Below are 115,343 nucleotides of genomic sequence, written 5' to 3'. Positions count from 1 at the left end.
AACACGCCCGTAAGTAGGTTTCAATCCCACTATGCCACAAAAAGATGCAGGTTGCCTTACAGATCCTCCTGTATCAGTTCCAAGGGCTGCCATGCAGAGACCTGCCTGAACAGCCACAGCAGAGCCGCCCGAAGATCCGCCAGACACCTTTGTGTTGTCAGCATAATTCTTTACATGCCCAAAGTAGGAGTTCTCGTTCGAACCTCCCATTGCAAATTCGTCGCAATTCAGACGTCCGATAATAATAGCATCTTCAGCAATCAGGCGCTCAACCACAGTAGCCGAAAAGATGGAAACATAGTTTTCCAGCATTTTAGACCCGGCAGAAACGCCATGATCCTTAAAGCAGATCAAATCTTTGATCCCTATCACCATTCCGGCAAGCTTACCAGCTGTTCCGTTTACTATTTTTTCATTTATCGCAGGAGCAAGTTTGCGTACTTCATCCGGGTATACCTCAATGAAGGCGTTCAGGTGAGACTCTGCCTCAATCCGATCTAGATAGTAATCTACTACTGTTGATAAAGTGAATTCGCCCTTTTTGATCTTTTCATGCAAGATTTGCAAGGAAATATACGGTTCCATTTCGTGAAGGTACATAATTCTGCTAAATCGAAAAACCCCATATCAGGCAATTATGCCGAATATGGGGTAAAGTAATAAAAAGTTTATCGTGTTAAAGACTAGTAGGTCTTCGTGTCGTTGTGGTTAACCGAATCTGAGTCGCCATCTTTAGCATCCTTGAATTCTTTAACACCTTTTCCTAATCCGCGCATAAGCTCCGGGATTTTCTTACCGCCAAAAAGAAGTAGAATAGCAACCACAATTAAGATAATTTCTGGTGCACCTAGTCCGACTAATAATATTGTATTAAACATATTATGATTTTATATGTGGTTTTCCTGTTTGTTGTTCGTTGAATTGTCGGCCTGCTTTCTACTTTCCAGATCAACATTTAAATCATCATTGATGGAGTTGATATTCCGGTGTATCTCACGTTTTACTCCATCAGAGGCATCCTTAAATTCGCGCATACCTTTACCGAGTCCCCTTGCCAGTTCGGGCAATTTCTTGCCTCCAAACAATAGAAGTACCGCGAACAAGATCAGCATCAGCTCAGGCGTACCCATGTTAAGGAATAACAATATAGTATTTAACATCTTAGACTGTTTTAATGGTACAAATATAGAATAAAAATAAACGCTGTCTGCTATTATTTATTGTCGCAATTATCGGGCGAGCCACCCCTCCGGATTCATCGGAGTTGTACCCTTCCATATTTCGAGGTGAACTTCTGTACCTCCGTCTATCGGGTCTGTTGCCACGGATCCTATAGATTGCTTTACTGAAACCTTCTGTCCCTTGGAAACATTCACGGTACGTAAATTGGTGTATACGGTGAAGTATTCACCATGTCGGATAATCACCCCCTGAGAGCCGCTCACACTGATGACACTGCTTACTGTACCAGCGAAAATTGCCCGAACTGTTGCACCCTCATTCGTTTGGATGTTCACTCCGTTGTTTTCAGTAGAGACATTCCCGATAGAGTGTCTACCGAAGCGTTCTACAATGGTTCCATTAGCTACCGGCCATGGAAGGCTGCCACGGTTTCCGGTAAAGTCAGAGGTCATTTTCGCCGATTCTGGCGTAGCTGAGAGGACCTTCGTTCCCGACGCTACAGGTTTTGCTTCTGCATCGTCACCCTTGGCTGCCGCTGCCCGCGCCGCCGCCGCCGCTGCTGCGGCAGCTCTTTTACGTTCAGCCTCGATCTCCCGGCTAATAGCATTCTGAATAGCTCTGTTTAGTCTTGCAGACTCCCTTTGCTTTTGCGTAAGTTCTTTGCGGAGTTCTTTCTCCTGCTTGCTGAGCTTACTCAACTGTACAGACTGATTGCTTTTTTCTTTACCCAGGGTAACTTTTTCTTTTTCCTGATCCTGAAGTAAAGTGCTCTTTTCTTTTTTATTGTAATCCAGCTGCTGGATCTTATGTCCCAGCTCCCGCTGCGTATCCTGAATATATCTGGCCTGTTTACGTCTGTAATCTCCAAATTGCTGCAAATATTTTAGCCGCTTATAAGCCTGGTTGAAGTCGCTCGAAGCGAAAATAAACATCAGCTTGCTATACGAGCTTTGATTTCTGAACGCAAACAGAATCATGGCAGCATACTCTTTTTTTAGCTTTACCAGCTGGCTCTGTAGCGATCGAACATTGTTGGTGTTTTCTGAAATCTGGTTGTCAAGTAGCCTTACTTCGGAGTTTATCGTGCTTATCTTGGCCTCCCGCAATCTGATCTGGGCATTCAGCGCATTGATCTGCTTAAGAGACAGTCGCTTATTGTTAACCACATTACTCTGAGATTTCCTCAGCATCTCTATTTCCCGGGTAAGCGCTTCTTTACGGCGCTTTAACTCAGCGCTGCTTTGCGCGAATGCAGAACCAGTAACAAAGAAGAATGCAAATACTAAAAACAACCGGGTAAGACTCATGAGCGCAAATCTATCTAATTAATCCTTTACTGTAAACCTTTTAGGAACACTGAATGGAAAATCAACTGGTTCATTTACAGAAACACTGGAGTACTTGATGTCTATACGGACATTTTTATTGCCCGCATTAGACAACATACTGACTGCGTAAGGTAGATTGCGTCCGTTGAGAGCCTGGAAATTGCTATAAAGAGCCGTAAGTTGCTGGTCCTTTGAATCTCGCAGCTTGTTCTCGGTTAATTTGTAAATGTCATTGAAAACCAGCTCATACATAAGCCCGTTAATAGCAGTCTTGACCGCTGTTTCCGAACCAGTAACATGTATTTCAGAGGCCTCCGTAACGGCTCCTTGTGTGGCATTCCCTACAAGAAGGTTTTGCAGAATGTTGAAGTCAATGGCACGGCTTGAATATTGAGATATAAAATTAAAGGGCTTAGCGAGGTACTCTCCCTGCAATCGGTTGTGGACCTTGATGCTATCGGGAGTAATCATGACCCTTGCAACTTCAATTCCTGCAATAGCCGTGATCGACATCCATATAACTTCCTTATTCCGCATCCGCAGGTTCAGACTCGCTCCGTTTGACTGGTTGTTAAACTTGAAGTCAATCTTCGCCTTAGCGGAAAGGGTCTTAAAATTGAATGCATTTTCTGTGATCGCCTTTATCGACGCCGTCTTGCTGTTTACAACAGACGGGACAGAGGCAACCGGAGGGGCTACCTCTTTCTTCGCTCTGCACGCAAAGCAAAAGGTCAGTAAGCATAGAAATACAACCTTACTCAACGTATCTTTTCTCATTTATCTTTTTATCTAACGTGTCCGATTTAACGCCCTGAGCTTTTGCCTTCATCCAATACTCCAAAGCAAGATCAGTCTCCTGAAGATGAAAAAGAATGTCGCCAAAATGCTCCAGCTGAACGCCGCTCTTCTCGTTGTTCTTAATGGCCTTTTCCATCCAGAGTCTCGCATCCTGATATTTCTCCTGTTGGAACAATACCCATGCATAAGTATCCTGAAAAGAAGCGTTTTCTGGGTCCAGCTCATTCGCCTGGCGGGACATTTCGGCAGCTTTTTCAAGGCGTTCTTTTCTTAACGACAAATAGTAAGCATAATTGTTCAACGCATAGGCGTTGATCGGATCCAGAGTCAGAGCTCTGTCAAAGGCAGCATCAGCTTCCTTATATCGCTTCAGTGAGTTCAGCGAATTTGCAAGGCTTGCCTGTACTTGAGATTGGTACACGGCATTTTGTGTGCTAAGTGCAGCCGCTTGCAGCAGGTAGTCTATTGCTTTGTCATGGTTTTCCAGTTGCGCAGCTGCAACTCCAGTAAAGAAATAAAGGAAAGATCGGTCACTGAAAAGGGAAATCGCCTTCTCTCCATCGTTAATAACGGCCTGGAAGTCTCCCAGAGAAGTTTCAATCTCAAGAAGTTGCTCCCAAAGGCGCACTTCCTTCTCATTCAATGAAAGTGCATGCTTGTATGCCTCTTTTGCTCCTTTCAGATCTTTTGCCTGAACAAGCAAGTCTCCGTAAATTGCGAAGGCTTTTGGTTCTTTGGAGTGTTTGCGTGTGGTTATAAGCGCGAGTTCCGTCGCCTCCGCCAGGGACTTTGGATCCTTCAGTTTAGGAAAGTAAGAAAGAATAATCTGCGCCTTAACTTCAAAAGTCAACACATCATCAGAGACTACCTTTTTAAGCTCTCTGTACGCGTCTTCATTTTTACCTTCTGACCGATAAACATCCGCCATCAAAAGTATTACGTAGGGATTTTTAGGCTCAACCTTGTTGGCTTCTTTAAGTCGGCTAAGTGCTTTGTCCTTCGCACCCGTCTTTAGGTAAAGCTCGCTCAAGGCGAGATAGTTTCTTGTGTCCCTTGGGTTTTTGCTGATTTGCTCTTCGAGCACAGAAATAGATTTTTCCGGATCCGGATCGTTTACCAGAATGCGTTGTTTCAGCATCTCCAGTTCTGCCGAAGTTCCAAATACTGAATCAATCCGTGCATAAATAGGTTCCGCCTCTTTCGACCTCCCCAGGATAATCAGGGCATTTGCTTTACTATATAGATGTTCATCAACGTTAGGCTCAAGCGCAATGAGCCGGTCATATAGATCCGGGAGCTTATCCAGCTTTTGGTTCTGTTTATAGATGTCAGAAAGTAACAGCAAATACCACTTGTTCTTCGGATTCGCCTGAGTCGCTTTAGCGGCAAACTGTTCAGCCAGGTCGATTTGCTGCTTAATCCGATAGATATTGCTCAATTCGTAAAACGCGGCAGCATTTGCAGTATCAAGCTCGATAGTTCGTTTGAAGTAACCTTCAGCTTCCTCTATTCTGCCCGCTGTTTTTTCCCTGAGCCCTGAAAAAAAACTGTTTCTTACGCCTGCGCTTTCTGCGCCGCTACCACGATCCTTGCTGTTTTTCTCCTGAGAAATTAGCGAGGTGGCAAGGCAACACAACCCCAATGCAATAAGAAACGTTTTCTTCAACATGTATTTATATTCCAGTATGACCGTAGCCTCCAGTGCCCCGGCTTGTTTCGTTTAAACTTTCTGCAGACTCCCATAATACCTGTTCATGCTTCGCGATGATCATCTGTGCAATCCTGTCGCCACTCTGAATCTGGAAATCAGTATCCGACAGATTGATCAGCAAGATCTTAATTTCCCCGCGGTAATCGGCATCTATTGTTCCCGGGGAGTTCAATACCGTAATGCCATGCTTTAGCGCCAGTCCGCTCCGCGGTCTTATTTGTGCTTCGTAACCTTGTGGGAGTTCTATAAATAAGCCACTCGGGATAAGTGCACGTTGCAGAGGCTTCAGAGTAATATCTTCAGTAATATATGCCCGTATATCCATACCGGCTGAAAGCGCTGTCTCGTAAGCCGGCAGCGCATTATTGGAATTGTTGATTACTTTAACGTTCATGTTCATTATGTAGTATGGATTAAATTTTCCCTGATAGTATCTTCTGTAAGTCCTTCCTTTCCACGTAGATTGCCGACAGCGCAAATAAAACAAATAAGATATTACCCGCAATCAAGTTTTTGTCGAAGAATTGATATGATATGGTCACGATCACAGCTGCCGATAACAGATAAGCAACAGCCTTGCCTACATGATAGGGAATCGGATAATGCTTCTGTCCCAGTAGATAAGATAAGACCATCATCGTAGAATAAGCCGCAAATGAAATCCATGCAGAGGCCACATAGCTGTATTTCGGGATAAATACAATGTTCAGGATGATTGTCATCAGCGCGCCAACACCCGAAATGTAAAGTCCATATCGTGTCTGGTCCGATAATTTGTACCAGATGGAAAGATTCATGTAGATCCCTAAACTCACGTATCCGAATAACAGAATCGGAACGATCTTTAAGCCAGACCAGTAAAGCTCGCGTTGTATGGGGTCTTTAGCACTGATAAAATGTTTAAGGATCTCCATGTTGGCTGCAATACCAACAAAAATGAGAGAAATTGCAATAACGAAATAGTTCATTATCGTGGCATAGGTCTCTCCTGAATTTTTATTCTTAGCATGGCTGAAGAAGAAAGGTTCAGCGCCCAAGCGGAAAGCCTGAATGAAAATGCTGAGGAAAATGGCAAGCTTGGCACACGCTCCGTAGATGCCTGCGTCCTGCTCTGCTATGCTCTCGGGGAGTAATTCCTTTAGGAAGATCTTGTCGGAGTTCTCGTTTATGATAAACGAGAGGTTTGCTATCAGGATAGGGAAGCTGTAGTTCAGCATATCAAGGAGCAAAGGGCGGTCCATTTTGAATCGAACTTTCATCAGCTCCGGAATCAGGAGAACGAGTGTCACACCACTTGCTACCAGGTTGGAGATGAATACATACCCCAGCCATCCTGGTCTGTACCACTCCCGGAAGTAATCTGCAAACATCAGGTTCTTCTCTATGATCGCCGGGACGGCTAGCAGCATAAATAGATTGAAGCCAACGAAACTCGCGATGTTAGCTATTTTGATAATGCCGAATTTCAACGGCCTGCCCTCAGCCCTCAATCTCGAAAACGGAATTACCGCTAAGGCATCTACTGCCAGTATAAGAATGAAAAGCTTCACGTACTGAGCATAGTCAGCAAGACTCGTGGTCTGATCCGTGACCATCCAGGCGGCGATACTCTCCGAAAATAGAAATGCAGTCAGAATGAATAGCCCTGCAAGCATCATAACAACGATAAAGGCGTTGTTATACACTTTCTCCTTGTCGGTTCCGCTTTTATTCAGGTATCTGAAAAATGTCGTTTCCATCCCAAATGCCAGCATGGCATTCAGTATAGAGGCCCAGCTGTACAACACGGTAAAAACCCCGTAGGTCCTGGCCGGATATAGACTTACATATAATGGTGTAAGAAGAAACCCAAGTACGCGGGATATAACGGTACTTAGCCCATAGATAGCAGTCTGTCCTGCAAATTTCTTGATGTTTGACAAGCGCGTCTGTAGATTAAATCCGATGCTTTTTTACTATCTCAAAGTTAAGATAGTTCTTTATTTCTCCCTCCGAGACATCAACTTTTTCAACCACGGCTGTGTCCGGTCCCTCTTTACACCAATCTACCAGGTAATTGATTGAGAATTGATCACCTTCAGCCTCTATGTAAACAGATCCGTCCACTTGGTTTCTCACGAAGCCTTTTATAGACAATTGATCAGCAATTGCCTTTGTTGCTGCTCTAAAAGAGACACCCTGAACCTTGCCGTATACGGTGATTATAAAATGTTTCATCTGCAAACTTAGGGAATTGCTTCAAAATCTGCGCAGATAAATTAAGCGAGTTTGGTCACCGACGACTCCCTGGTAAGCTTCAGCCCATCCATATGCGTAATGAGGTTCAATCCTGGTTTCTTGCCAACTTCTAAACTTCCCAGATCCTCGTCCATGTCCAGAAATCTGGCTCCGTTAAGGGTTGCCCACTTCAGGGTATCTTCAAGCCGAAGGGAGGGAAAGTGGGTGTGTAGTGTCTTCAATTCTGAAAGGATACAAAGCGTGTCGTTCGAGGCGAGGCTATCTGTGCCAAGCGTAATGGCAAGGTCGTTCTGGCAGAACAGTTCAACCTTTGGTAATCTGTTTTCTATATACAGATTAGCCTTCGGACAGAAACACCAGTATATGTCTCTGCCGGAACGTTTCGTAAAGTAGATATCCTTTAAACTGGTATATGTATTATGAACCAACAGGATCTTTTGTTTCTTTCCAAGATGTGAGAAGATGGATTGAACAGAACTTCTTGCCTGGGCTTTGAAAAAGTCCGTATCGATGTGCATGTCTTTGTAGAAGTCCAGAAAGAGCCCGGTCTTATATCTGAATAGCGTATTTTCCTCTTCGCTTTCCTGATTGTGGATCGACATCAGACTTTCGGAATTACCACATTCCCTGCTGATATATCGAAGCAGCTCCTTGGAGATGGAATAAGGTGCATGGGGTACTATCGAGGCTTTTAAAGGCGCAAAGTCTTCCTTAAGCTGGCAAGTCGAGTCAAAGATCTGTTTTGCTCTGTCCGGGTCGAACCCCAGAGTCTCTACAAACGTGTGATATTTAATGGAGCTATCCAGTTTTACCTGTCTGGAGTCAATGACGTTAGATATATCGCCAACGGCTACGATCCCGTTCTGAAACATTTCCTGATCTGCCACGCGCATTGCTTCAAGGTTATCTTCCTTCCTGCCACGACCTAATCTGATCACATCTTTGATAAATGGAATCAAACCGTTCCCGCGCTCGATCCTCCCTTTTAACCACGATAGTTCCAGATGACAATGGGTGTTTACAAAGCCCGGAACGATTATTCCGTCCAGACGCTTCACATTGGCTACCCCCATCTGCTTCGCATCGTATTCCGTGTAGAGGCCCTGAATTACATTTGCTTCATTTACTGCTATATAGCCATTTTTGATAGGAGATGAGGAAATAGGAATGATGTAATCTGCAGAGTAATAGGTATTCATATTTCAGTATAAACGTAAAATCTTGTGCTGATCAATGTGATGGCTACTACATTAGTACAAACAATTATAAGCAATTTATTGGCCAGGTTGTCGTTTTAAGAAAATTTCCTTTCAAAAAGTGTGCAATCCTTACCATATCATTACAGTGGTGCTCAGATTATTAAGTAACTTTGTTCTGTGAACGCGATTGTTGAAAAAAAAGAAATAAGAAATCTTTCTGTTGAGGATCTTAAGAAAGTTTTGGTTGCAGAGGGCGAGCCTGCCTTTCGTGCAAAACAGATTTCCGAATGGCTATGGATGAAGTCGGCACGTAGCTTTGATGAAATGACCAACCTGCCTAAAGCCCTGAGGGAGAAGTTGAAGGATATGTTCAGCCTGAACGCCGTCAATATTCATCAATCTCAGCATAGCTCCGATAAAACAATCAAAAATACGTTCAGGTTAGCCGACAATAATATCATAGAAGGGGTTCTTATCCCGACCCCCGAACGAATGACAGCATGTGTGAGTTCTCAGGTAGGATGTAGCCTTACCTGTAAGTTTTGCGCAACCGGTTATATGGAGCGTAAGAGGAATTTGGATGCTGGAGAAATTTACGATCAGGTAGTTCTTATCGATCAGCAGGCCAAGCTTAATTACGGTATTCCTCTTTCCAATATCGTTTATATGGGAATGGGCGAACCCTTGTTAAACTATGCTAACGTTCTGCGTTCCATTGATCGTTTAACGTCTCCCGATGGACTAAACATGTCTCCTAAGAGAATCACTGTGTCTACAGCGGGTATCGCTAAAATGATCAAAAAACTGGGGGATGATCAGGTTAAATTCAATCTTGCCCTCTCTCTTCACGCCGCGAACGATAAGAAGCGGAACGAGATCATGCCGATCAATGAACAGAACACGCTCAAAGCACTCGCCGAGGCACTCAAGTATTATTTCATTAAGACAAAGAACCCGGTAACCTACGAGTATATCCTGTTCGACAATTTTAACGACGGGCTTGAAGATGCTGCAGAGCTAGCCAAGTTTTGCAAACACCTGCCTTGTAAGGTAAACATCATCGAATATAATCCCATCTCCTTTGCTGCCTTTCAAAACGCTGAAGAAGACAAAACAGAGGCTTTTGCGAATTATCTAAGGAAGCAGGGAGTTATAACCAACATCCGGAGGAGCCGCGGAAAAGATATAGATGCCGCCTGCGGACAGCTGGCTATAAAAGAAAAATAGAAGCGAAGATGCTGGCAAAGGTTAAGAATTACGCTGAAGACTTTCTATCGCTATTCTTTCCTGAGCTTTGCTGCGCATGTGGCGATCATCTCGTGTCCAACGAGCATCTGCTCTGCACCTCTTGCCTTTATGATCTGCCTTATACCCACTTTCATCAACAGCCCCTTAATCCGGTTGCCAGGCAATTTTGGGGACGAATCCCTGTAGAGAGCGCCTTTGCCTACCTGTACTTTCATAAACATGGCAAGGTTCAGAACATTATTCACCATCTCAAATACAAGAACAAACCTCTGCTTGGTAATCTCCTGGGCGAGATGTGTGGCCGCGATATCAAAACCGGGATTACTGCTCCTTCGTTTGATCTGATTATCCCAGTTCCACTGCACCCTGACCGGCTTAAATCCAGAGGTTACAATCAGAGCCTTTGTATTGCTGAAGGCTTGTCTCAGGCTTTGAAGGTTCCATTAGACAACAAGACATTGTGCAGGTCGAAAGCAACGGAGACACAAACGCACAAAAGTCGTTTCCACCGTTTCGAGAATATGGTTGAGGTTTTTACCCTGATGAATGCCGAATCACTATCAGGTAGTCATGTCTTGCTTGTCGACGATGTGATTACAACAGGGGCAACTCTGGAAGCCTGTGCCATCGCTCTTTTGGAGAAGGCACCCGATCTCAAAATCAGTATAATGGCGGTAGCATATGCTGAATAAAAAAATAAAAAAATAAATGCAACCTTCTGAAACAGCTTGCGTAATAATACTCGAGAGCGTTAATTTAGATGAAAGAGTCGGACACTTCCATAGTTTCCGGCTTTTTCTATTTAAGCCCCCGGCGCATTGCTGCCACCGATCAAACTTCTGTTTGGGTGTAAGGGGTACTTAGGCTCTCTTCAATTTTTCGCTTCAGATCTTCCGGCACAAATGGTTTTAGTATATAGTCTGACATGCCTGATCTTCCTATTTCTGCAAGGTCCTTTTCTAATGTTGAAGCAGTCAGTGCGATGATCGGCAGGTCGCTGAACTTTCCTCCGTCATAGGCACGGATGATATTAGTAGCTTCGAATCCGTTCATAACAGGCATATAGATGTCCATCAGCACCAGATCATAATGATTAGAAATGATCAAATCAACAGCCATCTGGCCGTTTTCGGCAAGCTCGACTACAAATCCGCACTGTTGAAGTATTTTTTTAGCTACATATCTGTTTATCTCGTTGTCATCCACGACAAGGATAAGGACTTTTGAAAGGTCTTTTTCGTTTACTGGTGAGAGCATGATAAAGTTTTTAGACAGGTAGAAAGGGAGGAGGAGTTCAGATCCTCCTCCCTTTTTATTATTTGTATAGCGGGAAATCTGCCATCAGGTTTTTTACTTTCGCATTGATGAATTTCAGGTTTTCCTCATTCTCAGGATCAGACAATACTGCATCAATTAATTCAACGATTGTCTCCATTTGAGACTCCTTCAAACCACGACTAGTGATGGCCGCAGTACCTACACGTATGCCCGAGGTTACGAATGGCGACTTATCGTCAAACGGAACCATGTTCTTGTTAACGGTGATATGTGCTTTCTGCAGCGCCGCTTCGGCTACCTTACCTGTTATGTTTTTATTTCTAAGGTCAATCAACATCAGGTGATTATCTGTTCCTCCGGAAATTATCTGGTAATCACGGGAAACTAATGCACTCGCCATGGCTTCCGCATTTTTCTTAACCTGCTTGATATACTCCAGATACTGGTCGCTAAGTGCTTCTCCAAAAGCAACAGCCTTTGCTGCGATAACGTGCTCTAACGGGCCTCCCTGCGTGCCTGGGAAAACAGCCATATCAAGAAGAGACGACATTTTTCTGATTTCACCTTTAGGAGTTTTTAAGCCGAAAGGATTGTCAAAGTCCTTACCCAACAGGATAAGACCGCCACGTGGACCTCTTAGCGTTTTATGCGTAGTGGTGGTAACAATGTGGCAGTGAGGTAGTGGATTGTCAAGCAAACCTTTGGCGATCAGGCCGGCAGGGTGTGAAATATCAGCCAGAACCAGGGCTCCGATCTGGTCAGCAACTGAACGTATGAACTTGTAGTCCCACTCTCTGGAGTATGCCGAAGCACCGCAAATAATCAGTTTCGGTTTTTCTGCCAGAGCAACTTCTTCGAGCTTCTTGTAATCGATCAGGCCGGTCTCTTTATCTACACCATAGAAGAAAGGGGTATACAGTTTACCTGATGAATTCACGGGTGACCCATGGGTCAGGTGTCCGCCGTGCGCAAGGTCAAAACCCAGGATCTTGTCTCCAGGCTTCAATACTGCCAGGAATACTGCAGAGTTGGCCTGAGCACCTGAATGTGGCTGCACATTCGCCCATTCTGCTCCAAAAAGCTGCTTTGCTCGCTCAATAGCAATAGTTTCAATCTCATCTACTACCTCGCAGCCACCATAGTAACGCTTTCCGGGTAAGCCTTCGGCGTATTTATTTGTAAGTACAGAACCAGCTGCTTCCATAACCTGTCTGCTAACAAAGTTCTCGGATGCAATTAGTTCGATGCCACTTTCCTGGCGCTCTTGCTCTTCTTCAATGAGTTTAAAAACTACGTTGTCTCTGTTCATTATGTTTACTTGATGATGAATATTCTATTGCGCAGGCTGACTATTTGATTCCAGCCTGAAATTATTAAAGCCTATTCCCGTCTGGATGGAGATGAGCTGCTGTTGCAGCATTTCCAGCACCGCCAGAAAGTTGAAAATAAAATGTACCCTGTTTTCTGAATGCTTTTTCATATCCGAGAAGTCCATACGCTCATTTATTTGCAGCAGCTCCGCTATCGCTTTCTTTTGTTGCTCGATCGTATAAGGATATTGAACAACAGTATGTGTTACCGGCACATTCCTTTGATGTCCTCTGGCCAGCACTTTCTCGTATACGAGCAGTAAAGTATATAAACTGAAACTTGATAGCTCTTCTCCCTGCTCAGCTGTATCTTCTACCTGTAAAAGATCTTGCCCGATGTTTCCACGTTTCTGCAGCTTCATTCGGCCGTCCTCTAAGATACGAAGTTCCTCCGAAGCTACTTTGATCTTTTTGTATTCTATCAGTTTCCTGATCAGATCTTCCCGGTTATCAATCTCATTCCCCTCCTCATCCTGCTCGGGCCTTGGCAACAGCATCTTGGCCTTTAGCCTCATTAAGGTCGCGGCGATAAATATGAACTCGCTGGCAAGTTCGATGTTTAGCGCCGTCATCGCCTGAATATAGGCCAGAAAGTCGTCCGTGATTTTTGCTATAGCAATCTCATGTATATCCAGCTCGTCCCGCTCGATGAAAAACAATAAGAGGTCAAATGGACCCTCAAATTGCGGTAACCTGATGTCATAAGTATCCTGATGTGTCACAACTGGTTCAAAAATAAAGATTTAATTTGGTCTGTAAATCATAAATAAAACTGTTGCAACTATTATTTTATAAATAATATTGAGTTACTTTGTCATTTAAACTTTTTTTACGCTACTACTGTATGGAAGTAAAGGCTGGTGAGTTATTAGACAAAATAAATTATCCATCTGATTTAAAGTTACTTAGTGAAGGTGAATTAGAGCAGTTATCGCATGAACTACGTCAGTATATTATTGATGTGGTGTCTGTTAACGGGGGGCATTTTGCAGCTAGTCTAGGCGTTGTCGAATTAACCGTTGCCTTGCATTATGTCCTGAATACACCCTACGATCAGCTTGTATGGGATGTCGGCCATCAGGCTTATGGACACAAAATATTAACCGGAAGAAGGTCCCGATTTCATACCAACAGGATATACAACGGGATCAGCGGTTTTCCTAAAAGAAGCGAGAGTGAATACGATACTTTTGGTGTAGGTCACTCATCTACATCTATCTCTGCTGCTCTCGGAATGGCTGTGGCATCCCGTGCTAAAGGGGAGACTGATCGCCAGCACGTAGCTGTTATCGGCGACGGAGCCATGACTGCCGGACTTGCTTTTGAGGCGCTTAATCATGGCGGTATTGAGAACAGCAATCTGCTCGTTATTCTGAACGACAACTGCATGTCCATCGACCCTAATGTCGGTGCCCTCAAAGAATATCTTACCACCATAACCACATCAAGACCTTATAACCGGTTCCGTGACGACATTTCGCATGTTCTTGGAAAAATATCTGAATTGGGTCCAAATGCTCATCAGGCTATAAAGAAGATCGAGAAAAGTATAAAAGGAACCCTGTTAAAGGAGAGTAATCTCTTTGAGTCGCTTAACTTCCGGTATTTCGGCCCTGTAGATGGTCACGATGTTAAACAGCTCGTCAAAGTATTAAAAGATCTCAGAAGTATTCCCGGACCTAAATTGTTGCACTGCGTCACTGTAAAAGGGAAGGGCTATGCGCTTGCCGAGAAAGATCAGACCAAGTGGCATGCACCTGGCTTGTTTGATAAGATTACCGGAGAGATAAAGAAATCATCAAGTGATAAGCCTCAGGCCCCTAAATATCAGGATGTATTCGGGCATACTATCGTGGAGCTCGCCGAGGTGAACCCCAAAATCATGGGTGTGACACCTGCTATGCCAAGCGGAAGTTCGATGAATATTATGATGAAGGCCATGCCTGCCCGCGCTTTCGATGTCGGAATCGCTGAACAGCATGCCGTGACTTTTTCTGCCGGACTTGCTACTCAGGGAATGGTGCCCTTCTGTAATATATATTCCAGTTTCATGCAACGCGCCTATGATCAGGTGATCCATGACGTCGCTATACAAAAACTGAATGTGGTATTCTGTCTCGATCGGGCAGGTCTTGCAGGAGCTGACGGTGCAACTCACCATGGAGCTTATGACCTGGCCTATATGAGGTGTATTCCCAACATGATCGTTTCTGCGCCAATGAACGAAGAGGAACTGAGGAACCTTATGTATACGGCACAACAGGACAATATGGGTCCCTTCTCTATCCGCTACCCGCGGGGGAACGGAGTGATGCCTAATTGGAAAATGCCGATGAAAGCCGTGCCTGTAGGAAAAGGGCGTAAGATCTCTGAAGGTGAAGACGTAGCTATCCTGACTATTGGTCATATTGGGAACGAAGTCTCGAAAGCACTGCTTCAGTTATCTGAAGAGGGGATGAATCCTGCGCACTATGATATGAGATTCCTGAAACCCATCGATGAAGACATGCTTCGTGAGGTGTTCTCCAGATTTAAAAAGGTAATAACAGTAGAGGACGGATGCATTCAGGGCGGAATGGGAAGTGCAGTGCTGGAATTCATGGCCGACAACCGTTACATGGCAACTGTGGTACGCCTGGGTATACCTGATCGCTTCGTTGAACATGGCGAGCAGAATGAGCTATGGTCCGAGTGTGGGTATGATGCCGCGTCTATCGTGGCTGAAGTAAAGAAACTTTCACTACAGATTATCGCTGGCAGCATAGCCAGCTGATTTGTTAATTTTCGCTAGCAAAAAGAAACAATTAAGCCGATATTTGCATTTTTAATAATGTAAATATTATATTCGTAATATTCACGGACAAGACTATATCAGCGTATGCAGGTGTAGTCTTGTCCTTTTTTATAGGTTTTTAAACAAATAATAATGTCAGAGATAGTTTATTATTCCAAAGAAGGATTAGAAAAGTTGAAACAAGAATTACACTTTTTGAAAACTGAAGGGCGCAATCAAATTGCCAAAGCAATTGCGGAAGCGAGGGATAAAGGGGATCTATCTGAAAACGCTGAATATGATGCTGCGAAGGAAGCCCAGGGGCATCATGAAGCGAAAATATCGAAATTGCAGGACGCTCTTGCAAACGCCCGGTTGATTGATGAATCAAAGTTAGATACCTCGAAAGTGCTTGCCCTTTCAATAGTAAAGATCAAGAATGTCAAAAACGGTGCAACAATGGAATATCAGCTGGTATCTGAAACTGAAGCCGATCTGAAAGCAGGTAAGATATCCGTGAAATCACCTATCGCAAAGGGCCTTCTCGGAAAATCTGTAGGCGATCGTGTTGAAATTGCCGTACCCGCAGGGAAAATTGAGTTTGAAGTTCTCGAAATCTCTAGATAATCTGAATATGCCATCCATCTTTTCCAAGATAGTTGCAGGTGAGATTCCTGCCTATAAGGTCGCAGAGGATGCGAACTTCCTCGCCTTTCTCGACATTAGTCCCCTGGCAAAAGGGCATGTTCTGGTCATCCCCAAACAAGAGGTCGACTACATATTTGATCTGGATGATGATACTTATACCGGCCTGATGGTGTTTGCAAAAAGGGTGGCTCTAAGTATAAAAAAAGTCATTCCCTGCGAAAGGATAGGAGTCACCGTAATGGGACTTGAGGTGCCTCATGCCCATGTTCATCTGGTACCCATGAGCTCAATGGGCGACATGAATTTTGCTGCAGAAAAGCTAAGTCTGCCTAAACAGGAAATGGAAGATATTGCCCGGGCGATCGCTGCGGGATTTCCAGACAAATAACCATCACTTTTACCGTATACTCCGGCGGGTTATTTCTTTCTCGCCGGATTGTCTTTGACAAACGCTTCCCAGCCTGAGTATGATTTTTTCCCCGGTTCACTTGCAAGCCGTTGAAACGAGTGGCATAGTGCTACCGCCAAGCCGTCAGTAGCATCCAGATACTGAGGTGTTTCGGTGAATTTTAAAAGGCGTTGCAGCATAGAGGCCACCTGCTCTTTGCCGGCATTACCATTGCCCGTTATCGACTGTTTTATCTTGCGTGGAGAGTATTCAAAAATTGGAATGTTCCTGGATAAGGCAGCCGCAATGGCTACGCCCTGTGCCCGTCCCAGCTTCAATAACACCTGTACGTTCTTCCCGTAGAAAGGTGCCTCGATTGCCAGGCAATCCGGATGATACTGATCGATTAATGACACTGTCTTCTCAAAGATCCTCTGCAGCTTCATGGGGTGGTCATCCAGATGATCCATTTTAACCACGCCGAGGCTCACCAGTTCAACATTACCTTTCACTTCCTGCACCAGGCCATAACCCATAATCGCCGTTCCCGGGTCAATTCCCAGAATTAATCGCTCCTTAGCCTTTTCCTTTGCTATCACACGGCAATATTACAACTTTTAAACCGCTCCGTCCAGATGGGCTTTTTCACCGCACTAAAATATCTGACGCAGCGATGAAATACGAGAAGGTTATCAACTTTTCCGTAACATTGTACCATACAAAGAATAGGTTTGAATTCTACGGGCAAAAAAGCAATAAGTATTATCCTAAAGTTCTCTGTGCTGATCCTTGCAGCGGTATTCATTATCCATAAGCTGAATAATAACACCAACCTGCGGGATTTTCAGGCGCTCACGGCGAAGTTGAACAATGGAAAAGTCTATTCAGCAATGGCCATTATATGTGGGTTGATGTTTCTCAACTGGTTCCTTGAATCGCTTAAATGGAAGTATCTGGTCCGGAGCATCGAAAGGATTACGGTCTGGAAGTCCGTTGAGTCGGTATTCTGTGGTCTCACCTGGGCTATCTTTACACCTAACCGCATTGGAGAATATGGTGGCAGGATTTTCTTTCTAAAACCACGTAAGCGTGTCTTTGGTGCTATCGCCATGAGTGTAGGCGCCATAGCGCAGATGGTCATCACCAATGTACTGGGAGCCTTTGCAATTGTCTGGTTCGTCTGGCACTTTACTGATGTAAGCACCTGGTTACTGTACGCCCTCTTTTTTGTGTCTGCGGTCTTCTCCCTTTTTTTTCTGTTGTTTTATTTTAACATTCGGCTGCTGATAGGCTTGCTGACAAGTATATCCTTTCTGAAAAGGTTCAAAAAGTTTATTATGGTGCTTGCCAGGTATAGTAAAAGAGATCTCATAGTGGTTTTCAACTACTCACTGGCGCGATTCCTCGTGTTTACTACCCAGTATTGTATCGTCATTCAGCTATTGATTCCGGAAATTCCCATGTTCAGCATGATCATGATGATTCTGATCCTGTTCTTTATTCAGTCAGCCCTCCCTTCGCTCGATCTTCTCGACGTCGGCGTCCGTGCAATGACTGCTACTTATTTCTTTAGTTTTATCACACATCACGAAGTCGCCATCATGGCCTCAACTGCCTGTATCTGGTTAGTAAATCTGATCATTCCGGCCATACTGGGATCTGTCTTCGTATTTAAGCTCAACTTCTTTGGCACTGCTCGTAATTAGTACCCTGACCCTGACGTTGACATGCCTCTATGTCTTCGTAATCTTGTTTCTTCGGAAGGGATGGTCTTCCATTCCCTTATATATTCCGCATGACCCGGTTCTTCAAACTAAAGTAAGCATCCTCATCGCTGCCCGTAATGAAGAGGAGAAGATCGCCCGTACAATCGATGATATTCTGGCGCAGTCATACCCCGCAGCCTTGATCGAGCTCATCATCGTCGACGATCATTCCACTGACCGGACCTCCGATATCGTCTTATCTTATACGGAAAAAGGAGTGAAGCTGATCCGGCTCAACGAAAAAGAGAAATTGAATTCCTATAAAAAGAAAGCTATAGCCGAAGCCATCAGCATGGCAAGCGGAGAGCTGATCGTGACAACCGATGCCGACTGCAGGATGAAGGCAGACTGGATAAAGACGATTGTTAGCTTTTACGAGGAAACCGGTAGCAAGCTCATCTCCTCACCAGTGGTATATCATCATGAAAAAAGCTTCTTCGAGAGGTTACAAACTCTGGAGTTCCTTTACCTAATTGGCTTGGGAGCCTCTTCTATCGGCAATAGAATGCCTTCAACCTGCAATGGTGCTAACCTGGCGTACCGCAAAGATGTCTTCATAGAACTGGGCGGATTTAAAGGTATCGATGAACTGGCATCAGGAGATGATGAACTTTTTCTTCATAAAGTAGCCTCCCGGTATCCCGATAAGATAGGATTTTGTAAGTCTGCCGACGCGATCGTTTATACAGACGCCAAAGAAACACTGCCGGAGTTCATTAGCCAGCGTAAGAGATGGGCCTCTAAGAGCACGAAATACAAAGACAAAAAGATCGTGGCACTCGGAGTAGCTATCTGGCTCTTCAACCTGATAATCTTTGCAAATGTGCTTCTGGGGTTGTACATTGCGGATCTTTGGATTATTGCACTGTTAGCAATTGCTTTAAAGTACTTTTCAGAAATGCTTTTTCTTGGCCCGGTAACCGCTTTTGCTAAGAGAACTGAACTGATGAAATATTTGCCCCTGCTGACGGTCATTCACATTTTATATATCATTTATATCGGAATAGCGGGAAATTCTGGTAAGTATATATGGAAAGGCCGATTAGTACGTTAACGATTAATATACTATCTATCCAATCAAAACATTGAGAGAAGAAAGGCACATAGAGCGTCAGCCAGAAAATGATCTGGTAAAGATGCTGTTGAAAAGACAGGCCGAGCTTAATTCTTTGCTTGAGATTACCCTGGCTATAAACAAGAACAGCGATGCATCGATTTTGTACGAGATGCTCGAGCTTGTATTGCGCGATAATCTGAATGTGGGAAGCATGATGATGTTGGTTAAGCAGGATAAGCGATTTGTCTGTGTCTCCAGGTTTGGAGTTCCGGTCGAAAGCTTCGCCGAACTGCAAAGTATGTGTACTATACTGGCACCTCTGAAAACAATCTCCTCACTGAACGATTTTCCAGATAGTTCTCTTAAGCGCTTTAACTATTTCGTCCCGGTCCGGCATAAAAACTCGACCCTGGCCTTTGTCCTCATCGGCGACTTTCATGCCGTTCCTGAACTGCTCAGCCATGAACTGAACTTCATTCAGACTCTGATCAACATCATTGTCGTAGGACTCGAAAACAAAAAGCTCTTCCGTGAACGTGTTCACCGGGAAAGGTTGCAGCGGGATGTGGAACTGGCAGCTCAGGTGCAAAACATGCTGGTCCCGATGACGCTGCCCACAAGTGATTTTTATGAGATAGCCGCAACATATCTTCCTCATCAGAGTATCGGGGGCGACTACTTCGATTTCATTCAGCTGGATGACGATGAGTTTATCTGGTGTATAGCTGATGTTTCCGGAAAGGGAATATCGGCCGCCCTGCTTATGGCAAATCTGCAGGCAAGTCTTCGTGCGTGGACATCTGTTGACCGGGACCTTGCAGTCATTATCAGGAAGCTGAACGAGGTCGTTACGAAAAATACCAAAGGAGAAAGGTTTATCACGCTTTTCCTTGGCCGCTATAACATGCGTACCAGGGAAATGGAATATGTGAATGCCGGGCATAATGCCCCTTTGCTTGTGGTAGACCAGGAGGTTTCTTCATTTAAGGCAGGAACAACCTTGCTGGGCGTTTTTGAAGAGCTGCCTTTCGTTAATGTAGGTAAACAGAAAATTGCACCCAATTCATTGATCTTTAATTACACCGATGGCCTGATTGAAAGCTTTGAGGAGGATATCTTCATAAGCGAAGAAGAACTGGCTGTTTTGTTGCTTAAAAACAGCAAGGAAAGGCCAGATGTACTCAATAGAGGGCTTTTAATTGATATTCAGATGTCGAAAATGGCAAAAATGAATTCAGATGATATAACTTTGCTGACGTTAAAAATTCATTAAGATGCTGTTGCCGTATTACCAGGATGTATTTATTGAAGCGGGGTGTGATGAAGCGGGAAGGGGTTGCCTGGCCGGGCCTGTATTTGCTGCTGCAGTGATCCTGCCGCGAGATTTTTCACATGCCGTTCTAACAGATTCCAAACAACTTAAGGCCGAAGAAAGGTCCGAGCTGCGCGCTTTTATTGAGAAAAATGCGCTTGCCTGGGCGGTAGCAGAAGTGGATCATGAAGAGATCGACCGCATTAACATTCTGAATGCTTCATTCCTCGCCATGCACAGGGCCCTCGACATGCTCAGCATGCGTCCTGAGCATATTCTTGTTGATGGAAACAGATTTAAAAAGTACGGAGAGCTTCCTCACTCGTGCATTGTTAAAGGAGATGGGAAGTATTACTCCATAGCGGCAGCCTCTATCCTTGCAAAAACGTACCGCGATGACTTCATGCAGAAGATCGCCTGTCTGCATCCTGAATATGAATGGCACTCCAATAAGGGTTATCCAACCATAAAACACCGCAATGCGGTTTTGCAACATGGTTTTTCGCCTTTTCACCGTAAAACTTTTCGCGTAACTGATCCTCAGCTTGATCTTTTTGAAGTTGCAGGGGCGGATACTGAGCTTGTTTGACCTTTACCGGCCGGATCTGCTTGTATGTTTCGCACATATTTATAATTTTGTCAGCCTGTACTGCTTGTATCGGCTGTGCAGCCGTTCTCTATTCCTCACTTAATTAAAATTCATGAAAAATATTGCTTTAGCGGAAAAACATGTTAGCCTTGGAGCTAAAATGGTGCCCTTTGCTGGATTTAACATGCCCGTTCAGTACGAAGGGATCAATGCAGAACATGCCACAGTCAGGAATGATGTAGGTGTGTTTGATGTCAGTCACATGGGTGAGTTCATCCTTAAAGGTGAAGGTGCACTTGATCTGATCCAACGCGTTACCTCCAATGATGCATCGAAGTTGGTCGATGGCAAAGTGCAGTATAGCTGTCTTCCGAATCAGCAAGGTGGAATTGTGGACGACCTGCTGGTGTACCGTATCGACGACAAGACATATCTTCTTGTGGTTAATGCATCCAACATCGAGAAAGATCTGCAGTGGATCCAGAATTTTAACCATTCAGGTGTCGATATCAATGATATATCTGAACGCACCTCTTTGCTGGCTGTACAAGGTCCTAAAGCGACTGCTGTTCTTCAAAAACTAACAGAAGTTGACCTGGCTTCCATGGAGTACTATTCGTTCAAAAAAGGCACCTTTGCCGGCGTTGAAAATGTGCTCATATCGGCTACCGGATATACCGGAGCAGGAGGCTATGAGCTGTATTTCGATAATGAGTATGCTGAGCAGATCTGGGACGCCATATTTGAAGCAGGCAAAGACAGCAATATCAAGCCGATTGGACTGGGCGCACGTGATACCCTCCGTCTCGAAAAAGGCTTCTGCCTTTATGGTAATGATATCGACGATACAACCTCTCCTCTGGAAGCAGGATTAGGATGGATCACCAAATTTTCTAAAACCTTCACGAACTCAGAGAACCTGGAAGCTCAAAAGAAAGCCGGCATTAAAAAGAGGCTTGTAGGATTTGAAATGGTTGACCGGGGCATCCCCCGTCACGATTACCCGATCACGAACCCAGCAGGGGAGGTGATAGGACGTGTAACCTCCGGAACACAGTCGCCAACTCTTCAGAAAGCCATTGGTATGGGTTACGTCGATGTTGAATATGCACAGCCTGGAACTGAAATCGCTATTGCTATCCGGAATACGAATGTAAGGGCACGTGTTGTTAAGGTACCTTTTGTATAAAAAAATTGAAGACTCAAGAATCAGAAAAACAGAGTGGGATGAATGTGGAAGTCTGCCTTACACCTGCATTGCTCCCCTTATATGATATCGAAAACAGCATCGTTGTTGTCATAGACATTTTCAGGGCCACCTCATCTATTTGTTATGGAATCGAGAACGGAGCAAGTGCAATCATTCCTGTTTCACATGTGGAAGAATGCGCGGCTTATAACGGCAGCGGCTGCCTGTTGGCAGCAGAGCGCGACGGCAGGGTGGTTGAGGGTTTTGACTTTGGTAACTCGCCCTTCTCGTACGTAGCCGAGAAAGTGCAGGGCAAGACCATTGTACTTACCACCACCAACGGAACGCACGCCATACAATTATCCCGCAGTGCAAAGCAGATCCTGATCGGATCCTTTTTCAATCTGACAGCTCTGGCAGATTATCTGATCGGCCGGAAGGAGAATGTACTTCTGGTATGCGCCGGCTGGAAAAATAAGTTCAACCTGGAAGATACCATCTTTGCAGGAGCTATGGTGAATAAACTGAAAGGGCAGAATTACATACCCGACGATTCATCCATCGCTGCTGAAGATCTGTATCTCCTGGCTAAAGATGACCTGGGAGGCTATCTCAAAAAGACATCTCACAGCGAACGACTGAAAAAGCTCGGCATTGAAGAGGATATCGCTTTCTGCCTGAACGTCGATGTCACCACTGCCATACCAGTCCTTGACGGAGAAAAACTAGTCAAGCTCAACTAAGTATTACTTAAGCTTCACATTATTCTTATGACGATCCGAATCCCGGATCGTTTTTTTTTGCAGATTTTTCTCCAGCGCATCCGTTAGGTCAACCCCTGTCTGATTGGCCAGGCAGATCAGCACAAAAAGCACGTCGGCCATTTCATCACCGAGGTCAACCGCCTGGTCTGATTCTTTAAAAGATTGCTCTCCATAGCGGCGCGACATGATCCGCGCGACTTCACCTACTTCCTCCATGAGGATCGCCGTATTGGTAAGCTCATTGAAATAACGGATCCCCGTGCTGTTGATCCATTGATCAACCACGGCCTGTGCTTCTTTAATGGTCATATCTAGTGATTGTCTTTGTCCTGGGTGTCCATGATGATGGTGACGGGACCATCGTTCAGCAGACTTATTTTCATGTCTGCACCAAAGATGCCCGCTGCTGTAGGTTTGCCGCTAAGCCTTTCCAGCGCAGCTTTCATCTTTTCGTATAGCGGAATAGCAATTTCGGGTCTCGCTGCACGGGTGAAGCCCGGGCGGTTTCCCTTTTTAGTTGCGGCGAATAAGGTGAATTGGGATATCAGAAGAATGGACCCATCCACATCAACGACCGAGCGGTTCATCTTACCCTCCTCATCGCTGAAGATGCGCATGTTCACTATTTTCTGCGCCAGCCACTCCAGCTCCGCTTCGTTGTCGCTCTCCTCCACTCCCAGAAGGACGAGAAGACCTTGCTCAATAGCACCTGTAACTTCGTTGTCTACCCTGCACGAGGCTTCACTCACGCGTTGAATAACTGCTCTCATGATTAACTTCTGGTATCGTGGTTATGATAAATGCTCAGGTAGCTCTCATAGCGCGAAAGTTCAATCTCATTTTCCTCAACCGCTTCAAGCACGGCACAACCGGGTTCATTGATGTGTCTGCAATTGTTAAACCTGCATGCATTCATGCGGCTCCTCATCTCCGGGAAGAAGTGTCCCAGCTCCGCTTTATCAATATCGATAACACCCAGCTCCCTGATACCCGGTGAATCAATCAGGTATCCGCCCCCGGGGATCGGGTGCATTTCAGCAAAGGTGGTGGTGTGTTTTCCCTGATCGCTCCAGTCAGATATCTCACCCGTTTTAAGGCTCATACCCGGGATAAGCGTATTGATGAGGGTCGATTTACCTACACCCGAGTGGCCTGTGAAAAGACTGACTTTATCACGCAAAAGCGCCTCTATGATTGGCAGGTTTGTTCCCTCCAATGCCGAAACTTCATAGCAGGGATACCCGATGCTGGTGTAGATCTGCTGATATTCGGCAAGAACCTCCATGCCCTCCTCACTAAAGAGGTCCAGCTTATTGAATATGAGTTTTGCGGGTATATCGTATGCCTCAGCAGTAACCAGAAAACGGTCTATAAAACCAAGCGAAGTGCGTGGAGAAGCGAGTGTAACCACCAGGAATGCCTGGTCGAGATTAGCTGCGATGATCTGTGCCTGCTTGGAAAGATTTACAGACTTCCGGATGATGTAGTTCTTTCTGGGAGCCAGTTTTGCGATAACCCCGGTCTGCTGCTCCGGTTCCATCTCAATCTCCACTTGGTCGCCAACCGCAACAGGATTGGTGGTCTGTATATCCTTTGTTCTGAACTTTCCTTTGATGCGGCAATCTACAATACTCCCCGAATCTGTTGCAACCTGGTACCAGCTTCCTGTAGACTTAATAACTAATCCTTGCATAAGCGTGTAAATTTAAGCATTGCATGTAAACCGATTATACCTTATAACATAAATATGTCTCCAAATGATTTTTTGATAAAAAAAGCGCCAGCAGATTGGTTTTATTGATTTTAACTATGTATTTTAGACAAGCAAAAATGAATGTACTCATCTATACCATTTTCATCACGACTACTACCATCACGCTAATATGGCCTGGAGGAAGATCGGTTATGGTGTAACTTTAATAGAAAGATAGAAACCATACAAGCGCCTTCCTCCGATAAGGGGAAGGCGCTTTTGTTTATAAAATAACGAATAAATGAAGGTCCTTAAATTTGGCGGTACTTCCGTAGGCTCAGAAAAAAGTATTAGTGCTATAATCGAAATTCTTAAACAGGAGACGGTAGAGAACGGATCTCCTGTCGTTGTGCTCTCCGCCATGGGAGGAGTAACGAACCTTCTTTCTGCGATGGCCACCAAGGCTGCTTCAGGCGAGAGTTTTATTGAGTATCTCTCTGAACTTCAGAACAGGCATTTTGACGTGATCAAGGCCCTGCTGGATGTACCCCGCCAGAATCCGGTATTTACCAGGCTCAAGCTATACTTCAATGAACTGGAGGATATCCTCCAGGGTATTGCCAGCCTGCGTGAGCTGACTCCAAGAATTAATGATCTTGTATTAAGCTATGGCGAGCGCTGCTCGACTTTACTCGTTAGCAAAATTGCCGAACAGCACTTCGGAGAAGCCGTATTCGCGGATGCTACGGAACTGATCAGGACGGATAGTAATTTCGGCCAGGCACATGTCAATACCGAACTGTCGGAAATGCTGATCCGCAACTTTTACCAGGAGCATGCCGGGAAGCTCATCTTCGTTACGGGCTTTATCTCCAGCAATGATGAAGGAAGGATAACTACGCTCGGAAGAGGAGGTAGTGATTATACAGCTGCACTGATCGGCTCAGCCCTGCATAGCGAAGCTATTGAGATCTGGACAGACGTCAACGGTATGATGACGGCCGACCCACGCATGGTCAAGAAAGCTTTCCCTCTGGAAGAGCTCTCCTATACAGAAGCAATGGAACTTTCTTATTTCGGAGCGAAGGTGATCTATCCTCCTACGATGATCCCTGCTTTCCTGAAGAAGATCCCAATCGTTATACGGAACACATTTGAACCCGCGTTCCCTGGAACGGTTATCCGTCATGACTGCCGTGACGCGAAACACAATATCAAAGGGATCTCCTCAATCAATGAAATCAGCCTGCTCAACTTGCAGGGAAGCGGTATGGTCGGCAAAGCCGGATTCAGCGGAAGATTGTTCTCCCTGCTGGCCCGTGAGCAGATCAACGTGATCCTGATCACGCAGTCGTCTTCTGAGCACAGCATTACCTTTGCCGTTAAGCCGGCAGATGCCCTGAATGCCAGAAAGCTTATAGAACGTGAATTTGAACTCGAGCTTGAAGCCAAAAAGATCGATCTTCCGGTAATAGAAGACTCGCTCTCTATCCTGGCCATTGTTGGTGAGAACATGAAAGAAACCCCCGGTATCTCCGGAACACTCTTCCAGGCACTTGGCCGTAACGGGGTCAACGTAAGGGCTATTGCTCAGGGATCCTCGGAGTATAATATCTCCGTGATCATCTCCCGTCATGATCTCGCAAAAGCGCTGAACGCTGTTCACGATGCTTTTTATACCGACCTGAAGAAGACCCTGAACGTCTTCTGCCTGGGAACCGGCAACATCGGCAGAACCTTGTTTCGCCAGATCGGAGAACATCGCGACTTCCTTCAGAAGCAGAATGGCATTCTGATCAATGTAATCGGCGTAAGCAACAGCCGTAAAATGGCCTTCAATGAGGAAGGACTTAACCTCGATAATCTGCAGGAAGCCCTGTTTGAATCGGGCGAAGAAGCTGACCTCGACCTATTCATTTCACGCATGAAGGAGATGAACCTTCCAAACGCCGTTTTTGTTGATAATACAGCAAGCCCGCTTCCCATCTCGCGTTATGCTGAAGTATTCAGCTCGAACATTTCCGTCGTTACCTGCAATAAGATCGGAAACTCCTCCGACTATGCCCAATACCGCAATTTCCGCGATCTGGCGCATAAGCATGGCGTCGACTTCTATTATGAAACCAATGTGGGTGCGGGACTTCCCATTATCCGTACATTGAAAGATCTGATGATGAGTGGCGACCGGGTAATCCGCATCGAAGCGATCCTTTCGGGAACCATATCTTTTATATTCAACAGCTTTAAGGGCGACGCCAGTTTCCACGATGTCGTGAAGCTCGCCCAGGAAAAAGGCTTTACTGAACCTGACCCACGGGACGACTTGAGTGGTATGGACTTCATGAGAAAGATGCTCATCCTGGCGCGCGATGCCGGACACGAGCTGGAGCAATCCGATATCCGCATCCAGAACATCCTGCCTCAGTCATGCCTTGAGGCGCAGTCGGTTGACGAGTTCTACGCTGAACTTCTGGCTAACAATGACTATTTCGAACAGATCAAGAAAGAGGCTGAAGCCAATGGTAAAGTGCTCCGCTACATCGGAAAGCTGGAAGACGGAAAGGTAGCCATCACACTCCAAATGGTAGACGACTCCCATCCGTTCTATATGCTGTCTGGCAGCGACAATATCATATCTTTCACTACAGACCGTTACAAAGACCGGCCACTTGTAGTGAAGGGCCCTGGTGCAGGTGCTGAAGTCACTGCTGCAGGAGTATTTTCTGACATCGTTAACGTAGGAGCATAATGAAAGAGTCTGTTAAAGTTTTCGCTCCTGCCACCGTAGCAAACGTAGTCTGCGGATTTGATGTTCTTGGCTTTGCTGTAGATGCCCCGGGTGATGAAGTGATCATGCGCCGCAAGGCAGAGCCCGGTGTCATCATAACTAAAATTACCGGAGACGAGGGGAGGCTTCCTATGGAAGCTTCAAAGAATACAGTTAGTGCCAGTGTTCAGGACTATCTGGCGCATATAGGTCGCCAGGACGTCGGCATCGAAATCGAACTTCATAAGAAGATGCCTATCGGAAGCGGATTAGGGTCCAGTTCTGCCAGCACTGTTGCCGGCTTATACGCCATCAATACCCTGCTTGATGAACCGCTCAGCCGGATGGACCTCGTGCCTTTCGCCATGAAAGGGGAGGAGCTGGCCTGTGGATCCGGTCATGCTGATAACGTGGCTCCTGCCCTGCTGGGTGGCTTCATCCTCATTCGCAGTTACGAACCGCTTGATCTGATTAAGCTGCCTTATCCCGAGTCCCTGTACTGTGCTATCGTTTTCCCTGATGTCGACGTGCCAACCCGTGACGCGCGGCGTATGATCCGGGATAAAGTTTACCTGAAAGATGCAGTTACCCAGTGGGGCAACGTAGCTGGTCTGGTGTCCGGCTTGTTTACCAAAGATATCGACCTGATCGGCAGAAGCATGATCGACGTACTGGTTGAACCGGTGCGATCCATCCTGATTCCCGATTTCTATAAATTGCGGGAGATCGCCATGGGCCTTGGCGCCGTGAGCTTCGGCATATCAGGCTCCGGTCCTTCTGTATTCTCCTTCGCAAGGGATAAAGAGACCGCGGATAAAATCACATCAGCAATAAAGAAACACCTGACCGCGCTGCAAATAGGATGTCAAACCTACGTGTCTCCCATTAATGGTGAGGGACCACGCATTTTAGATTGATAACAATGAAATTATATAGCACCAATAACCCTGACCTGAGCGTCGATTTCAAAGAGGCTGTTTTCAATAGCATGCCGCAGGATAAGGGACTTTACATGCCGGATACCATCAGACCACTTGATCCGGAATTTATCAACAACATAGAGATGTGCTCTCTGGAGCAGATCGCATTTAAGGTGGCTAGTCATCTCCTTGACGATGCCATCCCTGCAGATGATTTGAAAGCCATCGTTGCAGAAGCGATCAACTTTCCTGCTCCGGTGGTGAAGCTTGATGACGATACGTATGTCCTGGAATTATTTCACGGACCATCGCTTGCTTTTAAAGACTTCGGAGCGCGCTTCATGAGCCGTGTGATGGGCTACTTTATGGAAGAAGGGGAGAAGACGCTGAACGTACTGGTAGCGACCTCCGGCGATACCGGTGGAGCAGTAGCCCTGGGCTTCCTGGGCGTACCCAATACCCAGGTGACTATCTTGTATCCAAAAGGCAAAGTAAGTCTCATACAGGAGCTGCAATTGACCACAAACGGGCAGAACATCCGCGCAGTAGAAGTGGAAGGGACCTTCGACGATTGCCAAGCACTCGTCAAGCAGGCTTTCACCGATAAGGACCTGAACGAAAAGTTCCGTCTGACCTCGGCCAATTCCATCAATATCGCCCGACTGATTCCGCAGACCTTTTACTATTTCAATGCTTACGCACAGCTGAAGCGTGAAGGTAAAACTGATATCATCTTTTCTGTTCCAAGCGGAAATTTCGGTAACATTGGTGCAGGTCTTCTTGCCTGGAAAATGGGACTGCCCGTGAAACAGTTCATCGCGGCTACCAATATCAATGATACCGTGCCGCAGTTTCTTGAAACAGGCGTGTATACGCCTAAACCATCGGTTGCAACATTATCGAATGCAATGGATGTTGGGAATCCGAGCAACTGGGTCAGGATCATGGACCTCTTCAAAGAGGATGCCGAGGCACTGAAGAAAGTGGTAACGGCTTATAGCTATGACGATAGTCAGACTGCCGATGCGGTGAATGTGGTATTTGAAGATTATCAGTATGTGGTATGTCCGCATACGGCCATAGCCTGGATGGCTACCGGCCAGTACCGTTACGATAGCAGGGATAATATGAGCACTGCCGTATTCCTGGCAACCGCCCATCCATGCAAGTTCCCTGATGTCTACCAGGGTCCTATTAAAGATAGTATTGTCATCCCGGATCAGGTTCAAAATCTGTTGGACAAGCCTAAGCAGGCTGTTCAGATTGGTGCAGATTTCGATGCATTTAAGAACTATCTGCTGGAAAGTTAGTCTTCCGCTTACCGGATATAAGAAAAGGGGAGTCATATCACATGAACTCCCCTTTTCTTTTGGCTTAAAGCCTGGTGTAATGCTTTAACAGGATTCTAAAATACCGCACGCGCAATACGCTTTGTAGGCTCCGCATTGCCCATAGTGTAGAAATGCAGTACAGGTGCGCCAAACTCCACAAGCTCTTTGCATTGTTGTATCATCCATTCTATACCTACTTCTTTCACATCCTTATCGTTCGAACAGGCCGCAATGGCATCGCTCAGATCCTCGGGGATGTCAATATGGAAAATCTTCGGAAGATTGACGATCTGCTTGGGAGCCGTGATAGGCTTCAGTCCCGGAATGATGGGAACATGAATATCATTCTCGCGGCACATCTTTACAAAATCAAAGTACTTCTGATTGTCAAAGAACATCTGGGTGACAATGAAGTCGGCCCCCATATCCACTTTCTTCTTTAAAAAGCTAAAGTCGGTCTTCAGATTGGGAGATTCAAAGTGCTTCTCCGGATATCCCGCCACACCGATACAAAAATCAGTTTTGTTCGTATCGTAATGGTCATGCAGATACTTACCTTGATTGAAGTTAGCCACCTGCTCCAGCAAATCTGTCGCATAAGCATGACCTCCCGGCGTTGGGATAAAAGAAGCATCAGCCTTGCGGGCATCGCCACGCAGAACCAGCACATTGTCGATCCCTAAAAACTGCAGGTCGATCAACGCATTTTCTGTTTCCTCCTTGGTGAATCCTCCGCAGATCAGGTGCGGAACCGCATCAACCTTATACCTGTTCATGATCGAAGCGCAAATCGCTACGGTTCCGGGGCGCTTACGATATGTTACCTGTTCCAATAAGCCGGTCGGGTGCTGTTTGTAGATATAGTCTTCCCGGTGATAGGTTACGTCGATAAAAGGAGGGTTGAACTCCATCAAAGGATCTATGGCATTATAGATCTGCTGGATGCCACTTCCTTTGACAGGGGGTAAAAGCTCAAAAGAAAACAGCGTTTTGCCCGCTGCTCTCTCGATATGTTCGGTGATCTTCATCAGAATTGTTTCTTTATAGTTAGGCCGGAACACGCTATCAGCATGTCATTTCCCGGGCCATTTGTTTATCTTAATTCAGTGATTCCTAATAAGCCAGATTCGGTCCAAGCCACTTTTCAACTTGCTCAACAGGCTCATTTCTTCTCTGTGCGTAATCTTCCACCTGATCTTTGTTGATCTTGCCCAGGCCAAAGTACCGGGCTTCCGGATGCGAAAAGTAGAACCCGCTTACCGAAGATGCCGGATACATGGCAAAGCTCTCTGTCAAGTGGATTTCCGCGTTCTTCTCTGCCTCGAGCAGGTCGAATAAGGTGCGCTTCTCCGTATGGTCGGGACAAGCCGGGTAGCCGGGTGCAGGCCTGATTCCCTGATACTGTTCTTTGATCAGATCGGCGTTCGTCAGTGCTTCGTCGCTCGCATATCCCCAATACTCTCTCCTCACCAGCTCGTGCATTCTTTCTGCGAATGCTTCTGCAAGACGGTCAGCAAGTGCCTTAACCATGATGCTGTTGTAATCGTCATGCACCTTTTCAAAGCGTTCAACTAACTCGTCCGTGCCGATACCGGCAGTAACAGCGAAGCCACCGAAATAATCCTTTATTCCCGACTCCTCAGGAGCGATAAAGTCCGAGAGTGCGTAGTAAGGATCATTTTTGACCTTTTCTGCCTGCTGCCTTAATGTATGGATGGTTGCGGTATGCCCTTCTTTGAAGGTTCCGTCGCCCTTCAGGTCGAGTATAATATCGTCACCTGATGAACGTGCCGGCCAGAAACCGATCACCGCCTTGGCTTTCAATAGCTTCTCATCGATGATCTGCTTCAATAGAGTCTGCGCATCCTCAAACAGGGTTTTCGCTTCCGGACCTACATTCGGATCATTGAAGATCTTCGGATAGCTGCCCCTCAGTTCCCAGGTATGGAAGAATGGAGTCCAGTCGATATAAGGAACGAGTTCCTCTAACGGATAGTCCTCAAACGTCCTGGTGCCTGTGAAAGCGGGTGCCTGCGGTACCACGGCATCCAGATTGATCTTAAAGCGGTCAGCGCGGGCCTCTTCAATCGTTTTCAGCTTCTTGTCTGAACGTTTGTTCAGGTGAGCTTCCCTGGCTCTTGCATATTCCTCTTTGATCTTTAGAATGTACTCATCCCGGGTTTCGGCATTCATCAGGTTGCTGCAAACCGATACGCTCCTTGAAGCGTCAAGCACGTGTATGGCGCAGCCTGAGTAATTAGGTGCCACCTTTACGGCAGCATGTATTCTGGACGTGGTCGCACCACCGATCATCAATGGAATAGTGAATCCTTCACGTTCCATCTCCTTGGCGAAGTGAACCATCTCATCCAGCGAGGGGGTGATCAGGCCACTAAGGCCGATGATGTCCACGTTTTCTTCTTTTGCTTTCCGGAGGATGTCTTGAGCAGGTACCATTACACCCATATCGATCACTTCAAAGTTGTTGCAGGCCAGTACCACCCCGACAATGTTCTTGCCGATATCGTGTACGTCGCCCTTTACGGTCGCCATCAGGATCTTTCCTGCAGAGCTCGAGCTCGTATCCGCGGGGTTCTGCAGCTTCTCCTCTTCGATGAAAGGAAGAAGATAGGCAACCGCCTTCTTCATTACCCTGGCCGATTTAACCACCTGTGGAAGGAACATTTTCCCGGCCCCGAAAAGATCTCCTACGATGTTCATGCCGTCCATTAAGGGTCCTTCAATAACCTGAAGCGGCCGCTCATAGCTTAAACGCGCCTCTTCCACATCTTCATCCAGATATTCGGTGATCCCTTTCACCAGGGAGTGCGATAGTCGTTTCTCTACAGACTCTTTGCGCCACTCTTCGTCTTTCACAATCTCTTTGCCTTTAGCCTTCACCGTTTCGGCAAAGTCTACAAGTCGCTCAGTAGCGTCGTCCCGGCGGTTTAGCAGTACATCCTCTACGCGCACCAGCAGTTCCTTTGGAATCTCCTCGTACACCTCCAGCATACCAGCATTCACGATCCCCATATCCAGTCCCGCCTTAATAGCGTGGTACAGAAAAGCGGAGTGCATCGCTTCGCGGACAACGTTGTTCCCCCTGAAGGAGAACGAGATGTTGGAAACTCCGCCGCTTACCTTTGCATGCGGGAGGTTCTCTTTTATCCAGCGCGTAGCATTGATAAAGTCGACCGCATAATTATTATGTTCTTCCAGTCCGGTAGCAACCGTCAGGATGTTCGGATCGAAAATAATGTCCTGAGGAGGGAACCCAACCCCGTTCACTAAAATATCATACGAGCGCTTGCATATTTCTATGCGGCGTTCATAGTTATCTGCCTGGCCTTGTTCATCAAATGCCATCACTACTACGGCAGCGCCATAATTCATGATCTTTCTAGCGCTGGCAATAAACTTTTCTTCGCCTTCTTTAAGCGAGATCGAATTGACGATCCCCTTTCCCTGAAGGCACTTCAGTCCGTTTTCGATGACGCTCCATTTCGATGAATCGACCATGATCGGAAGCTTCGCAATATCCGGTTCAGAAGCGATCAGATTCAGGAAGCGCGTCATAGCCGCCTCCGAGTCGAGCATCCCCTCATCCATATTCACGTCGATGATCTGGGCACCACCTTCAACCTGTTGCAAGGCAACTGCCAGGGCAGCTTCATAGTTGCCACCCAGAATGAGCTTGGAGAACTTCGGCGAACCCGTGATATTGGTTCGCTCTCCGATATTAACAAACATGGTATCCGGCTTAATGGTAACCGGTTCCAGTCCGCTCAGTCGCATATAAGGCTCGACATGAGGGATTTTCCTTGGTACTACCTTCGCTGCTTTCTCCGCGATACAACCGATGTGGTCGGGCGTGGTTCCGCAGCATCCGCCAACAATATTGACGAAGCCGCTTTCAATGAAATCTTCCAGCAGGTGAGCCGTTTCGTGAGCGGTTTCATCATACGCGCCAAACTCATTCGGGAGTCCCGCATTGGGATAAGCCGACACGAAGCAAGGCGCCTTTGCAGCGAGCTCCTCAATATGCGGTCTCATCTCTTTCGCGCCCAGCGCACAGTTTAAGCCGATGCTGAGCAGGTTGGCGTGAGTAAGTGAATTCAGAAAGGCCTCTACGGTTTGTCCCGATAAAGTCCTGCCGCTGGCATCCGTGATTGTGCCGGAGATCATGATGTCGATCTTCCTGCCAATCACCTGCTCGTATTCTTTAATAGCGAAGATCGCCGCCTTGGCATTCAGCGTATCGAAGATGGTCTCTATAAGCAGTACATCCGCACCACCGTCTATCAGTCCCCTGATTTGTTCGTCATAAGCACCAACGAGATCGTCGAAGCTCACCGCCCTATAGCCCGGATCGTTTACATCCGGAGACATCGATGCAGTGCGGTTGGTAGGACCTACGGCACCAGCAACAAAGCGGGGTTTATCCGGGTTGAGCGCCGTAAACTCGGCGGCCACCTCCTTCGCAATTCTTGCGCCTTCAAAGCTAAGTTCATAGGAAAGGCTTTCCATCTGATAATCAGCCATCGAAATGCGCTGTGTACTGAAGGTATTTGTTTCAATGATATCTGCACCCGCCTTCAGGTATTCTGCGTGAATCGCTTTGATGATGTCAGGCCGGGTAAGGTTCAACAGGTCATTATTGCCCTTTACATCGCAAGGGTGATCCTTAAAACGTTCGCCTCGAAAATCATCCTCTGAAAGCGAGTAGCGCTGGATCATAGTTCCCATAGCGCCGTCAATCACGAGAATGCGTTTTTCTAATTCTTTCCTGATATTCATGTTGTATGTAGCATTAGCAGGCATGCCTGCATAAAGCTTATTTTAGAAAGATCCTTCGGATTCTGACATTAACTTATCTTTTCCCTTATTTCTTTGAATAAAATCGAGATAGAATGTAGCACCTTGTAAGCACAGGTTGCTAAGACTTCGCAGGGTCTACTCCCTCCGTCTTTCTTTATAAGCATTGCAAAAGTGCGATATAATTCAGTCAAAAGCAAATGCTTGCTGAAAGCAGGTGGAGATCCTTAATAAAGCCGTTTGGTCAGCTGATCTTCTACCCGTGCAAAAAGCTGTTGCGGATTGAGGGTTCGCCACGGAAGGTTGTCCAGAGACCCTCCGAAATTGATATAATAGTCGATATTATTCTTCTTGAACTCTTCGATCACGTGCTCGCGGAAATTGATCGCTGCAATCCAGCCATCTTCCACATCCTGAAACCATTCTTCGTAATACAGGTCGTCAGACGAATGAAAGTTCAGGATATTTTCACCCAGAAGAATAAACTTGTTGATCCCCTCCTGCATCATCATTTCAATGATCTCGCGCTTCAAGAGCATAATGTCATTGTAGATGGTATCGTTCCACTCACCGATAAATTCAATGATGGCGAAATTGTGGTCGTAGTCTACAAATAAGACCTTCAGGTAGAGAGTCTGCGATCCAAAGTAGTCCCACTGCGGATGGATGAAATAGTTGTAGATCTTCTTATCGAATTCAAACTCGCTGTACTCCGTCTGATAGAACGGCGAAAGCTCATCCTCTGCAGCAACGTAATCATCCCGCCAGCGATAAAAAGGTTCTATTTCGTGCATTTTACAGGTAGTGTTTAAATGTGCTTACTTACGGTAAGCACAGGCAAATATAAGGCCATTTCTTTTTAGCGAGACGGTAGCTGCGCTAATTTTGATTTCCCATCATTATACCACGCGCGTACTACGATGTCCTTTTAACGTCGCTTTTACTTCGAACCCAAGTCGAACTTTCTTCGGCTTTTCTCGAAGCAGGTCCGAAGCCAGTCCGAAGCAGGTCCGAAGGCAGTTCGACTTTGAAATTACGGCGGAATAACGTAAGGTGCCGGTAGGGATCTGGTAAGGCTTTCTGCAGACTCAGATGACTGCTAAGAAAAACTTAAAAAATCTTGGATTTATTTAAAAATGGGGGCACGAAAATGGTTTTCCATATGTTAATTTAGCATCGAAATAATCACACATTGTCTACGAGGAAAAATTTATTGATAGCTGCCTGTTATTCAGGTGCGCTGGTGTTAGGAATGATTCTGGGTCCTAAATTTCAGAGAGAAAATCTGAACTCCAGAAACGGCTCGTTTAAAATTTTTCAGACGGAAGGAGATGGTGGTAAAGTTGAACAGGTCCTGAATATTATCAGGGAGAATTATGTAGATCCCGTGAAGACGGACACTTTGCAGAATCTGGCTATCGATGAAATTCTCAACAATCTGGACCCCCATTCCACATATCTTCCCCCTGTAGAGGCACGTATGTTTACCGACGATATGGAGGGGAACTACAATGGAATCGGTATAGAGTACCAGCTCCTGAACGATACGCTGATTATTACACATATCAACAAAACCGGGCCTGCTGCAAAAGCGGGGCTCCAGAGCGGTGATCAGGTGATCAGGATTGAAAATCAAAATATTGCCGGCGTGCGGATAACACCAACGAAGATTGTCGGCCTCATCCGCGGGAGACAAAGTACCCTGGTGGAACTGACAGTAAGACGCTATGGTCTGCATGAGGACGTGGTTTTCAAAGTTCCACGTGAAAAAGTTACCGTCAGTAGCATTGACGTATCTTATCTGCTCCCCAATAAGGTTGGTTATATCAAGATCAGCAAGTTTGGCGCGAAGACAGATGAAGACTTCCTGGCCGAACTCAGGCGGCTGAAGAAGCAAGGGATGCAGGGTTTGATTGTGGACCTTCGCGGTAATGGCGGCGGATACCTGAATGCAGCGACGGCGCTTGCCGATCAGTTCCTGGCAGATGAGCAGCTGATCGTGTACACACAGGGGGAGCATGAACCACGCACGGATTACTTTGCTACAGATGTCGGGGATTATGAAAAAGGCAAGTTGGTGGTACTGATCGACGAAGGAACGGCCTCTGCCAGTGAGATCATTGCAGGTGCCCTCCAGGATCTGGACCGGGCAACTATCATTGGAAGGCGCTCTTTCGGCAAGGGACTGGTGCAGGAGCAGTTTAACTTTGGCGATGGCTCTGCCCTGAACCTGACTGTTGCACGCTATTTTACACCGTCAGGCCGATCTATTCAAAAGCCTTATACGAAGGGGAAAATTGAATATTTCAAGGAAATCTCGAACCGGATTAAAAACGGGGAGCTGGTGTTTGACCAAAAACACCTTACTGACAGTCTTTTTGCAACGCGGGATAAATACTTCAAAACGGTTTCGGGAAGAGTGGTGTTTGGCGGTGGTGGCGTCATGCCGGATATCTACGTCCCTATTGACACGACGGGGCATACACCCTTATACTATTCACTCAGCAGTAAAGCGGTATTAAACGAGTTTGTGTATAGTTACCTGATTAAGAAGGCCAGGCCGGCCAGTTTGAGTGAGCTTTTGGCTCATTTTAATCTCAGCAAGGCTCAGTATGATCAGCTTCAGGCATTGGCCGCGAAAAAGAAGATCACCTTTACCTTAAAGGAGTTTGATGAAGCACGTGAGGTGATTATGCTTGACATTAAGGCGCTTCTGGCGCGGTTTTATTTTGGCGAGGATGCTTACTACCGGGTCTTGAATGAGACCGACAATATGATCAGAAGGTCATTGGCTGCACTGAAGTAGCCAAACTTACTTTTTCGGAGAGGTAGAAGCCGTGTCAGGCTGCAATTCCACACTATCATCCAGGTTGAGCTCCAGGTGGAGCAACGAATCGGCAATACGCACTGTTTCCAGCGAATCGCGTACTTCGATCTCCCGTTCGCTATCGCCATTCGCACATCCTGCGATTTGCAGGATGAACGATAAGCATAGCAAGCATAAAAGCTTGAATTTCATTTTATTTCTGTCTGAAGAATATCTGAATAGGAACTCCCGTGAAGTCGAAGTTCTCGCGCAGCTTGTTTTCGAGGAAGCGTTTGTACGGATCTTTGATATACTGTGGCAGGTTACAGAAGAAAGCAAACATCGGTGAGCTTGCCTGAATTTGCGTGATATACTTGATCTTGATGTGCTTGCCCTTCAATGCCGGCGGCGGATAGTTTTCGATGATCGGAAGCATAACATCGTTCAGTTTAGATGTTGAGATCTTCTTCGTCTTATTCTCGTAAACTGCAGCTGCAGCCTCCAATGCTTTGAATATACGCTGTTTCTCAGTTACTGACGTAAAGATGATCGGTACGTCGGTAAAAGGAGAGAGGCGTTCTTTGATCGTTTCTTCGAAAACCTTGGTAGTCTTATGATTCTTTTCGATCAAATCCCACTTGTTGATCAAGATAACGATACCCTTTTTGTTTTTCTCAGCCAGGTGGAAGATATTGATATCCTGAGATTCAATTCCATCAACAGCGTCGATCATCAGGATGTTCACGTCTGCTTCTTCAATCGCTTTGATCGTTCTCATAACAGAATAGAACTCAATGTTCTCTTTTACCTTGGTCTTCTTGCGGAGACCTGCAGTATCAATCAGCATGAAATCATGTCCATACTGGTTGTAATGGATATGAATCGAGTCGCGTGTTGTGCCTGCAATAGGTGTTACGATGTTCCTGTCTTTGCCGATAAGGGCGTTGATGAGAGACGATTTACCTACGTTAGGGCGACCTACGATGGTGAATTTGGGCAGGGCACTTGCTTCTTCCTGATTTTCTTCGAAGTGGCTGACCACCTCGTCCAGAAGTTCTCCGGTACCTGAGCCTGTCATGGAGGAGATAGAATAGATGTCTCCCAATCCAAGGCTATAAAAAATATGCGTTTCGTTGATCAGTGCATTATTATCCACCTTGTTGGCTACTACCAGCACCGGCTTTTTGCTTCTGCGGAGAATATCCGCGATGCTATCGTCCAGGTCAGTGATTCCGGTGGTTACATCTACCATAAAGAGGATCACTGTGGCCTCTTCAATGGCGATCATGACCTGTTCGCGGATAGCTGCTTCGAAGATGTCTTCTGAATGCGCCACGTATCCGCCTGTATCTACTACTGTGAAAGGTTTCCCGATCCATTCTGCCAATCCGTAATGGCGGTCTCTTGTAACGCCGCTCATATCATCTACAATTGCCTTCCGGGTTTCGGTAAGGCGGTTGTATAAAGTTGATTTTCCAACGTTTGGACGTCCTACTATGGCTACTATATTGCTCATTATTATTAAAATTTCAGGTCTGTATTTCCGTTAACAGCCTGTTTGTGTGCTGGTAAAGATACGCCATTTGTGGCGTATGTGCTTGTTTTAATCTTCGTATCCGAATCGCTTCAGATAGTTCTTACGGTTCCGCCAGTCAGGAATCACCTTAACAAACATCTGTAGAAATACTTTTTTACCGAGGAATTCCTCGATGTCACGCCGTGCATAGGTGCCCACTTTCTTTAGCATTTCGCCGGCTTTTCCGATGAGGATATTTTTTTGAGAATCGCGCTCGACCATGATCTCGACACTGATCCGGTCCAATTTTTCCTCTTCTTTGTATTCGGTAACGATGACCTCTGTGCTATACGGGATCTCCTGAGCGTAGAGGGTAAAGATTTTTTCGCGGATGATCTCGGATACAAAGAAGCGTTGGTTACGGTCAGTCAGTGTATCTTTATCGTAATAAGCGGGATGTTCAGGCAGATTCTGGATGATGTAGTCCATAACACCGGCAACGTTGTGCTCATGAAGAGCAGAAACGGCAAATATAGCATTGGGGTTCAGTTGCTGCTTCCAGTATTCGATTTTGGCAAACACGTATTCCTGCTGCGATTTATCGATCTTGTTAATGATCACTGCCACGGGAGACTGCGTGTTCTTGAGCTTCTCGATAACGTCAGACTCATCATGGCGTTCGTTGATATCGGTTACGAACAGAATGATATCGGCATCTACAAGTGAATCATTGACCGCGCCCATCATGCTTTCCTGCAAACCATAGACTGGTTTGATAACTCCGGGGGTATCCGAAAATACAATCTGGTAATCCGGTTCATTAACGATTCCCAGAATCCGGTGTCTGGTCGTTTGCGCTTTGGGTGTAATGATCGACATTTTCTCTCCAACCAACGCATTCATCAGTGTTGACTTTCCTGCATTAGGTTTCCCAATTATGCTTACAAATCCGGCTTTATGTGACATGAAATATTTTTTAAAAAAGATTTGGACTGCAAAGAAACGAAATATATCTTTGCAGACCAATTCAAAACAGTGCTCGAAGTTATTCTTCAAAGCGAAAACGGTAAAAAAGCCGTTGCTGATTTGAAAAAAAATAGTGCGGGGTGGAGCAGTTGGTAGCTCGTCGGGCTCATAACCCGAAGGTCATCAGTTCGAGTCTGGTCCCCGCTACCTGAAGTAAGCAGAAAGATTAATCTTATGCTTAGCTTGAATGGTCCATTCGTCTAGGGGTGAGGACGCCAGATTTTCATTCTGGAAACAGGGGTTCGATTCCCCTATGGACTACCAAATATGGGGCTTGGAAAAGCCGAACAAGTAAGGATGGTCAGCAATGATTGTCTGGACATAAAACAGTGCGGGGTGGAGCAGTTGGTAGCTCGTCGGGCTCATAACCCGAAGGTCATCAGTTCGAGTCTGGTCCCCGCTACCAAAGAAAGCATGACAGAAATGTTAGTCGCTTTTAATGGCCCGCTCGTCTACCGGTTAGGACGCCAGATTTTCATTCTGGAAATAGGGGTTCGATTCCCCTGCGGGCTACTGGAAACAATAGCAAAAATCATTAAAAGCCTGCAATCAACCGATTGCAGGCTTTTTTGTTGGAATCAAATCGCCAAAAGATGCATGATTTCGCATAATTCTGGGATCAATCCGGTGAGCACTTTTTCCAGGAAGAGGTGCTCATCAGAAACGTTGTAAGATTTTGACAGTCAACCTGTTCGCCTATTGAACATCTTGTAGGCGGGAGCTGCGAAAGGTAACTTTGTTTCACCTTTTAAGTGCTATTTTTTATGTTCACTCCGTACAATGTGCTTTTTATCTTGAAAAGCGTAACACTTACAAATCAGGCCCAGCTCCTATTTATCTTAGAATTAGCGTTGATGGACAGCGTACAGAAGATTCTGTGGGCCGCGAATGCGATCCATCCCGTTGGAACTCCCATGCCGGTCGGGCTACTGGGAATAAAGAGGATGTTAGAGCACTAAACACATTTCTCGACAGTGTGCAATCCAAATTAAATGTAGTTTCACCATAATCGGATCTTTTCCGATTATCTTATGGGATTTTAACAAAAGTAGAGAGTTTGGTCAGCAATCCCCAAATGTCAACCTATAGGCCACCGGCATTTGGGGGAAACCTAAGTCGTTTTTGTAGCTCTTTTATTTTTCCAGATCTCTAGTAGCTTCTAGCTCCTGCCCATTTTGAAATAAGACAAGTTTGTTAATTTTTCCAGATTCATCCTTAAAGAATTTAATTCTTGCTGCCACTACAGTATAAAAAAATTCCAGCTCAGATTCAGGGTAAATTTCGGCTCTGGGTTGGCCGGTAAGTTGTGCGTAAATCTGCCCCATCTCGGAGCTTATCGTGAACTTTGCCGTTGGCGCAACGGTTAATGAATATACTCCTTCGAGCATTTTTAACTGGCCGGGATTGAGCGCAACGCTTTTTTTAAAAGGCTTGGTCTTGGGTATTGTGAAGGGCTGATTAAACAGAATGCTCTCGACGGCACTAGCGAGCTGATAAATGTTAATTACGTTATAGACATTGGCAAGTACTACCACAGTTTTCTTTTTTTCAGGATATCTCACGATGATGCTCATATATCCAGGATATCCGCCAGTGTGCATATAGGTTTTTCCGGCAAATTCCCTGCCGGGCTTGATAAGCCAGCCAAAGCCATAGGGCAGACCCATCAGGGCTGCAACCTTATCATTATTGAGTTTTGATGGTTGGTACGCAAATTCCTGACCTGCTTTACTAATTAGCTTTTCGGTGTAAAGTGCCTGGTCCCATTTCAACAGATCGCGGGCAGTACTGCTAATACCATAAGGGCCGGCTGCGCCATCAAAGTAATACTGATATCTGTTTGCCTGTATGTTGTCGTTAATTACAAACTTGCCTTTTGCCGGGTCATAGATATGTCCGTACGCATAATCCTTTATTTTAGGGTTGGCTGCCCTTTGAGGGTAGACCCTCGTATGATTCATTCCTAGAGGTTGAAAAATGTGTTTATGCATATAATCAGCATAGGACATATGTGAAGCTTTTTCTATAATAAGGGCCAGCAATATGTAATTTGTATTGGAATAGGAAAGCTGCTCGCCCGGTTTGAAATGGAGTGGTTGAGGGTCCTTAACTATTGTGGCCAGAACATCTTTATTGTAATTTATTTGATCTATATTAACTCTCTTATCATCCCAGCCTAGAAATTCGGGAATTCCCGAGGTGTGGTTTAAAAGATGCCGGATGGTAATACCATGGTAGGCAATGCTTGGAAAATATTTGTTCAGACTATCTGTATAGGCTAATTTGTTCTTTTCATGCAACTGCATAATTGCCATTGCCGTAAACTGTTTAGACACAGACGCCAATTCAAACATGGTTTGCCCGGTAATTGGTTGCTTAGTTTCAAATTGGGCATAGCCCATTGTCTTCTCGTAAATGGGCAAACCATTCTCTGCAATTAGAACTGAGCCACTAAAAGCACTGTCTTTTTGCATTGCTTCAAAAAGAGAATCGAGTTTTCTTATCGACTGGGCGTTTACTTGACTTATGCCTAAGAATAATAAGAAGCAAATAATGATATTGCAAATGTGGGTAGGTATGCGATCCATCGTTTCTAGAAAACCAAAGTAATCAAGTTTATTGAATTATACGATATAAATCACTGCTAAGCAATATCATAGAGATGCATCTTTAGAAAACTGTTCCATCCGTTTTGATTTTTCCGTACCTTTATTTTGACCATTTGCAGCTCAAAAACTGCCTTCTGGTGAACATTTGGTGAACAGGCCAAAATTGATTTGGTAAAATATTGATTTCAGTATAGGTATGGGGTGGTTCGATTCCCCTGCGGGCTACTTGATGGCAACTCCCGGAAAGTAAAAGGATTGCTCCAACAGAGCAGTCCTTTTTTTGTATCTATTTATTTGAGTTCTCTTATGCTGTTTTTTTTAATAAAGTATTTTAATCTTCCTGGGGAGCGTTGATCTGGTATAGCATCCATTGTTCATTGTTCTCTTGATAGCTGTGCCGATAGGTCAAGCCTAGTTTTTCCAATACATGGATGGAAGCGATGTTCTCTATTCTGACTCTGGCGATAATCCGGGTGATTTCAGGCTTCGTGAGGCCTTTTCCCAAGATAGCTGTAGCACTTTCTGTGGCGTATCCCTTGCCCCAGTACTTTTTAAAGAAGCGATACCCGATATCATATTCAGCAGTGTCGGGGTGGTATTTTAGGCCACACCATCCGAGGATCTCGCCAGTCTCCTTTAAGATTGTTGTCATTCTCCCGACTCCATAAAGGCCATATTGATCGTAATTTTCGAAGAAAGTTCTTGCTGTTAAGATGTTCGAAAACTGTTTGTCGCCGGTATACTGCAGAACCTCGGGATCTTCGTTCAACGCGAACATAGTTGGGGCGTCGTCGGCGTTAAATGGGCGAAGCAATAGTCTTGTTGTCTCTATTCTCAAGCTTTTCATGATTGGTTATCGCTCGTTGCGGCTATTTAGGTTCCGTAAGGTAGGAATAAAAAACTTACTCATTTAGCAAGAGGTGCTTGTGTTTGTTTACGAATAGTTGTGCTCTTGTGGAAAAATGATTAGCTTAATGTATTCTTATTCTGATGATTGAGCGTCAAAATTTGATCTTGTTGCGGGATTCCGATTTCAGGGTTAGTCCGCGGCAGTGAATTCAGCTTCTCTGGGTTGTGTTGGATTGTCTTTTCGTGTACAGAAGCTGATTGTCGGATGTAGTGGATTGTATGTGTAATACTTTTACGAAACCAAGCAAACCTAATATGAAGACCATCAATTTCTTCAGATCAAAGCTAAAGTGTATAGTTCTTCTCGTTTTGTGTCTTTCTTCCCTGCGGGGAGCTGCACAATATCCTTTCAAAATTCGGATAGAGGCTAGTCCCATGTTTGAAGGAAAGTGGGTGTATTTGCTAAGAGATAATAATCATGAAACGATCAGCAAGAAATTTACACTTGATTCTGTAAAGGTAAAAGGGGGGATTTGGGAGTTTGAAGGGGAAATGAAGGAGCCGTGTAATAAAGCGAGGCTCCGGGCGAAAGTCAATGGCGTTTCTTGCGAGGCTAGATTCATAATCGATCCCGGACTTAACAGTATGAAGCTGGATTCAATTCAATATATAAAGTATCTCAGCCTTGTTACGCCAGAAACACCCTCAAATTTGTTGTATAAGGAAATGAATTCTATTAAAAACAGATATTATGATGAGTATAGAAAAGAAACGGGGAAGCTTTCAGGGCCAATACAGTTGCCGGGTAGTAGGTTATTCTCAGCTGATCAGGAGATTTTTCCACTCCTAAGAGCAAGTTCGAGTCTTTATTACAGTTTAATCGCCTTGAATGACATGGCTCAGTTTTTTTGGATGAATAAGGAAGATTCGCTGCTGTTGGATGTGTTTAAGGATCTTGACCCCAATTTGAAAAACTCTGTTTTTGGTCGCAAGTTCTCAGAGGAAAGACTGGCCAATATTGCTGGTTTCAGGTTAATAAGAGTCGGCAATGTTATGCCTGTGTTTTCTGTTGGTCAACCTGATGGGAATCAATTTTCGAACAGTTCCTTAACAGGTAGACCCTATCTTGTGGTCTTTTCGGCGACCTGGTGCGTGCCCTGCATTAAAATGCAGCCGCAGATACAAGCCTTATACCAGAAGTACGCTCGTGTGGGGATCAAAGTCGTCTACTTTAATTTGGATGATGACCGGAAGAAATGGCTATCCAATATTAGCTCAAAGACATCCCAGTGGATTAATGTTTCTGAAATGACAAAGTTTAAGGATAGTAAGATTGCAAAACGATTTGCTTTCTCCTCAATACTAAGCCTTGTTCTTGTAGATTCAGCAGGACGTATTGCTTACAATGCTATGGATGTAAATCCTGACTTTAAGATATTGGATGAACTTTTGGGTAAGTCGGGAACGCTATAGTATGTTAATTGTAAGGTCTAATAGCCTTCGTTTAACTTGTTGCTGCTGATTTGGATTAATATACACCCGTCACTCAGTACTCTATAGGCTTCGATACGAAGCTAGCATTGTCCTTGGTTCTAACGCTAGCTTCGTATCCGTTAAGCGCGTTCGACATACATGCAGACGCAGATTCTAATAATTTACTTAGCGGGTTTTAGCTTTGACTTACTCACATAAACCCTGGTTCCTTTTTTATTGACATAATAGTACCGGGATTGGTTGTCGATATAAATGGTCTGTCCTTGTGGTCCTACTTTATCTTTGTAAGTTTTATCAACAACCTTGGCCGCGCCTTTCGCAGCTATTTCAGAAGTTTTGTTGCCTACTTTCTTCGCGGTCTTTTTGATTGCCGGGTCAGGATTTACTTTAAGCGTGTCGTTACCGTTCTGAGCAATGGTTGCAAGTGGGATACTGATCGCGAGTGCAAAAAGTATGCTTTTCCATTTCGTTTTCATAGCTATTTGTTTATATACCAGTATATAACATGTAATGCCGGCGTTCTGTTTCGATTATAACAGCAGCGTGTCAGAGAGCTAGTCTGGCGAGTACAGTGGTTATATAGTTAGGAATAGCTTCCCGGTGGCCGGTATTTCCTAATGAGATAAACTGAACATTTCCGCCAAGTGCGTTCATCGTCTGTTGAGCTCTTTCTGCGTTGAGAACAGGAACAATTTTGTCTGCTGCGGCATGGAAGAGGGTTAGCGGTGAAGCTGGTTTCCAGTTGTACACGTTATTTCGTTCCAGAGCAGCCATGAAGGGCATATTGGTGCCGTTTTGGATTCCCTGGATGAAGGCGGTGGTAAATAGCTCGTGTGGATTATTGGGAATTGGAGCTGCCAACGGCTTGCCCTGTGAGATGGCCTGGGCTACAGCGGCGGCATGATTGGGTTGAATCATGTCTGTAAGCGGGATTTTCAGCTGATACAGATTGTTGTAGGTCAGCAATGTCCAGAGGTAAAATGATGTGGCTCCCTGCGGAAGGTCTTCGTTTCGCGAAACTGCCCATTGAGCAGTTCCTACCATGTCATAAGCGCCCGCTGCGGGGTAACTCGCTTCAACTTTAAACCACTCGTCTCCCTGTTCCTGAATAGCCTGATGTAAAGCCATTGTGGCGTATCCGCCTTCGGAGTATCCCAGTAAGCGAATCTCTTTTTTTGTTTGGAGTTTCTTTTCGTCTGCAAATTCTTTTGCTGCTTTTAACATGTCAAGGCAGGCTGATGCCAGACTGGATTTCTCCTGGTAAAGATGCTGGATCTGTTTACTATCTCCGAAGCCGATATAGTCGGGCATCACGACGATATATCCTTTGGCAAGGGATGCTCCAATCGTTCCGCCGAGGTAAGCTTCCATGTTGCCGACAGGCTTGTATGCTGATGGGGCTTCATCCTGGGTCGTGATCGTTCCATGTTGATAGCCGAGCAAGGTCAAAGTTTGTGGAGCTTTGTCCGGTATAATAACCAGCCCTGATGCTGTGATGGAGGTTCCTTTGGGGAACTCTGTCTTGTAAGCGATCTTATATGCCTTTACGCTACTGCTAATCAGTGGTGCAGCCTGGGGGAGACGGGACTTTATTTCGTCCGCGCCGACCTCTGCTACAAGTTGACTGCTAACCAGGTATTGATTCTGTGGTTCGTCTTGATCGTCATGATCTTTGGAGCAGCTTGAGATGGAGGTGACGAAGAGGATAAAGTAGAAGAGGTGTAAAACTTTCTTTTTCATGAGGCGAGATTTTAGATGTGGCGTTATTAGCTATATTACGGGTTTGTATCGGCTTTTTCAAATGTAATATACTGAATAATAGGTTATTGTGATTTTATTTGGTTGGGGCTGTTTATTTGCTTGTTTATGCGGTTTTCAATCATTATCTTTAATAAGCCAATTAAAAAATACCCAGGTTTACGAATTAATATTTCAAAAACTGTTTATTATCAAGTGCAATTATAAACCTAGACGCCATTTACGCTGTCGCTAGTTGTGCTACGTTTGACTTTTTGTCCGTTAAAGATTATTGTAAATTACATCTTAATGCCAAAGTTTATGTTGTTATGGTAATAGAATGCCATTTATTTTGAAAATATGGTCGTCTTAAATTGATTTTTACTGCGGAGATGCGAGTTTTTATATAAAAAGTTCGGATTTGTACGTTTTTTTTTCGAAACATGCATCTTTTTTCATTTTCATATCTATATTAGAGATACTAAACCGCTGGTTTAAAGTAAACTGGATGCCTTATCAGTTCGAGACGTCGAATCGCTAACCGGAATCTCTGTTTTAATTCTGCTTTCAATTAATTTCTTTCAATATGATTAAACGACTACTCAATTTTGTGGTGGGGCTGGTCTTTATTGCCGCTTAGGTTCATGCGCAGCAGCGAACTATCACCGGAAAGGTAACTTCTGCAGAGGATGGAGAGCCTCTACCAGGGGTTTCCGTAAAAGTTAAAGGATCTCAGACTGGCACAAGCACGGGATCCCAGGGGAGTTTCTCCATTCAGGCGAGTTCTGGTCAGGTTTTAACGTTTTCTTTTGTAGGAACGACTACTGTAGAACGGACTGTCGGGACCTCAAATACGATTAATGTTGCCTTGGAGTCGAGTTCTGCCTCGCTCAACGAGGTTGTGGTTACAGGTCAGGGGGTAAACCGGGATTCAAAATCTCTCGGATATTCCATTCCCACCGTGAAAGGGGATGAAGTTGCACAGACCCAAAGAGCCGATTTTTTCGGCGGTCTTCAAGGCAGAGTACCAGGTCTTTCTATTAATTCGACGAGTGGTAATCCTGGTGCTTCTGCGCAAATTGTTCTCAGAGGCTTCGTTTCCATTAGTGGGGATAATAATGCCTTGATCGTTGTCGATGGAGTACCGATAGATAACTCCATTTTGAATGAAAACCAATTAGGATCGGTCGGCACCAATCAGGACCGTGATTATTCAAATGGAGCAATGAACGTCAGTCCGGAGGATATCGAGAGCTACTCCGTTATGAAAGGTCCTGAAGCGACGGCTTTATATGGAAGTTCGGGGGCTAGCGGTGCAATTCTTATTACCACGAAAAAGGGTAAAGCAGGGAAAGGAACTATAAATTATAGCGGATCAGTTGCGTTGCAAAAGGTGAACCGTTTCCCTCTCTTTCAACAGAAATATAACTCAGGTCAAAACGGTGTATTTGCCAGCAATACGACCATATATGGCGGCCCTGCCTTTGTAGAGGGGACAAAGATTTATGATAATGCAAAGGAATTTTTTCAGGTAGGCGTTGCTAACAACCATTCTCTCTCATTTGAAGGAGGAACCGATAAATTCTCTTACAGATGGTCGAATCAATACTACGATGAGGATGGTACTGTACCGACGACGAGTTACAAGCGTCTTACCAGTACTGTCACTGGGGTAGGTACAATAAGCAGACTATTGAAGCTGACATCAACGTTCTCCTTTACCAATTCTGACAATGTGAAGTCTAATAAGGGACTGAATGGCTACATGGTGGGTCTTTCCCGTTTTAACTCCTCTTACGACATCAATAATTGGCAGGATGAAAATGGCAATCGACGCCTTTATGTAGGTAGTATATACAGTGAGATGGATAATCCTCTTTGGGATATTTACAAAAACACAAATGAGGATAGCGGTACCGCCTTTAGAGTAAATACAAACCTGCAGTTTACTCCCACCAACTGGTTGACGATTACGGCGATAGGAGGTGCGAATATTACCAATACGGAAGGTATGCGCGTATATCATCCACAGTCTTACCGTGGCTCCGGCTCTGATGATGATCCTACAGGAGGTTTCATCGAAACGTATGAAAGAACGGTAAGGATTCTGAATGCTACTGCAAATGCAACAGCGCGTCATAGTTTCGGACGTTTCAACAATACCTACATCATCGGTGCTGATATTAGTAATAATGAGATCAATGTGGACTCTCAGCGAGGAGAGCAATTCTTCGATCCAAATTTCAAAAGCATCAACAATACTTTGCCTACAAGTCAGCGGTCGAGAAATGTGATCAGTCAGGTAAGGAAGGTCGGGATGTTCGGGCAAGCAGTGCTTGGTTACGAAAGTCTGGTCTTCTTAACGCTGGGTTTGCGAATGGATGGTGCATCTAAGTTAATGCCGAACAACCCGTACTTTGTTTATCCATTGACGAGTTTAGCCTTTAACTTCACAGAGATCCAATCTCTCGCCAATGCGATGCCCTGGCTGAGCTATGGTAAGTTAAGGGCATCCGTTGCATTGACCGGAAAAGAACCTTGGAGGGAGTACTCAACAGGTTCGAACCTGGTCGGTAAATCTTCCACAGGCGGTGGTTTCGGTCTTGATTATTATGGAGGTAATCCTAACCTGAAACCGGAGAAGTCGACCAATTTCGAAACGGGCTTTGAAATGCAGTTCCTTAAAAATCGGATTGGGGTAGACTTCACATACTACAGTCTCCGTAGCGATGCCCAAATCATTAATCCAAGATTAAGTTATGGAAGCGGCTTTGTACTTAGGCTGATGAACGGAGGGGCGGTAGTGAATAAAGGCGTAGAGGTACAGTTGAATGTAAATCCTGTTAGGAGGCCTTCATTCAACTATGATTTCACGGTTAACTTCTCTCGTAACAGAGGCAAGGTGTTGAGTATCGCTGAAGAATTACCTGAGCTATATGATTCAGATACATGGCTTTTTAATGGCGTAAGAAGTGCGGTCCATCCGGGTTATAGTACAACTGCTATTAGTGGTAATATTTTACCACGCAACAATAATGGCGATTTGCTGATTAACCCTGCTACCGGGTTGCCCATTACCTCTACCGATACGAAATATTACCCCATCGGTGATAGGAATCCAAAATTTACCGTAGGGCTTGTTAACCGGTTTAGGTACAAGAATTTGGGCCTTTCGTTCCTGTGGGACTTAAGATATGGAGGTGACGTGCTTAATGGCACAGAGTATCTGAATTATACGCGAATGATTAGTTTGAAAACATTGGACAGGGAAGTTCCACGGATTATCAAAGGTGTGCTACAGGATGGACTTGAAAACACAGCCAACCCAACGCCTAACACCATTGCGGTGACCCCTTATCTTAATTCAAATTATTACACCACTAATGTAGGGCCCGAAATGTTTATTGAGCGGAATATTAAAGCGCTTCGCTTAAGGGATGTTACGTTGAACTTTACCATGCCAAAGTCGGTATTATCCAGGCTGAAATTTGCAGAGAGTCTAAGCGCTTTCGTTACGCTCAGAGATCTCGTACTGATATCGAACTACTCTGGAATGGATCCTGAGAGCAACGCAAATACGCCGGCACTTGGCGGAGTGGGAGGATATGGTATTGACAACGGGAATGTTGGAAAGCCTATAGGGATGAACCTGGGTCTTAGGCTTAAACTATAAGATTGAACTAAAATGCTGAAACTATATAAAATTGTGTGTCTGGCGGTGATTGCACTGCTGACAGGAGGGTGCAAAAAGTATTTGGATATTAACAGTAACCCGTCTGTTCCACAGGAAGCCCGGGCAGAGTTTTTACTGGCGCCTATTACATATCAGATGGCTAATGGCACGTCTCAGGACTACCGGGTAATTGGCAAATTAACGCAGGGCTTGACGGGATCTGTAACTGATGTTGCTTCAGTAATCTGGGAGCGACATGGCTTCCCCGCAGGGAGTGACGTGGGGGGAGTGATTTGGAGAATGACTTATGTGGATCTGGGTCTTAATCTGGAGAACATGATCAACGATGCGCTAGCCAATAAAAAGTATGAATATGCAGCTATCGGTTACGCCATTAAAGCATGGGCTTATCAGCAAGCCACTGATCTGCATGGCCCGATCATTCTCGATGAGGCATTTACTCCGGGAATGCTTTCCTTTCCGTATCATGATCAGGATGAGGTATACGCGCGGGTACGCGAGTGGGGTGCATTGGCACTCAAATATTCGAATATGAAGAGTCCGATCGATCAGTCATCAAAGCTAAACGATGTAACCGGTGATAATATCTACCGGGGTAATATGTTGAGATGGAGAAAGTTTGTATATGGCTTATTCGCCTTGCAGTACAGTCATTTGGTTAATAAGCCTGAATATGCTTCACGGTATGCTGATAGTGTTGTTAAATATACAGATCTTTCTTTTGCGACTTCCGCTGAGGATGCGACCATATTTTTCTCTGCAGCTGCCTCTACGGATGTAAATCCTTTTGGCCCGACTTCGGGATTGCTGACATCTACTTACTATTCACGGCCCGCGACGAATATAGTAGACTATCTAACGGGTCGTACGAGAGGTGACACAGTGATCACCGATACAACGGCATATATTGATCCGCGGTTGCCGAGAATGCTTGTCCCGCATACCCTAACGCGTAAGTATGTGGGATCGGTGCCGACTAAAGCAGCTGTTACAGAAGTTGCGCCTCTGTTAGGGTATTTAGCATCCAGCACCGCCAGCCTTGAAGGCCATTACCTTTTCACCGACAACGCCCGATATCCCATCATGACTTATGCCCAGTTGCAATTTGCAAAAGCTGAGGCCCTGTACCTGAAAGGAGATAAGATGGCAGCCTTAGCGGCTTACAGAAGTGGAATCCTGGCTCATATGGACTTCGTAAACCTCTACGGAAGGACATCTAAGAGTCCTGCGCCCGCGATCACTCCCCTCGAGATTGCAAACTATTTGAATTCTTCAGAAGTAGCCCATTCTCCAGCGGAGCTGACTTTAACCGATATAATGGGGCAAAAATACATTGCACAATGGGGCTGGGCTTTCCTGGAGCAATGGACCGATATCCGCAAGTATCACTATGACGCCACTATTTTCCGGAACTATTATCAGTTAACAAGAACTGAGCTGAGCGCAGATAACAACGGGAAGTTTGCATATCGTTTCCGGCCAAGATACAATTCTGAGTACGTTTGGAACCAAAAGGAATTAGAGAAGTGGCAGGGGCTCGACCGCGACTATATGACTAAAGAACTTTGGTTCAGCAAACCTTAATCCTTCACATTTAACGAATTTACAAATGAGACTATTTTTAGTGATGTCCTTTTGCATAGCCATCTTTGCGATAGCAGCATGTGACAGGAATGAAATAAATTATGGAGACACAGAGTATGTGTCAGCCAGCGATGCAGTTGTGAAGCTGAACTATGCTTCTTTATATCCAGATAACCGGTATGTGTTCATTAAGTTCAACGGTAAGCGGGTGACGCCACTAATCAGAGGAAGGCAGCCTTTTCCGGGCGGTGGCTATAATACTTTGGGCGATGTCAGAGCCGACTTTTTGAGTATCAAACCAGGAGATGTAAAGATCGACGTTGTGCTGCCACACAGTAAGGATGATGGGCTCGATTCTTTAACCCTGTATTCGACGAATGTAAAGCTGGAAGCCGGCAAGCGTTATACCGTTCATTTTACAGATACAGGCAAGCTGACCAAGTCGGTGATGACAGAAGAAGACTTTTCTATGCCGGATTCAGGATACGCGCGATACCGGTTTATTAACCTGATGCCTAATGTGCCCGAGGTTGATCTTTATTATGGTCAGAATGCAACTAGCGTGCTCGCTGACAAGAAAGTTGCTTCCGGTATCAAATATCTGGAAAGCAGTGAATACATTACCTTAAACCGAGCTGCTGGCAGGACCTGGAAAATCCGTCCGGCTGGTGCTGCCGTTACTACTGCGACCGTGTTGGCCTCTTATACGAGTGCAAGTACGTTGTTAAACCAGCGAACGTACACGGTGTATGCACTGGGGTATAACGGTGTGAAGGTAGCGCCGACGATGCCTTATGTTTCATTCTTTCACATCCGGTAGTTAAGTATTTAATTCTAATTAATAGAATATGAGAAAATTTACGAAGCCGGTAAGAGCCGGCAGATATATATTGTCGCAGGTGTCGCCGTATTGCATGGCACTTCTGGTCATGATGGCTAGCTTTTCGGGCTGCAAGGACGATTCAGAGGACAATGTTGAGGTTGTGACACCTCCCGAGGTTGTCGATACAGACGTCACTGATCTAACTCAGAAACTCATTTCGGGAACCGGTCTTGTCAAGCAATTTAAGTCAGACACGCTGACGCGCATTGCCGATGGGCTTGCGCTGACTAAACTCTCCTATGTGGGTCAGGCAGATTTACCTGTGACCATGTTTATTCTTGAGGCAGACCTGAAAAACCCGAAGCTCACCATGCAGGCACTTCTTCCTTATAATGACTATCTGAATGGCTTGCAGCGTTTATCTGAGATGTGTAAGGATAATCAGAAGCCCTCATCAAAGATCATGGCTGCAATCAATGGTGACGTCTACAGTACTACTGGCTTGCCGGATGGATATTTCTATATAGACGGGTTCGGTTTGAAGACGACTCGCACAACCACCAGCAGTTCTTATTTCGCCCTGTTGAAAGACAAAACTCCGGTTATAGGTGGACTGGACCCAATAACAAGGGCTGAAGTGCCCGGCATTACATTAACCAATATTCAGCATGCTATTGGAGGAAGACAGTGGCTCGTGAAGGAGGGGCAAACTATTTCCTCTACCGATGCTACACTGACGGCCAGGACAGCGTTGGGATATACCGCTTCGAATGTGGTGTATGCTGTTGTGGTAGACGGGGGGCAGGAAGAATACTCTATCGGAATTAATGTGAACGATCTTGCTAAGATCATGCAGACACTAGGCACTACCCGTGCGATCAATTTGAGTGGTGGTCTAAGTTCTACTTTGGTCGCTGGAAGCAGTAGCTCAGATCAGTGGACGATGAAAAATCATCACCCTAAAAAGCTTGAGTCGACCGTCGCAAACGGTTGGGGCTTTGTAGTGGCTAACTAGCTGGTTGAGCTGATATTTTAGGCCACCGCAGGTTTTGAAGAACTTCGCGGTGGCTTTTTATGTTTAATGATTTTGTATGATATGAAAATAGCAACATATAATGTCAATGGAGTGAATGGCAGGCTGCCCGTTCTGTTGCGGTGGCTGGAAGAATCGCGTCCGGATATAGTATGCCTTCAGGAGCTGAAGGCTCCTCAGGAGAAGTTTCCGGAACAGGCTATCCGGGATGCAGGGTATAATGCTATCTGGCACGGACAGAAGAGTTGGAATGGTGTTGCCATTCTTGCCCGCAACAGAGAAATCAAGGAGGTTATACGCGTACTGCCGGGTGACCCGGAAGACGAGCACAGCAGGTATATTGAGGCGATCGTGGACGGCATACGGGTAGGCTGCCTGTATCTTCCTAACGGAAATCCGGCACCGGGACCCAAGCTTGAGTATAAAATGCGCTGGTTTGAAAGGCTGACGACGCATGCCGCAGAATTGCTGCAGTCTGGAGAGCCTGTTGTATTAACGGGAGACTACAATGTGATGCCTACAGATCTTGATGTGTATAAGCCGGAGCGCTGGGTAGAGGATGCTTTATTCAGACCTGAAGTACGGAAGGCGTTTAAGACGCTTGTTGATCAGGGCTGGACAGATGCTTTAAGGAAGCTTTATCCCGATCAGAAGATATATACCTTCTGGGACTATTTCCGCAATGCTTATGGACGCGATGCGGGATTGCGCATTGATCATTTCTTATTGAGCCCGCAACTCGACAAGCGTCTGCTCGCTGCGGGAGTGGACAAGAATGTGCGTGGCTGGGAGAAGACCAGTGATCATGCACCGGTGTGGATTGAGCTGGCGGATACCAACAAATAAAGGCATAAAAAAAGCAAGCAGTTTAGTTCTGCTTGCTTTTTTAAGTTGATCAGCTGATTACTTTTGGTGAGCTTCTAACCACTTCCTTGCATTGACGAAAGCTTCCATCCATGGTGTAACTTCGTCTTTTCTTCCTGCAGGATAGTGCGCCCAGTTCCATTGGAATATGGAGCGTTCGATATGCGGCATCGTAACCAGGTGGCGACCTGTATCATCACATAGGATAGCAGTATTATATCCGGATCCGTTTGGATTAGCCGGATAGCTTTCGTATCCGTATTTGGCTACAATCTGGTATTGGTCCTGATCCATTGGCAATTGGAATTTACCTTCTCCGTGTGAGATCCATACACCAAGTGTACTGCCTGCAAGGCTGGATAGCATAACGGAGTTATTTTCCTGGATAGTCAGTGAGGTAAAGCCGCTTTCGTGTTTGTTAGAATCGTTATGCAGCATCTTTGGCTTGTCTGCATGATCTTTGTTGATCAATCCTAATTCAATGAACAGCTGGCAACCATTGCAGATACCTACTGAAAGGGTATCCGGACGGTCGAAGAAGTTTTCAAGCGCTATTCTCGCCTTCTCATTATAGAGGAATGCACCAGCCCAGCCCTTTGCAGAGCCAAGAACATCGGAATTGGAGAATCCACCAACGGCGCCGATGAATTGAATATCTTCGAGTGTTTCGCGCCCGGAGATCAGGTCGGTCATGTGAACATCCTTCACATCGAATCCTGCCAGGTACATCGCATTAGCCATTTCCCTTTCGGAATTACTTCCTTTCTCACGGATGATAGCAGCTTTAATGCGTGGTTTACCTGAGTCAATAAGGGGCTTCTTTCCGTCAAAATGGGATGGGAATGAATAGTTGAGCTGTTGATTTTTGTAGTTTTCGAAGCGTTCTTTAGCCTTTGCAGGTCCACTCTGTTTGATGTCAAGCAGATAGGAGGTCTTGAACCAAACATCGCGCAAGTTGTCGATATCGAGTTTCAAGGTTTCAGACCCTTTGTTGTTAATGCTCAGTACAGGATTTTGAGTTACTTTTCCGATTTTGTGGAAGGAGATGCCGTTCGCAGAAAGGGCTTCCTCTACTTCATGGTGCGCCTGGAACACCACTGCGATGTTTTCAGCGAAAAGAACTTTGACTATATCCTGTTCTCCGAGTGATGAGAGATCAAGATCTGCTCCCAGATCGCGGTCAGCAAAACACATCTCCAACAGGGAAGTAATTAAACCTCCGCTGCCGATATCGTGGCCTGCTTGTATCTTTCCTTCTTTTATAAGCGTTTGAAGTGTGTTGAAGACAAGTTTCAGAGTTGCTGCATCTTTTATGTCAGGTGCTTGGTCTCCAATCTTGTTTAATATTTGAGCAAAGGATGAACCTCCCAATTTGAAATCGTCATTTGACAGGTTGATGTAGTAGATGTCGCCACCATCTTTCTGCAGCACCGGTTCAACCACGGCTGTAATGTCATTACAGTTGCCAGCTGCAGAGATGATTACGGTTCCGGGAGCGATTACATCCCCATCTTTATATTTTTGCTTCATGGACAGGGAGTCTTTTCCTGTCGGGATGTTGATACCCAGATCGATAGCAAAGTCCGAGCATGCCTTTACTGCCTCATACAAACGTGCATCTTCGCCTTCATTTTTACATGCCCACATCCAGTTGGCAGAAAGTGATACGCTGGTCAGACCATCTTTGAGGGGAGCCCATACGATATTGGATAGTGACTCTGCAATTGCATTGCGGCTACCTGCTGCGGCATCGATCAAAGCGGTCAGCGGAGAATGTCCTACTGATGTGGCAATACCCTCTTTTCCTTCGAAATCGAGTGCCATAACCCCGCAGTTGTTTAATGGCAGCTGCAGAGGACCTGCGCATTGCTGTTTAGCAACGCGTCCGCCAACGCAACGGTCCACTTTATTGGTCAGCCAGTCTTTACATGCTACGGCCTCCAGCTGCAGTACCTGCTCCAGGTAGGTGCTGAACATAGTGGCATCGTAAGCTAGTGCTTGATATTTACGGTCGACTTTCTTGTCTTCCATCACCATTTTCGGGGAGCTTCCGAACATGTCTTTCAGCTCCAGGTCCATGGGTTTGATTCCTGTAGTAGCGGATTCGAAGGTAAAGCGGTGGTCTCCGGTAACCGTTCCCACGGTGTACATGGGAGAGCGTTCACGATCGGCGATCCTCTTAAGGGTATCCAGGTTTTCCTGGCCGATAACAAGACCCATACGTTCTTGTGATTCATTCCCGATGATCTCTTTGGCTGAAAGGGTAGGGTCGCCAACAGGCAATTTATCCAGATCGATCTTTCCTCCGGTTTCTTCTACCAGTTCTGAAAGGCAGTTCAGGTGTCCCCCTGCACCATGATCGTGGATAGAGATGATGGTGTTATTGTCGCTCTCTACCATACCACGTACGGCGTTGGCTGCTCTTTTCTGCATTTCAGGATTTGACCGTTGTACTGCATTCAGCTCAATGCCCGAACCCAGTGCTCCGGTATCGGCCGAAGATACGGCTGCACCACCCATACCGATACGGTAGTTTTCTCCGCCTAGAATGACGATCTTATCACCTTCCGCAGGCTTTTGTTTCTGAGCCTGGCTGGCTTTTCCGTATCCTACACCACCGGCAAGCATGATGACCTTGTCGTATCCAAGTTTGCGATCCTCTTCGGTGTGTTCAAAAGTCAGCACGGATCCGGTAATGAGTGGCTGACCGAATTTGTTTCCGAAATCAGAAGCTCCGTTAGAGGCTTTGATCAGGATGTCCATCGGTGTTTGATAAAGCCATTGCCTTTCTTCCATGCCTTGTTCCCATGGCCGGTTTTCTTCCAGTCGGGATAGCGCGGTCATATAAACTGCTGTACCTGCAAGGGGTAAAGAACCCTGTCCGCCGGCAAGCCTGTCTCTGATCTCGCCACCTGAGCCAGTAGCTGCTCCGTTGAAGGGTTCAACAGTGGTTGGGAAGTTATGCGTCTCAGCTTTAACAGAGATGACAGATTCGAATTCACTTGTTGTATAGTAGTCGGGAATATCCGCGCGCTGAGGCGCAAACTGAACGACCTTAGGGCCTTTGATAAAGGCTACATTATCTTTATAAGCTGAAACGATGTCATTGGGATGTGTTTCGGATGTTTTTCTAATCAGCTTGAACAAGGAAGATGGCTGCTCCTCGCCGTCTATTACGAATTTGCCGTTGAAAATTTTATGGCGGCAGTGTTCTGAGTTGACCTGCGAAAAGCCGAACACTTCAGAATCGGTAAGAGGACGACCCAAGCGTTGCGCGAGCTTGTTCAGGTAGTCGACTTCTTCATCGCTTAGCGAAAGTCCTTCCTGAGCGTTGTATGCTGCAATATCCTCGATCTCCCTGATCTCTTCTGGTCTAACATTTACGGTATACAGATCCTGGCTGAGCTCGTTGTATTTTTGAGACAACATGGGGTCGAAGTCCTTGAAGTCCTCGTCAACACGGCGAAATTCTTCGATCCTGATGATACCCTGGATCCCCATGTTTTGAGTGATTTCCACAGCATTGGTACTCCAAGGAGTGATCATGGCAGCCCGGGGGCCGACAAACGGTGCCGTTAAAGTACTTTCATTGCTAAGCTTTGCGCCACCAAACAACCATTCCAGCTTCGGAATGTCGCCCTCAGACAGCTCTTGTTGTGATTGTAACGCGAAAACTATGTTGGATTGACTTGAGAAGAAATAGATCATTGTAGTATTTTGATCTGCAAATTTAGTTTTAATGCTTGGAATGCCTAACAGATCAAGGGAATAAACCACTTTTTTCGTTCATTTTTAGCACTTTTTGAAATTCTTCAAATCTTCTTGTGGATTTTCAGCGTGTCTGCCATCCTAGTATAAAGTTGACAAAGGATCGTCTTCGAATCACATCATCTGTAGAGGTACCGCTATGATAATGGGTTTATAAGGCATGATTCTGTGAGAATGAATCATTTATAACTCTAGCGACAATGGCACAATTGGATATTTTTAACCGGCAGTGGATAGATGTTGTCTTCACCGGCCGTAATCAGGCGTATGGAGCCTATCAATTACGTATGGACAATAGTCGTATTACCAACAGATCTATGCTGTTGGGTGGATTTTTGTTTGTTTTTGTGATGAGTTCACCGCTGATCGCGAGGTACATTAAGGGGGCAGAGGGTGAGATAAAGGGCTCGACTACGGAGCTGCAGACAGATGTGGTTCTGATCACTCCTCCGGCTCTTGATGAGAGCGTTCCTCCTCCAGCCACGGTAGTTGAACCTCCTAAACCGAGGACAGATCAGATCAAGTTTGTTCCGCCCAGGGTTGTACCGGCCAGCCAGGTTGTAGACGAGGTACCTACTGTAGATGAGCTAAGAGTGGCTGATCCGGGTCCGGAAACACTGAAAGGAGATCCCGGGGCTGAGATTTCTATTGATCAGCCTGTCGGTACATCTACGACAACCCAATCTGCTATTGTGGAAAGTGAAAAGGTTTATGATTTCGTGAACCTGGAGCAGATGCCGGACTTCCCAGGAGGTTTATCCAAGTTCTACAGCTATGTCAGCCGCAATTACAATTATCCTGCAGCAGCAAGGGAGCAGGGAGTGTCTGGCCGGGTGATCGTTAGCTTCATTGTTGAAAAGGACGGGAGTCTTACAGACGTAAAATTGGTGAGAGATATGGGAATGGGAACAGGGGAAGAGGCCGTACGCTTGTTAAAGAAATCACCAAGATGGGTGGCAGGAATACAGAACGGACGGCCGGTCAGGGTGCAGTATACCCTCCCGATCATGTTGAATCTGGAAGCCCAGTAGAACGGTCTCCGGTCAGGGAGTTGATAAGCATCCGATAAACTTAAAGGCATTAAATAGAAGCGGAATCGTTTGATTCACTTTTATTTAATGCCTAAGTTTGTATAAACCGCTTTGCTGACCATGAAGTGTTTCTACACCATTATCATTTGTCTGATCTGTTCCGGGGCGCGGGCTCAGGTAAAGCTGCTTAGTCTGGAAGAGTTCGACCGGCGCCTGGCGGAAGGTAAGGACACAACCTTTGTTGTTAACTTCTGGGCTACCTGGTGTGCTCCCTGTGTTGCGGAGCTTCCGCATTTTGAGAAGCTGCAAGCGGAAAGTAATACATCTCCGCTAAAGGTCATCCTGATCAGCGTCGACTCTAAATCTAAACTGAAGCAGCTGGTGGATCCGTTCGTGAAAAAGCATGGGATTAAATCAGAGGTATTCCTATTTGAGGAAACTGACCAGCAGAAGTTTATTGATCACGTGGACAAAAATTGGAGCGGCTCTGTACCTGCGACTCTGGTTGTCAATACTGCCGCTTCGCGCCGGGCCCTTTACGAGCGGGAATTTTCTTATGAAGAACTTAAAAGCTTAAAATAAACTCCAATTAATATGAAAAAAGTTGTTTTGTCATGCGTCCTGCTGCTTGCGATCTGCATGCAAGTATCTGCACAAGGATATTCCGTCGGTTCCGTAGTGGGCGATTTTCGCTTGAAGAATGTTGACGGTAAAATGGTTTCGCTGGCTGATTTTAAGTCCGCTAAAGGTTTTATTGTCGTGTTTACATGTAATACCTGTCCGGTAGCTAAAGTTTACGAGAGCCGTATTGTTGCTCTGAATGAAGAGTATGCATCGAAAGGTTACCCGGTAATTGCCATTAATACCAACGATCCTGTGGCATCTCCCGGCGACAGCTTTGTAAAAATGCAGGAGAGGGCAAAGGAGAAGAACTTTAAGTTTCCTTATCTGGAGGACGCTGATCAGCAGTTAACTAAAAAGTTCGGTGCAGCTCATACGCCCACTGTTTACATCATATCGAAAACATCTAAGGGCAATGTGGTGGAATATACAGGTGCTATCGATAATGACCAGGACGACAGCAATGCCTCTAAGACGACTTTCGTGAAAAATGCCGTTGACGAGCTGATGAGTGGAAAGAAACCATCAGTCAGCAAGACCAAAGCAGTTGGATGTACTGTTAAGTGGAAGAAGGCTTAAGGGCCTGATTCACCTCGGCGATCAAGAGTCCGCTGCCTCCCCCATAGTGAAGTACCACGGGGATGTGGAGCTTATACAAGTCAAGGATCAGACGAATCTCAGACTCGTCTGATCCTGAGCCTAAAAGGATCAGGTCGTATCTGGCCCCCTGCAGACTGTTTTTTGCAGATGCTGAAGACAGTGCAATATCTCCCTCCCAAAGTGGATTTTGATTAATCAGCCGCAGAATGGTTTGCATAATCTTTTCGTTCGTGCCGACGGCCAGAATTCTGATCTTGTTCATTACAGGCGTACCTCCATTGGAACTTCCATAATCAGCAGCTCTGCGTCTGAGCCAGCTTCCAGTTTAACTTCCTGAACGTCCCACACACCGTAGCCATCACGCGTATCTAAGTCTTGCCCGTCAACTTTGAAGCTTCCTTTCAATACGAAGAAATAGATGCCGTTGCCTTCTTTTTTCAGATTGTATGTGGTGCTTGTACCTTTTGTGAAATGACCCATATGGAACCATGCGTCCTGATGTACCCATACGCCTTCGTCGTTAGGATCAGGTGACAGGACCTGATGCAGTACATTAGGTTTGTCGTCAATGTTCAGTTTTATCTGGTCGTATCGTGGCGTCACGTCACGTTTATTGGGGAACACCCATATCTGGAGGAACTTAACAGGCTCATTTGGATTCTTGTTATATTCTGCATGGTAAATACCGGTGCCTGCGCTCATCACCTGGATCTCTCCGGCTTTGATGACTGCTATATTTCTCATGCTGTCTTTATGCTGAAGCTCACCTTCAAGAGGGATAGAGATAATTTCCATATTGTCATGAGGATGATCTCCGAAGCCTCTGCCACCGTCTACCGTGTCGTCGTTCAGTACACGCAGCGCGCCGAAGTGGACACGTTCCGGATTGTAGTATCCTGCAAAGCTAAATGTGTGGAAGCTTTTCAGCCATCCATGATCTGCTGATCCTCTTGTGTTTGCCCGATGTAATACTGAATTGTTCATAATGTTTGTGTTTTATTTGATACAAAGTTACTTTTCCTTAAACCCAGGCTTCTTAATTTAGGTTAAGAAAGAGCGTACCTGTAATTGTTTACCGGATACTTAAACAAGATGATATGAATGTTGATTTTTTGATATTACGTGAGGAGTTCAGGAGGGTGTTACTGAAGATCGGGTTTGAGGAGGCGAGGGCTGAGCTATGTGCGCGTATCTTCGCGGAAAACAGTCGCGACGGGGTGCATACCCATGGTTTGAACCGCTTTCCTTCCTTTGTTCGCGCAGTTCAGGATGGTCTTGTTATCCCATCGGCGGAGCCCGAGCGTTTGACAGCTATGGCTGCCCTTGAGAGCTGGGAAGGGAACCTGGCGCCGGGTATTTACAATGCTATTCGGTGCATGGATCGTGCAATCGAACTGGCAGGCGAATACGGAATCGGTTGTGTTTCAATCAGGAACACCAACCATTGGATGAGAGGAGGAACTTATGGCTGGCAGGCAGCAGAAGCAGGATATCTTGGTATTTGTTTTACCAATACCATTGCCAACGTTACACCTTGGGGCGGATCAGAGCCCCGGCTGGGGAACAACCCGATGGTTATTGCAGTGCCCCGGGCGGAAGGACACATCGTTCTGGATATGGCGATATCCCAGTATTCTTTCGGAAAGATGCAAGAGTATAAGTTCCGGAATGAAGCGCTGCCTTTCGCTGGTGGATATGATGCGGAAGGCAATCTGAGCCAGGATCCAGGAAAGATCATCGCATCTCAGCGAGCTTTACCAATTGGCTATTGGAAAGGATCAGGGCTTTCGATGCTGATAGATATACTACTGACCTCTTTGAGCGGCGGACGCACTACTGCCGATATAACAAAAGGAGGAGCGGAGTCGGGTGTTTCTCAATGCTTCATTGCTATCAAACCAGAAAGTGGAAACGAGGCCCTCATTGAACAGATAGTTGAATTTACAAAATCCGGACATCAGGATGCGGTGAGGTATCCTGGAGAAAGTACATTGGCCAAGCGGAATACACATCTGAAAGAGGGAATTCCCGTTAATGAAAAGATCTGGAATGATGTGCTGAATATGTAGTTTTGTTATTTTTTCTTCAACAGGTTTTTACGCATTTTACTGAAGAACTCCGGCGTAACACCGATATAGGAGGCGACTTGCTTCAGCGGAACATGTTCTATCAGGGAGGGATATTTGTCGCAGAACTTCGTGTACCGTTCTTCTGCTGTCAGGCTCAGATTATCGAGCACCCTTTCCTGAGAGGCTACCAGAGATTTTTCTATGATGATCCGGAAGAAGCGCTCGAACTTGGGGATCTCGCGGTAGATCCGTTCCTGATCGGTTTTAGACAATCTGAGTACTTCGGTATCTGCCAGTGCCTCAATGTTCAGTATGCCGGGTTTCTGAGAAATAAGGCTGTACATATCGGCTATCCACCAGCCTTTGGGTGCAAAACTCAGGACATGTTCCATGCCATTCCTATCGTATGTAAATCCTCTGAGGCAGCCTTGGGTTACAAAGGTGGAATAGCGGCAGATATCGCCTGTCTGCAGTAAAATCTTTTTTCGGGGGACCATCACGGGCTTCAGCAGGGAAGTAAACAGTTCTTTCTCCTGATCTTCCAGATGAATAAATGCTGCGATGTTTTCGAGTATCAAGTCTGCTCCGCTCATAAAAGATAAAGGTAAAGGAAAAAGGGCAGAACTAAATCGCTTCGAAACGGCATTGACAACAGGACATGGCGGCATTTTTCCGAAAACGATTCCGTAAATAAATCCGCAGGAAGCTTGTTCAGGCCAGATTATTTTCATCAATTTTACTCATCAAACAACAATATAAATAACTAAATACCGATATGTCATCAGAATTTTCAGGCAAAGTAGCAGTAGTAACCGGTGGTGGTGGAGTGCTATGCAGTACAATGGCTCAGGCGCTTGCCGACAAGGGAGCTAAAATAGCCATACTAGATTTGAGAGAGGAAACAGCTGAGCGGGTGGCCGGAGAGATCAGAGAAAAAGGTGGTAATGCCATTGGTGTGGCTTGTAACGTTCTCGATCTTGCGAGTCTGAAAGCAGCTCATCAGAAGGTTAACGAGCTTCTCGGGCCGTGTGATCTCCTGATTAACGGAGCGGGCGGAAATCACCCGAAAGGAACGACATCGAAAAATTTCCTGCTTGCAGAAGATCTGGAGTCAACTGAGGAAGGATTAAAGACCTTTTTTGATCTGGATCCTGAGGGAATTAAATTTGTTTTCGATCTTAACTTTATTGGCACCTTGTTACCAACGCAGGTTTTTGCGCGGGATATGATAGGAAAGACCGGAGCGTCTATTATCAATATATCATCTATGAACGCCTTCACCCCTCTGACGAAAATTCCAGCGTACAGTGGAGCAAAGGCAGCTATATCTAACTTTACCCAGTGGCTTGCTGTACATTTCTCGAAGGTGGGTATTCGGGTAAACGCATTGGCTCCGGGCTTCTTCCTTACTGAACAAAACAGGACTTTGCTGACCAATACTGATGGAAGCCTTACTGAGCGTGGAAACACAATTATATCACATACACCAATGAGTCGTTTTGGAACACCGGACGACCTTACAGGAACACTGTTATGGTTGTGTGGCGATGGCTCTCAATTCGTAACCGGCGTTGTTATTCCGATTGACGGAGGTTTCAGCGCATTTTCAGGAGTTTAATCAATATTAGAAAGGAAAATATGTCACTAGAACAAACGTGGAGATGGTACGGTCCAAATGATCCGGTTTCTCTCGCAGATATCAGACAAGCAGGGGCTACAGGTATTGTTACCGCATTGCACCATATACCAAATGGTCAGGTATGGTCTACAGAAGAGATCATGAAGAGAAAGCAGGATGTTGAAGCGGCAGGCCTGACATGGTCAGTCGTGGAAAGTGTACCAGTACATGAAGATATCAAAAAACGTTCAGGCGATTATCAGCAGTACATTAATAATTATAAGCAGACGCTGACGAATCTGGGTACTTGCGGTATTGATATCGTGTGCTACAATTTCATGCCGGTGCTGGATTGGACCCGTACGAACCTGGATTTTGAAATGCCTGATGGATCAACAGCTCTTCGCTTTGAAGCAGCGGCTTTCGCAGCTTTCGAGCTTTATATTTTAAAGAGACCAGGTGCAGAAGCCTCTTATAACGACGAGCAGAAGCAAAAGGCGAAAGCATACTTCGACTCGATAGGGGAGGAAGAAAAGAAGACGTTGGTAAAAAATATCATTGCTGGTCTTCCTGGTTCTGAAGAAGGGTATTCTCTTGAAGATTTCTTGAAAGTGCTTGCAGGTTACGATCACATCGGACCTAAGGAGCTAAAAACGAACTTGTATGCCTTCTTATCGGAGATCGTTCCGGTTGCGGAGCAGGCAGGTGTGCTTTTATGCATCCACCCCGATGATCCTCCGTTCCCTATTCTCGGTTTGCCTCGCGTGGTAAGCACGGAAGCAGATATCGTTGAACTTTATGAAACAGTGAACAGTCCGAACAATGGCCTGACATATTGCACAGGTTCGTTTGGTGTAAGAGCAGATAATGATCTTGCCGGAATGGTTGAGCGGCTTGGACACCGGATTCACTTTATACATTTGAGAAGTACGCGTCGCGATGCAGAAGGAAATTTCCATGAAGCAGATCACCTTGACGGAGACGTTGATATGTATGCCGTGATGAAGGCTTTGGTTGAAGAGCAGGAGAAACGCCGTGCAGCAGGAAGAAAGGATGTTCGTATGCCTTTCCGTCCAGATCACGGTCATAAAATGCTTGACGATTTAAAGAAGAAAACGAATCCGGGCTATTCAGCTATCGGCCGTTTGAGAGGCCTTGCTGAACTCAGAGGCCTTGAGGTGGCGATCCGCCGAAACAAAGGTATTTAAGTAATAGCAGTAGATCTTCGCTCAACTAAGTTTGAGCGAAGAACTATTGTATTGTCTTCCATCCTCACATGAGGTTTTTTAAGCACCTCGAAGAGAACTCGTGCTGCTTCTCTGCCCATGTTGAATGCAGGCTGGGTAATGGTGGTCAGCGCGGGATTGAGCAATGATGCTGTCCGCAGGTTAGAAAATCCGATTATTTTAACATCTTCAGGAATGCGTAACCGGAGCTCTGCACATGCTTCATACACGTATATTGCCAGTGACTCTACTGAAGCAAACACTCCGTCGGGTCTGTCGTCCCGACTAAGCATTTCCTTTATCTTTTTATAGCTTTCTTCGGCATTCGTGTCGCATCGTACAATCAGGTCTTCAGCTGTGGAAAGGCCGTGCTTCTGCACAGCCTCCAGATATCCCTTCATCCGTTGCTGTTCAATGGACAGGTCGCCCGAGAACGTCAGGTAGGCTATTCTTTGGCAGTTTCTGCTGATGAGATGTGTCGTAGCGAGATAGCCGCTTTCGAAGTTGTTGGTGGTTACCCGGATGGTGTCGAAGGTATCCGATACACGGTCGAAGAAAACCACGGGTATATTGCTTTTCTGCAGTTCTGCCAGGTGATCTGTATCTTTTGCACCACCTGATAAGGACATCAGGATGCCATCTACGCGGCCATTCAGCAGAAGCCTAACTATAGCTGCTTCCTTCTGGAAACTTTCATGGGTAATATAGATGAGTACGTGATAGTTGTTTGCCTGTGCAACCTCTTCGATCCCGTTAATGGCGACCGAGAAGTAATTGTTTGCTATTTCCGGGAGAATCACAGCAATTGTCTTACTGCTTCTGTTTCTGAGGCTTCTGGCAAAAGGATTGGGCTGGTAGTTTAATTTTCTTGCCAAAGCGAGAACCTTTTTTTTTGTCTCTTCGCTGATGTCGTGGCTATCGCTCAAAGCCCTGGACACAGTTGACACTGCAAGGTTCAGTTCTTTAGCCAGTCGTTTTAAATTAACCTGATCCATAATCCAACACGAAGATATTAATTTAAAGGCTGATCTTCAGTATTGCAGCAAATGGGGCGGGGGTATAAAAAAAGAGCCGGCTCCATTGGTATGGGCCGGCTCTTTTTTGAAAGCAATATTAATAGTTACCGTCGTTTTTATCGTTGTCGTCTGCATGCAGAGTATCTTTATGTGCATCAGGGTTGTAGTTCGCCTGAAGCTCAGCCAGTTTCTCTTTACCGTAGGCTAAACGTGTGATCAATATAAACAGAACCGGTACAATGAAGATTGCTAGTAGCGTTGCTGCAAGCATCCCGCCAAATACCGTCCAGCCTATAGTTTGTCTGGCTACTGCTCCTGCACCTGAAGATAACATCAGGGGAACAATACCGAGGATAAATGCCAGAGAGGTCATGATGATGGGACGAAGACGGAGCTTCACTGCCTCGATTGTTGCAGCAACCAGCTCCATACCCCAGTCGACACGCTCTTTGGCAAATTCTACGATCAGGATGGCGTTTTTAGCAGCCAATCCAATCAGGGTAACCAATCCAATCTGTGCATAGATATTGTTATCGATCTTCGGCAGGAAGGTCAGTGCAAGGATCGCACCGAACACACCCAAAGGTACTGATAGCAGGATCGAGAAAGGAACAGACCAGCTTTCATAAAGAGCTGCCAACAACAGGAACACGAAGACTATACAAAGCGCGAAGATATATATCGTGCTATTGCCTGACTCTTGTTCCTGGGCACTTAGGCCGGAGAAGCTATACGTATAACCCTGTGGCAGTGTCTGTGCAGCAACCTCTTCGAGCGCTTTGAGTGCATCACCACTACTATATCCCGGTGCTGCACTACCATTTACTTCGATAGAGCGGAAAAGGTTATAGTGGTTGATAATGGATGGCTTTTGAACCATCTCATAGGTAACCAGGGCGCTTAAAGGGACATTGCTGCCAACTGCGTTCTTAACATACAGGTTTCCGATATCCTCAATGTGCTGGCGGTATGTTGTATCCGCCTGTGTTACGACGCGGAAGTTTCTTCCATAACGTGTAAAGTCATTGATATAGGCACTTCCCAGATAGCTGGAAATAGTGCTGTATATGGTACCGACAGAGACTCCCATCTTTTTAGCTTGATCTCTGTTTACTGTCAGCTGATAGTTTGGAGTATTCGCATTGAACAAGGTATAGGCCATTCCGATTTCCGGACGTTGGTTCGCAGCCCCCAGGAATTTGAATACCGCGGCCTGGAACTGGTTGATATCTCCAGCCTGTTGTTCTTCAAGCTGAAGACTGAAACCACCACTTGTTCCCAAGCCTGGAATAGCCGGAGGAGAAACCGCGAGGACACTACCCTCTTTAGCGCCTGCAAACATTCCCTGAATCTGTCCAAGTACATCCTGAACTGTACGGTGACGTTCGTCCCAATGGTTCATTTGCACGAAGAAAGTTCCCGCGTTCGATTTGAATGATCTGTTCAGGATGTTAATACCTGCAATGGATGTGATGTTCTTCACTTCGGGAATCTCTTTCTGGATCCTTTGGGTTACGTTGGATAAAAATTCATCCGTACGGGAGGCAGATGCCCCTTCAGGTAATGTTATACCCATCAGGAATATACCGGCATCTTCGTTCGGAATGAAACCAGCAGATTTGTTGCTGAACAGGCCAATCGTTCCGATGTAGATACAAACCAGGATAATCATAGCCATCGGGGCTTTGCGGATACACCACTTTACACCTTCGGAATACTTGTTTGTAACTCTGTTGAACCAGCTATTGAACTTATAGAAGAACTTGTTTATTCCCTTCGATTCCTTATTTAAATTCATCGGTACGAGTAACAATGAACAAAGTGCCGGAGTAAGGGATAATGCTACGAAAGCGGAAATGATAACCGATACAGCGATGGTAATGGCAAACTGCTGATATAGCTGACCCACCATGCCTGGGATAAATCCAACCGGGATAAATACAGCTGCCAGGATGAGGGCGATTGCAATTACCGGCGCTGTAATATCATTCATGGCCCTGAGGGTTGCTTCTCTTGCGGAGAGCTTTTCATGGTCAATATAATGCTGCACGGCTTCCACCACCACAATCGCATCATCCACCACAATACCGATTGCCAGAACGAATGCCAGCATAGTCAGCGTATTGATAGAAAATCCTAAAAGGGTGAAGAAGATAAATGTACCGATGATCGATACCGGAATAGCGAGTACCGGAATTAATGTAGCTCTCCAGCTCTGAAGGAACAGGAATACTACAATCGTTACCAGGATCAGTGCTTCAATCAGGGTATGTATTACTGAGTTGATGGAAACGTTGATAACGGATACCGTTTCATAACTGATGATGTAGTCGAGGTCGCTTGGGAAGGACTTTTTCAGCTCCTGTAAGGTCTTCTCAATGCCTTCATAGGTTTGAACAGCATTTCCACCAGGCATCTGGCTAACGGCCATCATGGATGCCACTTTTCCATTTACCATCGAACGTGTTGCATAGGAAAACTCTCCAAGCTCAACGCGTGCAACATCTTTAAGGTAAACGATCGATCCTTCGGCACCTGTCTTTATAACAATATTCCTGAAATCTTCTTCGGTTTCAAGATCTCCATCCAGGATCACAGGGAATTCAAATACCTGGGAAGATTGCTGAGGCGGGCCCCCTACACTACCTCCGGGAACACGTACATTTTGTTCCTGGATAGCAGCAGATACTTCTGCAGGAGTCAAATTAAGTTGTGCTAGTTTTCCTGCGTCAAGCCATACACGCATACTGAAGGGTTGTCCGAATGCCTGCACGTCACCCACACCTTCGACACGCATGATCGCATCTCTCAGATACAAGTTCACGTAGTTGGACATGAATTTCATATCGTGGGTGCCTTTGGGAGAGTATAGTCCCAGTACCATCAGGATATCTGTGTTAGCCTTTCTGGTAGTTACGCCAAGACGTCTTACTGCTTCGGGAAGAGCCGGTTCTGCGATACCTACCCTGTTCTGAACGTCAAGGGTGGCGATATCAATGTCAGTACCGACATCAAAGGTAACAGTGATAGCTGAACGGCCATCAGAGGTACTGTTGGAAGACATGTAAGACATGCCAGGCGTTCCATTGATCTGGCTTTCTATAGGGGTTGTAACGGTTTTTTCAACCGTTTCCGCATCCGCACCTGTGTAGGTACCTGTTACGGTAACAGTAGGGGGAGCAATATTGGGATACTGACTGATTGGTAGGGTTGTTAAAACGATAACACCTATCATGACAATCAGTACGGAGATGACAATAGCGGTGACGGGTCGCCGTATGAATACTTCTGAGATCATATAGATTTGTCTACTTGGGAATATTATTATTGTTTAGGAGCGGCAGCCGGCTGGCCAGGGGCCTCTGTCTGAATTACGGCGCCTTCACGAAGATTTTGGGTTCCTGTGCTAACAATCACTTCGCCTTCTTTAAGACCTTCCTGTATTACAATCTTGTCGCTTACCTTAATGCCGAGTTTAACCTGACGTTGAGAAACCTTATTGCTGTCGCCGACAACATACACGGTGAATTCACCCAATTGCTCAGACACTGCCTGGTAAGGGACGGTAATCTGTTCGCCTGATTGTTTATTGGCCACCTGTACGGTACAGTTCATTCCTGCCACCAGCTTACCGTTAGTATTAGGGAAGCTTGCACGAACACGAATGGTTCCTGTTTGCGGATCCACTGCACGATCAACAGCAAGAACCTTACCGCTTGATGTATATTTAGAATTATCAGGTAAGATGATATCGAAGCTAGTTGCTTTACCCTGCTGAAGTTTGGAGAAGTAGGCGATATCGCTCTCGTTGATGTTGATGTCGACACCCATAGGATCAGGTGCAGATACGGTATTTATTAGAGTAGAACCAGCGGTAACCAGGGCGCCTCTTCTTACCATCGAAATGCCGATCTTACCAGAGAAAGGTGCGATGATTGTGGAGCGACGAAGGTCTGTAGCTGCGTTAGACAATGTAGCCTGGGCTGCAGAAACCTGTGCCTGAGCTGTCTGAAGGTCAGCCTGCGCATAATCTACGCGCTGTTTGGCAATCGCATCCTGAGCGGCAAGGCGGGTGTAACGCTCGGCATCCTTCTGAGTTCGTGCCAGGTTCGCTTTCGCTATCTGGAGCTGTGCATTTGCTTGATTGTAGACAGCCTGATATCTGCTTCTGTCTATCTCATAAAGCTTTTGACCTTTAGAAACCTGTTGTCCGTCTCTAACAAAGATATTGGTTATGTATCCGTTGACTTCTGCTCTAAGCTCGACTTCGTTAAGGGGGACGATTGTTCCCGGATAGGAATCGAGTCCGTTAACGTGTTCTTTGGATACCGTGTAGGTGCTAACTGTTACCGCAGGAGGTGCTGCCGGCGCTTGTTTGCTTTGATCAGATCCGCCGCAAGCTGTAAGCAATGCAGAGCTTAAGACTATAGAAGCAAATTTTAAGTGATTATTCATGATGGATTATTGTTGAAAGGTGATGGTTCCTAAAGCTTGTTGAACGTCTAGTTTACTTGAAAGAAGGCTGTATAGTGCGTTGAGATAGTTTATTTGAGAGGCCCGTAGGTCTGTTTCAGCCGTCATCAGTTCCAGATAGGTTTTGATGCCTTCGTTGTACTGAACTTTGATGGTGTTGTAGACCTCCTGTGATAAGCTTACATTCTGTCTGGCAGTCTTCCAGTCGTTCAGGTTAGCTTTGTAAGACGCCATTGCCGCCTCAGTTTGGCTGTAAATTTGGTTGCGGACGTCGAGCAGGTCAAGGTCAAGTCTTCTTTCCTGAAGTTGGGCTTTACGAATCTCCTGTATACGTCTTGTTCCCTGGAATACAGGAATTCTAAGGGTTAATCCACCAACGGAGCTTGGATAGCTGTTATCGTACAGGTTTCCGAGGTCATTGTTCATGTAGTTCCAGTTATAATTAATAAAACCTGAGAGGGTAGGCAGATAAGCCAGTTTATTATAGCTGGTATTAATGCGTTGCAGCTCGCGTTGTGTTTCCAGCTGCTGATATTCGATCCTGTTCCGGTAGTTTAATTGCTGTGTAGTATCCAGCAATATTTCACTTTCCATGCTGGAGTTGTTTACGTTAATGGTCAGATCTTCAGTCGCTGGATAGCCAATAAGCTGTTTCAGATAAGCATATTTGTATTTAAGCAATTCAGAAATTCTTTTCCTGTCTGCTTGAGAGTTACTTAAGCTGATTTGAGCACGTTTATAGTCTGTCTTGTCGACCAGGCCACCTTCATATTGAGCAAAAGCATCTTTTAGTTGCTTTTGCAGACGAGCGATGTTCTCATCGGTAATATTCAGTTGTTCCTTACTCGTTAAGATGTCATAAAAGGCTTTACTCACATCAACTACGGTAGATATTTTAGTATTTTCAGTATTTTGCTTGTACTGCTGCCTGAAGTATTTCGCGGTTTTTGATGCCTGGATCAAGCCTGCGTCGAGGATTTTCTGATCAGCCTGTAGTGAAAACGTAGATGTGTTTTTTGCGCCGATGGTGAGGAATGATGTCTCGCCGTTATTATTCAGTACGTTAACTTGTTGTTTGAAGTTGTGGTTGAAGTTACCATTCGCGTTTACCTGCGGAAACCATCCGGATAAAGCCGACTTGATGTCACGTTCGCCAATTTCTTCGTCAATAGATGCCTGCCTGACATAAGGCTGGTTGGTTAACGCATACCCGATACATTGTTCGAGGGTAGCGTTTCTTAAGGTAGGTTCTGCGTCAGTGATTTGCGCCGACAGGATGCCTGGAGCCATCAGCGGGATTCCAAATACTAATGAGAATATTAGCTTTCTTGTTTTCATTAAAAATTGTTTTAAGCTTGATTGATCATATTAACAGATGTCCTTGTGAATACGTCCGCTTATGATTTCCTGTTTGTGGTTGAGAGTTGTTGATTTATTGTGTCTTTATGCCGTCCCAGATTACCAGAGCCGTCTCGCGAAGCCGTTCTCTTGTGAACTCATAATGCCCCGACAAATGATATTTGGCGGCGGCTATGATACTTCCATGAATTACTGGTACAAGTAGTTGGTAGTCAAGATTTTTAATTAAACCTGAGTCGATTCCTGTTTGAAAAAAAGGAACAATTCCTGATGCGAAAAGTTTGCTCTCTATTTCAGGGTTACAATGCCTGTAGGGAGATGTTACGTACTGTTCAAGGAAGTACAGTACATTTTCATTCTCGATGAAAAACTCACATTGCGCAATCCAGTATTGCAGGAAGAGTTCTTTGTACGGTTGGTCATCACTTTGTTGAGGGACTGTGGCACTGAGCTGTTCTCGTACATGAAGGTAGAGGCTTTGTATCAGCGCGTCTTTACTCTCGAAGTAGTGATAAATTGTACCAGCGGCAACTCCTGCATTTTTGGCAATCTGACTCATCGGAGTGCCATGAAACCCGTTTACCTTAATAAGGGCAAGCGTGCTCTCGAAAATCGCCGTTTTCTTACAGTTAATATTTTCTAATTGAACGTTCATTCGGTCGCGAAGATAGTTAGTTAGAATTTAAACTATTATGAATTTGCGCGATAATGACAGTTCAATGATTATCCGGTTTTATTGCAGAAACGCTAATGAGAGGAAACTTTTATTGTGATTTTCGCTAGTTGTTACACGGCGCATGCTATCAATCAAGAGGAAATATGATCTGCGTCAGATCGTTGTGTCTGAATTGCGCCTAGTTTTGTATTAAAATATCAGTTATGGAAACCAGTCACGCCATTTCAAACGTTAGCTCAACAGTTTTTACCTGTAATTGCTGTAACTCGGCTTTAAATTATATTCAACTTTTAAATGATGACCTGAGAATACAGGAAGATTATTTTGAATGCCCGAAATGCGGTGCAAAGATTGAGAGCCTAATGACCGAAGAGGAAGACGTTCCTGCTTTTTTTGATTAAGGTCAGAGCAATAACTGCATGATGTACCACCAGAATGCAGTGGACAAAAATGAAATAAAGATTCCCAGCCCGACCATCAAATTGGCCAGTTGGGGATTCAGCTTGTATTCGTCTGCAAGCAGGCTACCCGTTACGAGAGTAGGCATCGCCGCTTCCAACATACTAACCTGTGGAATGGTGCCTTTGATCTTGAAAAGAATCGCAGCGAGTAGCACAAGAGCCGGAGATACAAAAAGCTTAAATAATAGTCCGAAAGTCAGGTTGCGCCACTCACTTCTCCATTCGGAGAACTTGAGCTGAAGGCCGATGGAAAAGAGGGCAAGGGGACCGACAGTTGCAATGAGCCGGTCTAAAAGTGGATTAATAGGACTGAGGTCAAATAAGTTAGGCAGGATAAGTGCAAATACGAACGCAATAAAGGGCGGAAATTTGACAGCTTTCTTTACAATCACTTTCGCAGACACCGTCTCTCCATCTGCTGCACGCAATGCGGTGATAATTCCCACAGTTGTTAGAAGTATAAAAGTCATCTGATCGGATATTATCGCAATGCTTAGTGCTTCTTCGCTGAAGTACGCGACGACGAGGGGAAAACCAAGGAAGGAGGTGTTGGCTAGTCCCAGGGAAAGTTTCAGAGCACCCTTTGTTGCATTATCAATTTTAAACTTCCATGCGTATGCCGTCACTGCAAGCCATGCGCTTACCCAACCTATAATAGGAGCTATAGCCGGAAATATCATGTGATGGCTCCATTCAATTGCCGGGATATATTTAAGCGACAGGGCGGGGAGTGCGACAAATAAGACCCAGGCATTAATTCCTTTGTATGAATCCCTGGGTAATGACCCAAAGATGTTGAATAGCAGCCCCATAAGGAGAGATCCTGCTATCAGTATAAAGTTGACCATATCGTTTGAAGAGAATCGCTTTTTAGAAATATGGGCAAAAGTAGGCGATTGATGAAATATTTCGTTATGTTTCACGCCTTTTTACAAATTGATTATGGTCACATTTTTTGAAGCATCACTTGAGCAATTATCTATTCACCGGATCGGGAACAAGGTACAGGATGAGTTTTACGTCTTATCAGATAAACCATTTGAGATCGGCGACGAGATGCTGGGTGGCTTGCTGATGCAGTACTTTCTCAAGCCTTTCGAGAAGGTTAACGAGGTGTATCGTTTTACACATTCAAGCGATAATCTGGAGCTTAATGAGATGTTCCACTTCTGCACCGAAATCTTCGAAAATAGAGACTTGTTTCATGAGAATTCTGAGATGATGGCGAAGTTTCTGTATGATGTGTCAGGTCATCCTAAGATTAAATCGGGAGAGCTGTATGTGGCGTCTTTCACGAATGTTCAGATAGAAGGTGAAGTCCTCGATGCTGTCGGGATTTTTAAGTCGGAGACTAAAGAGACTTATTTGAAAGTTTTTCCTGAGAAGGCCGGTTTTAAGCTCGAGTATGAGGAAGAAGCAATTAATATTCAAAAGCTCGACAAAGGTGTACTTGTATTTAACACGGAAAAGTCTGAGGGTTATAAAGTAGTTGTAACGGACCAGACGAACAAGAGCTCCGAGGCGGTTTACTGGAAAGATGACTTTCTGAAGCTTCACATCCGGAATGACAGCTATAATCAAACGTCAACCACGCTGGGTGTCTATAAAGATTTTATCACCAACAAGGTAGACGAAGAATTCGAATTGACCAAGGCGGATAAAATAGACTTGCTTAACAAGTCGATGAAGTATTTCAAGGAAAAGGAGAGCTTTGATCTGGAAGAGTTCTCAAATGAGGTGATTGTCAATCCAGATGCGATAGCGTCCTTCAAAGCCTACAAGAATAATTATGAGCAGGAGTTTGATACAGAGATCAACGATTCATTTGATATTTCTGCAGCTGCTGTGAAAAGCCAGGCGCGAAAGTTTAAAAGCGTTTTAAAGCTCGATAAGAACTTTCATATTTATATTCACGGAGACCGGGAGTTGATCGAAAAAGGTTTTGACGATGGCAGGTCAATGAATTACTACAAAGTCTATTTCAAAGAAGAGGAGTAAGGAAGTCATTTAATGTATTAGGGTATGTCGAAAGTTTTAAGTTGGTGTATTTTGTGGCTGGCCGTGATAGCCATATCAGGATGTTCGCGTTCCGTAAAAAGTGAGGAAATGTACGGAGTATGGAAGTACATTCAGGTAGAAAACCCTAATCAGGGTACTATAACACCAGCCGAAGAGATAGAGGTGAATGAACCTTCTATACGCTTCAGTCCCGAAAATAAGCTCGAAATGATATGGGGAGGTAAGGTGTTGTCTGAGGGTACCTATCGCATTGCTTATCCGGTTATTGAATATCGGGAGAACCTAAATGAAAAAGGAAGCAGAGATATCAAGTTCCTTATAAAAAAGTTTGAAGATAATATTCTGGTGTTTCAGACCATGGAGGCAGATGCTGTAAGGGTGACGGCAAGGAAAGTGAATTGAAAATAACTACCTTTGGCGTCTGTGACTATGAACTTCTTCGTCCGTCTACTTGTGTTCTTTTTATTGAGCTTGTCTGCAGGGGCCGTACACGCTCAGGTTGACTCGTTGCCAGACTCAGCTGTTATCCGGCAGTCGAGAATTGCCAAATGGCGGGTATTACAGCAGCAGAAGAAACGCGTCGCCGACTCGTTAAGGCGGATGGGAGATTCCCTGGCGATGGTGTTGATTAAGGCGCCGGATCCCAAACGTGAAAATCGCTTTCGGGATAGTCTTTTCAAAGCCAATCTCGTGACTAACCTGAACTTCAGGGAATGGGAATCACGGTCCAAGAAAGCCGAGCAGCAGTATTACGCCGGTAAGCTTAGAAAGAAGGGTGAGCTTTGGGTAATTGGCTTTGTGCTGACCGCACTTATTCTGTTCGCCATTTTAAGGCATATGTTTTTCAATGAGCTTTCCGCTATTATAACGGCCTTCTTCAGTAACAGGGTATTGGGTCAGATAAACAAAGAGGAGAAGTTCTTTAACTCCTGGCCCTTCGTATTCCTCTATTTGCTTTTTGGCTTTACGATCGGGATGTTTCTTTATCAGTGTGGCAAGTACTTTCAACTCTCGTATAGCTATAGTGGCTTTCAATGGTTCCTCCACCTGTCGATGATCGTTATCGGCGTATTTACCATCAAGGTAGTATTGCTTAGGTTCCTGGGATTTTTGTTTGATTCTGTGAAACTTGTCAAGGAATATATATCCATATTATATCTGAGCTATTTCAACGCCGCACTGCTGTTCCTTCCGATTGTTATTGCATTTAGTTTAACACCTACACGCTTTGCTCCATACTATATTTATCTGTCATTTTTACTCATCTCTTTCATCATTTTCTTTCAGTTTACCAGGGCGATTTCCAACATCTTATCGAGCTATAAGTTTCCTAAACTGTATTTAATTTTGTATCTTTGTGCCCTTGAAATCTGCCCAATATTAGTGTTAATTAAAGCTCTCAGGTTCTAAGTAAAGATGCAGTTATCAGACAGGAAGAAAAAAGTTAAGAGTGTTTTGGTAACCTTACCAAAACCAGAATCAGACAAGTCGCCTTATTTTGAGTTAGCGAAAAAGTACAATGTTAAAATAGACTTTCGTTCATTCATTCATGTAGAAGGTGTACCAGCAAAGGATTTTCGTAAGGAAAGGATTAATTTAGGTGACTTTACAGCTGTAGTTTTCACCAGCAGAAATGCTGCAGATCACTTCTTTAGAATCTGTGAAGAGATGCGGTTTGATGTGCCGGCAGATATGAAGTATTTTTGTCTTTCCGAAAATATCGCGTTGTATTTGCAAAAGTATATTCAATACCGTAAGCGTAAAATCTTCTTTGGAAAGCAAACTGCGTCTGATCTGGCGGAGGTGCTGAAGAAAAATGCTTCTGAAAAGTTTCTTTTCCCATGTTCGGATGTGGCCGCGGAAGAAACTCTTAAGTTTATGCAGGAAAATGGTTACGATATAACGCCTGCAGTTTTGTTTAGAACTGTATGCAGTGACCTCTCTGATCTGGCAGACGTATTCTACGATATCATTGCCTTTTTCAGTCCATCAAGTATACAATCTTTGTACAAAAACTTTCCAGATTTCGTACAAAATGATACTCGTATAGCTGCCTTTGGTGCAAGTACTCAGAAGGCTATTCAGGAACGTGATTTGATCTTGGATATCCCTGCTCCAACGCCTGTAGCACCGAGTATGACCATGGCAATAGAGCAGTACATAAAATTAGCAAATAAGTAAATTAGCCTGTTTAATTCTTTTAAACTTAAACCCTTTTTCTCTATGTTTGTTTAGAAAAGGGCTTAGCGTGTTAAATCTGCGCGAAATTCGAGTGAGATGTAAAGAGTTTTAATATCTTAGCCCCCCGAAGTCAGAATATTTTAAACCCAGGTTCAGCGCATAGATGAGAAGAGTTTACATGATTGCTTTTTCTCTGCTTTCCATAGTGGCAGCTAGCTGCGGCCGCAATGGGTCAGGCGGAGAATTGGTGGGAGTAAGGAACAAGAAAGTAAGTACAAGCCAAGCCCCTTACGGAATGGTTTATGTGCCCGCAGGTACGTTTGTAATGGGTCAGACGGACCAGGATATTACTTTTTCGCAGATTGCCCAGAATAAGCAGGTCACTGTACAGGCTTTTTATATGGATGAGACCGAAATTACGAACAGCGAGTACCGGCAGTTCGTTAACTGGGTCAGAGATTCAATTGCCATAACCGATTACCTCCAAGATCCTCAATTATTTATTCAGACCGGCGGACAGCAGGCTGCTACTGGCGGTCAGCGGTATATCAACTGGGAGAAAGTAGGGGATGGATCTGTTATCTGGGGAAGTAAGAAAAACCCGGCTAACGCAAATAAACTTCAGGGGATGTATTATCAGGGTGAGGACAGAATTTTCGATCAAAACGAGATAGATGTTCGCCTCCTAAAATACAACTTTGCGTTCGTGAACCTGCAGGATGCTGCGAATCATCGTGGCGACCGTACCAAGCGGCGCTCAGACTTTATCTTCAGGGATACTGTAGCTGTTTACCCGGACACTCTTGCATGGCTTGCTGATTTCGCTTATGCACAGAATGATCCTCTTACAGAGGGTTATTTTACCCACCCTTCTTATGCGAACTACCCGGTTGTGGGCGTAACGTGGCGACAAGCCAGAGCCTTCACCGTATGGCGCACGCGACTATATCAAAATTCAAAACAGGGACAGAGGAGCCCGCGTTTGCCTTATGGACTTCCTTCTGAGGCTGAGTTTGAGTATGCTGCACGTGGCGGAAGAGTTGGAACTGACTATCCGTGGGGCGGGCCTTACATCAGGAACGCGAAGGGCTGTTTAATGGCTAATTTCAAGCCTGGACGTGGAAATTACAATGACGACGGTGGAGCTACCACCGTTAATGTGAAATCATATTTTCCGAATGATTTTGGGCTATATAACATGGCCGGCAATGTTGCGGAATGGACATCCTCCGCATTCGATGAGTCGGCATCTACGTTTGTCCACGATATGAATCCTGTGTTCAGCTATGAGGCGAAGGCTGGTGATCCGGAAACCATGAAGCGAAAGGTTGTAAGAGGGGGATCATGGAAAGACATCGGATATTTCCTTCAGAATTCGACCAGAACCTATGAATACCAGGACACATCAAAATCCTATATCGGGTTCCGCTGCGTGACCCGTTACCCTGGCAGAGATATCAGGGATAAAAGTTCATTATAAACTAAATCATATAGATCATATGGCAGAGAAGAAGAGCGCAGGATTTGATGCATTCCTGCACAAAGCAATATCCTGGGGTGCGAGTATAGTAATTTTAGGTGCGCTGTTTAAGATCCTTCATTTAGGAGGCATATGGGGTAATTACATGATCGGGATTGGATTGGGTGTCGAGGCATTTCTATTCTTTCTGACCGGTTTCGTCCCTCCCGCGAAAGATCCTGAGTGGGCCAGGGTGTATCCTGAGCTAAGCGATGACTTTAATGGTGAATTACCAGCAAGGGCTCTCCGCCAGCAGGTCGTAACAAACGCGCCTACTTCAGTCGCATTGGATAAAATGCTTGCAGATGCTAAGGTGGGTCCTGAACTAATCGAAAGCCTTGGTAACGGCCTCAGAACATTTGGAGATAAGGTTGCCTCTATATCTCAAGTAGCTGATGCCTCAGTGGCAACCAACGAATTTACCACTAAGCTAAAAACTGCAGGTAGTGGATTTGATAAACTGAATGTAGCGTTTGCCAAAGCAACTGAAAACCTTGCGGAGCTGGGCAGTACAAATGTTGATACGAAGTCTTACCACGAACAGGTAAATAATCTCGCACGTAATCTTTCAGCGTTGAATGCTGTTTATGAGCTTGAGTTACAGGATTCAAGTGCGCATCTTAAGTCAATGAATAAGTTCTACCAGAATGTTTCTCTTACTATGCAGAACTTCAATGAATCTATGGAAGACTCCAAGCAGTTTAAGGAAGAAGTAGGCAGGCTAGCCAAGAACTTAGCTTCATTGAACGCCATCTATGGAAATATGCTCACTGCAATGAACCAACCTCGCGTTTAATTTACAGGTTTATTACTTATTCATTCAACATTAGATAATGGCTGCAGGAAAAGAAACGACGAGACAGAGGATGATCAATATCATGTACTTGGTATTGCTCGCCATGCTCGCGTTAAATGTGTCAGATAGTATATTAAATGCTTTTAAGAATATCAATGATAGCTTAGAGACCTCCAGATCTAACGTTAACACAAGTGTATCTCAATTATTCTCTTCATTTGAGTCTACCAAGCTCAAGGAGGAGCCTGAGCGTGCCAGGCCTATTTATGAGCGCGCGAAACAGGCCCAGGCTGTTGCAGAGGAGTTGAATACTTATATTGAGAGTTTAAAGAAAGAATTTGTGAGTGCGGGGCAAGGCTACGACGAAGAGACAGGAGATCTTGTACAACGTGATAACCTGGATATCGCCCCGGGGATTATGATCAACCAAAAGAAAGGTCAGGAGTTAAAGCGGAAAATCAATGAAACCCGGGAGAAGCTGACCAATCTTATAGACGAGAAGGACCGAACAGGTCTTAGCTTGTCATTGCAGGCCAACGATCCTGCGAAAGGCCGGAGCAAATGGGAAGATATTAATTTTGGCGAAGGTACCCCTCTTACAGCTGCCATGACTATTTTAACCAAAATACAAACTGACGCAAAGAATGCTGAGGCTGATGTTGTGAAGCGTATTTTAGGTAAGATGGACCAGGCTGTGGTAAACCTCGATAAATTTGCAGCTGTAGCTGTCGCGCCAACCTCGTATTTAATCCAAGGTCAGCCTTATACGGCAGAGGTCTTTCTGACCGCATATGACTCCCGGACAAGCCCCTCAATTTCTGTAGGTGGTGCAAATCTTCCGCTAAAGGATGGTAAGGGAGTTTATTCAGTTAATACAACACGCGAAGGAATGTTCTCCTGGTCTGGAGTTGTACGAGTCAAACAGACAGACGGAACAATCAAAGAATATCGTACGCCCGAACAAAAATATCAGGTCGCACGTCCATCTGCCGTTGTATCTCCTGATAAGATGAACGTGTTCTATATCGGGGTTGCAAACCCTGTATCCATATCAGCTCCCGGAATCCCTAAGGAAAAACTGAGAGTTTCGATGAACGGTGGCTCTATAAAGGGGTCGGCCGGAAAGTATACAGTGACTGTAAGCTCTCCGGGACAGGCTAAAGTTTCTGTGTCAGCAGAGATCGCGCCAGGTAAGGTTCAGACTATTGGAAGCACTGACTTCCGCGTTAAGCGTATTCCCGACCCAGTTGCCAAGTTTGTTGGAAAGACTGGCGGTGTGGCGAGTTCAGTCGCCATTAAGTCTCAGAGCAAAGTGTTTGCGATGCTGGAGAATTTCGATTTCGATGCCCGGTTCAATGTGACTCGTTTTACATTGATCATTGCAAAACCCCGGGCCGACGCGGTTGTTTTGAGTACATCGGGAAATACATTGAGTGCAGCGATGAGGTCGGCCTTGGCTGGGATTGGTCCTGGATCGAGGGTAATATTCGATAACATCATGGCAGTCGGTCCTGACGGATCGCAAAGGTCTTTGAACTCAATTGCTTTAACAGCTAATTAAAAGGAAATGAAAAGACTATGTATGTTCGGAGCTTTTTGTTTGTTTGCTTCACTTGCAAACGCACAGAAACCAAACTTCAACAACTCGGTTACTCCCGAGGCAGAGGAAGTTGAAAGGCCCGTTGACGGCTATTTCAAGCAGGTGAACATCGAGAATGCAAAAGTAACTCCTTATGCTAATGTTAGGGATGTTGATGTGATGTTTTCGAAACGCGTGTGGCGTGAAATTGATTTAAGAGAACGGATGAACCACGTCTATGCGTCTCCGAAAGCTCGACTGATTGACGTCATTATGGAGGCTGTTCTGGCCGGTGAGCTAACAGCCTATGATGCTGTGAGTACAAAGTCCGATCCGAATGGGGATGCATTCGGTACTATCCTGCCTGCGGGACAAGTAATGTCGAAGTTTGCTGACAGCGTTGTGGTGCCGGAATTCAATGATATGGGAGAGGAGATTGGTTCCCATATGGCGAGCGGTGAATTCAACCCTGACAGCGTCACCAAGTTCCAAATCAAGGAAGACTGGATATTCGATAAGCAACGTTCGGTATTTGAGCCAAGAATAATTGGAATTGCACCGATGGTGAAAATTAAGGCTGCAGATCAGGACCTCGGGGAGCAGCCTGCATTCTGGATCTATTATCCCGAAGCAAGACATGTTTTTGTAACGAAGGCTGTCACGACTCCTAACAACGATGCTACGGGTCTCAGCTACGACGATATCTTCATGAAGCGTTTGTTTTCAAGCTATATCGTAAAAGAATCGAATCCAGACGATCTCCGTATCAAAGATTACTCATCTGGAGTTGATCGTCTTTACGAGTCTGAACGCGTTAAAAAAGAACTCATGGATTATGAGCATGATCTCTGGTCATACTAAATAAAATCACTTGTTTCACTACCGGCAGCTTGTTCATTGCTGTCTGCAAAATAACGAAGGAGGGATTCAGTTTGTTTTGTATTCAAAACCATCTGGAGTTCCTCCTTTGATGCTTCACGGATCTTTTTAACTGATTTAAAGTGCGAAAGCAATCGGTCTGCCGTAGTCTTTCCGATTCCCGGAATGTTGTTTAGCTCGGTTACCAGAGTCCCTTTATTCCTCTTCAACCTATGGAAGGTAATACCAAACCTGTGGGCCTCATCCCGAAGCTGTTGTATTATTTTGAGCGTCTCGGATTTTTTGTCGAGATATAGTGGATACTGATCTCCGGGATAGAAAAGTTCTTCAAGCCTTTTGGCGATTCCTATGACAGTTAGCTGTTTTTCAATGCCAAGCAGTTTAAGGCTTTTCATGGCAGCTGATAGCTGACCTTTTCCGCCGTCAATGATTACAAGTTGAGGTAGTGGTGTTTCCTCCTCCAGCATTCTCTTATAACGTCTGAACACGGCCTCCTCCATTGTTGCAAAGTCATTGGGTCCTTCAACTGTTTTTACGTTGAAGTGCCTGTAGTCCTTCTTAGATGGTCTGGCGTCTTTGAACACTACTATTGCAGACACCGGATACTTGCCCTGAAAGTTGGAGTTATCAAAGCACTCGATATGTCTGGGCAGCTGATTCAGGCGCAAATCCTTCATCATCTGCGTGAGCAGTCTTTCCGTTCTAACCTCAGGATTCAGTTTTTCGTATTGTTCTATCTTGTCGCGTTTAAAGAAGCTAACGTTTTTCTGTGACAAGTCAAGGAGCTTCTTTTTTTCGCCCAATTTAGGTACGGTAAACTTTAGCGATGCGTCTTCGAGTTCCAGTTCAAATGGAACAATGATCTCTTTTGATGTGCTGTTGAATCGGGTTCTAAACTCTGATATTGCTATGCTGAGGAGCTCCTCGTCGGTTTCTTCCAGGCGTTTCTTCAGTTCGAGAGTTTGGGTCTGTATGACGGTACCGTTCATCACCTTGAGGTAATTGACGAAGGCGAGCTTTTCGTCAGATGCGATACTGAAAACATCCACGTCAGAGATAGAGGAATTGACGATTGTTGACTTGCTTTGATACTTTTCAAGGAGATCGTACTGTCTTTTGAGCTTATGGGCCAATTCGAAATTCAAGTCCATTGATGCCGCCTCTAATTGCGACTTTAAATTTTTTACAACCTGACCGATCTTTCCATTGAGAATATCCCGGATACTGTCGATATTTTCATTATAGTCCTCTTCAGATTGATAGGCCTGGCAGGGCCCCTTGCAATTTCCTATCTGATACTCCAGGCAAACTTTAAACTTTCCTGCAGCGATGTTCGGTTGTATGAGTGGAAGATTGCATGTCCTTAATGGATATATCTCTTTTATAAGGTCCAAAATGGTATGCATCATACTGATGGAGGCATATGGGCCAAAGTATTTTGAACCATCTCTGATGATTCTCCGTGTCCAGTATATTCTTGGAAAGGATTCGTTTTTGATCACGATCCATGGATATGTCTTGTCATCTTTCAACAATACATTATACCTGGGCTGATGTTTTTTTATGAGGCTATTTTCAAGTAGCCATGCATCTATTTCAGTATCAACTATAGTAAAGGTAATATTAGCAATTTTGCTTACCAGTACTCTCGTTTTCGAATTGATACGATAGGTATCCTTGTTGAAGTAGGAGCTAACTCTATTCTTCAGGTTTTTAGCCTTACCTATATAGATCAGTTCGCCTGCTGCATCCCAGTATTGGTAGACGCCCGGTTTAGGCGGTACCTTTTTCAGTGCCTCACGATAATCAAACTTCATGCTCTACACTTTAAGGAGTCGGCTCGGTAGCAGGAGCTGTAACAGCGGGGGAAGTAGTGGTCGTCGCCGTCGAGTCACTATCAGCTTTCTTGCCATAAGCATCGCAATTTAACGTTATGGTACTTCCTCCTTTTGGAGGTTCGAAATCACCTTTGGTGTACTTCAGGGTTGGATCCGCATATACTTTTTTCATATATAGGCCAAAGATCGGTAATGCAGAGTTGGCGCCCTCTCCCTGGTTTGTATTGATAAAGTGAATTGCGCGATCTTCAGCACCCGTCCAGACACCAGTCACTAATTCAGGCGTGATACCTATAAACCATCCATCAGAATTATTGTTCGTGGTACCCGTCTTACCACCTATCGGGTTTGTTAAATTATATTTATACCTCAGACGTCGTCCCGTACCTCTCTGCACCACACCTTTCAGCATATCGGTCATCGCATAGGCGGTCTGTGGATTGAGAGCTACTACCACGCGCGGCTTACGTTCATAGAGTACGTTTCCGTTCTTGTCTTCAACACGAGTGAGATAGGTAGGTTCTGTCCAGATCCCCTGGTTCGCAAATACAGAATATGCACCGACCATGTCGTAGACAGATGCTTCGAAGCTACCTAATGCAATAGAGGGGTAGGCAGGCACTTCGCTCGTAACCCCCATTTTCTTGATTAAGGTTGACACTGCCGTAGCGCCGACCTGCTTCATGAGAAATGCTGTTATGTAGTTCTGGGAGTATGCCAGGCCTGTTTTTAACGAGATATAGCCAGGAATAGGCTTATAGGCACGCGGTTGCCAGCCTTCTATGTTAATCGGTTCATTGGGTGCCATATAGCAAGGGGAATAACCTTGGTTCTCTATGGCAACGGCATAGGTAAACGGCTTAGCTGTAGAACCCACCTGACGGATTCCCATCTTTACCTGATCATATTTAAAGTGCTCGAAATTAATTCCGCCAACCCAGGCACGTACAAATCCGGTTTGCGGTTCCATAGACATCATAGAATTCCGAAGCAGAAGCTTGTAGTATTTGATAGAATCCATGGGAGTCATGGTTTTTTCGACCTCGCCATTCCATGAGAAAATTGACATCTTCACCGGCGTATTGAAGTTTTTGAGGATGTCTTCTTCAGACATTCCTTCATCTTTCAGCTGCCGGTAACGATCGGATCGCATCATACCTATTTTAAGGAGCTTTGCAGCCTCTCCGACGAAAGGATTCCGCTTTCTCCAGACCTGAGTAAACTCTGCCTGCAGCGTCTTCATGTATTCGCGTTGTGCTTGTTCAGCATACTTTTGCATGCGAGAGTTGATCGTGGTGTAGATTTTCAAACCATCGCGATCAAGATCGTATGGTGTGCCGTCGGCTTTAACAATCTCTTGTTCTTCAAATATTTTTTGAATATCTTTTTTGAGAACAGCTCTGAAATAGGCTGCATATCCGTCAAAGTGGTGGGTTGCTTTGAAAGATAAGACCAATGGTTTTTGTTTCAGTTCTTCGGTTTCCGGATCGGATAAGTACCCGGCTTTACCCATATTCTCAAGAACTGTATTTCTTCTGGCCAGTGAACGATCGGGGTTACGGACTGGATTATACCATGATGGCCCTTTGAGCATACCAATAAGGACGGCAGCCTGCTCCGGACTTAACTTGTTTGGTGTTGTATTGAAATAGGTCTGAGCAGCCGATTTGATACCGAAGCTATTGTAAGAACCGAAGTCGACCGTGTTCAGATACATCGTGATGATCTCTTCCTTGGTGTAATTCCTTTCCAGCTTCAATGCAATTATCCATTCTTTGAATTTCACAATCACCGTGCTGAAGAATCCGTTTACACCTTCTCTGGGAAACAGGTTCTTGGCTAATTGTTGGGTGATGGTACTTGCTCCTTGCTTGTTTCCCATCAGGTTATAGAAAACGATTGTAAAGATTCTTTTAAAATCAATACCTGAATGGCTGTAGAAACGAATGTCTTCTGTTGCGATCAACGCGTTTATTACGTTGGGAGAAATTTCATCATATCGAACGTTAGACCGGTTTTGCACATAGTACGAACCGAGAACAACCCCGTCATCAGATATAACGTCGGAAGATAAATTGCTTTTAGGGTTTTCGAGATCTCTAAAGGATGGAAGCTTACCAAAAAGCCCGAGACCGATACTAAATATCAGGATGATGCTGAAGGCAATGATACCGATGACAATCTTCCAAAATGTAACAGTATATTTAGTGATCTCCTGCTTTGTGAGTGAAGTCTTTTTTTGTGACATATAGTTACTTAATCTTCTTAGTATGTTCTACGTACGAGTCGATCAGTACGCGTGTGTTTAGTTGTTCTAGTCTTTCCTCTGAAATAACAAACGTGTTATACCTTTCTGTTGGTACTTTCATTATTTGTTTGATCATTGGAAGAATGCGCTTTTCATACTGTATTGCTTCTTCTTCAGAATGAAAAGGACCTACAAATATCAATTGATTTTCCTTATTCACCACTTTTAATTGATGTTTTATTCCCGCCTGTGCATACATGGACCGGTTGAACTGGCCTAATCCAAAGCGGGAGGGCGCAAGATTGATGGCGGTGCTAAAAACATTGATGACAAAATAGTGATCTTTCGCCTCCTCATGTGTTGACTCACTAACGGAAGATGGGAGATTTACCGAATTAGTTGTTTGTGCATTTGATCCTTCAGTGGCGACTAAAACCTTTTCAGGCAAACGTGGAGCGGTATCTATCATCGAACGTTCTGCGATATTCTCGTCCGGATTGTCGATCTCGTTATCCACCAGCGCAAACTTTCGTCGGGAAAAATCAACTCTATTTTGAGCTATGTAGTTCAGATGCTGCTTTACGATTGGGGTTATAAGGGAATCCTGAGGATGGCGAGAAACGAATGTAAGAAGTGACTGCTCAAATGCCCCAGGAGATTGGCTGTAACCCATAGCTAGTGTATACAGGTAGTCAAGCTGAACTGCGAAGATGCCATTTTTGTTTAGGTTCTGGTCGCCTCTTATTTGGCTCTCCACTTCCTGATATTGTTTGTCCGCAAAGAGATTATATATATGAATATAAGTTTCTTCCGGAGTGGCAGTACGTTTTGTGTCGTTAGCTGCAGCGGCAATGGTATTCGCGATTTCTGACTCGGGATAATTTTCCAGGATTATACGTTCGTACTCTTTTGACTTCTGTTTGTCGCTTGTACGGGTGATAAGGTAGAGACGATAGTACGCTTGTAATGCATATTCGCTTTTTGGGAGCTGGCTGACAATCCTTTCGAATGCTGAACGTGCAAGATGTTCATCCTGTATGTTATTTAAATACACCAAACCAATCTGATACAGGATTGCTGACAGTCGATTATCAGACACTTCGCGTGCGTTCGCGGTCAGGGGAATATTGTTCAAGTAGTCTTCGAACCTTTGTTGAGGTTCTTTCCTTAAGATTTGGTTTGTGTTCTTTACAACCGTGGGTGCCTGACTTTGTAGTCGCACATCGTCTGCGGATGTCCCGGAATTCTCGTATCTCCAGTCATCTTTAAGCACCTTGTTGCCCCATTTTACTTGGAAATCGAGCGCGCCCTGGCTCAGCGCTTTTTTGTTATTGAAGTAAAAGGCGTCTAAGGGCTCCACGTTTATATACTTGTTTGACCGGAGATCGAGGGTAGGGTATTCAGTCTCGCTCGTTTCATTTTTCCTTAGTGCTTCAGTAATCGCGTCATATCGTTCGCTTTCAGGTAAATCGGCTATACGTTGTAAATTCTCTTCAAATTTGAGCTTTGCGAAGAGACCAGTAAGTTGCTCCAGATTTTCTGCCGTTTTTTCCAATCGTATTCGTTTCGGACTATTATTAGGGAGCGATACTAAAGCGCTATCCATATAGGTTTTTGCGCCTGTATAATGGCCAGCTTGAAGGTAGCCTTCTGCAAGAGCAGTGTAGGCCAGGGCTCTCTGGTACCCTGTTGAAGATCCGAGTGCGACCGCATTTCTATAGCTTTTTAGTGCATCATCGAAAGAACCATTTTGTTCCTGTAGTTTGCCAATAAGATAGAAGATACGATCTCTATAGGCGGCATACACGTCCTGATTCAAAAAACTGTAGAGTATGGCCAGCTGATTGATCGGATCGTCTTTCAGTTCATTGTTAAGTCGTGCTTGATTAAGATCAGCATACAATCCAAGTTCTGTAGGAACGAATTTTGTCCGAAGAACTCTATAGTTCTTCCATGCGAGATCTTTTTTGTTGTTGATTTCCTGAAGCTGTGCGAGAATGAAAGTCCACCTTCGCTTCTTGTTTTTGTCTGGTTTCGCGGCAATTGCACGGGCCAGAGCATCTTCCGCTTCATTAAACCGAGTTTGGGCAATTAAAAGTTGTGCTTTCGTTGCGTATAGGTCAGGCAATGTGCTTTTGGTTTGGTCGAGAAACTTTGCCGCACTGTCGATAATGCCCCCGGCGCCCTTTTGATCGTTTAAAAGCAAAAGAACACGTGCCTTTTGAATACGTGCGTGCTGCGCTAATTCTATTTCCGAGGGGTAAGTTGTATATATATATCTATAGAGTTCCGCAGCTTCATAGAAGTTGCCTTTTAAGAAACTTGCATCAGCAATCAGCGAGTAAGCATCGTCTATGTACTTACTTTCTGACTTTTCCTTGATAATTACATTGGCCTTCTTGATCACGGAATCAAGGATTGTGTAGCTACTGTTCTCATCGATAGCTGCGTATATGGGCAATAACGCGGTAAAGTCATCAGCTAAGTACACTTGATCATTCAGCATATGCTCGTGCAGCAAGTTCTGTGCATTGAACAGGATGTTGAAGCGTGCCGTCGTGTTCTGCATAGTAATATTTTTACTGGACGAGCAACTCGCGAGGAGTGTAATCAGGCAGCAAAGAAGGCAGGAGGGCAGTAGGAAACGAGAGTTATCCACTTCAAATATATCGATTTGGGTAATTCGCAATTTTACAACATTTAATCCATAAACAGCTTCAGATCTCCAAGAAAAACAAAAGCCAATTACTGCAATAAAAGGAAAATGATTTATTAATTTTGATGCTAAGAAAATCAACCCAGGATTTGAAGTCACCAGAGAATAAAGAAGAAGAGGAAAAGGGAAAAAAGGCCCTCAATAGTTATGCATATTACTCCGGAATGGGCTTTCAGATGATTGCTGTCATTGGGATATTTGCATTTATTGGATATAAGATTGATAATGGGCGGGAGAGTAGCACACCTTTATTCACAGCTTTCATGAGCCTGGCGGGAGTATGTGCATCTATGTATCTGGTCATTCGGTCTGTTAAAAGGAATAAAAATTGAGTTTAAAACAGTTCTTTCTACAATTCGCCATTGTATCGGCTATCCTGGCAGTTCTGGCGTTATCATTAGATGTTTTTTTTGCGGTCCTTGTTCCACAGTTCTGGCTGATTTTTTGCTTTCTGGGAGGGCTTACTTTGTTAGCATATGTGACTTCCTATACGGGAATCAAATCGGGCGGTGAATTGTCGGTTTACATTCTACTTGCAGCAATATTTATAAAGTTGATTGTCAGCCTTTTATTTGTAGTTTTTTATCTCCAAAAACACCGCGTAAACAGCACGTATTTCGCCTTAGAATTTTTTTCTCTATATTTCTTATTTACCGCCTTTGAAGTTAAATCATTGTTACTTAACTTGCGCCCACCAAAATAAATAGTAAAATCTCCAATTAGATGATCTCTACGCGTATTTTGAGTTCAGGAAAAGTTCGAATTTTCGCAGTTTGCGCTTTTTTTTTCACTCTATTCAGTTTTAGTACCTCTTTAGTCGCTCAGCATCACACCAGTGATACTACAGCAAGTTCCACCGTTGAAAGTGATGCCCAGATACCTGGTGTTGAACATGTGGAAAACGGACATGAGGAAGGAAAGTTTGATCCAACTGCTGCCATTATGGAGCACATCGCTGATTCTCATTACTGGCACCTCTGGGGACATACCTCTCTACCGTTGCCTGTAATTATTATTACTGATAAAGGCGTGGAAGCATTTTCATCTTCTCATTTCCATCATGGAGAGGAAGCTTATCAGGGAAGTTACTACACTTACAAGCTTATCGAAGATAAGTTATTTGTAGTAGACTCACAAGGTAATGTTGATAAGGAGTCGTCTTCAAGGATTTACGATTTTTCAATCACTAAAAACGTTGCGTCTATCTGGATTGCAGTTATTATACTCGTTCTGATATTTACTTCCGTTTCTTCTTCATATAAGAAGAGGCAAGGTAAGGCTCCGAAAGGGTTCCAGTCTATTATTGAACCGTTCATTATGTTCGTAAGAGATGATATCGCAATTCCAAATATTGGTTATAAGTATGCGAAGTTCATGCCTTTGTTGCTGACTATGTTCTTCTTCATCTGGATTAACAACTTGTTAGGTCTGCTTCCGATATTTCCGGGAGGTGCTAACGTGACAGGAAACATATTCATGACTTTCGTACTGTCGTTTATTGTACTGTTAGTTGTGAACCTTAACGGGAATAAATACTACTGGAAGCATATTCTATTGCCTGATGTGCCGTGGTGGTTGTATCCCATTATGATCCCTGTTGAAATTATAGGTGTTATTTCGAAGCCATTCGCCTTGATGATTCGTCTTTATGCGAATATATCCGCGGGTCACATCATCGTTTTGAGTTTGATATCACTTATTTTTATCTTCAAATCTCTTGCGATAGCGCCAGTATCAGTTGCATTTGTGTTGTTCATGGATGTGCTTGAACTTCTGGTAGCATTTCTGCAGGCGTTTATTTTTACTATGCTGACTGCACTGTTCATCGGAACGGCTGTTGATGAGCATCACCACTAATTAGAAACTTTTTTTAAATTTTAATAAATACAACTATGGTAGGTTCAATCGCTGCATTAGGTGCAGGTTTAGCAGTAATCGGTGCAGGTATCGGTATTGGTCAGGTTGGTGGAAAAGCAATGGAAGGTATTGCTCGTCAGCCAGAAGCTGCTTCTAAAATTCAGACTGCTATGATCATCGCTGCGGCCCTTGTAGAAGGTGTTGCATTGTTCGGTGTGGTAGTAGCTTTATTGGGTAACAATCCTCAATAAGAAAAGGACTTCGGTCTAAGGACCGGATATTAACGATTGGTTATTTCCGGTCCTTGTATTTTGCAATCAAAAAAACAATTGATAGAAAATGGGAGAATTATTTGAGGGTATACTTAATCACCACCTCGGCTTTGTAGTTTGGGCATCCGTAGCATTTTTGCTATTGCTTGTTTTATTAAAAACACTAGCGTGGAAGCCGATCCTTGGAATGATTTCAGAACGCGAGAAGTTCATTGAGAATGCACTTGCATCTGCTGAAAAGGCTAAGGAAGAAATGGCCCGCCTTACCAACGAGAACGAAAGTTTATTAAAAGAAGCGCGTGCTGAACGCGATTTGATTTTAAAAGAAGCGAAAGAATTAAAGGACAAGATTGTTGCTGAGGCCAGAACTAACGCTCAGGCTGAAGGTGCGAAGATGATAGAAAAGGCAAAACAGGAAATAGATAGCCAAAAAGTTGCCGCTCTTAACGAGGTGAAAAATCAGGTTGCTACGCTTTCTGTAGAGATTGCTGAAAAGATTCTTCGTAATCAGTTCGAAGATCGGAGCAAACAACAGGCGTTGGTTTCTGATCTATTAAAAGACGTAAAGTTAAACTAATTAGCTTTTCAAATTCATAACATAAGATGTCTGAAATACAAGTAGCATCAAGATACGCAAATTCATTGCTTGATCTGGCTAAAGAGCGAAATTCACTGGAAGCTATAAAGTCTGATCTCGATTCTTTTTTGGCGGTTTTAAAAGCAACGCCTGAATTGAGAGCGGTATTGAAGAACCCTATCATCAGTCCGGATAAAAAGTTTGCGATTGTAAAGAGCGTGTTCGGAGCTTCCGTTCAAGAAATTGTGATTAGCTTTTTCAAAATAGTTATAAGCAAAGGGCGTGCGGAAGTCCTGTATGAGACAGCAAAGGAGTTTGTAAACGGGTACAACAGGATCAATGGTATCATCAAGGCATCTGTAGTTTCGGCTGTTGAATTGACAGAACAAAACATCTCAGAAGTTCAACGGGTGGTAGAGCAGGCAACTCAAAAGAAGGTTGTTCTAGAAACGCGTGTTGATCCAGATCTGATTGGGGGCTTTGTATTAACGGTGGGCGACAAGCAATTTGATGCAAGTATTGCAAGCAGCTTAAGCAAGCTAAAGAAGGAATTTACTCAAAAAGTAGTCTAACCCGTTCGCAGGCAAATATTACAGGCAATAATAAACAGAGTTAAAAACAAAATATTAATATAAAACTATGGTAGAGGTAAGACCAGATGAAGTTTCGGCAATTTTGCGTCAGCAGTTGTCAGGCTTTAAATCAGAGGCTGAACTTGAAGAAGTAGGTACCGTACTGCAGGTGGGCGATGGTATTGCCCGGGTTTACGGACTAACCAAAGTTCAATCAGGAGAACTGGTTGAATTTGACAACGGATTACAAGGTGTTGTTTTGAACCTAGAAGAAGACAACGTCGGTGTCGTGTTGCTTGGTTCTTACGATGAGATAAAAGAGGGTGACACTATGAAGCGTACTAGAAGAATCGCTTCTATCCAGGTAGGCGATGGCATGCTTGGTCGTGTTGTTAATACATTAGGTCAGCCAATCGATGGCAAAGGACCTATCACAGGAAAGACATACGAAATGCCGATTGAGCGTAAGGCTCCAGGCGTTATCTACCGTCAGCCTGTAACAGAGCCACTTCAAACTGGTATTAAAGCTATCGATGCGATGATTCCTATCGGTCGTGGTCAGCGCGAGTTGGTTATCGGTGACCGTCAGACTGGAAAAACAGCTGTATGTATCGATACCATCATCAACCAGAAGGAATTTTACGAAGAAGGAAAGCCGGTATATTGTATTTACGTAGCGATCGGTCAAAAGAATTCAACTGTAGCAAACATCGTTCGTACTTTAGAGGAGAACGGTGCGATGGCTTACTCAATTGTAGTAGCTGCGTCAGCTGCTGATCCTGCTCCTATGCAGTTCTTTGCTCCATTTGCGGGCGCTGCGATTGGTGAGTTCTTCCGTGACACAGGACGTCCTGCGTTAATCATTTATGATGATTTATCTAAGCAGGCAGTTGCTTATCGCGAGGTGTCTTTGTTACTCCGTCGTCCTCCAGGTCGTGAGGCTTATCCAGGTGACGTATTTTATCTACACAGCCGCCTATTAGAGCGTGCAGCTAAGATTAACACATCTGACGCCATTGCGAGAGATATGAACGATTTGCCAGAATCTCTGAAGGATGTGGTAAAAGGCGGCGGATCTTTAACAGCGCTACCAATTATCGAAACTCAGGCAGGTGACGTATCTGCATATATCCCGACAAATGTAATTTCAATTACAGACGGTCAGATCTTCCTTGAATCCAACTTGTTCAACGCCGGTGTAAGACCAGCGATCAACGTAGGTATTTCTGTATCACGTGTAGGTGGTAACGCCCAGATCAAGTCGATGAAGAAAGTTGCCGGTACGTTAAAGCTAGATCAGGCGCAGTATCGCGAGCTGGAAGCGTTCTCTAAGTTCGGTTCCGATCTTGATGCTGCAACTAAAGCCGTCCTGGATAAAGGTGCAAGAAACGTGGAGATCTTGAAACAAGGTCAGTTCTCTCCAGTGTCTGTTGAAAAGCAGGTTGCAATAATCTACGCCGGATCAAAAGGACTTCTGCGTCAGGTGCCTGTGAACAAAGTGAAGCAGTTTGAAGCGGAGTATACTCAGCAACTCGAAGTAAGACACCCAGAGGTGTTGAAGAGCTTAAAAGCCGGTAAGTTTGATGATTCAATCACCGGGGTTCTTGAAACTGTAGCAAAGGAACTTGCTGCGAACTACTAGTTCGTGCTCTCAAGTCCAGAAGTGCATTCTTGTTCTTCTGGGCTTGAAGTTTAAATTTTAAAAAATGGCTAATTTAAAAGAAGTAAGAAACAGGATCGCGTCTGTAAGTTCAACTCAGCAGATTACGAAGGCTATGAAAATGGTTTCTGCTGCGAAGCTTAAGCGGGCTACGAATGCGATTGTTCAGATGCGTCCCTATGCAACTAAGCTGAAGGATATTCTGAGTAATCTCTCTGCCAGCCTGGAGAACTCCAATTCTCCGTTCATCCAGGAACGTGAACCTGTAAGGGTTTTAATCGTTGTTGTATCTTCTAACAGAGGCTTAGCAGGAGCGTTCAATGCGAATGCAATAAAAACTGCAAATGTCCTTATTGCTGAAAAGTACGCTGAGCAATTTCGTAATGGCAACGTAAGCATTTTGGCTATTGGAAAGAAAGGCCAGGATTTCTATGAACGTCGTAAATACAGAACCATCGGAAACCATTCTGAATTGTTTGCTGACTTGTCTTTCGAGAACGTCTCGGCAGTTACGCAGTCGATAATGGACGGTTTTGTCAATGGAGATTATGACCGCGTTGAAGTAGTCTACAATCAGTTCAAGAATGCAGCTATGCAAATTTTGACAGCAGAGCAACTGCTGCCATTACCTAAGCCGGCTGCACCCACTGACAAAGGACCAGTAGGTTCTAAAGTGGATTATATTCTTGAGCCTGTTCAGGAAGAGATTGTGAGTAGCTTAATTCCTAAATCAATCAAAATACAGTTGTACAAAGCCGTATTAGACTCTCATGCTTCTGAGCATGGAGCGCGGATGACTGCAATGGATAAGGCAACTGATAATGCCGGAGAACTTTTAAGGTCACTGAAGTTATCATACAATCAGGCGAGACAAGCTGCTATTACAACCGAATTAACGGAAATTGTAAGTGGTGCTGCAGCGCTTTCAAACGGGTAAGAAATCATATTCGTATATAAAACAACAAGGGCCCTTACGCACGTCGTAAGGGCCCTTGTTGTTTTAGCTATAATTTAAAATTTAGGAAGCTTTTAGGCCATCAACATAGGCGTCTTGTCATGCAGGAGTTATTTAATTATCTCGATTATTTCAACACCTCTGCACTTTTCGCAAACCGGCTTACCGTTAACTGCAATTGATTGCACGTCCAATATTTTGCAGCAACCACTTTTAGCGAGCTTGGAACGAATTTCTATTTTATCTGTGGGGTAATCTTTGAAGTTTAAGGTGAACGTTTCATTTCCTGATGACAATACAGTCACATACTTGTTGTTCAACTCAGTGCTATCGATTTTCAGTGCGAGAGCCGTGCTATATGAAGTACTGCTAATGGTTAAATCTGACAGTTTAAATGTCGATTGTTTATTGAGGAGATTCCTATTAGTCGTTTTGTCTACCAGCTTTATCTTCAGCGTCGCCACCGGTGCCGCGCAGAGAGATGCCTCGCAGAGCGTTTCTTCGGTAGTACAACCAAGCATCATTAAGCATGAAGATAGAAGTATCGTAGCTGCTTTTCTTATCATTTTCTTTATTTACAGCCGATTACTCAGCTTTTTGTTCGTCTCGCTGTATCTATACGAAAATACTTCCTTATATGCGACAATCAGAAAACTGATACTTCCGTGAGAAACTTAATTTTGCGGCTGTTGTTTAGAGAAAAAGTAGACATATGGAATATAGAAAATTAGGCGAATCAGATCTGGAAGTCTCGGTAATTACATTTGGTGCATGGGCAGCCGGAGGATGGATGTGGGGCGGAACAGAGAGAAGCGATTCCGTGAAGGCTATACAGGCATCCTATGAGGAGGGGGTTACATCCATTGACACTGCGCCTATTTACGGACAGGGATTCAGTGAAGAAATAGTGGGCGAAGCTATCAAGAGCATTCCTAGAGACCGGGTGCAAATATTGACCAAGTACGGCATGAGGTGGGACCTCAAAAAAGGAGATTTCGGTTTCAAGTCAGAGAATAATCAAGGAGAGGCAATAGACGTCTATAAATACGCAGGAAAAGAAAGCATTATCAAAGAATGTGAAGATAGTCTCCGCCGATTAGGAACGGATTACATAGATCTTTATCAGATACATTGGCCAGACATTACCACTCCCATAGAAGAAAGTATGGAAGCTGTACAAACCCTCATCCAGCAAGGAAAAGTGCGTTATGCGGGCGTTTGTAATTATGATGAAATGCAGATGGAAGAAGCGATGAAATCAGTTGATCTGATATCTAACCAAGTGCCTTACAGTATGGTAAACCGCGGGATCGAGGAAGTCGTAGTACCTTTTGCTCTCTCACATAAAAAATCTATAATAGCGTACAGCCCCCTTGAAAGAGGTTTACTTACAGGGAAGATTAAGCCAGGACATCAGTTTGCTCCAGGTGATCACCGGGCAGACTTGAAGTACTATCAGCCGGACAATATCATCGCGGTAAACGCCTTCCTGGAGAAGATAAAGCCTATAGCTGATGAAAAAGGTATCAGCGTGGGACAACTTGTACTCAGATGGACTGTGGATAAGCCGGGAATTACTATTGCACTGGCGGGCGCGAGGAATGCTGAACAGGCCGTACAGAATGCAAGGGCATTAAACGTTAAACTTTCTGTTGATGAGATGTCTTTTATAAATTCCAGACTTGATGAGCTTGAGCTGGTTTGATGCTTTTATAGAATAGCATTAGATTATTTTATCTAAGTTTGTAACTTAGCACAGCATTAGAACAAATGGAAAATACAAACAGAACTACACGTAACATCGGCGAGCAAAACGCCAACGCGAATAATCCTGCACACTATCAACTTCTTACTATCGGCATCGTGATCACGATGATCGGTGTGCTACTACGTTTTTTTGGTGACTGGTCTTTAATTGATGCAGTTTCAAATTTGATCCTGGTAGTAGGGGTAGGTATTTGTCTACGAGCTGTTTATAAAGTACTGCAATAAAATATATTTATTTACTCCATCTTTATGGAATAAATAAACGAATGACATCATTTAATCGTTAATGGTTTTATGATGAAGCGATTAGTGTTATTCCTGGGCCTCTGTGCCCCGCTTATGGCTAGTTCTCAAACGAAGCCAAAGCCAAAAGTTATCGAAATCAGCAAGCTTGTTATCGACAAGCGCGACTCATACGAATTTTCCTCAAAGGACTCAAGTGTATCTATTTTCATAGATACACTTGTTATGCGTCCGAATGCTAAGATTCAGTTTCTGAACAAGAAGGATGTCAGCATGGTCGTCCGCCATGCTATTATAGACAAGGGCGCCTGGATCGGCGGGAATGATGGTAAAAATAATGGTACTAATGTCAAGCTTGACATACACTTTGCCAGCTTGAAAGACCTGCAAATAAATGTTTCCGGGCAAGATGCCAAGAATGCCAACCGGAAGTTCGATAATGGAAATGGCGGAAACGTTACTCTCAACTATCTCGCATCAGGAGTTAAGCCGCAAATTCAAACTTCCAAACAGTCGGCCTATATAAAGATCAACAATCGGGGGGGAGGCTATCATACCAATCCACAATCAGATCTTGCGGTAATATTCGGTCAGATCAGATCCGGCTCCCCGGGAAGACCTTTGGGGCAGTTGGCAAACGGAAGAGTATATTCCGGAGGGTTAGGCATAGACGGTAAAACGATTATTCAGGCTGTCAACACACTTGCCCAATAAGCACTACTTAGGTTTATAATGAGAGTCAGTTAAGATCTGCTGGTAGTTCGTGTTTTTCATCAGCTCCGGCAGATCTATATGCTCATTTCTCTCCATATACTTCTTCACAATCTGCCATCCTATGTACAAAGCAAGCTTTGGCGCAGACTCATTTCTCTCGCCAATGCCGGGCGTAAAAGGAGCCTCTGTAAGAAACTTTTGGATCTTCATGTAGTCGCTTTCATACAGTAGATTCCGTTCAAGAAAATAGCCCCATATATCTGCTTCATACTTGTCTGCCCATTGTTGCTGTTCACCTGTATAGTTAATGATCAGGGAATCGGGGACGTTTGGTAATACAGACTGCATGAAGAACAGGATTTTTCCGTTATAAATCATTCTGTCCATCAGCGTATTCAGGTTATCAGGTTCTGGAAACATGTCTTCTCGTACAAAAGTTTCGATTACCCGTGGAGTGATATTTTCGGGAGTGAACCTTCGGGAAATATACCTCGGAATACTCTGTTGCAAGGCCGGATAGAACTTCGAGTCAGCGCCCAGAAACATGTCCAATCCAATTCCGATATACTTCTCACCCAGGGGGACCTGAACCCCAAATCCGGAAAAGAAAGAGATTATACGAGGCACTTCCACGGCAGGCTGATAGTAATTAATGTGCTTAAAGGCGTCGCGAAGCTCCTCTTCCTTTCCACTTAGATCTTTGAAGGTACTGGATATCTCGGCGTTTAGTGCGCTGAAGTCTTTGTTTTGAAGTATCAAGCGCATGTTAGCATAGTACGCCGTATCAGAAGTGCTCCCTGCATTGAGCATCCCTTCCACAAAGTCCCTGTAAAACGGTGAATATTTCTTTTCTAAAACCGGCAGAGCTTCAGCAATGTTCTCGGCTTGTAGTGTTCCAAGGTCTTTATCAAATCGTTCTATGTGGAGGTTCACGTCAATGTGACTTACATCGACCGCTTTTTTCCCAGTGCAACCAACCAGAAGTAGTGCAGTTAAAAAAAACGAGTAGATTTGGACAATTCTTTTGAATGACATAATTAAATTGAGAAAACGAAAATATGAAAAAACTTCTTTTTGCACTCCTTTGCATTGTTTCGCCATACCTTTCTTCGGCGCAGATATCGGGCAGCAATACACAGTTAGGCTTTACTGTGTCACCAAACCTTGGCTGGGTTTCAGGTGAAGGATCTCCTGGGGATGGTACCCGTGCAGGCGTGTCATACGGAGTACTTGCCGACTTTGCCTTCAGTTCTAACTACTATTTCGCATCGGGTTTCACTATTACCTCTCTCAATAGCCGGGCAGCCGGGGATTTTGGCTCGATAAACTACAAAGTCAGATATATTGAAGTTCCGCTAACGCTAAAATTAAAAAGTCAGCCAACTGACATAGGTCGTTATTACGGACAGTTTGGTCTAGGTACCGGGTTCAAGATCGGTGCTAAAGGCGACATTAGCGAAGGTCCAGGTATTCCAAAACGGACTGATGTAGATATCGCATCCGCTATCAACTTCTTTCGCTTAAGCATGATAGCTGGAGCAGGTGTTGAGTGGGAAGTAAACGGAAACCTAAATGTGATTACAGGTGTTACATACAACAGTGGCTTCACAACGATGAACAAGGATGGCGACAAGCTGAAGAACTCTTATGTTGCTTTAACACTCGGCGTCTTTTTCTAAAAGACAGCCACTTTTCAAACTTTTAAAACCCTTTCGCATGAAGATAGCTCTTGCCCAATTAAACTACCACATAGGTAACTTTGAAGCAAATACGAACAAGATCATCAGCATGATCAATAAAGCCAAAGCGGAGGGAGCTGACCTGATCGCTTTCGCTGAACTTGCTGTTTGCGGATATCCGCCACGTGACTTTCTCGAATTTTCAGAATTCATCGATCTCTGTGAGGAGTCTATAGCAAAGATCGCCGAAGCGTGTAGCGGGATCGTATGTGTAATTGGTGCACCAACCCGTAACGAACAGATTGAAGGCAAGGACCTGTTTAATTCAGCCTATGTAATAGAGGACGGAAAAGTGACATCAAGAGTCAACAAAGCGCTCCTCCCTAATTACGATGTTTTCGACGAGTATCGCTACTTCGAACCCGGACTTGTTTTCAAATGTATCGAAGTCAAAGGTGTCCGCATCGCCTTAACGATCTGTGAAGACCTGTGGAATATGAAAGATAATCCCCTTTATCTGATATCTCCGATGGATGAGCTGATTAAGGAGAAGCCTGCTCTGATGCTGAATATCGCGGCGTCACCGTTCTCATACGTGCACGATGATGATCGCGTAATGGTACTCAGTGAGAACTGCAAAAAGTATGACCTGCCACTTTTATATGTGAACCAGGTGGGCGCACAAACGGAAATTATCTTCGACGGAGGATCATTCGCATTCAACAAGCAAGGCGAACTTCTTCACCAAATGAAGTACTTTGAAGAAGACTTCCATGTTTTCGAGTTCGATGGCCAGGAGATACAAGGATTAGAACCAGTAACCTATCTTCCTATGTCTGACATAGAGCAGATTCATCAGGGACTGCTGCTAGGCATCAAAGATTACTTTCACAAGTCTGAGTTCAGCAAAGCAGTCCTTGGATTGTCGGGAGGAATAGACTCCGCTGTAGTATGTGCCCTTGCAGCAGAAGCACTCGGGCCGGAAAATGTAATGGCCGTTCTGATGCCTTCGAAGTACTCTACCGACCATTCAGTAAGCGACGCTATAGACCTTGTTAATAATCTGGGCTGCCAGCATTATACAATAGCAATCAAGGATGCAGCAGATGCATTTGAAGGGATGTTGGAGCCCGCGTTTAAAGGATTACCCTTTAACACTACAGAAGAAAACATTCAGGCGCGATGCCGTGCTATCGTTGTAATGGCATTTTCTAATAAGTTCGGCTACATTCTACTTAATACCTCCAACAAAAGTGAGTGTGCAGTAGGTTATGGTACATTGTACGGTGATATGGCAGGCGCAATATCTGTTTTGGGAGATGTATATAAAACCCAGGTTTACCAGCTCGCGGAGCACATCAATCGTGATCGTGAGATTATTCCCCGCAACAGTATTGTAAAGCCACCATCAGCAGAGCTCAGACCGGGACAAAAGGATAGCGATTCCCTGCCCGACTATGATACACTTGATGCCTTGCTCTACCAGTATATCGAACTCAAGAAAAGCTCCAAAGAAATCATAGCACAGGGTTTCGATGAAGAACTGGTAAGAAAGACCCTTAAAATGGTTAACATGGCTGAATTTAAAAGATATCAAACAGCTCCGATACTTAGAGTATCGCCCAAAGCGTTTGGTATGGGACGAAGAATGCCACTTGTTGGTAAATATCTTTCTTAAGCGCATATTGTCAATTAACAAAATATCACGATGAAACTATTAACTATTCTCCTGATGACGCTGTTCTTCGCGCCAGCTAAGTCTGTTCACGATTTCAAGATTCAGTCTATTGATGGCCAGAGCGTCGATCTGAAGGCTTTCAGGGGCAAGAAGATATTGATCGTCAACACGGCTTCCAAATGCGGCTACACCAAGCAATATGCGGGCTTAGAGTCGCTCTCTAAGCAGTACAAGGATAAGCTGGTGGTAATTGGATTCCCGGCCGACGATTTTAAGCAGGAACTTAGCTCCAATGAGCTGATCAAGGAATTTTGTGAGGCAAACTATGGCGTGACTTTTCTGCTGAGTGATAAAGTAACCGTTAAAGGTGAGGGTCAGGCGGATCTGTTTAAGTATCTTACAACCGCAGCAAACCCTGATTTTACCGGAGACATTAACTGGAATTTTGAGAAATTCCTCATCGACGAGAACGGTAAACTTATCCATCGTTTCAGGTCTAAAGTTGAGCCTTTGTCAGCAGAATTAACAAAGTATCTGTAATCCAGATCAGTATCTCTTTTTTAAAATTATTTTTTGCAAAGTACATTTATGATAATATATTTGCAATCCCAAACCGAAACAAGGTAGGGGAAAAGGAGGCTTAGCTCAGCTGGTTCAGAGCATCTGCCTTACAAGCAGAGGGTCACTGGTTCGAACCCAGTAGCCTCCACAGAAAGCGGGAAGACCTAATAAAGTCTTCCCGCTTTTTTTTTGCACCTCACTTATGGTAGTGAATATCTGGGAACTGGTTATGAATGTTGCAGATTAGGTTCCAAATAGTGGATCAGGTTTATAAAAAAGCAAAAACCCATCCACTGTCCTTAAAATACTTTTTATACCGCTTGATTCCCGGTTTCAAGATGCAGCCTGTATCTTTTCTCCATACTCTTATCAACGTACCTGTTTGCAGCATAGCGAATTCCGCTCTGCTTTTTGGCTTGTGTTGAGAGTGGCTCCCTAATGCCAGCAAAGGAGGAATGACATTCTACAGTCCAGCCATTTCAACGAATCATAAACGCATACACCCAGTTGTGGCTTTTCGGGCGGATGTAATCTGGCCAGCATCAAAGAAACTATTTTGTTACATGATTTTGCCGAAATCCCAAAGTAGATCCGGTTCGTTTATTGCCGGGACGATGTTTTAACTATAAACCGCATTTCAAGCGCAGCAACAGATTTCATTGCTACCTCTATTCCTCATTACCAGACTTAAAGACAGCAATAATGAGGGTGGTCTAATTAGATGTTCACATGCTGATGTGAAATTTTGTATAAATAATGTTCGAACATTTATCTATTAGTTAAATAATGTCACTCAATTAGGTGACCGTCGTCACATTTCCTATTCGCTTCCTTAATTAGTATTGCATCTTCAACAGAAGATTATGAACCTAAACAGCACCACCTATCAGGTACAAAGAGATGCCTATAGAAGATCGTCACGCCATGTGCCAACCGACCGAAACGAAAGCAGTCACCTGGTTGACAGTAATCCTATAGATAGCGATCTACATCGAACTTCTGCTGCCACGATTGATGAAGAGGACGGTGTTCCTTTGACATCGGCAGAGAATAGAGCGATATATCTGGCTGTACTTGCAGGACAAATGATTCTTGGCTTGATCATTTATGTTTTTGTAATCATGTAGACCTAAACTGAACCTACTTTCTTGCTCCCTCATGTTTAGGAAATTCATACTGAACTGTTCCTTCGTGCTGTTCATGCTAATAAGTTTTTCTGTGGGTGCTCAGGTAGCAACAATAGGGGAAACAGATCCTGGTCCTTACGCCCCGGGAAGCGATATCACAGTACCAATAGAGCTAAATCAAAGCCTTAAAAAAGGTTCCGCATTTAAGTTGTTTCTGTCGGACGAGCATGGGCAATTCAACACGAACAGTCCCATAGGTACTTTCGACAGTCACTTTACGACGTATATCAATGGAACGATTCCCTCTGGTTTACCACCGGGAACGTCCTATAAGCTGCGCGTAGGAGTCACGACTCCTGACGGACAATATTACGTCGACTATGCTAAAGCAATTCGAATTGTATCCGGCACAGCACCTCAGATTCGTATCGGGCCCACTGATAACAACAGGATCCTGCTTCCGGATAAGATGTGGGGATTTTGTTCAGGTGTTAAAGATGGCAACGAATTCGTTATCAAAAACACGTCATCTCCGAACGCCGTGGTGTCGGCTGTTCTGATGAACGACTATCAACAGTCTGAAGGGAAGGTATCATTTGACTTTTACGGTTCCAGCCTGTATACCCTGAAATTACGTGTGGGATACTACACCGTCTCATTCAAAGCCCGGTATCAGGATGTTGTATCTACAAAGAGCTATGTAATTCTGAACTCGCCGAGTAAGATCAGTTTGCAGTCTGATGGAAGCCAGATCGCTTGTATTCCCGACCCGGCGAGTAGCCCTGAAGGCACTGAACGTATCAGGTATTCAGTGAATATGGCCGCGCCCTCTCCGGAAAATCCCGGGAGCATGTTAGCCAATTATCCGGGACTTACCTACCAATTTGATTGGGGAGACGGTATAATCGACTATATCACACAAGGTGAACTAAAGACATCTGGAGGGGTTGTTCAACACCGTTATACCGAAAGTTCCTGCGGCAGACCAGCAATTGATCTTAAAGTTCCGGTATATAATGCTTATCAAGCTAATATTTTTGTTGTAGCCCCGTTCTGCACGGGCGCAAACACCCCCATTACAACGTATCCAAAAGTCTTCAGGTCGCCTGTTGCATCTTTCGATATACCTGGTCAGAGAGGATGCGTGAATGAAATCACCACCTTTACCAACCAAAGTATTCCCGGGCAATCAGAAAGTTCTGATGGTACCACTTGCACGAACTATACCTCTTATCTCTGGTATGTAAAGGAAAAATCAGAGCCTGAGAGTGCCTGGAAGGTATATTCAGACGATCTTCATTTTACACACCGTTTTCAACGAGTCGGAACATACAGCATCAAGCTCGTCGCTAGTAATAATAGCTGCCCGCCCTCTGAAAAGGTACTCGACGTGTGTATAGAAGCTGATCCTGTTCTCAATTTCGACTATACGCAAACGGCAGCGTGCTTGGTACCCGGCTCAGGCCCGGTTACTCTCACTACCGCCAACACCACCAAGCTAAACGGAGACTGTGGTGTAGCCTGGCTCTGGAAGGTTGTCGACGCAGAAACGAGAGCAGAGGTAAAGGACGGGATTAGTTTTATTGATCCTCAAAACGGTTTTCAACCTCGCATATCCGTTTCTACACCCGGAAACTATATATTGATCCTGGAATCTACTAATGCATGTAAGACTCTCACGTTTGAGAAGCCCTTCGTTGTGGCCGGCCCGCTTACGGTTAACTTGCCTGATCTTAATCCGAAATACTGCAAAGACTTTCCTTTTACTCTTGATTTCGAAAAGGACATCAACCTGAGACCGGTTTATACAGGATTCGCAAAGAACAAGATATACAAATGGGAGATAAGCGGAGGAAACTACCAGTTTTTAGACAATAGCCAGGCTAATGCGTATCCGGTAGTGAAATTTGAATCGCCAGGTATTTATGAAGTAAGTGTAACGTATGATAGTGAATGCGGTCGTCCTGTTAACGACAAGCTGATCCTCACTTTTTATGGTCCCATAACCAAAGACGCCGGACCCGATGATTACGTTTGCGATAACGTCCCAGGAAAGGAACGGACAACCTATCAGCTTCATGCCAACACTCCAGAGCATCAGGAGTCTGGTAAATGGACTGTCGTTGACGGGCCTTCTGATGCTTTCATCAGCGATGACAAGGGTCCGAACGCCATAGTGGCGGGTCTTATACCCGGTACTTACCATCTCCGCTGGACGGTCAGCAATGATGCAGGATGTGCTGAGTATGATGAAATGACCTTGACCGTTTATCCTAAGCCTGTTGCCGGAAAGTTGTCAGGCAATCAAAGCGTATGTAAAGGAACTGGCGGGACGCTGAAGCTCTCCGATTTTTCAGGGGCAATCGTTAGTTGGGAGTCCTCCGTAGACCAGATCAACTGGACGACTATTTCCAACGTCGCCGATGTATATCAGTTTCCGCCCATACAGCAAACTACCTTCTTCAGAGTGAACGTGGCCAGCGAAGGACGGATCTCAGGATGTCAGACTGTAGTGAGGTCAGAGCCTTTCGAAGTAAAAGCAGATCCTCAGACTGTAGGAGGAAAGACCAGCGGCGAGGCAATTTACTGCGTGGTATCCGCGGCAGGGAGCATCAGACTGGATGATCATACCGGGAATGTGCTGAGGTGGGAAAGCTCCACAGACGATGGAGCAAACTGGGTGCCCATTTCTTATACCGGAACTAATTTGAGCTATAATAAGCTCACCGTGTCAACCTTATTCAGAGCAGTCGTCAGGAGTGGCGAGTGTTCGGAAGAATATTCATCGGTAACGAGGATTGAAGTTATTCCATCACCTACTCAGCCGGATGCAGGGCCTGACCGGAATATATGCGCCGGGACTTCCTCCTTTACTCTGCAAGCGAACAAGCCTACAGTAGGAACAGGAACCTGGACTCAAATCAAAGGTTCTCCGGTGGTATTCGATGACGAGAAAAGAAGCGACGCTACTATCAGCGGATTACAAGACGGACAGCATTATGAGTTTGCCTGGCAGATCACAAATGGAATTTGCGGTAGCACTCCAAGCAATGTGAGTATCCATGTCCTTTCTCCCATTTTAAACACGATTAAATCAGACCGAAGTGTTTCCTGCAAAAACGAAGAAGTACGCTTAACCACTCAGACGCTCAGCGGAGGAGATAGCGAAGCTATTCCTGCCAGGTATACATTTAAATGGGAACAACAAGAGGAGGGGTCTACCACATGGCAGCCGGTAAAGGGAGCATCGGGAGAAGCCATCTCCGTATCTCCTCAGATCACCACAAAGTATCGCAGGCAGGTTAGTAGTTATGGGCAATGTGAAACAAGCAGTCAGATTATAGGAGTCATTATCAATCCGGGAGCACCCGAGTCAAACGCAGGTGAGAGTCAGGTCTTGTGTAATCAGTCTTCTTACCAGTTAAATGGAAACGACCCGGGCAGTTTTGTTGGCACCTGGAAAGATGTGAATCCAGACAGCAAACTGGTTTTTACACCTGACAGCCATAACTATCGTGCTACTGTAAGCAACCTCAGCCCAGAAAATTCATACACACTTGAATGGGTTATTTCCGGACTTGAGCCATGTCGCGACGAAAGCTCCAGGATGACTATTCAGGTAAGGAAGCCAGTCACTCAGGCAGTAGCTGGAGCAGATCAGAAAGTATGTATAGGGAAAGATAACTCAAATAACTTTACGGTGTTGGCCGGCAACCTGCCCGATGCCACAAACGGTGAATCGGGATTCTGGCGGCTGGTATCAGGGCCTGCGCCGATACAATTTTCAGATGTCAGTTCTCCAACCACCAGGATCGGCAATCTGGTAGAGGGCATTTATACGCTGGAGTGGAAATTAAAGACAGATGCACGGAGTAATGATTTAACTTGTCTTGAAAGCAGTGATCAGGTGCTCGTCTCGGTGATAGCCTATCCTACAGTAGGGAGAATAGGTTCTCCAGATATCGCTATATGTAAAGGAGAGGCGCCATCTGAAATGAGCCTTGGGCCGTATTCTCCGAAGGATGATCTTCAATGGCAGATATCCACAGATGGAAGTACGTTTGTTGATATTCCCGGAGCTACCGGCTTCAAATATGCCCCTCCTGCTCTTGATAAAACATCCTCGTTCAGAGTCAAAATTAGTCAGGCCTCTGACTGCGGCTTTTCGGTGCATAGCAACCAGGTGAAAGTACAAGTAGATGCGCAGTCGGTTGGCGGCGAACTCTCGCTTAGTAAATCAAAGATTTGTATCGGTGAGCCTATCAATCTGAAAGTCTCCGGTCACGTCGGTGATGTGCTCAGATGGGAACAGTCATTGGATGATGGGACCTGGACTCTTCTGGCCGGATTGAACGGACCATCAGTTACCTACCTGCCTCAGCAGAGTGCCCGTTTCCGGGCCGTGGTCAGGAATGGAGCATGCGTAGAAGTCTTGTCTACGGAGGCAGCCGTTAAAGTGCTGCCTAATGTTACACCTGCGAATGCTGGTTCCGACCAATATCATTGCAACACAGCTGAATTCCTTTTAGAAGGCAATATGCCTCAGGAAGGAACTGGTTCATGGAAGCAGATCAGCGGGCCAGTCTGTCATATCGGGGATCCATTGCGCTTTAATACAAAAGTAGCCGGAGCTTCCCCAGGGGTATATGTATTCAGATGGAGCATATCTAATAACGTTTGTGATCCAAGCGAAAGTGATGTGACCATATACAATTATCCGGCTATCGAAAACAAGATATCAGGAACTACAACTATTTGCAGCGGTCAAACGCTTACCATTTTCGGAGAAGCCCCTAAAGGCGGCAACACGATATATAGGTATCAATGGGAGATAAGCGAAGATGAACAGAACTGGGCGCCGGTTGTGAATGCAAGTCAGCGTGACCTGCGCTATTTGTTCATCCGCTCGGGATATGTTCGTCGTACGGTAAGCTCAGGGCCTTGTTCATCAATCAGTAACTCCATTTATGTGACAGTACAGCCGCCCATCGCAAACAATTTCCTTTCAGAAGAACAGGTTTTATGTTTTGGTGAAGCTGCATCTGTTATCAGCGGAAGCTATCCGACCGGAGGTGATAATCATTACACCTACAAATGGCAGTCCAGCGGAGACGGGCAAACCTGGCTTGATCTGGATAATGCTACAGACAAGGATTATACTCCGGGCATTTTGTCAAAGACAACATGGTTCCGCAGGCTTGTCGCGACTGCTCTTTGCAACGGAGAGCAGATGAACATTAGTGCAGGCGTTCGCATCGTTATTAATCCTTTGTCGAAAGCAGAGTTTTCGGCGCCTGTTTATCAATCGTGTGCTCCTTTCGAGCTAAAGAACGTCATACGCTTGACTCCTTACGAGGATCGTAATGCTGATTACGAGTGGTTTGCTGACGGCATCTCCATAGGCAAGGGAATGACGTTCCCCGGATATACGATCGAAGAAGATGGCGGGAAAGTAGTGATCAAGCTGGTGACGAAGAGCCGTTTCGGATGCAAAGAAGATACTAAGGAGCTTGAGTTCCGGACGACTAAGAACATTGTTGCCCGGTTCACCAAAGACAAGATGAAAGGTTGTGGGCCTCTGGGAGTAACGTTTACGAACACGTCGACACCATCGGGTGGAGGCGACTTTCTCTGGGATTTTGGAAACGGAAAAACATCTACTGAAGTACAACCCGGACGCATTGTCTTCGAAGCCCATCCAAATCATCGTGACACCACGTATGTCATTAGCTTAAAGGTAAGCTCTGGCTGTTTAACAACAGAATATCGTGATTCAGTTATTGTTCGTCCGGCACCAAGAGCAGCGTTCTCGCCCGACATCGTTGTGGGCTGTTCTCCACTAACAGTAAACTTCAGCAACCAGTCGGCAGGTGGTCCCGCCAGGTACTCATTCGACTTTGGCGACGGCAGCAAGAAAGAGATGAACGATAAAGAGCCGGTAAGCCACACCTTTTATTCGACAAAGACGGATACGATTACCATCAAACTCTTTGTTCAAAATGAATGTGCTATCGACTCGAGTACACATAATATTGTCGTTTATCCGAATACGGTCACACCTGAGTTGGTCGTTGATGGCAACCGGAAATTTGGATGTGCACCTTTCACAGTCAGATTCAAAAATAACTCCGTAGGGGCTAATCTGTTTCACTGGGATTTTAAAGATGGAAGTACTCAAACGACCTCCAGTGCACCGGCCTTTGTAGAACATACCTTTACCCAACCGGGAGTTTACGAAGTGAGCATGCTGGCAACCAACGGCTGCTCCTCCGGACTCACGAGCGAAGTAGTAACAGTGTATGGTGCGCCCACTTCACACTTTACCTTTGAAAACAAAACGTATTGTAAGAATGACCCGGTGAGGTTCTCTGTCGAGCCGGGTCCTTCTACGACATATTCGTGGGACTTTGGAGATGGAACCTTTAGCAATGAGGTAACGCCGAAGCATGTTTTCCCACACGCAGGAGTATATACTGTTCGGCTGACCGCGTTCCAAACACATCCCGACGGAAGCGTGTGCAGTAATGTATTTACCCGGCAGGTGGAGATTCTGGCGCTTCCTGTTGCAAATTTCACCAGCAATTCGTCTGCACTAAACTGTGCCCCGTTCACCATAAAGGTTAGCACAACTCCATCAGACGCTACTTCAGTACGTTGGGACTTTGGTGACGGCAGCAGTCCGTATAATATCGCTAGCGGATACAATGCTGAACATACCTACACGAAGCCCGGAATTTTCAAGATCACGGAGCTGGCCTTTAATGCGAATGGATGTGTAGATAGTGTAGCCAGGACAATCAAAGTGCTTGAGCGCCCGGTTTCAGGATTTACGGCTTCTGACTCGCTGATCTGTGGAACCTCAGGTCTTATCCGGTTTACCAGCAAGTCGGCCTCACAAATAAAAAACTCCCTCACATACAAATGGCTGGTGAATGGGAAGCAGGTTTCCACACAAGAGAACCTTGCTCATACGTTCACTGTGCCGGCGGGTGCTTCGCTGCCTTATACTTCCAAAGTACAGCTTATCACCTTTAATATTTCGGGATGCTCAGATACAAGCTCGCTCAACATAAAGAATAACCCTCTTCCGGTAGCTGCTTTTGAGTTAAAATCTGATAGAGGTTGTGCTCCATTTACTCTGGATATAAAGAATACGTCTTTGTTTGCAGATAGCTATTCTTGGTATTTAGATGGGCAGCTTGTTTCACGAGAAAAGACTCCCGCTCGGGTTATCGCCAGGCTGCAGGATACTACGTATTCTTTGATGCTCATTGTTTCAAATAAGTATGGTTGCAAAGTTGACAGCATACAGAAAACAGTCAATACCTATCCTAAACCGCAGGCGTATTTTACCATTGGAGATAGTCTGAGTTGCTACGGAAAACTTGAAGTCCAGATCAGGAATCTGAGTAAGCGCGCAATTTCTTACGAGTGGAACTTTGGGGATGGTTCTCCGGTGTCAACATCTGAGGCGCCGTCTCATATTTATGGGAAGCCGGGGACTTACCAGCTCCGGCTGACAGCGTATGATGGGCAATGTACCGATGTAATGACCCGAACAATCCGCATTGCTGCTGTCCCGCAGGCTGCGTTTGCATCTGACGTTCAAAGAGGCTGCTCGCAAATAACGGTGACTTTCGAAAACCGGTCTCTGCACGCTACCTGCTTTTTATGGGAATTTGGAGATGGAACGTCTTCGACGGAAGCAAACCCGAAACACAGGTACACCTTCAGTCAGGCATCCTACAATGTAAAGCTGACTGCATACGGAGAGTTCGGCTGTAATAATACATCTGTAAGGACACAGTACATAACAGTATCGCCGCCTCCTGTCGCCAGGTTTGATGTAATCCCTGGTGAGGTAGTGAAAGTTCCGGATTTCACCTTTGAATTCAAGAATACAAGCGACGGCGATATTAAGCAGTACGACTGGACGTTTGGTGACGGCGCAAAATCCTCAGAAGCAAGTCCTAGTCATACTTACCGCGAGCCTGGGGAATACCAGGTTACGCTCAAAGTAACTACAGAAGCCGGTTGTTCAGATGTTTTGAACAAAACCGTCCGGATTGAAGGTGTTCCGGGATATCTATATGTCCCCAGTGGATTTGAGCCGGCGAGTATGATCGTTGATTTAAAAACATTCTTACCGAAAGGTTCCGGAATAGCCACTTACTCCCTGCAGATTTTTAATAAATGGAGCGAGCTCATATGGCAAACGGATAAACTCGATGATAGAGGCAGTCCGATGGAAGGCTGGGACGGATATGCGGGAGGATCTCCCGCTCCGCAAGGTGTGTACATATGGAAAGTCCAGGCCAAGTTTATTGATGGATCTGAGTGGAAGGGAATGAAGTACGATAAAGGATCTCGCCGGACGGTAGGATATATAAATCTGGTACGCTAATCATGAAAAGAAAGCTGTTGTCAATTGCCGTTTTGGTAGTATGTGGATTAAGCAAGCTACAGGCACAGGATCATGTTTATTCTCAATTTTACAATGCCCCAAATTATCTGAACCCTGCGCTGAACGGACAATTCGAAGGGGATCTTCGAATAAATCTGATTTACCGAAACCAATGGTCGTCGCTTCCCGGCAACCAAACGTATCTGACCTTTTCAGCCGACTATAAAATGCCTTCCCTGGGTGGAGGCTTAGGGTTATTAGTAACGAGTTCGAATGAGGGTAGCGCCTACCTCAGAAAGCTGAACATCTCAGGAATCTATTCCTACAGTGTCGACTTTGACAACGCTGTTCTTTCTTTCGGTCTACAGGCGGGTTTTACCCAAAGAGAAATCGATTATAGCAAGATTGTTTTCGGTGACCAGATTGATCCCATAGATGGCATAATTCCAGGTGCCGTGTCAGGGGTTACTCTCCCTGAATATAACAACAAATACTTTTTCGATGCCGGGGCGGGCGCTAATCTGGTGGTAGGAAGTTTTATGGCAGGCATAGCTTCGCAGCATATCAACCGTCCAAACGAGTCGTTTACCGGGAGCAAAACAACGCTACCTGTGCGCATCAGTGCCCATGCAAGTTACCGGCTGTCCCTGGATCCCTATAACATGGATGATAACGCAGCTGCAGTCATCCCATCTGTGGTGATGTATACTCAGGCTAAGTCAAGTTCGGTCAGTACCGGCTGTCAATACAAGTATAAAGGAGCGAATGTGGGGTTGTGGTACCGGTCTGGTACTAAGGGAGGAAGCGATGCAATGGTGGTATCGCTCATTTTCGATCTGTTCGTTCGGAGAGACAGCTATGATAAGGTCAGGCTTGGAATGAGCCATGATGCTACTTTGTCCAAAATGCAATACGGGAATACCTCAGGAACATCAGAAGCAGCATTAAGCTACGAAACGACCTTGCCTTCACGGGCCAATACTTTTCCGGGAAGAAGCCGCCGGAGCAATAGCAGAAGGTGCCATGAATTCTACTAATCCAAAGCATTAATAAAAAAGCGATGCCAATTAAAACCATTTATAAAAATTGTTTCCTCATGAATAGAGTAGTTAAGTGTTTAGCTGTACTTATCGCCGTTTGCTGTGTATCCGTATCATATGCTCAGGTAGGAATAGGAACGGCCAACCCGGATGCAAGTGCTCAGCTGGAGGTTGTCTCCACGTCGAAAGGTTTGTTGATTCCCCGGGTGACAGCTTCACAACGAGTGAGTATCAGTAGTCCGGCAACAGGTCTCCTGGTTTATCAAACAGATGGATCTGCAGGATTTTACTTTTTCGAAAACGGTTGGCAGCGGCTTGTTAAGAATACGGAGTTGCCAGCCAGCGGAGGAAACAACGGGAATAGTATGTTAAGCGGATCCAGCAATCCGACAGCAGCAGTTGGCTCTAATGGCGACTTTTATATCAACACCAGCAGTTATATGCTATTTGGGCCTAAACAATCTGGTGCCTGGCCTTCAACAGGAGTGCCTATGACCATTGGCGGCCAGGACGTAAGCTCATCCGGAACAATAGCGATCACGAATGGAACGAAGGCGGCCTTGGCTCCGCTCAAGTTAGATCTCGCAGACAAAGCAGTCACTGCCCCTAAAATTGCTGACGCGGCTGTTACCGATAAGGCTCTGGATAAATTAAATATACCGCTAAGCGGCTTCGGGGCGCCGGCGGCAAATATTGGGATGGCAGGTTTCAAGGTAACGAACCTGGGAGTCCCGACAGGTAACAGAGATGCAGCGACGAAGAAATATGTAGATGATTTGTTTGCTAAAACTACTTCTCTTGATCCTGTGCTTAGCCTTGATGCAGCACATAATCTGTCAATCAAAGGAGGGAACTCCGTCAGCCTTGCAGACCTGAATCAATCGTTAAGCCTTTCAGGATCGGTGCTATCGATTTCTGGTCCACGTGGCAGCCATGTAGACTTAGCCGGATTGCTTAATGGAGTAACAACAGGCTCAGGTAGCGTGTTAGTACATGATGGTACACTAATCGGGAACGGTATTTCAGGAAGTCCTCTCGGAATAGCGAGTCAGGGTATCGATCCGCTAAAAATGGCCGGAATCACAAGCATGGGTACTACAGGGCAGGTGCTCTCAGCAAATGGGAGCGGTGGCTTTGTCTGGGCGAATGTGGCATCGGGAACAGGGCAGGGGAACATCACCGGGGTAAGCTCTTCGGGAGGATTAACAGGAGGCGGAACTTCGGGAAATATTACGCTGAGTATCGCTGATAACGGGATTGTCTTTGGCAAGTTGGCCACCATGCCTTCATTAACAATATTAGGTAATATGTCTGCCGGTGTGGCGAGTCCTGCACCAATAACGATGCCTCAGCTGAAAAGCTTATTGTCTCTCAGCGCCAGCGATGTGGGTTTAGGGAATGTGAAAAACGTAGATCAAACGAATGCTTCGAATTTGACTGCCGGCACTATCCCGTCGGCACGTTATGGTATAGCGAGTATCCCCGCATCTGCTATTATCGGAAATGGTTCATCCAGTAGTTACCTGAGGGGAGATGGTACCTGGGGCGCCATAGCTGCCGGGGGTACTGACGATCAAACAGCCTTGGAAGTTCCGATATCTCCTATCGCAGGTTTATCAGGAGCGGCAAATGTTCAAGCTGCACTGGAAGATCTGCAAGGGAAGATCGCAACAGCTTCAGCCGGTGGTATGACTGCCGTGAAGCATGATGCTTCCCTATTTACAGGAGATGGGAACACGACGAATCTGAGTATTGGCGATGGAAAACTAACGCTTGCCAAGCTCGCTGAGCTCGCGGGTAAAACCTTGCTGGGAAATAGCGGAACCGGTTCCGCCCGGCCTGAAGCTATCACGCTGGGTGCAGGCCTGAGTCTAAATGCGGGGGTATTGTCCCTCACCCAGGGTGTTCCGGGAGCAATCGGTGGAGATGTTATCTTAAAAGGAGAGAGTTACCTGACCCTAAGTGGTCAGGAGATATCTGCACACCCGGTTGACCTATCAGGTAGCCACGCTACCGGTATTTTGGGCGAAGGCAGATTTCCAGCGCTGAATGGCGATGTGACATCTACAGCCGGATCTTTAACTACGACGCTAAAGAAGGTGGGTACGGCAGGGACTTACAAGGCTGTGACCACTGATGCACAGGGACGGGTAATATCCGGCAGTAACCCGACCACTCTTGCTGGTTACGGAATTGTTGACGCTGCTTCTCTAACGCATACTCATGCAGTTGAGTCTCTATCCGATGTCTCTGTAGCCGCAAAGGCGCAGGGTGATGTATTGGTATGGGACGCAGCTACGTCAAGATGGGTTAACCGAAGTGTTGCGGCCGGTATTCCCAATGTAACATCAACTACACCGGGTTTGATGCTGCCTGTCGATAAGACGAAGCTGGATGGCTTATCTAATTACACGCTGCCAGCAGCATCTCCAACCATATTGGGAGGAGTGAAGGTGGGCAATAACCTTTCAGTTGACGCAAGCGGTGTTCTTTCCGCCAATCTAAGCACTGTAGTTAAAGCAAATACTCCGATAACAGGGGCTACAAAAACGAAGATCACCTACGATGCACAAGGATTGGTCACTAAGGGTGATGATGCGACTACAGCCGAAATTTTGGAGGCAGCAGATAAGCGGTTTGTTACCGATGCGCAGTTAGCAGTACTTAAGCAAACGAGCGGCGTAAACACGGGCGATCAGAACGCGAGTTCGGTCAGCATTACTTCCGCTAGCTCCACTAAGCTAGGCGCTGCCAACGTGGAAGCTGCTCTTATCAAAATAGTAGACAGAGTTGATGGAATCACTGCTGGCGGAGGGGGAATGACTTCTGTGGTGACGGATGCAACATTAAAAGGCGATGGAACTTCATCATCTTCACCTCTCGGCATTGTCGACAAAGGGGTCACGCTGGCAAAGCTTGCGGACCTGGAGAATGGACGCTTAATCGGGAGAACGACTGCGGGTACCGGAACGCCTGAAGCTATTTCGGTAGGAACCGGGCTTTCCTTAAGTGGAGGTGTACTAACTGCCACTGCAGGGAACCTGACCCGTCTTGGTCAGGATTATATCGATATTAATGGTCAGAATGTTACAGCGAAGGCGGTTGATTTATCTGGTGCTCATGCGACAGGAATCCTGGCAGGGGG

Annotated in this window: 95 protein-coding genes, 5 tRNA genes and 1 riboswitch (2 of these 101 running past the window's edge); of the genes, 58 read left to right on the top strand and 42 right to left on the bottom strand. The window is 45.1% G+C overall.

Annotation, left to right across the window (positions count from 1 at the left end):
• The 10 genes from gatA to ACO1NU_RS16235 all read right to left on the bottom strand — a co-directional run.
• A protein-coding gene (gatA, locus tag ACO1NU_RS16280; RefSeq protein ID WP_448819551.1) for an Asp-tRNA(Asn)/Glu-tRNA(Gln) amidotransferase subunit GatA crosses the window boundary here: on the bottom strand, positions 1-585 show its 5' portion. The gene continues 849 nt to the left of window position 1, outside the view; the window shows 585 of its 1,434 coding nt (coding positions 1-585); its start codon is at positions 583-585; its stop codon lies off the left edge, out of view.
• A 98-nt stretch (positions 586-683) separates the two neighbouring features.
• Positions 684-878, bottom strand: coding sequence for a Sec-independent protein translocase subunit TatA/TatB (locus tag ACO1NU_RS16275; protein ID WP_448819550.1), 195 nt, complete (start codon positions 876-878; stop codon positions 684-686).
• A 9-nt stretch (positions 879-887) separates the two neighbouring features.
• Complete coding sequence (locus tag ACO1NU_RS16270; protein WP_448819549.1) at positions 888-1,160, bottom strand: Sec-independent protein translocase subunit TatA/TatB; 273 nt, start codon at positions 1,158-1,160, stop codon at positions 888-890.
• Positions 1,161-1,229: 69 nt separating this feature from the next.
• On the bottom strand, positions 1,230-2,489 hold the full coding sequence (locus tag ACO1NU_RS16265) for a murein hydrolase activator EnvC family protein (RefSeq protein WP_448819548.1): 1,260 nt from the start codon (positions 2,487-2,489) through the stop codon (positions 1,230-1,232).
• A gap of 18 nt (positions 2,490-2,507) precedes the next feature.
• Positions 2,508-3,287 (bottom strand): DUF4292 domain-containing protein, encoded by a 780-nt coding sequence (locus ACO1NU_RS16260; protein WP_448819547.1) that lies wholly within the window; start codon positions 3,285-3,287, stop codon positions 2,508-2,510.
• Entirely contained in the window at positions 3,265-4,977 is a 1,713-nt protein-coding gene (locus ACO1NU_RS16255) for a tetratricopeptide repeat protein (RefSeq protein WP_448819546.1), read from the bottom strand. Before ACO1NU_RS16255 ends, ACO1NU_RS16260 begins: the two co-directional genes overlap by 23 nt.
• A 4-nt stretch (positions 4,978-4,981) precedes the next feature.
• Complete coding sequence (dut, locus tag ACO1NU_RS16250) at positions 4,982-5,413, bottom strand: dUTP diphosphatase (RefSeq protein WP_448819545.1); 432 nt, start codon at positions 5,411-5,413, stop codon at positions 4,982-4,984.
• A gap of 19 nt (positions 5,414-5,432) precedes the next feature.
• On the bottom strand, positions 5,433-6,941 hold the full coding sequence (locus tag ACO1NU_RS16245) for an oligosaccharide flippase family protein (RefSeq protein ID WP_448819544.1): 1,509 nt from the start codon (positions 6,939-6,941) through the stop codon (positions 5,433-5,435).
• Positions 6,942-6,954: 13 nt separating this feature from the next.
• Positions 6,955-7,236: an acylphosphatase gene (locus tag ACO1NU_RS16240; RefSeq protein WP_448819543.1), complete on the bottom strand. Its 282-nt coding sequence runs from the start codon at positions 7,234-7,236 to the stop codon at positions 6,955-6,957.
• 41 nt (positions 7,237-7,277) lie between these two features.
• Positions 7,278-8,456, bottom strand: coding sequence for an amidohydrolase family protein (locus ACO1NU_RS16235; RefSeq protein ID WP_448819542.1), 1,179 nt, complete (start codon positions 8,454-8,456; stop codon positions 7,278-7,280).
• A 177-nt stretch (positions 8,457-8,633) separates the two neighbouring features.
• Here ACO1NU_RS16235 and rlmN point away from each other — a divergent pair, with 177 nt between their 5' ends.
• Both rlmN and ACO1NU_RS16225 read left to right on the top strand, forming a co-directional pair.
• Positions 8,634-9,683, top strand: coding sequence for a 23S rRNA (adenine(2503)-C(2))-methyltransferase RlmN (gene rlmN, locus ACO1NU_RS16230; RefSeq protein WP_448819541.1), 1,050 nt, complete (start codon positions 8,634-8,636; stop codon positions 9,681-9,683).
• An 8-nt stretch (positions 9,684-9,691) separates the two neighbouring features.
• Entirely contained in the window at positions 9,692-10,396 is a 705-nt protein-coding gene (locus tag ACO1NU_RS16225; RefSeq protein WP_448819540.1) for a ComF family protein, read from the top strand.
• Between the two features lie 139 nt (positions 10,397-10,535).
• Here ACO1NU_RS16225 and ACO1NU_RS16220 read toward each other — a convergent pair whose 3' ends face one another.
• From ACO1NU_RS16220 to ACO1NU_RS16210, 3 genes are read right to left on the bottom strand one after another with little or no spacing between them, the layout of a single operon-like run.
• Complete coding sequence (locus ACO1NU_RS16220; protein WP_448819539.1) at positions 10,536-10,961, bottom strand: response regulator; 426 nt, start codon at positions 10,959-10,961, stop codon at positions 10,536-10,538.
• A 58-nt stretch (positions 10,962-11,019) separates the two neighbouring features.
• Positions 11,020-12,291 carry a serine hydroxymethyltransferase gene (gene glyA, locus ACO1NU_RS16215; RefSeq protein WP_448819538.1) on the bottom strand — a complete coding sequence of 424 codons (1,272 nt, stop codon included), beginning with the start codon at positions 12,289-12,291 and terminating at the stop codon, positions 11,020-11,022.
• A 24-nt stretch (positions 12,292-12,315) separates the two neighbouring features.
• Positions 12,316-13,074 carry a segregation and condensation protein A gene (locus ACO1NU_RS16210; RefSeq protein ID WP_448819537.1) on the bottom strand — a complete coding sequence of 253 codons (759 nt, stop codon included), beginning with the start codon at positions 13,072-13,074 and terminating at the stop codon, positions 12,316-12,318.
• Positions 13,075-13,196: 122 nt separating this feature from the next.
• On the opposite strand from ACO1NU_RS16210, the gene dxs reads away from it, so the two are divergent.
• From dxs to ACO1NU_RS16195, 3 genes are all read left to right on the top strand, one after another.
• Complete coding sequence (gene dxs, locus ACO1NU_RS16205) at positions 13,197-15,125, top strand: 1-deoxy-D-xylulose-5-phosphate synthase (RefSeq protein ID WP_448819536.1); 1,929 nt, start codon at positions 13,197-13,199, stop codon at positions 15,123-15,125.
• A gap of 153 nt (positions 15,126-15,278) precedes the next feature.
• Complete coding sequence (gene greA / locus ACO1NU_RS16200; RefSeq protein ID WP_448819535.1) at positions 15,279-15,752, top strand: transcription elongation factor GreA; 474 nt, start codon at positions 15,279-15,281, stop codon at positions 15,750-15,752.
• Between the two features lie 7 nt (positions 15,753-15,759).
• Positions 15,760-16,161 carry an HIT family protein gene (locus ACO1NU_RS16195; RefSeq protein ID WP_448819534.1) on the top strand — a complete coding sequence of 134 codons (402 nt, stop codon included), beginning with the start codon at positions 15,760-15,762 and terminating at the stop codon, positions 16,159-16,161.
• A gap of 29 nt (positions 16,162-16,190) precedes the next feature.
• Here ACO1NU_RS16195 and ruvC read toward each other — a convergent pair whose 3' ends face one another.
• The gene (gene ruvC, locus ACO1NU_RS16190) at positions 16,191-16,757 is read right to left on the bottom strand and encodes a crossover junction endodeoxyribonuclease RuvC (RefSeq protein WP_448819705.1); all 567 of its coding nucleotides are present in this window, start codon (positions 16,755-16,757) and stop codon (positions 16,191-16,193) included.
• A 135-nt stretch (positions 16,758-16,892) separates the two neighbouring features.
• On the opposite strand from ruvC, the gene ACO1NU_RS16185 reads away from it, so the two are divergent.
• The 6 genes from ACO1NU_RS16185 (at position 16,893) to ACO1NU_RS16160 (ending at position 22,817) form a co-directional block, all read left to right on the top strand.
• Entirely contained in the window at positions 16,893-17,867 is a 975-nt protein-coding gene (locus tag ACO1NU_RS16185; protein WP_448819533.1) for a lysylphosphatidylglycerol synthase domain-containing protein, read from the top strand.
• Positions 17,848-18,981 carry a glycosyltransferase family 2 protein gene (locus tag ACO1NU_RS16180; protein WP_448819532.1) on the top strand — a complete coding sequence of 378 codons (1,134 nt, stop codon included), beginning with the start codon at positions 17,848-17,850 and terminating at the stop codon, positions 18,979-18,981. Before ACO1NU_RS16185 ends, ACO1NU_RS16180 begins: the two co-directional genes overlap by 20 nt.
• 31 nt (positions 18,982-19,012) lie before the next feature.
• Positions 19,013-20,257 (top strand): PP2C family protein-serine/threonine phosphatase, encoded by a 1,245-nt coding sequence (locus ACO1NU_RS16175; protein ID WP_448819531.1) that lies wholly within the window; start codon positions 19,013-19,015, stop codon positions 20,255-20,257.
• A gap of 1 nt (position 20,258) precedes the next feature.
• Complete coding sequence (locus tag ACO1NU_RS16170) at positions 20,259-20,885, top strand: ribonuclease HII (protein WP_448819530.1); 627 nt, start codon at positions 20,259-20,261, stop codon at positions 20,883-20,885.
• A 112-nt stretch (positions 20,886-20,997) separates the two neighbouring features.
• Entirely contained in the window at positions 20,998-22,074 is a 1,077-nt protein-coding gene (gene gcvT / locus ACO1NU_RS16165) for a glycine cleavage system aminomethyltransferase GcvT (protein WP_448819529.1), read from the top strand.
• Between the two features lie 38 nt (positions 22,075-22,112).
• Positions 22,113-22,817, top strand: a complete 705-nt coding sequence (locus ACO1NU_RS16160; protein WP_448819704.1) for a 2-phosphosulfolactate phosphatase — start codon at positions 22,113-22,115, stop codon at positions 22,815-22,817.
• A gap of 3 nt (positions 22,818-22,820) precedes the next feature.
• Here the strand turns inward: ACO1NU_RS16160 and ACO1NU_RS16155 are convergent, their stop codons facing one another.
• Genes ACO1NU_RS16155 through rsgA form a run of 3 tightly spaced genes read right to left on the bottom strand, consistent with a single transcriptional unit; the run spans position 22,821 to position 24,531 of the window.
• Positions 22,821-23,147 carry a nucleotide pyrophosphohydrolase gene (locus ACO1NU_RS16155; protein WP_448819528.1) on the bottom strand — a complete coding sequence of 109 codons (327 nt, stop codon included), beginning with the start codon at positions 23,145-23,147 and terminating at the stop codon, positions 22,821-22,823.
• A 2-nt stretch (positions 23,148-23,149) separates the two neighbouring features.
• A complete protein-coding gene (gene dtd, locus ACO1NU_RS16150) occupies positions 23,150-23,608 on the bottom strand; it encodes a D-aminoacyl-tRNA deacylase (protein ID WP_448819527.1) in 459 nt (152 codons plus the stop codon).
• Between the two features lie 2 nt (positions 23,609-23,610).
• A complete protein-coding gene (rsgA, locus tag ACO1NU_RS16145) occupies positions 23,611-24,531 on the bottom strand; it encodes a ribosome small subunit-dependent GTPase A (RefSeq protein WP_448819526.1) in 921 nt (306 codons plus the stop codon).
• 301 nt (positions 24,532-24,832) lie between these two features.
• On the opposite strand from rsgA, the gene thrA reads away from it, so the two are divergent.
• The 3 genes from thrA to thrC are packed head-to-tail and all read left to right on the top strand — an operon-like array spanning position 24,833 to position 29,528.
• Positions 24,833-27,280 carry a bifunctional aspartate kinase/homoserine dehydrogenase I gene (gene thrA, locus ACO1NU_RS16140; RefSeq protein WP_448819525.1) on the top strand — a complete coding sequence of 816 codons (2,448 nt, stop codon included), beginning with the start codon at positions 24,833-24,835 and terminating at the stop codon, positions 27,278-27,280.
• Positions 27,280-28,215 (top strand): homoserine kinase, encoded by a 936-nt coding sequence (locus ACO1NU_RS16135; protein ID WP_448819524.1) that lies wholly within the window; start codon positions 27,280-27,282, stop codon positions 28,213-28,215. The genes thrA and ACO1NU_RS16135 overlap by 1 nt, the downstream gene beginning before the upstream one ends.
• A 5-nt stretch (positions 28,216-28,220) precedes the next feature.
• Positions 28,221-29,528 (top strand): threonine synthase, encoded by a 1,308-nt coding sequence (gene thrC / locus ACO1NU_RS16130; RefSeq protein ID WP_448819523.1) that lies wholly within the window; start codon positions 28,221-28,223, stop codon positions 29,526-29,528.
• 95 nt (positions 29,529-29,623) lie between these two features.
• Here thrC and metF read toward each other — a convergent pair whose 3' ends face one another.
• The 3 genes from metF to ACO1NU_RS16115 all read right to left on the bottom strand — a co-directional run bounded on the left by metF (position 29,624) and on the right by ACO1NU_RS16115 (position 35,158).
• Complete coding sequence (gene metF / locus ACO1NU_RS16125; protein WP_448819522.1) at positions 29,624-30,577, bottom strand: methylenetetrahydrofolate reductase [NAD(P)H]; 954 nt, start codon at positions 30,575-30,577, stop codon at positions 29,624-29,626.
• Positions 30,578-30,662: 85 nt separating this feature from the next.
• A complete protein-coding gene (metH, locus tag ACO1NU_RS16120; protein ID WP_448819521.1) occupies positions 30,663-34,346 on the bottom strand; it encodes a methionine synthase in 3,684 nt (1,227 codons plus the stop codon).
• A 70-nt stretch (positions 34,347-34,416) separates the two neighbouring features.
• Positions 34,417-34,530: riboswitch (SAM riboswitch) on the bottom strand.
• Positions 34,531-34,591: 61 nt separating this feature from the next.
• Positions 34,592-35,158, bottom strand: coding sequence for a hypothetical protein (locus ACO1NU_RS16115; protein ID WP_448819520.1), 567 nt, complete (start codon positions 35,156-35,158; stop codon positions 34,592-34,594).
• A gap of 419 nt (positions 35,159-35,577) precedes the next feature.
• Here ACO1NU_RS16115 and ACO1NU_RS16110 point away from each other — a divergent pair, with 419 nt between their 5' ends.
• Positions 35,578-37,170: a S41 family peptidase gene (locus ACO1NU_RS16110; protein ID WP_448819519.1), complete on the top strand. Its 1,593-nt coding sequence runs from the start codon at positions 35,578-35,580 to the stop codon at positions 37,168-37,170.
• Between the two features lie 6 nt (positions 37,171-37,176).
• Here ACO1NU_RS16110 and ACO1NU_RS16105 read toward each other — a convergent pair whose 3' ends face one another.
• From ACO1NU_RS16105 to era, 3 genes are all read right to left on the bottom strand, one after another.
• Positions 37,177-37,383, bottom strand: a complete 207-nt coding sequence (locus tag ACO1NU_RS16105; protein ID WP_448819518.1) for a hypothetical protein — start codon at positions 37,381-37,383, stop codon at positions 37,177-37,179.
• A gap of 1 nt (position 37,384) precedes the next feature.
• Complete coding sequence (der, locus tag ACO1NU_RS16100) at positions 37,385-38,686, bottom strand: ribosome biogenesis GTPase Der (protein WP_448819517.1); 1,302 nt, start codon at positions 38,684-38,686, stop codon at positions 37,385-37,387.
• 87 nt (positions 38,687-38,773) lie between these two features.
• Positions 38,774-39,652 carry a GTPase Era gene (gene era, locus ACO1NU_RS16095; protein WP_448819516.1) on the bottom strand — a complete coding sequence of 293 codons (879 nt, stop codon included), beginning with the start codon at positions 39,650-39,652 and terminating at the stop codon, positions 38,774-38,776.
• 134 nt (positions 39,653-39,786) lie between these two features.
• On the opposite strand from era, the gene ACO1NU_RS16090 reads away from it, so the two are divergent.
• The 5 genes from ACO1NU_RS16090 to ACO1NU_RS16070 all read left to right on the top strand — a co-directional run bounded on the left by ACO1NU_RS16090 (position 39,787) and on the right by ACO1NU_RS16070 (position 40,721).
• Positions 39,787-39,859, top strand: a tRNA-Met gene (locus ACO1NU_RS16090).
• A 42-nt stretch (positions 39,860-39,901) separates the two neighbouring features.
• A tRNA-Glu gene (locus ACO1NU_RS16085) sits at positions 39,902-39,976 on the top strand.
• 66 nt (positions 39,977-40,042) lie between these two features.
• A tRNA-Met gene (locus ACO1NU_RS16080) sits at positions 40,043-40,118 on the top strand.
• Positions 40,119-40,153: 35 nt separating this feature from the next.
• Positions 40,154-40,225: transfer RNA gene (locus tag ACO1NU_RS16075), tRNA-Glu, on the top strand.
• Positions 40,226-40,448: 223 nt separating this feature from the next.
• The gene (locus tag ACO1NU_RS16070) at positions 40,449-40,721 is read left to right on the top strand and encodes an Arm DNA-binding domain-containing protein (protein ID WP_448819515.1); all 273 of its coding nucleotides are present in this window, start codon (positions 40,449-40,451) and stop codon (positions 40,719-40,721) included.
• Between the two features lie 124 nt (positions 40,722-40,845).
• On the opposite strand, the gene ACO1NU_RS16065 is transcribed toward ACO1NU_RS16070, so the two are convergent.
• Both ACO1NU_RS16065 and ACO1NU_RS16060 read right to left on the bottom strand, forming a co-directional pair.
• The gene (locus ACO1NU_RS16065; RefSeq protein ID WP_448819514.1) at positions 40,846-42,300 is read right to left on the bottom strand and encodes a serine hydrolase domain-containing protein; all 1,455 of its coding nucleotides are present in this window, start codon (positions 42,298-42,300) and stop codon (positions 40,846-40,848) included.
• 352 nt (positions 42,301-42,652) lie between these two features.
• Positions 42,653-43,168 (bottom strand): GNAT family N-acetyltransferase, encoded by a 516-nt coding sequence (locus tag ACO1NU_RS16060; RefSeq protein ID WP_448819513.1) that lies wholly within the window; start codon positions 43,166-43,168, stop codon positions 42,653-42,655.
• 281 nt (positions 43,169-43,449) lie between these two features.
• Here ACO1NU_RS16060 and ACO1NU_RS16055 point away from each other — a divergent pair, with 281 nt between their 5' ends.
• On the top strand, positions 43,450-44,643 hold the full coding sequence (locus tag ACO1NU_RS16055) for a thioredoxin-like domain-containing protein (RefSeq protein WP_448819512.1): 1,194 nt from the start codon (positions 43,450-43,452) through the stop codon (positions 44,641-44,643).
• A gap of 182 nt (positions 44,644-44,825) precedes the next feature.
• Here the strand turns inward: ACO1NU_RS16055 and ACO1NU_RS16050 are convergent, their stop codons facing one another.
• Positions 44,826-45,140, bottom strand: a complete 315-nt coding sequence (locus ACO1NU_RS16050; RefSeq protein ID WP_448819511.1) for a hypothetical protein — start codon at positions 45,138-45,140, stop codon at positions 44,826-44,828.
• A gap of 70 nt (positions 45,141-45,210) precedes the next feature.
• On the bottom strand, positions 45,211-46,404 hold the full coding sequence (locus tag ACO1NU_RS16045; RefSeq protein WP_448819510.1) for an alpha/beta hydrolase family protein: 1,194 nt from the start codon (positions 46,402-46,404) through the stop codon (positions 45,211-45,213).
• A 658-nt stretch (positions 46,405-47,062) separates the two neighbouring features.
• On the opposite strand from ACO1NU_RS16045, the gene ACO1NU_RS16040 reads away from it, so the two are divergent.
• From ACO1NU_RS16040 to xth, 5 genes are all read left to right on the top strand, one after another.
• On the top strand, positions 47,063-50,074 hold the full coding sequence (locus ACO1NU_RS16040) for a SusC/RagA family TonB-linked outer membrane protein (RefSeq protein WP_448819703.1): 3,012 nt from the start codon (positions 47,063-47,065) through the stop codon (positions 50,072-50,074).
• A gap of 12 nt (positions 50,075-50,086) precedes the next feature.
• Positions 50,087-51,679: a SusD/RagB family nutrient-binding outer membrane lipoprotein gene (locus tag ACO1NU_RS16035; protein WP_448819509.1), complete on the top strand. Its 1,593-nt coding sequence runs from the start codon at positions 50,087-50,089 to the stop codon at positions 51,677-51,679.
• A gap of 25 nt (positions 51,680-51,704) precedes the next feature.
• A complete protein-coding gene (locus tag ACO1NU_RS16030) occupies positions 51,705-52,499 on the top strand; it encodes a DUF4397 domain-containing protein (protein WP_448819508.1) in 795 nt (264 codons plus the stop codon).
• A 28-nt stretch (positions 52,500-52,527) separates the two neighbouring features.
• Complete coding sequence (locus ACO1NU_RS16025; protein ID WP_448819507.1) at positions 52,528-53,517, top strand: phosphodiester glycosidase family protein; 990 nt, start codon at positions 52,528-52,530, stop codon at positions 53,515-53,517.
• An 81-nt stretch (positions 53,518-53,598) separates the two neighbouring features.
• Positions 53,599-54,381, top strand: a complete 783-nt coding sequence (xth, locus tag ACO1NU_RS16020; protein WP_448819506.1) for an exodeoxyribonuclease III — start codon at positions 53,599-53,601, stop codon at positions 54,379-54,381.
• Between the two features lie 57 nt (positions 54,382-54,438).
• On the opposite strand, the gene purL is transcribed toward xth, so the two are convergent.
• Positions 54,439-58,107, bottom strand: coding sequence for a phosphoribosylformylglycinamidine synthase (gene purL / locus ACO1NU_RS16015; RefSeq protein ID WP_448819505.1), 3,669 nt, complete (start codon positions 58,105-58,107; stop codon positions 54,439-54,441).
• Between the two features lie 260 nt (positions 58,108-58,367).
• On the opposite strand from purL, the gene ACO1NU_RS16010 reads away from it, so the two are divergent.
• From ACO1NU_RS16010 to ACO1NU_RS16000, 3 genes are all read left to right on the top strand, one after another.
• Positions 58,368-59,198: an energy transducer TonB gene (locus ACO1NU_RS16010; RefSeq protein ID WP_448819504.1), complete on the top strand. Its 831-nt coding sequence runs from the start codon at positions 58,368-58,370 to the stop codon at positions 59,196-59,198.
• Positions 59,199-59,318: 120 nt separating this feature from the next.
• Positions 59,319-59,780 carry a TlpA disulfide reductase family protein gene (locus ACO1NU_RS16005; RefSeq protein ID WP_448819503.1) on the top strand — a complete coding sequence of 154 codons (462 nt, stop codon included), beginning with the start codon at positions 59,319-59,321 and terminating at the stop codon, positions 59,778-59,780.
• Between the two features lie 12 nt (positions 59,781-59,792).
• On the top strand, positions 59,793-60,398 hold the full coding sequence (locus ACO1NU_RS16000) for a thioredoxin family protein (RefSeq protein ID WP_448819502.1): 606 nt from the start codon (positions 59,793-59,795) through the stop codon (positions 60,396-60,398).
• Here ACO1NU_RS16000 and ACO1NU_RS15995 read toward each other — a convergent pair.
• Together ACO1NU_RS15995 and ACO1NU_RS15990 are read right to left on the bottom strand one after the other, a co-directional pair.
• The gene (locus tag ACO1NU_RS15995; protein WP_448819501.1) at positions 60,379-60,681 is read right to left on the bottom strand and encodes a hypothetical protein; all 303 of its coding nucleotides are present in this window, start codon (positions 60,679-60,681) and stop codon (positions 60,379-60,381) included. The genes ACO1NU_RS16000 and ACO1NU_RS15995 overlap by 20 nt on opposite strands.
• Entirely contained in the window at positions 60,681-61,403 is a 723-nt protein-coding gene (locus tag ACO1NU_RS15990; protein ID WP_448819500.1) for a pirin family protein, read from the bottom strand. The genes ACO1NU_RS15995 and ACO1NU_RS15990 overlap by 1 nt, the downstream gene beginning before the upstream one ends.
• A 113-nt stretch (positions 61,404-61,516) precedes the next feature.
• Between ACO1NU_RS15990 and yiaK the strand changes: the two genes are divergently transcribed.
• Positions 61,517-62,488 carry a 3-dehydro-L-gulonate 2-dehydrogenase gene (gene yiaK / locus ACO1NU_RS15985; protein ID WP_448819499.1) on the top strand — a complete coding sequence of 324 codons (972 nt, stop codon included), beginning with the start codon at positions 61,517-61,519 and terminating at the stop codon, positions 62,486-62,488.
• A gap of 5 nt (positions 62,489-62,493) precedes the next feature.
• Here yiaK and ACO1NU_RS15980 read toward each other — a convergent pair whose 3' ends face one another.
• Positions 62,494-63,219 (bottom strand): Crp/Fnr family transcriptional regulator, encoded by a 726-nt coding sequence (locus tag ACO1NU_RS15980; RefSeq protein WP_448819498.1) that lies wholly within the window; start codon positions 63,217-63,219, stop codon positions 62,494-62,496.
• A gap of 44 nt (positions 63,220-63,263) precedes the next feature.
• On the opposite strand from ACO1NU_RS15980, the gene ACO1NU_RS15975 reads away from it, so the two are divergent.
• Together ACO1NU_RS15975 and uxuA are read left to right on the top strand one after the other, a co-directional pair.
• Entirely contained in the window at positions 63,264-64,106 is an 843-nt protein-coding gene (locus ACO1NU_RS15975; protein ID WP_448819497.1) for an SDR family oxidoreductase, read from the top strand.
• A 20-nt stretch (positions 64,107-64,126) separates the two neighbouring features.
• Positions 64,127-65,314 carry a mannonate dehydratase gene (uxuA, locus tag ACO1NU_RS15970; protein WP_448819496.1) on the top strand — a complete coding sequence of 396 codons (1,188 nt, stop codon included), beginning with the start codon at positions 64,127-64,129 and terminating at the stop codon, positions 65,312-65,314.
• Here the strand turns inward: uxuA and ACO1NU_RS15965 are convergent.
• The 6 genes from ACO1NU_RS15965 to ACO1NU_RS15940 form a co-directional block, all read right to left on the bottom strand.
• Positions 65,311-66,327 carry a LacI family DNA-binding transcriptional regulator gene (locus ACO1NU_RS15965; RefSeq protein WP_448819495.1) on the bottom strand — a complete coding sequence of 339 codons (1,017 nt, stop codon included), beginning with the start codon at positions 66,325-66,327 and terminating at the stop codon, positions 65,311-65,313. The genes uxuA and ACO1NU_RS15965 overlap by 4 nt on opposite strands.
• A gap of 118 nt (positions 66,328-66,445) precedes the next feature.
• Positions 66,446-69,646: an efflux RND transporter permease subunit gene (locus tag ACO1NU_RS15960; protein ID WP_448819494.1), complete on the bottom strand. Its 3,201-nt coding sequence runs from the start codon at positions 69,644-69,646 to the stop codon at positions 66,446-66,448.
• 26 nt (positions 69,647-69,672) lie between these two features.
• Complete coding sequence (locus ACO1NU_RS15955) at positions 69,673-70,803, bottom strand: efflux RND transporter periplasmic adaptor subunit (RefSeq protein ID WP_448819493.1); 1,131 nt, start codon at positions 70,801-70,803, stop codon at positions 69,673-69,675.
• Positions 70,804-70,809: 6 nt separating this feature from the next.
• Complete coding sequence (locus ACO1NU_RS15950) at positions 70,810-72,159, bottom strand: TolC family protein (RefSeq protein WP_448819492.1); 1,350 nt, start codon at positions 72,157-72,159, stop codon at positions 70,810-70,812.
• A 94-nt stretch (positions 72,160-72,253) separates the two neighbouring features.
• Positions 72,254-72,835 carry a TetR/AcrR family transcriptional regulator gene (locus tag ACO1NU_RS15945; protein ID WP_448819491.1) on the bottom strand — a complete coding sequence of 194 codons (582 nt, stop codon included), beginning with the start codon at positions 72,833-72,835 and terminating at the stop codon, positions 72,254-72,256.
• 424 nt (positions 72,836-73,259) lie between these two features.
• Complete coding sequence (locus ACO1NU_RS15940) at positions 73,260-74,240, bottom strand: AEC family transporter (protein ID WP_448819490.1); 981 nt, start codon at positions 74,238-74,240, stop codon at positions 73,260-73,262.
• A gap of 19 nt (positions 74,241-74,259) precedes the next feature.
• Between ACO1NU_RS15940 and ACO1NU_RS15935 the strand changes: the two genes are divergently transcribed.
• The 8 genes from ACO1NU_RS15935 (at position 74,260) to porN (ending at position 82,272) form a co-directional block, all read left to right on the top strand.
• Complete coding sequence (locus ACO1NU_RS15935) at positions 74,260-75,315, top strand: nucleoid-associated protein (protein WP_448819489.1); 1,056 nt, start codon at positions 74,260-74,262, stop codon at positions 75,313-75,315.
• A 24-nt stretch (positions 75,316-75,339) separates the two neighbouring features.
• Positions 75,340-75,738 (top strand): hypothetical protein, encoded by a 399-nt coding sequence (locus ACO1NU_RS15930; RefSeq protein ID WP_448819488.1) that lies wholly within the window; start codon positions 75,340-75,342, stop codon positions 75,736-75,738.
• A gap of 27 nt (positions 75,739-75,765) precedes the next feature.
• On the top strand, positions 75,766-76,746 hold the full coding sequence (locus ACO1NU_RS15925) for a DUF4271 domain-containing protein (protein ID WP_448819487.1): 981 nt from the start codon (positions 75,766-75,768) through the stop codon (positions 76,744-76,746).
• Positions 76,747-76,752: 6 nt separating this feature from the next.
• Positions 76,753-77,517 (top strand): uroporphyrinogen-III synthase, encoded by a 765-nt coding sequence (locus ACO1NU_RS15920; protein WP_448819486.1) that lies wholly within the window; start codon positions 76,753-76,755, stop codon positions 77,515-77,517.
• 163 nt (positions 77,518-77,680) lie between these two features.
• On the top strand, positions 77,681-78,997 hold the full coding sequence (gene porK, locus ACO1NU_RS15915; protein ID WP_448819485.1) for a type IX secretion system lipoprotein PorK/GldK: 1,317 nt from the start codon (positions 77,681-77,683) through the stop codon (positions 78,995-78,997).
• A gap of 19 nt (positions 78,998-79,016) precedes the next feature.
• Positions 79,017-79,832: a type IX secretion system motor protein PorL/GldL gene (porL, locus tag ACO1NU_RS15910; RefSeq protein ID WP_448819484.1), complete on the top strand. Its 816-nt coding sequence runs from the start codon at positions 79,017-79,019 to the stop codon at positions 79,830-79,832.
• 37 nt (positions 79,833-79,869) lie between these two features.
• Positions 79,870-81,393 (top strand): type IX secretion system motor protein PorM/GldM, encoded by a 1,524-nt coding sequence (gene porM, locus ACO1NU_RS15905; RefSeq protein ID WP_448819483.1) that lies wholly within the window; start codon positions 79,870-79,872, stop codon positions 81,391-81,393.
• Between the two features lie 6 nt (positions 81,394-81,399).
• Positions 81,400-82,272, top strand: a complete 873-nt coding sequence (gene porN / locus ACO1NU_RS15900) for a type IX secretion system ring protein PorN/GldN (protein WP_448819482.1) — start codon at positions 81,400-81,402, stop codon at positions 82,270-82,272.
• On the opposite strand, the gene uvrC is transcribed toward porN, so the two are convergent.
• Genes uvrC through porW form a run of 3 tightly spaced genes read right to left on the bottom strand, consistent with a single transcriptional unit; the run spans position 82,269 to position 89,035 of the window.
• Positions 82,269-84,107 carry an excinuclease ABC subunit UvrC gene (gene uvrC / locus ACO1NU_RS15895; RefSeq protein WP_448819481.1) on the bottom strand — a complete coding sequence of 613 codons (1,839 nt, stop codon included), beginning with the start codon at positions 84,105-84,107 and terminating at the stop codon, positions 82,269-82,271. The two genes, porN and uvrC, sit on opposite strands and share 4 nt — an antisense overlap.
• Before the next feature lie 10 nt (positions 84,108-84,117).
• Entirely contained in the window at positions 84,118-86,376 is a 2,259-nt protein-coding gene (locus ACO1NU_RS15890; RefSeq protein ID WP_448819480.1) for a penicillin-binding protein 1A, read from the bottom strand.
• Positions 86,377-86,380: 4 nt separating this feature from the next.
• The gene (gene porW, locus ACO1NU_RS15885) at positions 86,381-89,035 is read right to left on the bottom strand and encodes a type IX secretion system periplasmic lipoprotein PorW/SprE (RefSeq protein ID WP_448819702.1); all 2,655 of its coding nucleotides are present in this window, start codon (positions 89,033-89,035) and stop codon (positions 86,381-86,383) included.
• Between the two features lie 122 nt (positions 89,036-89,157).
• Here porW and ACO1NU_RS15880 point away from each other — a divergent pair, with 122 nt between their 5' ends.
• The 7 genes from ACO1NU_RS15880 to atpG all read left to right on the top strand — a co-directional run bounded on the left by ACO1NU_RS15880 (position 89,158) and on the right by atpG (position 94,967).
• Positions 89,158-89,424: an AtpZ/AtpI family protein gene (locus ACO1NU_RS15880; RefSeq protein ID WP_448819479.1), complete on the top strand. Its 267-nt coding sequence runs from the start codon at positions 89,158-89,160 to the stop codon at positions 89,422-89,424.
• A 391-nt stretch (positions 89,425-89,815) separates the two neighbouring features.
• Entirely contained in the window at positions 89,816-90,949 is a 1,134-nt protein-coding gene (atpB, locus tag ACO1NU_RS15875) for a F0F1 ATP synthase subunit A (RefSeq protein WP_448819478.1), read from the top strand.
• 35 nt (positions 90,950-90,984) lie between these two features.
• The gene (gene atpE, locus ACO1NU_RS15870; RefSeq protein ID WP_109417643.1) at positions 90,985-91,200 is read left to right on the top strand and encodes an ATP synthase F0 subunit C; all 216 of its coding nucleotides are present in this window, start codon (positions 90,985-90,987) and stop codon (positions 91,198-91,200) included.
• Between the two features lie 88 nt (positions 91,201-91,288).
• Positions 91,289-91,798 carry a F0F1 ATP synthase subunit B gene (gene atpF / locus ACO1NU_RS15865; RefSeq protein ID WP_448819477.1) on the top strand — a complete coding sequence of 170 codons (510 nt, stop codon included), beginning with the start codon at positions 91,289-91,291 and terminating at the stop codon, positions 91,796-91,798.
• A 26-nt stretch (positions 91,799-91,824) separates the two neighbouring features.
• A complete protein-coding gene (atpH, locus tag ACO1NU_RS15860; RefSeq protein WP_448819476.1) occupies positions 91,825-92,370 on the top strand; it encodes an ATP synthase F1 subunit delta in 546 nt (181 codons plus the stop codon).
• Positions 92,371-92,437: 67 nt separating this feature from the next.
• The gene (gene atpA, locus ACO1NU_RS15855; protein ID WP_448819475.1) at positions 92,438-94,012 is read left to right on the top strand and encodes a F0F1 ATP synthase subunit alpha; all 1,575 of its coding nucleotides are present in this window, start codon (positions 92,438-92,440) and stop codon (positions 94,010-94,012) included.
• Positions 94,013-94,076: 64 nt separating this feature from the next.
• Entirely contained in the window at positions 94,077-94,967 is an 891-nt protein-coding gene (gene atpG, locus ACO1NU_RS15850; RefSeq protein WP_448819474.1) for an ATP synthase F1 subunit gamma, read from the top strand.
• Positions 94,968-95,095: 128 nt separating this feature from the next.
• Here atpG and ACO1NU_RS15845 read toward each other — a convergent pair whose 3' ends face one another.
• Positions 95,096-95,509, bottom strand: a complete 414-nt coding sequence (locus ACO1NU_RS15845) for a hypothetical protein (RefSeq protein ID WP_448819473.1) — start codon at positions 95,507-95,509, stop codon at positions 95,096-95,098.
• Positions 95,510-95,697: 188 nt separating this feature from the next.
• Here ACO1NU_RS15845 and ACO1NU_RS15840 point away from each other — a divergent pair, with 188 nt between their 5' ends.
• From ACO1NU_RS15840 to ACO1NU_RS15830, 3 genes are all read left to right on the top strand, one after another.
• A complete protein-coding gene (locus tag ACO1NU_RS15840) occupies positions 95,698-96,690 on the top strand; it encodes an aldo/keto reductase (RefSeq protein ID WP_448819472.1) in 993 nt (330 codons plus the stop codon).
• A gap of 65 nt (positions 96,691-96,755) precedes the next feature.
• Positions 96,756-96,977, top strand: a complete 222-nt coding sequence (locus tag ACO1NU_RS15835) for a hypothetical protein (protein ID WP_448819471.1) — start codon at positions 96,756-96,758, stop codon at positions 96,975-96,977.
• A 69-nt stretch (positions 96,978-97,046) separates the two neighbouring features.
• Positions 97,047-97,709 (top strand): hypothetical protein, encoded by a 663-nt coding sequence (locus tag ACO1NU_RS15830; RefSeq protein ID WP_448819470.1) that lies wholly within the window; start codon positions 97,047-97,049, stop codon positions 97,707-97,709.
• Between the two features lie 3 nt (positions 97,710-97,712).
• On the opposite strand, the gene gldB is transcribed toward ACO1NU_RS15830, so the two are convergent.
• Positions 97,713-98,744: a gliding motility lipoprotein GldB gene (gldB, locus tag ACO1NU_RS15825; protein WP_448819469.1), complete on the bottom strand. Its 1,032-nt coding sequence runs from the start codon at positions 98,742-98,744 to the stop codon at positions 97,713-97,715.
• Positions 98,745-98,767: 23 nt separating this feature from the next.
• On the opposite strand from gldB, the gene ACO1NU_RS15820 reads away from it, so the two are divergent.
• The 8 genes from ACO1NU_RS15820 to ACO1NU_RS15785 form a co-directional block, all read left to right on the top strand.
• Entirely contained in the window at positions 98,768-99,388 is a 621-nt protein-coding gene (locus ACO1NU_RS15820) for an outer membrane beta-barrel protein (RefSeq protein ID WP_448819468.1), read from the top strand.
• Between the two features lie 37 nt (positions 99,389-99,425).
• Positions 99,426-101,066, top strand: coding sequence for an NAD+ synthase (locus ACO1NU_RS15815; protein WP_448819467.1), 1,641 nt, complete (start codon positions 99,426-99,428; stop codon positions 101,064-101,066).
• A gap of 30 nt (positions 101,067-101,096) precedes the next feature.
• Positions 101,097-101,606: a glutathione peroxidase gene (locus ACO1NU_RS15810; RefSeq protein WP_448819466.1), complete on the top strand. Its 510-nt coding sequence runs from the start codon at positions 101,097-101,099 to the stop codon at positions 101,604-101,606.
• A gap of 94 nt (positions 101,607-101,700) precedes the next feature.
• Positions 101,701-101,775: transfer RNA gene (locus ACO1NU_RS15805), tRNA-Val, on the top strand.
• Between the two features lie 715 nt (positions 101,776-102,490).
• Complete coding sequence (locus tag ACO1NU_RS15800; RefSeq protein WP_448819465.1) at positions 102,491-102,754, top strand: hypothetical protein; 264 nt, start codon at positions 102,491-102,493, stop codon at positions 102,752-102,754.
• 73 nt (positions 102,755-102,827) lie between these two features.
• A complete protein-coding gene (locus ACO1NU_RS15795; protein WP_448819464.1) occupies positions 102,828-111,158 on the top strand; it encodes a PKD domain-containing protein in 8,331 nt (2,776 codons plus the stop codon).
• Between the two features lie 2 nt (positions 111,159-111,160).
• Positions 111,161-112,195, top strand: a complete 1,035-nt coding sequence (locus ACO1NU_RS15790) for a PorP/SprF family type IX secretion system membrane protein (RefSeq protein ID WP_448819463.1) — start codon at positions 111,161-111,163, stop codon at positions 112,193-112,195.
• Between the two features lie 59 nt (positions 112,196-112,254).
• Positions 112,255-115,343, top strand: the 5' portion of a protein-coding gene (locus ACO1NU_RS15785) for a beta strand repeat-containing protein (RefSeq protein WP_448819462.1). 2,698 nt of this gene lie beyond the right edge of the window; the window shows 3,089 of its 5,787 coding nt (coding positions 1-3,089); the start codon lies at positions 112,255-112,257; the stop codon falls past the right edge of the window.

This window comes from Arcticibacter sp. (genome assembly GCF_053551015.1).
This window is presented reverse-complemented; position numbering and strand designations above follow the sequence as displayed.

Bases quoted from the DNA above. Each gene is read 5' to 3' on its own strand.
- greA (WP_448819535.1), top strand. From the start codon at position 15,279: ATGTCAGAGATAGTTTATTATTCCAAAGAAGGATTAGAAAAGTTGAAA.
- ACO1NU_RS16160 (WP_448819704.1), top strand. From the start codon at position 22,113: ATGAATGTGGAAGTCTGCCTTACACCTGCATTGCTCCCCTTATATGAT.
- ACO1NU_RS15845 (WP_448819473.1), bottom strand. From the start codon at position 95,509: ATGATGCTTGGTTGTACTACCGAAGAAACGCTCTGCGAGGCATCTCTC.
- ACO1NU_RS16010 (WP_448819504.1), top strand. From the start codon at position 58,368: ATGGCACAATTGGATATTTTTAACCGGCAGTGGATAGATGTTGTCTTC.
- ACO1NU_RS16005 (WP_448819503.1), top strand. From the start codon at position 59,319: ATGAAGTGTTTCTACACCATTATCATTTGTCTGATCTGTTCCGGGGCG.
- atpE (WP_109417643.1), top strand. From the start codon at position 90,985: ATGGTAGGTTCAATCGCTGCATTAGGTGCAGGTTTAGCAGTAATCGGT.
- thrC (WP_448819523.1), top strand. From the start codon at position 28,221: ATGAAATTATATAGCACCAATAACCCTGACCTGAGCGTCGATTTCAAA.
- ACO1NU_RS15960 (WP_448819494.1), bottom strand. From the start codon at position 69,646: ATGATCTCAGAAGTATTCATACGGCGACCCGTCACCGCTATTGTCATC.
- ACO1NU_RS15815 (WP_448819467.1), top strand. From the start codon at position 99,426: ATGAAGATAGCTCTTGCCCAATTAAACTACCACATAGGTAACTTTGAA.
- thrA (WP_448819525.1), top strand. From the start codon at position 24,833: ATGAAGGTCCTTAAATTTGGCGGTACTTCCGTAGGCTCAGAAAAAAGT.
- ACO1NU_RS16270 (WP_448819549.1), bottom strand. From the start codon at position 1,160: ATGTTAAATACTATATTGTTATTCCTTAACATGGGTACGCCTGAGCTG.
- ACO1NU_RS16065 (WP_448819514.1), bottom strand. From the start codon at position 42,300: ATGGATCGCATACCTACCCACATTTGCAATATCATTATTTGCTTCTTA.
- yiaK (WP_448819499.1), top strand. From the start codon at position 61,517: ATGAATGTTGATTTTTTGATATTACGTGAGGAGTTCAGGAGGGTGTTA.
- der (WP_448819517.1), bottom strand. From the start codon at position 38,686: ATGAGCAATATAGTAGCCATAGTAGGACGTCCAAACGTTGGAAAATCA.
- metH (WP_448819521.1), bottom strand. From the start codon at position 34,346: ATGAATATCAGGAAAGAATTAGAAAAACGCATTCTCGTGATTGACGGC.
- xth (WP_448819506.1), top strand. From the start codon at position 53,599: ATGAAAATAGCAACATATAATGTCAATGGAGTGAATGGCAGGCTGCCC.
- ACO1NU_RS16240 (WP_448819543.1), bottom strand. From the start codon at position 7,236: ATGAAACATTTTATAATCACCGTATACGGCAAGGTTCAGGGTGTCTCT.
- atpF (WP_448819477.1), top strand. From the start codon at position 91,289: ATGGGAGAATTATTTGAGGGTATACTTAATCACCACCTCGGCTTTGTA.
- gcvT (WP_448819529.1), top strand. From the start codon at position 20,998: ATGAAAAATATTGCTTTAGCGGAAAAACATGTTAGCCTTGGAGCTAAA.
- gldB (WP_448819469.1), bottom strand. From the start codon at position 98,744: ATGTCATTCAAAAGAATTGTCCAAATCTACTCGTTTTTTTTAACTGCA.
- ACO1NU_RS16235 (WP_448819542.1), bottom strand. From the start codon at position 8,456: ATGAATACCTATTACTCTGCAGATTACATCATTCCTATTTCCTCATCT.
- ACO1NU_RS16025 (WP_448819507.1), top strand. From the start codon at position 52,528: ATGAGAAAATTTACGAAGCCGGTAAGAGCCGGCAGATATATATTGTCG.
- ACO1NU_RS16105 (WP_448819518.1), bottom strand. From the start codon at position 37,383: ATGAAATTCAAGCTTTTATGCTTGCTATGCTTATCGTTCATCCTGCAA.
- ACO1NU_RS15890 (WP_448819480.1), bottom strand. From the start codon at position 86,376: ATGTCACAAAAAAAGACTTCACTCACAAAGCAGGAGATCACTAAATAT.
- ACO1NU_RS16220 (WP_448819539.1), bottom strand. From the start codon at position 10,961: ATGCTCTCACCAGTAAACGAAAAAGACCTTTCAAAAGTCCTTATCCTT.
- ACO1NU_RS15795 (WP_448819464.1), top strand. From the start codon at position 102,828: ATGCTAATAAGTTTTTCTGTGGGTGCTCAGGTAGCAACAATAGGGGAA.
- rsgA (WP_448819526.1), bottom strand. From the start codon at position 24,531: ATGCAAGGATTAGTTATTAAGTCTACAGGAAGCTGGTACCAGGTTGCA.
- ACO1NU_RS15975 (WP_448819497.1), top strand. From the start codon at position 63,264: ATGTCATCAGAATTTTCAGGCAAAGTAGCAGTAGTAACCGGTGGTGGT.
- ACO1NU_RS15935 (WP_448819489.1), top strand. From the start codon at position 74,260: ATGGTCACATTTTTTGAAGCATCACTTGAGCAATTATCTATTCACCGG.
- ACO1NU_RS16255 (WP_448819546.1), bottom strand. From the start codon at position 4,977: ATGTTGAAGAAAACGTTTCTTATTGCATTGGGGTTGTGTTGCCTTGCC.
- dtd (WP_448819527.1), bottom strand. From the start codon at position 23,608: ATGAGAGCAGTTATTCAACGCGTGAGTGAAGCCTCGTGCAGGGTAGAC.
- porK (WP_448819485.1), top strand. From the start codon at position 77,681: ATGAGAAGAGTTTACATGATTGCTTTTTCTCTGCTTTCCATAGTGGCA.
- ACO1NU_RS15990 (WP_448819500.1), bottom strand. From the start codon at position 61,403: ATGAACAATTCAGTATTACATCGGGCAAACACAAGAGGATCAGCAGAT.
- ACO1NU_RS15995 (WP_448819501.1), bottom strand. From the start codon at position 60,681: ATGAACAAGATCAGAATTCTGGCCGTCGGCACGAACGAAAAGATTATG.
- atpH (WP_448819476.1), top strand. From the start codon at position 91,825: ATGTCTGAAATACAAGTAGCATCAAGATACGCAAATTCATTGCTTGAT.
- ACO1NU_RS16060 (WP_448819513.1), bottom strand. From the start codon at position 43,168: ATGAAAAGCTTGAGAATAGAGACAACAAGACTATTGCTTCGCCCATTT.
- metF (WP_448819522.1), bottom strand. From the start codon at position 30,577: ATGAAGATCACCGAACATATCGAGAGAGCAGCGGGCAAAACGCTGTTT.
- ACO1NU_RS16045 (WP_448819510.1), bottom strand. From the start codon at position 46,404: ATGAAAAAGAAAGTTTTACACCTCTTCTACTTTATCCTCTTCGTCACC.
- ACO1NU_RS16225 (WP_448819540.1), top strand. From the start codon at position 9,692: ATGCTGGCAAAGGTTAAGAATTACGCTGAAGACTTTCTATCGCTATTC.
- ACO1NU_RS15980 (WP_448819498.1), bottom strand. From the start codon at position 63,219: ATGAAAATAATCTGGCCTGAACAAGCTTCCTGCGGATTTATTTACGGA.
- glyA (WP_448819538.1), bottom strand. From the start codon at position 12,291: ATGAACAGAGACAACGTAGTTTTTAAACTCATTGAAGAAGAGCAAGAG.
- ACO1NU_RS15800 (WP_448819465.1), top strand. From the start codon at position 102,491: ATGAACCTAAACAGCACCACCTATCAGGTACAAAGAGATGCCTATAGA.
- ACO1NU_RS16170 (WP_448819530.1), top strand. From the start codon at position 20,259: ATGCTGTTGCCGTATTACCAGGATGTATTTATTGAAGCGGGGTGTGAT.
- ACO1NU_RS15950 (WP_448819492.1), bottom strand. From the start codon at position 72,159: ATGAAAACAAGAAAGCTAATATTCTCATTAGTATTTGGAATCCCGCTG.
- ACO1NU_RS16265 (WP_448819548.1), bottom strand. From the start codon at position 2,489: ATGAGTCTTACCCGGTTGTTTTTAGTATTTGCATTCTTCTTTGTTACT.
- ACO1NU_RS16000 (WP_448819502.1), top strand. From the start codon at position 59,793: ATGAAAAAAGTTGTTTTGTCATGCGTCCTGCTGCTTGCGATCTGCATG.
- ACO1NU_RS16260 (WP_448819547.1), bottom strand. From the start codon at position 3,287: ATGAGAAAAGATACGTTGAGTAAGGTTGTATTTCTATGCTTACTGACC.
- ACO1NU_RS16030 (WP_448819508.1), top strand. From the start codon at position 51,705: ATGAGACTATTTTTAGTGATGTCCTTTTGCATAGCCATCTTTGCGATA.
- porN (WP_448819482.1), top strand. From the start codon at position 81,400: ATGAAAAGACTATGTATGTTCGGAGCTTTTTGTTTGTTTGCTTCACTT.
- dut (WP_448819545.1), bottom strand. From the start codon at position 5,413: ATGAACGTTAAAGTAATCAACAATTCCAATAATGCGCTGCCGGCTTAC.
- ACO1NU_RS15840 (WP_448819472.1), top strand. From the start codon at position 95,698: ATGGAATATAGAAAATTAGGCGAATCAGATCTGGAAGTCTCGGTAATT.
- ACO1NU_RS16115 (WP_448819520.1), bottom strand. From the start codon at position 35,158: ATGCACGAAATAGAACCTTTTTATCGCTGGCGGGATGATTACGTTGCT.
- ACO1NU_RS15930 (WP_448819488.1), top strand. From the start codon at position 75,340: ATGTCGAAAGTTTTAAGTTGGTGTATTTTGTGGCTGGCCGTGATAGCC.
- purL (WP_448819505.1), bottom strand. From the start codon at position 58,107: ATGATCTATTTCTTCTCAAGTCAATCCAACATAGTTTTCGCGTTACAA.
- ACO1NU_RS15880 (WP_448819479.1), top strand. From the start codon at position 89,158: ATGCTAAGAAAATCAACCCAGGATTTGAAGTCACCAGAGAATAAAGAA.
- ACO1NU_RS15820 (WP_448819468.1), top strand. From the start codon at position 98,768: ATGAAAAAACTTCTTTTTGCACTCCTTTGCATTGTTTCGCCATACCTT.
- ACO1NU_RS15955 (WP_448819493.1), bottom strand. From the start codon at position 70,803: ATGAATAATCACTTAAAATTTGCTTCTATAGTCTTAAGCTCTGCATTG.
- dxs (WP_448819536.1), top strand. From the start codon at position 13,197: ATGGAAGTAAAGGCTGGTGAGTTATTAGACAAAATAAATTATCCATCT.
- uvrC (WP_448819481.1), bottom strand. From the start codon at position 84,107: ATGAAGTTTGATTATCGTGAGGCACTGAAAAAGGTACCGCCTAAACCG.
- ACO1NU_RS15790 (WP_448819463.1), top strand. From the start codon at position 111,161: ATGAAAAGAAAGCTGTTGTCAATTGCCGTTTTGGTAGTATGTGGATTA.
- ACO1NU_RS15965 (WP_448819495.1), bottom strand. From the start codon at position 66,327: ATGGATCAGGTTAATTTAAAACGACTGGCTAAAGAACTGAACCTTGCA.
- ACO1NU_RS16275 (WP_448819550.1), bottom strand. From the start codon at position 878: ATGTTTAATACAATATTATTAGTCGGACTAGGTGCACCAGAAATTATC.
- ACO1NU_RS15925 (WP_448819487.1), top strand. From the start codon at position 75,766: ATGAACTTCTTCGTCCGTCTACTTGTGTTCTTTTTATTGAGCTTGTCT.
- atpG (WP_448819474.1), top strand. From the start codon at position 94,077: ATGGCTAATTTAAAAGAAGTAAGAAACAGGATCGCGTCTGTAAGTTCA.
- era (WP_448819516.1), bottom strand. From the start codon at position 39,652: ATGTCACATAAAGCCGGATTTGTAAGCATAATTGGGAAACCTAATGCA.
- porM (WP_448819483.1), top strand. From the start codon at position 79,870: ATGGCTGCAGGAAAAGAAACGACGAGACAGAGGATGATCAATATCATG.
- ACO1NU_RS16035 (WP_448819509.1), top strand. From the start codon at position 50,087: ATGCTGAAACTATATAAAATTGTGTGTCTGGCGGTGATTGCACTGCTG.
- ACO1NU_RS16050 (WP_448819511.1), bottom strand. From the start codon at position 45,140: ATGAAAACGAAATGGAAAAGCATACTTTTTGCACTCGCGATCAGTATC.
- ACO1NU_RS15810 (WP_448819466.1), top strand. From the start codon at position 101,097: ATGAAACTATTAACTATTCTCCTGATGACGCTGTTCTTCGCGCCAGCT.
- atpA (WP_448819475.1), top strand. From the start codon at position 92,438: ATGGTAGAGGTAAGACCAGATGAAGTTTCGGCAATTTTGCGTCAGCAG.
- ACO1NU_RS15920 (WP_448819486.1), top strand. From the start codon at position 76,753: ATGCAGTTATCAGACAGGAAGAAAAAAGTTAAGAGTGTTTTGGTAACC.
- ACO1NU_RS16135 (WP_448819524.1), top strand. From the start codon at position 27,280: ATGAAAGAGTCTGTTAAAGTTTTCGCTCCTGCCACCGTAGCAAACGTA.
- ACO1NU_RS15830 (WP_448819470.1), top strand. From the start codon at position 97,047: ATGATGAAGCGATTAGTGTTATTCCTGGGCCTCTGTGCCCCGCTTATG.
- ACO1NU_RS15835 (WP_448819471.1), top strand. From the start codon at position 96,756: ATGGAAAATACAAACAGAACTACACGTAACATCGGCGAGCAAAACGCC.
- porL (WP_448819484.1), top strand. From the start codon at position 79,017: ATGGCAGAGAAGAAGAGCGCAGGATTTGATGCATTCCTGCACAAAGCA.
- atpB (WP_448819478.1), top strand. From the start codon at position 89,816: ATGATCTCTACGCGTATTTTGAGTTCAGGAAAAGTTCGAATTTTCGCA.
- ACO1NU_RS16155 (WP_448819528.1), bottom strand. From the start codon at position 23,147: ATGACCATTAAAGAAGCACAGGCCGTGGTTGATCAATGGATCAACAGC.
- uxuA (WP_448819496.1), top strand. From the start codon at position 64,127: ATGTCACTAGAACAAACGTGGAGATGGTACGGTCCAAATGATCCGGTT.
- ACO1NU_RS16195 (WP_448819534.1), top strand. From the start codon at position 15,760: ATGCCATCCATCTTTTCCAAGATAGTTGCAGGTGAGATTCCTGCCTAT.
- ACO1NU_RS16055 (WP_448819512.1), top strand. From the start codon at position 43,450: ATGTGTAATACTTTTACGAAACCAAGCAAACCTAATATGAAGACCATC.
- ACO1NU_RS15945 (WP_448819491.1), bottom strand. From the start codon at position 72,835: ATGAACGTTCAATTAGAAAATATTAACTGTAAGAAAACGGCGATTTTC.